General features: G+C 61.6%; 96 protein-coding genes and 4 pseudogenes (1 of these 100 only partly in view). 66 read left to right on the top strand and 34 right to left on the bottom strand.

Annotated features, from left to right (window positions below; genetic code table 11):
- From AWB79_RS22280 to AWB79_RS22325, 10 genes are all read left to right on the top strand, one after another.
- Positions 1-672 carry the end of a hydantoinase B/oxoprolinase family protein gene (locus AWB79_RS22280; RefSeq protein ID WP_061169610.1) on the top strand. The gene continues 1,047 nt to the left of window position 1, outside the view, so 672 of the gene's 1,719 nt are visible here — the last part of the coding sequence; its start codon lies beyond the left edge, outside the window; its stop codon occupies positions 670-672.
- A gap of 17 nt (positions 673-689) precedes the next feature.
- Complete coding sequence (locus tag AWB79_RS22285) at positions 690-1,160, top strand: RidA family protein (protein WP_061169699.1); 471 nt, start codon at positions 690-692, stop codon at positions 1,158-1,160.
- Positions 1,161-1,288: 128 nt separating this feature from the next.
- Positions 1,289-2,056 carry a substrate-binding periplasmic protein gene (locus AWB79_RS22290; protein ID WP_232470967.1) on the top strand — a complete coding sequence of 256 codons (768 nt, stop codon included), beginning with the start codon at positions 1,289-1,291 and terminating at the stop codon, positions 2,054-2,056.
- A 100-nt stretch (positions 2,057-2,156) separates the two neighbouring features.
- Positions 2,157-2,990, top strand: coding sequence for an amino acid ABC transporter ATP-binding protein (locus AWB79_RS22295; protein WP_061169612.1), 834 nt, complete (start codon positions 2,157-2,159; stop codon positions 2,988-2,990).
- 10 nt (positions 2,991-3,000) lie between these two features.
- Positions 3,001-3,672, top strand: coding sequence for an amino acid ABC transporter permease (locus tag AWB79_RS22300; protein ID WP_061169613.1), 672 nt, complete (start codon positions 3,001-3,003; stop codon positions 3,670-3,672).
- 10 nt (positions 3,673-3,682) lie between these two features.
- Complete coding sequence (locus tag AWB79_RS22305) at positions 3,683-4,348, top strand: amino acid ABC transporter permease (RefSeq protein WP_061169614.1); 666 nt, start codon at positions 3,683-3,685, stop codon at positions 4,346-4,348.
- A gap of 59 nt (positions 4,349-4,407) precedes the next feature.
- Positions 4,408-5,700, top strand: a complete 1,293-nt coding sequence (locus tag AWB79_RS22310; protein ID WP_061169615.1) for an NAD(P)/FAD-dependent oxidoreductase — start codon at positions 4,408-4,410, stop codon at positions 5,698-5,700.
- Positions 5,701-5,789: 89 nt separating this feature from the next.
- Positions 5,790-6,821, top strand: coding sequence for a proline racemase family protein (locus tag AWB79_RS22315; protein ID WP_061169616.1), 1,032 nt, complete (start codon positions 5,790-5,792; stop codon positions 6,819-6,821).
- 87 nt (positions 6,822-6,908) lie between these two features.
- Positions 6,909-7,787, top strand: coding sequence for a shikimate dehydrogenase family protein (locus AWB79_RS22320; protein ID WP_061169617.1), 879 nt, complete (start codon positions 6,909-6,911; stop codon positions 7,785-7,787).
- 86 nt (positions 7,788-7,873) lie between these two features.
- Entirely contained in the window at positions 7,874-9,238 is a 1,365-nt protein-coding gene (locus tag AWB79_RS22325) for an MFS transporter (RefSeq protein ID WP_061169618.1), read from the top strand.
- A gap of 65 nt (positions 9,239-9,303) precedes the next feature.
- Here AWB79_RS22325 and AWB79_RS22330 read toward each other — a convergent pair whose 3' ends face one another.
- The 4 genes from AWB79_RS22330 to AWB79_RS22345 form a co-directional block, all read right to left on the bottom strand.
- Positions 9,304-10,320 carry a 4-hydroxyproline epimerase gene (locus AWB79_RS22330; RefSeq protein WP_061169619.1) on the bottom strand — a complete coding sequence of 339 codons (1,017 nt, stop codon included), beginning with the start codon at positions 10,318-10,320 and terminating at the stop codon, positions 9,304-9,306.
- A gap of 154 nt (positions 10,321-10,474) precedes the next feature.
- Positions 10,475-11,596, bottom strand: a complete 1,122-nt coding sequence (locus AWB79_RS22335) for a tyramine oxidase subunit B (RefSeq protein ID WP_061169620.1) — start codon at positions 11,594-11,596, stop codon at positions 10,475-10,477.
- A 34-nt stretch (positions 11,597-11,630) separates the two neighbouring features.
- Positions 11,631-12,905, bottom strand: coding sequence for a phosphopyruvate hydratase (eno, locus tag AWB79_RS22340; RefSeq protein ID WP_061169621.1), 1,275 nt, complete (start codon positions 12,903-12,905; stop codon positions 11,631-11,633).
- Positions 12,906-14,315, bottom strand: coding sequence for a glycerate kinase type-2 family protein (locus AWB79_RS22345; protein ID WP_061169622.1), 1,410 nt, complete (start codon positions 14,313-14,315; stop codon positions 12,906-12,908). It lies immediately after the preceding gene.
- Positions 14,316-14,481: 166 nt separating this feature from the next.
- On the opposite strand from AWB79_RS22345, the gene AWB79_RS22350 reads away from it, so the two are divergent.
- Complete coding sequence (locus AWB79_RS22350; protein ID WP_061169623.1) at positions 14,482-15,888, top strand: aminotransferase-like domain-containing protein; 1,407 nt, start codon at positions 14,482-14,484, stop codon at positions 15,886-15,888.
- A gap of 372 nt (positions 15,889-16,260) precedes the next feature.
- Here the strand turns inward: AWB79_RS22350 and AWB79_RS22355 are convergent, their stop codons facing one another.
- Positions 16,261-17,076 (bottom strand): FadR/GntR family transcriptional regulator, encoded by an 816-nt coding sequence (locus AWB79_RS22355; protein ID WP_198399076.1) that lies wholly within the window; start codon positions 17,074-17,076, stop codon positions 16,261-16,263.
- On the opposite strand from AWB79_RS22355, the gene AWB79_RS22360 reads away from it, so the two are divergent.
- The 4 genes from AWB79_RS22360 to AWB79_RS22375 are packed head-to-tail and all read left to right on the top strand — an operon-like array spanning position 17,051 to position 21,349.
- Positions 17,051-18,256, top strand: a complete 1,206-nt coding sequence (locus AWB79_RS22360; RefSeq protein WP_061169625.1) for a mandelate racemase/muconate lactonizing enzyme family protein — start codon at positions 17,051-17,053, stop codon at positions 18,254-18,256. The genes AWB79_RS22355 and AWB79_RS22360 overlap by 26 nt on opposite strands.
- Before the next feature lie 23 nt (positions 18,257-18,279).
- On the top strand, positions 18,280-18,999 hold the full coding sequence (locus tag AWB79_RS22365) for a ribonuclease activity regulator RraA (protein ID WP_061169626.1): 720 nt from the start codon (positions 18,280-18,282) through the stop codon (positions 18,997-18,999).
- Positions 19,000-19,028: 29 nt separating this feature from the next.
- Positions 19,029-20,405 carry an MFS transporter gene (locus AWB79_RS22370; RefSeq protein ID WP_061169627.1) on the top strand — a complete coding sequence of 459 codons (1,377 nt, stop codon included), beginning with the start codon at positions 19,029-19,031 and terminating at the stop codon, positions 20,403-20,405.
- The gene (locus tag AWB79_RS22375; protein WP_063963526.1) at positions 20,402-21,349 is read left to right on the top strand and encodes a 2-hydroxyacid dehydrogenase; all 948 of its coding nucleotides are present in this window, start codon (positions 20,402-20,404) and stop codon (positions 21,347-21,349) included. Before AWB79_RS22370 ends, AWB79_RS22375 begins: the two co-directional genes overlap by 4 nt.
- Before the next feature lie 191 nt (positions 21,350-21,540).
- On the opposite strand, the gene argC is transcribed toward AWB79_RS22375, so the two are convergent.
- On the bottom strand, positions 21,541-22,470 hold the full coding sequence (argC, locus tag AWB79_RS22380) for an N-acetyl-gamma-glutamyl-phosphate reductase (RefSeq protein WP_061169629.1): 930 nt from the start codon (positions 22,468-22,470) through the stop codon (positions 21,541-21,543).
- A 129-nt stretch (positions 22,471-22,599) separates the two neighbouring features.
- On the opposite strand from argC, the gene AWB79_RS22385 reads away from it, so the two are divergent.
- The gene (locus AWB79_RS22385; protein ID WP_061169630.1) at positions 22,600-23,484 is read left to right on the top strand and encodes a LysR family transcriptional regulator; all 885 of its coding nucleotides are present in this window, start codon (positions 22,600-22,602) and stop codon (positions 23,482-23,484) included.
- Positions 23,485-23,789: 305 nt separating this feature from the next.
- Here the strand turns inward: AWB79_RS22385 and AWB79_RS22390 are convergent, their stop codons facing one another.
- Positions 23,790-25,289, bottom strand: a complete 1,500-nt coding sequence (locus AWB79_RS22390) for an argininosuccinate lyase (RefSeq protein ID WP_061169631.1) — start codon at positions 25,287-25,289, stop codon at positions 23,790-23,792.
- 161 nt (positions 25,290-25,450) lie between these two features.
- Between AWB79_RS22390 and AWB79_RS22395 the strand changes: the two genes are divergently transcribed.
- Positions 25,451-26,197: a GntR family transcriptional regulator gene (locus AWB79_RS22395; RefSeq protein ID WP_269767993.1), complete on the top strand. Its 747-nt coding sequence runs from the start codon at positions 25,451-25,453 to the stop codon at positions 26,195-26,197.
- Here the strand turns inward: AWB79_RS22395 and AWB79_RS22400 are convergent, their stop codons facing one another.
- Together AWB79_RS22400 and AWB79_RS22405 are read right to left on the bottom strand one after the other, a co-directional pair.
- Positions 26,198-27,016 carry an SDR family NAD(P)-dependent oxidoreductase gene (locus AWB79_RS22400; protein ID WP_061169633.1) on the bottom strand — a complete coding sequence of 273 codons (819 nt, stop codon included), beginning with the start codon at positions 27,014-27,016 and terminating at the stop codon, positions 26,198-26,200.
- 33 nt (positions 27,017-27,049) lie between these two features.
- Entirely contained in the window at positions 27,050-27,880 is an 831-nt protein-coding gene (locus AWB79_RS22405) for an isocitrate lyase/PEP mutase family protein (RefSeq protein WP_061169634.1), read from the bottom strand.
- A gap of 178 nt (positions 27,881-28,058) precedes the next feature.
- Here AWB79_RS22405 and AWB79_RS22410 point away from each other — a divergent pair, with 178 nt between their 5' ends.
- The 4 genes from AWB79_RS22410 to AWB79_RS22425 all read left to right on the top strand — a co-directional run bounded on the left by AWB79_RS22410 (position 28,059) and on the right by AWB79_RS22425 (position 33,226).
- Positions 28,059-29,405, top strand: a complete 1,347-nt coding sequence (locus tag AWB79_RS22410) for an MFS transporter (RefSeq protein ID WP_082862437.1) — start codon at positions 28,059-28,061, stop codon at positions 29,403-29,405.
- A gap of 57 nt (positions 29,406-29,462) precedes the next feature.
- Positions 29,463-30,908 carry a DEAD/DEAH box helicase gene (locus tag AWB79_RS22415; protein WP_061169636.1) on the top strand — a complete coding sequence of 482 codons (1,446 nt, stop codon included), beginning with the start codon at positions 29,463-29,465 and terminating at the stop codon, positions 30,906-30,908.
- A gap of 8 nt (positions 30,909-30,916) precedes the next feature.
- On the top strand, positions 30,917-31,165 hold the full coding sequence (locus AWB79_RS22420; RefSeq protein ID WP_061169637.1) for a hypothetical protein: 249 nt from the start codon (positions 30,917-30,919) through the stop codon (positions 31,163-31,165).
- Between the two features lie 294 nt (positions 31,166-31,459).
- The gene (locus AWB79_RS22425; protein WP_061169638.1) at positions 31,460-33,226 is read left to right on the top strand and encodes a serine aminopeptidase domain-containing protein; all 1,767 of its coding nucleotides are present in this window, start codon (positions 31,460-31,462) and stop codon (positions 33,224-33,226) included.
- Between the two features lie 52 nt (positions 33,227-33,278).
- Here AWB79_RS22425 and AWB79_RS22430 read toward each other — a convergent pair whose 3' ends face one another.
- Together AWB79_RS22430 and AWB79_RS22435 are read right to left on the bottom strand one after the other, a co-directional pair.
- Positions 33,279-33,584 (bottom strand): hypothetical protein, encoded by a 306-nt coding sequence (locus AWB79_RS22430; RefSeq protein WP_061169639.1) that lies wholly within the window; start codon positions 33,582-33,584, stop codon positions 33,279-33,281.
- Positions 33,581-33,955 (bottom strand): phage holin family protein, encoded by a 375-nt coding sequence (locus AWB79_RS22435; protein ID WP_061169640.1) that lies wholly within the window; start codon positions 33,953-33,955, stop codon positions 33,581-33,583. Before AWB79_RS22435 ends, AWB79_RS22430 begins: the two co-directional genes overlap by 4 nt.
- Positions 33,956-34,512: 557 nt before the next feature.
- On the opposite strand from AWB79_RS22435, the pseudogene AWB79_RS22440 reads away from it, so the two are divergent.
- The 5 genes and pseudogenes from AWB79_RS22440 to AWB79_RS22450 form a co-directional block, all read left to right on the top strand.
- Positions 34,513-35,523 (top strand): annotated as a pseudogene (locus AWB79_RS22440) (extracellular solute-binding protein); the annotation flags it as partial.
- A gap of 835 nt (positions 35,524-36,358) precedes the next feature.
- A pseudogene (locus tag AWB79_RS40530) lies at positions 36,359-36,597 on the top strand (IS5/IS1182 family transposase); the annotation flags it as partial.
- 36 nt (positions 36,598-36,633) lie between these two features.
- Positions 36,634-36,732: pseudogene (locus AWB79_RS41070) on the top strand (IS6 family transposase); the annotation flags it as partial.
- 692 nt (positions 36,733-37,424) lie between these two features.
- Positions 37,425-38,219: a class I SAM-dependent methyltransferase gene (locus AWB79_RS22445; RefSeq protein WP_157695828.1), complete on the top strand. Its 795-nt coding sequence runs from the start codon at positions 37,425-37,427 to the stop codon at positions 38,217-38,219.
- Positions 38,220-38,658: 439 nt separating this feature from the next.
- Positions 38,659-39,798, top strand: a complete 1,140-nt coding sequence (locus AWB79_RS22450; protein WP_061169642.1) for a GNAT family N-acetyltransferase — start codon at positions 38,659-38,661, stop codon at positions 39,796-39,798.
- Between the two features lie 516 nt (positions 39,799-40,314).
- Here the strand turns inward: AWB79_RS22450 and AWB79_RS22460 are convergent.
- Entirely contained in the window at positions 40,315-40,869 is a 555-nt protein-coding gene (locus tag AWB79_RS22460) for an MATE family efflux transporter (RefSeq protein ID WP_061169644.1), read from the bottom strand.
- Between the two features lie 854 nt (positions 40,870-41,723).
- Here AWB79_RS22460 and AWB79_RS22465 point away from each other — a divergent pair.
- The 5 genes from AWB79_RS22465 (at position 41,724) to AWB79_RS22485 (ending at position 47,519) form a co-directional block, all read left to right on the top strand.
- Positions 41,724-42,281 carry a hypothetical protein gene (locus AWB79_RS22465; RefSeq protein ID WP_061169645.1) on the top strand — a complete coding sequence of 186 codons (558 nt, stop codon included), beginning with the start codon at positions 41,724-41,726 and terminating at the stop codon, positions 42,279-42,281.
- A 56-nt stretch (positions 42,282-42,337) separates the two neighbouring features.
- Positions 42,338-42,886 carry a hypothetical protein gene (locus AWB79_RS22470; protein ID WP_061169646.1) on the top strand — a complete coding sequence of 183 codons (549 nt, stop codon included), beginning with the start codon at positions 42,338-42,340 and terminating at the stop codon, positions 42,884-42,886.
- 586 nt (positions 42,887-43,472) lie between these two features.
- A complete protein-coding gene (locus tag AWB79_RS22475; protein WP_082862440.1) occupies positions 43,473-44,915 on the top strand; it encodes a tyrosinase family protein in 1,443 nt (480 codons plus the stop codon).
- A 687-nt stretch (positions 44,916-45,602) separates the two neighbouring features.
- Entirely contained in the window at positions 45,603-46,130 is a 528-nt protein-coding gene (locus tag AWB79_RS22480; RefSeq protein ID WP_157695829.1) for a P-loop NTPase family protein, read from the top strand.
- A gap of 243 nt (positions 46,131-46,373) precedes the next feature.
- A complete protein-coding gene (locus AWB79_RS22485; RefSeq protein WP_061169649.1) occupies positions 46,374-47,519 on the top strand; it encodes a GNAT family N-acetyltransferase in 1,146 nt (381 codons plus the stop codon).
- 204 nt (positions 47,520-47,723) lie between these two features.
- Here the strand turns inward: AWB79_RS22485 and AWB79_RS22490 are convergent, their stop codons facing one another.
- The gene (locus AWB79_RS22490) at positions 47,724-48,260 is read right to left on the bottom strand and encodes an MATE family efflux transporter (protein WP_157695830.1); all 537 of its coding nucleotides are present in this window, start codon (positions 48,258-48,260) and stop codon (positions 47,724-47,726) included.
- Positions 48,261-49,000: 740 nt separating this feature from the next.
- On the opposite strand from AWB79_RS22490, the gene AWB79_RS40540 reads away from it, so the two are divergent.
- The gene (locus AWB79_RS40540) at positions 49,001-49,501 is read left to right on the top strand and encodes a hypothetical protein (protein WP_232470968.1); all 501 of its coding nucleotides are present in this window, start codon (positions 49,001-49,003) and stop codon (positions 49,499-49,501) included.
- A gap of 138 nt (positions 49,502-49,639) precedes the next feature.
- On the opposite strand, the gene AWB79_RS22500 is transcribed toward AWB79_RS40540, so the two are convergent.
- Positions 49,640-50,533: a LysR family transcriptional regulator gene (locus AWB79_RS22500; RefSeq protein ID WP_061169651.1), complete on the bottom strand. Its 894-nt coding sequence runs from the start codon at positions 50,531-50,533 to the stop codon at positions 49,640-49,642.
- Positions 50,534-50,632: 99 nt separating this feature from the next.
- Between AWB79_RS22500 and AWB79_RS22505 the strand changes: the two genes are divergently transcribed.
- From AWB79_RS22505 to dctA, 5 genes are all read left to right on the top strand, one after another.
- Entirely contained in the window at positions 50,633-51,058 is a 426-nt protein-coding gene (locus AWB79_RS22505) for a (R)-mandelonitrile lyase (RefSeq protein WP_061169701.1), read from the top strand.
- Positions 51,058-52,041 carry an aldo/keto reductase gene (locus AWB79_RS22510; protein WP_061169652.1) on the top strand — a complete coding sequence of 328 codons (984 nt, stop codon included), beginning with the start codon at positions 51,058-51,060 and terminating at the stop codon, positions 52,039-52,041. Before AWB79_RS22505 ends, AWB79_RS22510 begins: the two co-directional genes overlap by 1 nt.
- A gap of 713 nt (positions 52,042-52,754) precedes the next feature.
- On the top strand, positions 52,755-53,879 hold the full coding sequence (locus tag AWB79_RS22515; protein WP_061169653.1) for a YbdK family carboxylate-amine ligase: 1,125 nt from the start codon (positions 52,755-52,757) through the stop codon (positions 53,877-53,879).
- A gap of 92 nt (positions 53,880-53,971) precedes the next feature.
- Positions 53,972-54,925 (top strand): LysR family transcriptional regulator, encoded by a 954-nt coding sequence (locus tag AWB79_RS22520; protein ID WP_061169654.1) that lies wholly within the window; start codon positions 53,972-53,974, stop codon positions 54,923-54,925.
- Complete coding sequence (dctA, locus tag AWB79_RS22525; protein WP_061169655.1) at positions 54,922-56,220, top strand: C4-dicarboxylate transporter DctA; 1,299 nt, start codon at positions 54,922-54,924, stop codon at positions 56,218-56,220. Before AWB79_RS22520 ends, dctA begins: the two co-directional genes overlap by 4 nt.
- A gap of 12 nt (positions 56,221-56,232) precedes the next feature.
- Here dctA and AWB79_RS22530 read toward each other — a convergent pair whose 3' ends face one another.
- From AWB79_RS22530 to AWB79_RS22555, 6 genes are all read right to left on the bottom strand, one after another.
- Complete coding sequence (locus AWB79_RS22530; RefSeq protein WP_061169656.1) at positions 56,233-57,015, bottom strand: substrate-binding domain-containing protein; 783 nt, start codon at positions 57,013-57,015, stop codon at positions 56,233-56,235.
- A 26-nt stretch (positions 57,016-57,041) separates the two neighbouring features.
- Complete coding sequence (locus AWB79_RS22535; RefSeq protein ID WP_061169657.1) at positions 57,042-58,340, bottom strand: MFS transporter; 1,299 nt, start codon at positions 58,338-58,340, stop codon at positions 57,042-57,044.
- A 176-nt stretch (positions 58,341-58,516) separates the two neighbouring features.
- Entirely contained in the window at positions 58,517-61,216 is a 2,700-nt protein-coding gene (locus AWB79_RS22540) for a CoA-binding protein (protein ID WP_061169658.1), read from the bottom strand.
- 11 nt (positions 61,217-61,227) lie between these two features.
- Positions 61,228-62,526, bottom strand: coding sequence for an ATP citrate lyase citrate-binding domain-containing protein (locus AWB79_RS22545; RefSeq protein ID WP_061169659.1), 1,299 nt, complete (start codon positions 62,524-62,526; stop codon positions 61,228-61,230).
- A 469-nt stretch (positions 62,527-62,995) separates the two neighbouring features.
- A complete protein-coding gene (locus AWB79_RS22550) occupies positions 62,996-63,772 on the bottom strand; it encodes a hypothetical protein (RefSeq protein WP_157695831.1) in 777 nt (258 codons plus the stop codon).
- Positions 63,744-64,220, bottom strand: coding sequence for a DUF2127 domain-containing protein (locus AWB79_RS22555; protein WP_061169661.1), 477 nt, complete (start codon positions 64,218-64,220; stop codon positions 63,744-63,746). Before AWB79_RS22555 ends, AWB79_RS22550 begins: the two co-directional genes overlap by 29 nt.
- A 188-nt stretch (positions 64,221-64,408) precedes the next feature.
- On the opposite strand from AWB79_RS22555, the gene AWB79_RS22560 reads away from it, so the two are divergent.
- On the top strand, positions 64,409-66,577 hold the full coding sequence (locus tag AWB79_RS22560) for an amylo-alpha-1,6-glucosidase (RefSeq protein ID WP_061169662.1): 2,169 nt from the start codon (positions 64,409-64,411) through the stop codon (positions 66,575-66,577).
- 18 nt (positions 66,578-66,595) lie between these two features.
- Here the strand turns inward: AWB79_RS22560 and AWB79_RS22565 are convergent, their stop codons facing one another.
- Entirely contained in the window at positions 66,596-67,852 is a 1,257-nt protein-coding gene (locus AWB79_RS22565) for an MFS transporter (RefSeq protein ID WP_232470969.1), read from the bottom strand.
- 92 nt (positions 67,853-67,944) lie between these two features.
- The gene (locus AWB79_RS22570) at positions 67,945-68,823 is read right to left on the bottom strand and encodes a MipA/OmpV family protein (protein WP_061169702.1); all 879 of its coding nucleotides are present in this window, start codon (positions 68,821-68,823) and stop codon (positions 67,945-67,947) included.
- A 197-nt stretch (positions 68,824-69,020) separates the two neighbouring features.
- On the opposite strand from AWB79_RS22570, the gene AWB79_RS22575 reads away from it, so the two are divergent.
- The 6 genes from AWB79_RS22575 to AWB79_RS22600 all read left to right on the top strand — a co-directional run bounded on the left by AWB79_RS22575 (position 69,021) and on the right by AWB79_RS22600 (position 73,279).
- Entirely contained in the window at positions 69,021-69,500 is a 480-nt protein-coding gene (locus tag AWB79_RS22575; protein ID WP_232470970.1) for a universal stress protein, read from the top strand.
- 357 nt (positions 69,501-69,857) lie between these two features.
- Positions 69,858-70,070 carry a Sec-independent protein translocase subunit TatA gene (gene tatA, locus AWB79_RS22580; RefSeq protein ID WP_061169664.1) on the top strand — a complete coding sequence of 71 codons (213 nt, stop codon included), beginning with the start codon at positions 69,858-69,860 and terminating at the stop codon, positions 70,068-70,070.
- Positions 70,071-70,151: 81 nt separating this feature from the next.
- Positions 70,152-70,604 carry an RDD family protein gene (locus AWB79_RS22585; RefSeq protein ID WP_061169665.1) on the top strand — a complete coding sequence of 151 codons (453 nt, stop codon included), beginning with the start codon at positions 70,152-70,154 and terminating at the stop codon, positions 70,602-70,604.
- A 163-nt stretch (positions 70,605-70,767) separates the two neighbouring features.
- Positions 70,768-71,697, top strand: coding sequence for a non-homologous end joining protein Ku (gene ku / locus AWB79_RS22590; protein WP_061169704.1), 930 nt, complete (start codon positions 70,768-70,770; stop codon positions 71,695-71,697).
- On the top strand, positions 71,694-72,536 hold the full coding sequence (locus AWB79_RS22595; protein ID WP_061169666.1) for a tetratricopeptide repeat protein: 843 nt from the start codon (positions 71,694-71,696) through the stop codon (positions 72,534-72,536). The genes ku and AWB79_RS22595 overlap by 4 nt, the downstream gene beginning before the upstream one ends.
- 11 nt (positions 72,537-72,547) lie before the next feature.
- Entirely contained in the window at positions 72,548-73,279 is a 732-nt protein-coding gene (locus AWB79_RS22600; RefSeq protein ID WP_061169667.1) for an oxygen-binding di-iron domain-containing protein, read from the top strand.
- A gap of 30 nt (positions 73,280-73,309) precedes the next feature.
- On the opposite strand, the gene AWB79_RS22605 is transcribed toward AWB79_RS22600, so the two are convergent.
- Both AWB79_RS22605 and AWB79_RS22610 read right to left on the bottom strand, forming a co-directional pair.
- On the bottom strand, positions 73,310-74,590 hold the full coding sequence (locus AWB79_RS22605) for an EAL domain-containing response regulator (protein ID WP_082862441.1): 1,281 nt from the start codon (positions 74,588-74,590) through the stop codon (positions 73,310-73,312).
- Positions 74,587-77,328 carry an ATP-binding protein gene (locus tag AWB79_RS22610; RefSeq protein WP_061169668.1) on the bottom strand — a complete coding sequence of 914 codons (2,742 nt, stop codon included), beginning with the start codon at positions 77,326-77,328 and terminating at the stop codon, positions 74,587-74,589. Before AWB79_RS22610 ends, AWB79_RS22605 begins: the two co-directional genes overlap by 4 nt.
- A 246-nt stretch (positions 77,329-77,574) precedes the next feature.
- Here AWB79_RS22610 and AWB79_RS22615 point away from each other — a divergent pair, with 246 nt between their 5' ends.
- The 4 genes from AWB79_RS22615 to AWB79_RS22630 all read left to right on the top strand — a co-directional run bounded on the left by AWB79_RS22615 (position 77,575) and on the right by AWB79_RS22630 (position 81,188).
- Positions 77,575-78,723: a helix-turn-helix transcriptional regulator gene (locus AWB79_RS22615; RefSeq protein ID WP_063963528.1), complete on the top strand. Its 1,149-nt coding sequence runs from the start codon at positions 77,575-77,577 to the stop codon at positions 78,721-78,723.
- A gap of 222 nt (positions 78,724-78,945) precedes the next feature.
- Positions 78,946-79,458, top strand: a complete 513-nt coding sequence (locus tag AWB79_RS22620) for an AmiS/UreI family transporter (protein ID WP_061169706.1) — start codon at positions 78,946-78,948, stop codon at positions 79,456-79,458.
- Positions 79,459-79,555: 97 nt separating this feature from the next.
- Entirely contained in the window at positions 79,556-80,788 is a 1,233-nt protein-coding gene (gene fmdA / locus AWB79_RS22625; RefSeq protein ID WP_061169670.1) for a formamidase, read from the top strand.
- 67 nt (positions 80,789-80,855) lie between these two features.
- Positions 80,856-81,188, top strand: a complete 333-nt coding sequence (locus tag AWB79_RS22630) for an FmdB family zinc ribbon protein (protein ID WP_061169671.1) — start codon at positions 80,856-80,858, stop codon at positions 81,186-81,188.
- Between the two features lie 29 nt (positions 81,189-81,217).
- Here AWB79_RS22630 and AWB79_RS22635 read toward each other — a convergent pair whose 3' ends face one another.
- On the bottom strand, positions 81,218-81,964 hold the full coding sequence (locus AWB79_RS22635; protein WP_061169707.1) for a GntR family transcriptional regulator: 747 nt from the start codon (positions 81,962-81,964) through the stop codon (positions 81,218-81,220).
- A 159-nt stretch (positions 81,965-82,123) separates the two neighbouring features.
- On the opposite strand from AWB79_RS22635, the gene AWB79_RS22640 reads away from it, so the two are divergent.
- Both AWB79_RS22640 and AWB79_RS22645 read left to right on the top strand, forming a co-directional pair.
- Positions 82,124-82,750 (top strand): RBBP9/YdeN family alpha/beta hydrolase, encoded by a 627-nt coding sequence (locus AWB79_RS22640; protein ID WP_061169672.1) that lies wholly within the window; start codon positions 82,124-82,126, stop codon positions 82,748-82,750.
- Positions 82,751-82,828: 78 nt separating this feature from the next.
- Complete coding sequence (locus tag AWB79_RS22645) at positions 82,829-83,839, top strand: sulfate ABC transporter substrate-binding protein (RefSeq protein WP_061169673.1); 1,011 nt, start codon at positions 82,829-82,831, stop codon at positions 83,837-83,839.
- Between the two features lie 17 nt (positions 83,840-83,856).
- Here the strand turns inward: AWB79_RS22645 and AWB79_RS22650 are convergent, their stop codons facing one another.
- Entirely contained in the window at positions 83,857-84,264 is a 408-nt protein-coding gene (locus AWB79_RS22650; protein WP_061169674.1) for a VOC family protein, read from the bottom strand.
- On the bottom strand, positions 84,261-84,770 hold the full coding sequence (locus tag AWB79_RS22655; protein ID WP_061169675.1) for a helix-turn-helix domain-containing protein: 510 nt from the start codon (positions 84,768-84,770) through the stop codon (positions 84,261-84,263). The genes AWB79_RS22650 and AWB79_RS22655 overlap by 4 nt, the downstream gene beginning before the upstream one ends.
- A gap of 528 nt (positions 84,771-85,298) precedes the next feature.
- Here AWB79_RS22655 and AWB79_RS22660 point away from each other — a divergent pair.
- From AWB79_RS22660 to AWB79_RS22685, 6 genes are all read left to right on the top strand, one after another.
- Positions 85,299-86,042, top strand: coding sequence for an ABC transporter permease (locus AWB79_RS22660; RefSeq protein WP_232470975.1), 744 nt, complete (start codon positions 85,299-85,301; stop codon positions 86,040-86,042).
- Between the two features lie 19 nt (positions 86,043-86,061).
- The gene (locus tag AWB79_RS22665) at positions 86,062-87,384 is read left to right on the top strand and encodes an ABC transporter ATP-binding protein (RefSeq protein ID WP_061169677.1); all 1,323 of its coding nucleotides are present in this window, start codon (positions 86,062-86,064) and stop codon (positions 87,382-87,384) included.
- Positions 87,385-87,450: 66 nt separating this feature from the next.
- Complete coding sequence (locus AWB79_RS22670; protein ID WP_232470971.1) at positions 87,451-90,138, top strand: glycosyltransferase; 2,688 nt, start codon at positions 87,451-87,453, stop codon at positions 90,136-90,138.
- A gap of 76 nt (positions 90,139-90,214) precedes the next feature.
- Entirely contained in the window at positions 90,215-91,441 is a 1,227-nt protein-coding gene (locus AWB79_RS22675) for a class I SAM-dependent methyltransferase (protein WP_061169678.1), read from the top strand.
- Between the two features lie 69 nt (positions 91,442-91,510).
- The gene (gene wecB / locus AWB79_RS22680; RefSeq protein WP_074169415.1) at positions 91,511-92,614 is read left to right on the top strand and encodes a non-hydrolyzing UDP-N-acetylglucosamine 2-epimerase; all 1,104 of its coding nucleotides are present in this window, start codon (positions 91,511-91,513) and stop codon (positions 92,612-92,614) included.
- Between the two features lie 171 nt (positions 92,615-92,785).
- Complete coding sequence (locus tag AWB79_RS22685) at positions 92,786-92,974, top strand: hypothetical protein (protein WP_061169680.1); 189 nt, start codon at positions 92,786-92,788, stop codon at positions 92,972-92,974.
- Between the two features lie 9 nt (positions 92,975-92,983).
- On the opposite strand, the gene AWB79_RS22690 is transcribed toward AWB79_RS22685, so the two are convergent.
- The 4 genes from AWB79_RS22690 to AWB79_RS22705 all read right to left on the bottom strand — a co-directional run bounded on the left by AWB79_RS22690 (position 92,984) and on the right by AWB79_RS22705 (position 100,334).
- On the bottom strand, positions 92,984-94,561 hold the full coding sequence (locus AWB79_RS22690) for a methyl-accepting chemotaxis protein (RefSeq protein ID WP_061169681.1): 1,578 nt from the start codon (positions 94,559-94,561) through the stop codon (positions 92,984-92,986).
- A gap of 72 nt (positions 94,562-94,633) precedes the next feature.
- Positions 94,634-96,097, bottom strand: coding sequence for an efflux transporter outer membrane subunit (locus AWB79_RS22695; RefSeq protein ID WP_061169682.1), 1,464 nt, complete (start codon positions 96,095-96,097; stop codon positions 94,634-94,636).
- On the bottom strand, positions 96,094-99,216 hold the full coding sequence (locus AWB79_RS22700) for an efflux RND transporter permease subunit (RefSeq protein WP_061169683.1): 3,123 nt from the start codon (positions 99,214-99,216) through the stop codon (positions 96,094-96,096). Before AWB79_RS22700 ends, AWB79_RS22695 begins: the two co-directional genes overlap by 4 nt.
- Positions 99,213-100,334 carry an efflux RND transporter periplasmic adaptor subunit gene (locus AWB79_RS22705; protein ID WP_061169684.1) on the bottom strand — a complete coding sequence of 374 codons (1,122 nt, stop codon included), beginning with the start codon at positions 100,332-100,334 and terminating at the stop codon, positions 99,213-99,215. The genes AWB79_RS22700 and AWB79_RS22705 overlap by 4 nt, the downstream gene beginning before the upstream one ends.
- Before the next feature lie 256 nt (positions 100,335-100,590).
- Between AWB79_RS22705 and AWB79_RS22710 the strand changes: the two genes are divergently transcribed.
- Together AWB79_RS22710 and AWB79_RS22715 are read left to right on the top strand one after the other, a co-directional pair.
- Positions 100,591-101,214: a TetR/AcrR family transcriptional regulator gene (locus AWB79_RS22710; protein WP_061169685.1), complete on the top strand. Its 624-nt coding sequence runs from the start codon at positions 100,591-100,593 to the stop codon at positions 101,212-101,214.
- A 201-nt stretch (positions 101,215-101,415) separates the two neighbouring features.
- Positions 101,416-103,716 (top strand): mechanosensitive ion channel family protein, encoded by a 2,301-nt coding sequence (locus AWB79_RS22715; protein ID WP_061169686.1) that lies wholly within the window; start codon positions 101,416-101,418, stop codon positions 103,714-103,716.
- Here AWB79_RS22715 and AWB79_RS22720 read toward each other — a convergent pair whose 3' ends face one another.
- Both AWB79_RS22720 and AWB79_RS22725 read right to left on the bottom strand, forming a co-directional pair.
- A complete protein-coding gene (locus AWB79_RS22720) occupies positions 103,717-106,113 on the bottom strand; it encodes a phosphoketolase family protein (RefSeq protein ID WP_061169687.1) in 2,397 nt (798 codons plus the stop codon). It abuts the gene before it with no gap.
- Between the two features lie 235 nt (positions 106,114-106,348).
- Complete coding sequence (locus AWB79_RS22725) at positions 106,349-106,564, bottom strand: hypothetical protein (RefSeq protein ID WP_232470976.1); 216 nt, start codon at positions 106,562-106,564, stop codon at positions 106,349-106,351.
- Between the two features lie 311 nt (positions 106,565-106,875).
- Here AWB79_RS22725 and AWB79_RS22730 point away from each other — a divergent pair, with 311 nt between their 5' ends.
- The 3 genes from AWB79_RS22730 to AWB79_RS22740 all read left to right on the top strand — a co-directional run bounded on the left by AWB79_RS22730 (position 106,876) and on the right by AWB79_RS22740 (position 109,474).
- Entirely contained in the window at positions 106,876-107,610 is a 735-nt protein-coding gene (locus AWB79_RS22730) for a MipA/OmpV family protein (protein ID WP_232470972.1), read from the top strand.
- A gap of 32 nt (positions 107,611-107,642) precedes the next feature.
- On the top strand, positions 107,643-108,179 hold the full coding sequence (locus AWB79_RS40545) for a hypothetical protein (RefSeq protein WP_232470973.1): 537 nt from the start codon (positions 107,643-107,645) through the stop codon (positions 108,177-108,179).
- Positions 108,180-108,307: 128 nt separating this feature from the next.
- Positions 108,308-109,474 carry a porin gene (locus tag AWB79_RS22740; protein ID WP_061169690.1) on the top strand — a complete coding sequence of 389 codons (1,167 nt, stop codon included), beginning with the start codon at positions 108,308-108,310 and terminating at the stop codon, positions 109,472-109,474.
- A gap of 3 nt (positions 109,475-109,477) precedes the next feature.
- Here the strand turns inward: AWB79_RS22740 and AWB79_RS22745 are convergent, their stop codons facing one another.
- Positions 109,478-109,906 (bottom strand): MarR family transcriptional regulator, encoded by a 429-nt coding sequence (locus tag AWB79_RS22745; protein ID WP_082862445.1) that lies wholly within the window; start codon positions 109,904-109,906, stop codon positions 109,478-109,480.
- Between the two features lie 220 nt (positions 109,907-110,126).
- On the opposite strand from AWB79_RS22745, the gene badH reads away from it, so the two are divergent.
- From badH to AWB79_RS40550, 5 genes and pseudogenes are all read left to right on the top strand, one after another.
- A complete protein-coding gene (badH, locus tag AWB79_RS22750; RefSeq protein ID WP_061169692.1) occupies positions 110,127-110,894 on the top strand; it encodes a 2-hydroxycyclohexanecarboxyl-CoA dehydrogenase in 768 nt (255 codons plus the stop codon).
- A gap of 26 nt (positions 110,895-110,920) precedes the next feature.
- Positions 110,921-111,703, top strand: coding sequence for a 2-ketocyclohexanecarboxyl-CoA hydrolase (gene badI / locus AWB79_RS22755; protein WP_061169693.1), 783 nt, complete (start codon positions 110,921-110,923; stop codon positions 111,701-111,703).
- Between the two features lie 14 nt (positions 111,704-111,717).
- Positions 111,718-112,869 carry a cyclohexanecarboxyl-CoA dehydrogenase gene (gene aliB, locus AWB79_RS22760; RefSeq protein WP_061169694.1) on the top strand — a complete coding sequence of 384 codons (1,152 nt, stop codon included), beginning with the start codon at positions 111,718-111,720 and terminating at the stop codon, positions 112,867-112,869.
- 30 nt (positions 112,870-112,899) lie between these two features.
- Positions 112,900-114,540 carry a cyclohexanecarboxylate-CoA ligase gene (gene aliA, locus AWB79_RS22765; protein WP_061169695.1) on the top strand — a complete coding sequence of 547 codons (1,641 nt, stop codon included), beginning with the start codon at positions 112,900-112,902 and terminating at the stop codon, positions 114,538-114,540.
- A gap of 234 nt (positions 114,541-114,774) precedes the next feature.
- A pseudogene (locus AWB79_RS40550) lies at positions 114,775-114,959 on the top strand (hypothetical protein); the annotation flags it as partial.

The following is a 114,959-nucleotide window of genomic DNA, read 5'->3' on the forward strand; positions in this document are numbered from 1 at the left end:
GCGCTGGCGCAGATCGCACCGAAGAAGGTCATGGCGGCGGGCGAGGGCGGCAACACGGTCATCGCATTGAGCGGCTATGCGAAGGGCGCGAGCGAGCCGTTCATTCTGGTCGACATGATCAACGGCGCATGGGGCGGCCGCTTCAACAAGGACGGTGTGGAAGGCGTCACGAACCCGTCGCAGAACATGTCGAACATGCCGATCGAAACGCTCGAAGCGCGTTACCCGATCGTGATGGAAGCGTACGGCTTCGCGACCGATTCAGGCGGCGCGGGCGAATACCGCGGCGGTCTGGGACTCGTGCGCGAGTATCGGATCGAAGCCGACGAAGTGGTCGCGCAAATTCGCTCGGACCGCGCCAATCACGCACCTTATGGCCTGTTCGGTGGCGGCACTGGAGCCTGCTCAGCGAATTACCTTCGCTCGGAAGAAGGGCTGTCGCCGCTTCCCAGCAAGTTCACGCGCACGCTGCATCGCGGCGCGATCATCCGCCACGAGCAGGCCGGCGGCGGCGGTTACGGCGATCCGATGACGCGAACGCTCGACAAGATCGAAGCGGACTTCGCAAACGGCAAGATCTCGCGCGAGTACGCGGAGCAGCGCCACAAGGTGGTGTTCGACGGTGACCGGATCGACCGGGCGCGCTCGGACGCGGCTCGCAACGCGAAGTGAGTTCCGGAGACGACCCGATGAATCAAAGTCTGAAAGAACGCCTGCGCGAGTTGGGCATCGAGTTGCCTCAATCCGCGCCGAAGCCGGGAGCCAATTTTCTCCCGGTCAAGAAGGTGGGGAATCTCCTGTACGTGTCAGGCCAGGTGCCGGTGCTGGACGGCGTGGATCAATACGTCGGCAAGCTCGGTCGCAACGTGACGATCGAAGAAGGACAGGCCGCCGCGCGGCTCTGCGCCGTCAACATGCTCGCGCAGGTCGATCGCGCGGTAGAGGGCGATTTAAGTCGCGTGGCGGGCTGCGTCCGGCTTGGAGGGTTTGTCAACGCAGCGGAGGACTTTACCGACCATCCGAAGGTCATCAACGGCGCATCCGATCTCATGGTTGCCGTGCTGGGTGATGCCGGCCGGCATACCCGGGCCGCGGTCGGCTGCATTTCGTTGCCGCGAGGCGTGGCAGTCGAGCTCGATGGAATTTTCGAACTCAAGTAGGCAAAAACCAGCAAGACCCGATCACTTGTATTGACTGAACCCCTAAATTGCTGAGGTTGAAAATGCTGCCGATTTCTCAAATTCTTGGTCGCGCGCTGGTCTGTGCGACTGCAGTAGGCGCACTTGCCATGAGCTCGACGACGTATGCCCAGGATGCCAATACCTGGCAAAGCGTGCGAAAGGCCGGCGTTCTGCGCTGTGGTATCGCGACCTCGCCGCCGTACACCATGAAGGACCCGAAGACGGAAACCTACAGCGGCATCTTTCCCGATCTGTGCCGCCAGTTCGGCGAGAAGGTCCTGAAGGTCAAGGTCGAATATGTCGACACGACGTGGGACAACATCGTTGCCGGGCTTCAGTCCGAGAAGTGGGACATCTCACTGTCGCTCAACGACACACCTGAGCGCAGAAAGGCGATCTCGTTCTCGGAGCCGGTCGTCGATTACAGCGTGACCTTTGCCTACAACAAGAACAACCCGAAGGTGCCGAAGTCGATCAATACGATTGCCGACATCGACAAGCCGGGCATGACCGTCACGGTGATGTCGGGCACGGCGCAGGACAAGGCGATCTCCGCCGTCCTGAAACAGGCGACGATCATGCGTCTGCCGGGCTTCGACGAAACGCGCCTTGCGCTGATGTCCAAGCGCGCGGACCTGCTCGCGGATGACAACATGACGAATCTGCTGCTCACGCGCGCTCACCCGGACTGGGCTGTCGCGTTCAAGCCGAATCCGCTGCTGGCGCAGCAAGGGATCGCTTTCGGTATTCGCAAGGATACGCCGGCCGCGGACGTCGCCGTGCTCAATCAGTTTATCGAGCAGCAGAAGCAGACGGGAACAGTGAACAAACTGGTCGAAGCCTCGGTTAAAGAGACGGTAGCCGCTACCAAGTAACCGGTGTCAGCCGACGGAACTGCGCGCGCCGCAGTTCCGTCATCGGATTCAATGGAGTCCCGAGCGCCAGCGTTGCGCTGGGCAGGAGGAAGTCCTCATCATGTTATCTCAGACACAAGCACAACCGCTGGCGACCGCGATCGACCCAGGGAACATCACGTCCTTGTCCTCGGTGTCAGGCGACTTCGTGCAGTTGAAGAACGTGTACAAGTCATACGGCGAAAATCTCGTCGTCATGGATCGGATGAGCCTGAACATGCGCGCCGACGACCGGCTAGTCGTGATCGGCCCCAGCGGCAGCGGCAAGAGTTCGCTGCTCCGCGTGATGATGGGCCTCGAAGGTGTACAGGGCGGCGAGATCGCGTTCCAGGGAAAGCCCTACATTCGTGGCGCCGACATGGGCGGCAAGCGGATCGATGCGAAGCTGCAAAAGCAGATTGGCATGGTGTTCCAGCACTACACGCTGTTTCCGCATCTTTCCGTGCTTGGCAACCTCATCCTGGCACCGGTGAAGACGCTTGGGCTCGGCAAGGCCGAAGCGACGGAGCGGGCACGCAAGTACCTCGCGCGACTCGGTCTCGAAAGCAAGCTCAACGCTTATCCCAGCCAGCTCTCGGGCGGACAGAAGCAGCGTGTCGCCATCGCGCGCGCGCTCATGCTCGAACCGAAACTGATGCTCTTCGACGAAGTGACATCCGCGCTCGATCCCGAGATGGTGATCGAAGTGCAGAACGTGATGCTGCAACTGGCGGAGCAGAAGATGGCGATGATCATCGTCACGCACGACATGCACTTTGCCCGCGACATCGCCACGCGCGTCGTCTTCTGCGCGAGCGGCAAGGTGGTGGAAGAGGGCGCGCCCGCCGAGATGTTCAAATGCCCGAAGGAAGCGCGTACTCGCGAGTTCCTCGAGAAAGTCCTTCATCTGGATTGAGGGAGCGGACATGGGCTATCAATTCGATTTCAGCTTCTTAAATGGAAGCGCGGCCGCCCTTCTTCAAGGTCTGAAGGTCACGCTGGAGCTTGCGCTCGCCGCCAACGTCATGGGGCTTGTGCTGGGCTTCTTTCTTTGCCTGATGGTGATGAGCCGCTGGCAGTTCGTGCGCTGGCCGGCGCAGCTCTTTGTCGAGTTCTTCCGCTGCACGCCCGCGCTGCTGCAGATCGTCTGGTTCTTTTATTGCATTCCGATGATGGTCGACTTCTTCATCGATCCCATCGCGATGGGCGTGCTCGCGCTCGGTTTGAACCTGACGGCCTTCAACGCGGAGGCCTATCGCGCGGGGGTGCAGGCGGTGCCGAAGGAACACCTTGATGCCTGCGTGGCATTGGGTCTGAAGCCGTGGCAACGAACCTTCTATGTCGTCTTGCCACAGGCGTTGCGCAGCGCGCTGCCAGTGCTGATGACCAACGGCATCGGCACGCTCCAGCAAAGCGCGCTGGTTGCGATCGTTGCGGTGGCGGACCTCATGTATGTCGCGAAGAGCCTGGCGACCGAAGCCTATCGGCCGCTGGAAACTTATACGGTCGTTGCGCTGATCTACTTCGCGCTATCGCTTCCGATCTCGCGACTTGTTCATGTTATCGAGCGCCGGCAGGATGCCGCCGTGACGCGTTAAGGAGATTGGAATGCATCTGGATCTCGGCATTGTGGCGTCGTACTGGCTCGTGCTGCTGAAGGGGCTGGGCCTGACCATTGCGTTCACGAGCGGCTGCGCGGTGCTGGGAAGCCTGCTCGGCTTCTGTCTCAGTCTGCTTCGCTTGTCGCCTTCTCGTTGGATCAAGGCGCCGACGTGGCTGTACGTGGAGCTATTCCGTGGAACGCCGCTTCTCATTCAGCTTTTCTGGATCTTTTTCTGCTTTCCTGTGGTGTTCCGCTTGCCGATTCCGCCGTATCTGTCGGTCATCATCTCGCTGACGCTCTACATGACCGCGATCACCAGCGAAACGTTTCGCGGTGCGCTCAAGTCGATCTCGGGCGAGCAGCACGATGCCTGCATCGCACTGAGCCTCTCGCCGCAGGCGAAAATCCTGCATGTGATCTTTCCGCAGGCGCTGTTGCGGGCCATTCCCCCGCTTCTGTCGAACATCATCAGTCTGTTCAAGGAGAGCGCGCTGATTTCGTCGGTGGGGGTTGCGGACCTGATGTATGTCGGACAGAGCATCTCGAACTCGACGGCGCGTCCGCTCGAGTTCCTGACGACCGTCGGGATCATTTACTTCCTGGTGGCGTTCCCGCTGACCCGGCTGGTCGGTCTGGTTGAGACAAGGTTCCTTCGTCGCTTTGCTTATTGAAAGCGAAAGGTATTCAATACAAAAAGGTCGTTCTTTCCGCAGCACGGACGAAATCGAAGATGAATTCTTTACCCCGCGAGCGTTTCCCGAGCCCCGTGCCTTCGCCTGCCTCGCATGAGCAGGCGGTCGTGGTCGGCGGTGGCATCGTCGGCACCTGTTGCGCGCTTTACCTTCAGCGCAACGGGGTTCAGGTCACGCTGGTCGATCCGGCCGCGCCGGGCGACAGCACGGCGAAATGGAGTTGCGGCCAGATCTCGGTCGGCGAGATCATTCCGCTCTCGAAGCCCGGCCTTCTGATGAAGGTGCCGGGATGGCTGATGGACCAGACCGGTCCGCTTGCTTTGCGTCCGAGCGCGTTGCCGGGCATCATTCCCTGGTTGCTGCGCTTCATGGCCTGTGCGCGTCATTCGCGGATCGAAAGCATCGCTCAGGCCATGGCCACGCTGACGAAGGATGTGTTTGCCGATTACGCACCGTTGCTCGATGAATGCGACGACAAGGCGCTCCTTCTTCAACGACCCATCATGCAGGTTTTCGATGGCCCTGAAGGGGTGGAGCGCGAGCGCGGACATATGGAGCTTCGGCAGTCCTTCGGCTTTTCTTCGCAAGTGCTGAATGCGGCGGAAATCGGCGATCTGGAACCGACGCTCGCCGGGCGCTTCTCGCACGGCATTCTTCTGCCGCAATGGCGTTTCGTGAGTGACACTGAGGGTTTCATCGCGGCGCTGACCGAGAGCTTCGAGAATAACGGCGGACGGCGCATCCGAACCACGGCCCTGTCCATCGACGAAGACTCGGGACGTGCCACGGGAGTCACACTGGCAAACGGAGAGCGCGTGGCCGCAAATCATGTCGTGGTTGCGGCGGGCGCGAGTGCGACGCGCTTCTTCTCGCAATTGGGCATCGATGTGCCGCTCGAAGGCGTCGCAGGCTATCAGGCGCTGCTGCCCGAACCCGGCGTCGAGTTCCGGCATTCGGTGATTTATGCCGATGGTGGCTTCTGCTTCACGCCGATGCGACGCGGGCTGCAAATCGGCGGCACGATCGAGTTTGCCGGAAAGAACGCGAAGCCGAATTTCAAGCGCGCGGAAATCATTCTCGCGAAGGCGCGCCGCGTTCTCCCGGAGCTGAACGTTCAGCGGCACGAATTCGGTGTCGGCTATCGCCCGTTCCTGCCTGACACGAAGCCGATCATCGACCGGTCGCGGCGTCTTCCAAACGTGCTGATGGCGATCGGTCACGGACAACTGGGGCTCACGCTCGGCGCCACCACAGGGCGTCTGATTGCCGACCTGGCGGCAGGGCGAACGCCGAAACAGGATCTCGCGCCGTTCAGCGCTTACCGGTTCTGAACATAACGAGTCGCCCAGATCAAATCATGCGTCGGCGAAAACGCCGGCGATCAGGCCAGAGGGCCGAACATTTCAGAAAGGTGTGAACCATGCGCTGGAAAAAGACACTGCAACTCGTCGGCGTGCATTGCGAGGGCGAGATCGGAAAGGTGATCACGGGCGGCGTCGTGAACATCCCGGGCGCGACCATGCTCGACAAGATGAACTACATCAACGAGGTAGATGACAGCCTTCGAAAACTGGTCGTGCTCGAGCCGCGCGGTTGTCTGCAGATGTCGGTCAACCTGCTGCTGCCGCCGACAAGACCCGAAGCACATGCAGGCTTCATCGTGCTTCAGTCGGACAAGGCCCATCCGATGTCCGGAAGCAATTCGATCTGCGTGGTGACGACATTGCTCGAGATGGGAATCGTGCCCATGCAGGAGCCAGAGACGACCGTCGTGCTGGACACGCCCGCCGGTCTCGTCACGGCGCGCGCGACGTGCCGCGATGGCCGCTGCGTTGGCGTGTCCCTGAACATGGTTCCCGCGTTCGTCGAGCATCTCGATCTGCCGGTCGAGACGGCCGAGTTCGGCAAGATCACGGTCGACGTTGCTTTCGGTGGCGTGTACTACGCGCTCGTCGACGTGGAACAAGTGGGTCTCACGATTGCACCGGAGAACGCGCGCAAGCTCGCCGACTATGGCGTGAAGTTGCGGAACATCATCAACGAACAGGTGAGCATCCAGCATCCGCTCTATCCGGAAATCAATCAGATCGCTTATGTGATGTTTCGCAACCGGGTAAGCGATGTCGAGTATCAGACCTGCACGACGCTTCCGCCGGGGCGAATCGATCGCTCGCCGTGCGGCACCGGCAGTTCGGCGAATCTTGCGACGCTCGCCGCGCGCGGAAAGGTGGATGTGGGTGGAAAGCTCAAGTCCCGTTCGACGATCGGCAGCGAGTTCGGAGTCGAGTTGCTGGGGAAAACGGAAGTCGGCGGCAGGCCCGCAGTGCTTCCCAAGATCAGCGGGCGCGCATGGATCTACGGCATTGAGCAGATTGGCGTGGATCCTGATGATCCGCTGGCTGCGGGCTTCATGCTCAGCGATACCTGGGGCGAAGGCTTCCCGAAGAAGTAGTGCGTTCTCGCCTCGCCGATGGCGAGGCGCATTCACTACTGGCAATCCTGAGGTATTACTTAGTAATACAGAATTGAAAGGAATTTCATGATCACCGGCAAAACTGGCGTTTTCTTCATGGTGGCGGACCCGATCGAACAGGTGCGCACGCCCGAGATTTTCAACAAGGTGCTGCCGCTCGCCGGCGACGACGCGGTCATGGTTCCGCTCCAGGTCGCTCCGCAAAACCTGGAGGCGACGATCCGGTCGTTGTTCAGTTCGGCGACGACGCGCGGCATGGTCCTGTCGATTCCGCACAAGACTGCAGCCGCATCGATCGTCGATCGCTGCTCGAAGGGCGCGCAGGTCGCGAATGCGGTCAATGCGATTCGACGCAACGAGGCGGGCGAGCTCGAAGGCGAACTGTTCGATGGACTGGGCTTCGTCAAGTCGATGGAGCGCTATGCAATGGACTATCGCGGCAAGTCGGTGTTTCTGGTCGGCGCGGGCGGTGCGGCGAGCGCGATTGCGGCCGCGTTGTCGGAGGGCGCTGTGTCGAAGATCGGCCTTTACGATCCAGAAACGTCGAAGGCGCGCCAACTGGCGCAGTCCATCCAGAAACAGTACGGCGTGCCGGTGTCGGTCAAGGACAGCAACGACCCCGCCGGCTTTGAAGTCGTGATAAACGCGTCGCCGCTGGGTCTCAAGGCAAATGATCCGTTGCCCGTTCCGACTGATCGGCTCGAACCGGGCGCCCAGGTCTGCGACATTCTGATGAAGAACCAGCCGACGCCATTGCTCAGAGCCGCGATGAATCAGGGTATGACGGTTCTCCCGGGTTTCGACATGCTCATTCTGCAAACGCCGCTCTTCCTGGACTTCTTCGGTGCGCGCAAAGCGGCCGAATTGCTTCGTGCTGACGATTCCGTTGCGCGTGACATGTTGTTCCCGGCAGAGCTTCGAGATCTCGTCAAACGCGCGGCCTGAGCGCTGGCGCTTCCCATGTGCAAGCCCTCGATGCATCGGAGGGCTTGCCACAGACACCTTCCATTCAAGCCATGAGACTAGCACGCATGCAAGACAAGACGTCGGAGCGCTCGACGCTCGCCATGGCCAATCGGGCCGTCAGGGCCGCCACACTGGGTAGCGCACTGGAATGGTTTGATTTCACGCTCTATGGTGCGATCGCGGCCACGGTCCTGCCGAAGCTGTTTTTTCCGGCGCTGGATTCGACGGTGGCGGTGCTCGCGTCACTTGCTACCTTTAGCGTCGGCATGGCGGCGCGTCCGTTGGGCGCGGTGATTTGCGGTCACTTCGGCGACAAGATGGGGCGCCGGAACCTGATGCTCGGAACGGTCGCCGCGATGGGCATCACCTCGGTCCTGATGGGACTGCTGCCTACCTATGCGCAGATCGGCATCTATGCGCCGCTCCTGCTGGTGCTGCTCCGCGTGATTCAAGGCTTCGCCCTCGGCGGTGAAACCAGCGGCGGCCAGTTGATGGCCCTCGAACACGCGCCGGCGGACCGGCGTGGCCGATACTCGGGGTTGATCGGCATGTGCGCGCCGCTCAGTCAGATCGTCGCCAATGGTGTGCTGCTGGCGCTCTCAGCGACGATGGAGCCGGCCGCATTTGAAAGCTACGGCTGGCGCATTCCCTTCATCGCGAGCATAGGTCTCGTGGTGGTGGGCATCTACATCCGCCTGCGCGTGAGCGAGACACCTGCGTTCGTCGAGATGAAGCGTTTAGGCATTGCCAGCCGCGGACGGCCCTTGCAAGATGCGGTTCGTCTGCACTACAAGACCATCTTGCGAATGATGCTGTTCTTCTGCGGCCCCACGGCGCTCTTCTTTCTTGCTGTGGTGTTCACGCTCAGCTATCTGAACAACACGCTCGGTGTATCGAAGCAGACGAGTTTCCTGCTTCTGATGATCGGTAATGTCTGCGCAGTGGCTGGTTCGATCATCGGCGGCGGCCTGAGCGATCGCTTCGGGCGCAAGCCGGTTTTGCTGTTCGCGTTGAGCGCTACCTTCATCCTGCTCCTGTGCTTCTATCCCATGCTCGCGACGAAGAATTTTGTCGTGATGGCGCTGGCCATGGGCCTGTTCATGGGCTTTACGCAAGTACAGACGGGCGTGCAGGCCGCGACCTTCGTCGAAGTCTTTCCGACCAATGTGCGTTACTCCGCGTCTGCGCTCGCGCTGACCGGCGCAGGGCTTCTGGCGGGCGGCTCCGTCCCGGTGCTGGCGGCATGGTTGTTGAAGCTCTGCAACGGCTCACCTTGGGGCGTGGTCGCCATGTGCGGTTCGGTGAATCTCATTGCGCTCGCGATGATTGCAGTTGGACCTGAAACAGCGGGCATCGACATCAATCGAACGGATAGCCTCGACGGCGGGCAAGAAGAAGACGCCCAGGTTTCAGGACGCGCACCGGTATGAGCGAATAGACGAACGAGTCGACGGGCACTGCATACCGCAGCGCCCGTCGCTGCGTTTCGCGCCCGTCAGCGTGCGAAATCCTCCAGGCTGAATCCGTGAGCGTAGGGCTGTGACTCGTCCACGTAGTGTTCTCCACGGCCCGTAATCCACGCCTGTCCTTCGACACTGGGCAGCACCGCCTCAAGACCGCTTTCGAGTCGGGTGACTGCTTCGACACGGCCCACGAAGGCGCTGAGAATCAGGCTTTGATGCGTGAATGTCTGTCCCTCTTGCAGCAGTCCGCGGGCATGACGTTGAGCGACGCGCGCAGAAGTTCCGGTTCCGCACGGCGATCGATCGATGAGCGTCGCGCCGGCAATGACGACCGCGCGGCCGTCCGCGTTCTCCGACTGCGACGCGCCCGTCCACATGCAATGCTTTACGCCGCGAATCGCGGGTTTGTCCGGATGAACGACATCGATGGTCTCGTTGACCGCTTCCTGCATCTGTCGCCCGTATTCCAGCAGTTCCGCAGGCGAAAAGTGTTCGCAACCGGGGAAGTTGGGCTGCGCCTCGACGATGGGATAGAAGTTTCCGCCGTAGGCAATGTCCACGACGAGTTTCCCGAGTACCGGGTGATTCACTTCCACGTCGCGGTGAAGCAGGAAGCTGGGGACGTTCGTGAAGCGCACTGTCTTGACGCGCTCGCCATCCATTTCATAGCGCGCCGTCAGCTTGCCCGCCGGTACGTCGACGACGACCTTGCCCGGCTCGCGTGGCCGCACTAGACCGGCTTCGATGGCGAACGAGATCGAACCGATCGACGCGTGCCCGCACATCGGCAAAAAGCCGGATGTTTCGATGAAGAGCAGGCTCATGTCTGCATCGGGCGACATCGGCGGGTACAGGATGGTGCCGGACATATGAGCATGCCCGCGCGGTTCCATCATCAAGGCGCGACGGACCCAGTCGTAATCGGCGATGAAGGCCTCGCGCACCTCGTACATCGACGAGCGTTTCACCGCCGGCGCTCCGCCCGTCACCATCCGCACGGGCATCCCTTCCGTGTGACCTTCAATGCATTCGAAACGATACCTTGTCATTCAAATTCTCTTTATGTGCATGGCGCGCGACGTTCGCGTTTCACGCTACGTTGATTTGGAAACAGCCCGGAGTGTGGATCCGGGCTGCTGGTGAATGCTGCTTCACTAGGGACATCAAAGACCCCGAATATCCGGAGGCCTCGGTGTGAACACGTCACGCCTGGCTTGGCTTCTCCCACAGATTGAGCGACTGTCCAATGCCCTTGTCAATCGCATTCTTGTACAGATCGAAACCCCAGCTGATGTCGAATACAGCCATGCCACAAGCGATGAAGATGACTCTGTCCTTCGCGCTTTCGCGGCCCGGCTTCACGCCGTTGACGACATCGCCGAGACCGGTCGAGTCCGCAAGCGAGGGCAGCTTGCCGGCGTCGATGAGGCGATAGAAAGGGCCGCCGATGACGCCGCTGTAATACGCTTCCTTGTTCCCCGAGGCGACGGCATCCTCGACATAAGCCTCCTGGAGCGGCGTGTGGTCGAAGACGATCTTGCAGTTCGTGAGGAAAGACTCGTCCGTATTGAACGGGCCGGACACGAGAATGGCGGCGCCTTCCTTGATCCACTCGTCCTTGAAGTGCAGGGGTTTGAGACGAGAAGCGGCGACGGTGATGACGTCGGCATCGCGGAAGCCTTGCTCGGCTTCGTCTACACCGATAGCGGAGACGTGATACGTTGCCTCGATCCAGCGCGCGAATTCGTTCGCCTTGTCGAGGAACACGTCGAAGCAGACGACCTTCTCGATGCCGGAAAGCTGCGTCATGATCGCGGCGAAACACGCCTTGTTGATCGGCCCGCAACCGATGACCGAAGCGGTCTTGGCATCCTTGTTCACGAGATACTTCGCCGCGACACCGGGCACGGCGCCGGTCCGCGCCGCGCTCAAAAGATTCGCCGACATGAGCGCGAGCGGCGCGCCCGTGTCCTTGTCGTTGAGCATCATCGTCAGAATGGAGCGCGGCAGACCTTTCTGTGCGTTCGCATGGTTGGAGCCGTACCACTTGTTGCCACACACGTCGAAGCGGCCACCCAGATAACCGGGCATGGCGGCAAAGCGGCGATCCGGTCCCGCCACGGGCATGTTAGGGAACTTCGTTTCTTTCGGGAAAACGATGTTCAAGCCGTGGTTGTTGTGATTCGCGCCGCCCATCAGATAGTCGCCTTTGCCGAGCAGGCTGAAGGTCTCTTCGCAGACGGACACGCAACGCGCGGCATCGAGAACGCCGGCGTCGATCATGTCGGGTTCGGAAAGGTACAGGAAGTCGATCTTAGGGTACATGGGTTAACCTTTGTTGGCTGAAGAGAAGGGCGAATCAGAAGCGCAGCAGCGGAGCGATGTCGTAAAGACGGCAAGCCGAGCTTCTTGCATTGGCGCGCATCAGAAAGTTCAGTTTCTCGATGCGTTCGCCCGAGCGCGGCGCGCCGTTTTTCTGAAAGGGCACTTCGAGGCCAACGGAAAAATCCATGACCACATCGTCGACGACACCGCCCGAACGCCCCGACGGCACCGCGATCATTCCGTGCTCTTGCGCGAACTTATACGCATCCATCGCTTCGGTGATGGTGCCAACCTGATTGGGCTTGAGCACGAACCCATCCACGGCGTGCGTGTCATGCGCGCGGCGCAGCAGTTCGAGATTCGTCACGGTGAGGTCGTCGCCAAGCACGATCGTCCGCTTGAGTTCACGAACGGCTTTGCTATAGCCTGCCCAGTCGTTCTCGTCGAGCAGGTCTTCGATGAAGACCATATTGAACCGCTCGGTCAGGTACTTTGCGTACGCGATCAACTCGTCGGAAGACACGCGCTCTCCCTTGAGCAGATAGCGGCCCGTCTGCTTGTCGTACATTTCGCTCGATGCGCAATCCAGCGCGAACGCGATGCGGTCGCTATAGCCGCATTCGTCGATGGCTTTCTGCATCAGCGTGAGGATCATTTCCGGATCTTCCGACGGCGCGGCATAGCCATACGAGCTGGCAACCTGCGGCTTGTGTCCGAGATACGACGTGAGCACCTCGCCCAGCTTATGGAACACCGCCACCGCCATTTCGATCGAGAAGTCGATGCTATCGGTGCCGTAGGGCACGATCAGAAACTCGTTGAACCCTTGGGTGAAGCCTTCGTAACGTCCGCCATTGACGACGTTGAAACACGGCACCGGCACCGTCCTGATGTCTCTGCCGGCAATGTGCTCGTAAAGCGGAATGGCGCGCGCGTCGGCGGCTGCACGGAACGCCGCGATCGACACCGAATAGATGGTATTGCCGCCCAGACGATGTTTATCCGGGGTGCCATCGAGCGCGATCATTTTCTCGTCGATCGCGCGCTGATCCGACACGTCCATTCCGATGAGCGCCGGGCCAATCACGTTCTCCGCATAATCTACCGCCTTGTGCACGCTCAGCCCTTTATACGTGGACGGATCGCCGTCGCGCAGGACGAACGATTCGTGCATGCCCACCGAAGTGCCGGTCGGCGCCGCGCCACGACCGGTCGCGCCGCTCTCCGTGCGAATCTCGACTTCCACCGCAGGCCGGCATTTGCAATCGATGATCTGTTGCGCGCGAACCGATACGATTTTGTTGTCCATTTACTCGCTCTCCTTCGGTGCCGGGACGTAGAGGATGTTCAGGTCGCACAGGTTCGTTCCCGTGTTGCCCGTGAAAACGGCGGAGCCGATGGAGGAGAGCGCTTCGTAACAACTGTGTTCGCGGAGGGCCTGAAAGAGACTGACGCCCTTGGCGGCGGCAGCCTTGAAGCTGCTCGAATCCGTGATGCCGCCCGCCACTTTCGCCGTGCCGTCCGTGCCTTCGCTATCGATCGACAGCAGGCACGCGCCTTTCGTCTTCTCCGCCGCGATGGCGAAACCTACGGTCATCTCCTGACCCGGACCGCCATGTCCTTTGATGGCGCTGTTATCGCTGATATGCGTCGTCACTTCTCCCGAACTCAGCAGCACGCAAGGCGGCTTGATGGGATTGCCGTACGTCTGGATTTCGCGCGCGATGGAAGCGAAGAAAGTGCCCACATCGCGGCTTTCGCCTTCCAGAAACGACGACACGATCATCGCCGGGATGCCCATGTCCTCGCAGATCTCCCTGGCGTAAATGCAGGAATCCGGAAGCGTGTTGAGCAGGAAATAGGTGTTGTCGGGAAACGCCTTGGGCGTCTCCGCTTCAGGACCGGCGTGCATCAGATAGTCGACGACGCTCCTGGGCAAACGGTCCGCCACATTGCGATTGATGATCGTCGCGCGAGCGTCGTCGAGCGTCGTCATGTCGGGGCCGATCGGCGTGCTCTTATAGGCCGCGTAGGGCACGGCGATGTCGCCCGTGGCGGGAGACCCCACTGCGTCGCTGATGCCGAAACCGATCAACTCCGCGCCGACCGCCTGAATGCGCTTCGCCAGCATGCCGCCGTTGAGGGCCGAAATATGCCGGCGCACGGCGTTGATCTCGTAGATGCCCGCGCCCGACTTGAGCAGCACATCGGTCGTGTCGATCTCGTCCTGCAGCGAGATGCCTTCGATCGGACACGACATGAGCGCCGAGCTGCCGCCGCTGATGACCGCAATGAAAAGATCGTCCGGCCCCGCCTGATCCACGAGTTCAATGATCTTTTTCGACGCGCGATGACCTTCGTCGTTCGGCAACGGATGACCGCCGACGAACACTTCGGTCTTGTTGAAGCGATCCGATTCCTCGTGAATCTTCACGATGGCGATGCCGTAGGTCAGACGATCGCCCAGCACGTGATCGACCGCCATCGCCATGTGGTTGCAGGCCTTGCCGGCGCCGATGAGATAAACGTTGCGCTTCTTCGACAGATCCCACGAGCGCGTGCCGATGTGCAACGTTTCGCCATCGAGACGCATGATGCCTTGAATGCGTCGGTAGCTGTCCAGACGCTCGAGCGTGCGATCGGCGATCTCGAGCACGATTCGGCGTGAGTCAATCTCGCCGTGCGAAAGAATCTCTGTGGAGTTTCGTATCTTCTTCATATGGGTATCTGTGAGGGGAGTCTTCTCGCCAAATTCGTGTGGCGATAACGTGAGTGCAATTTAGGCAAACACCCTGCACAGAGACATGTACACTTTCCTTAGCGCGCGGATCGCTGTACAGGCCGTGCGACCTGCACACCTCTTCCTTTATTCTTCGAGCTTTTGCATGAAGCCCGTTCTATCGCTGGATGCCGGTTCCGAAACCTCCCTCACCATGCAGATCGTGGCGGGCATCATTCGGGAAGTCGAAGAGAAGCGCTGGAGGCCCGGCGCACGCGTGCCGAGTATTCGCGCGTTCGCGAGCGCGCATGGCGTATCGACCTTCACGGTGGTGGAGGCATACGACCGCCTGGTTGCGCAAGGCGTGCTGGTCGCACGGCGGGGGGCTGGTTTTTATGTGTCGGACAGGCGCTTTGCCTCGCCGCGGAAGGCGGCGGAAAAGCTCGACGAGAAAGTCACCAATGGATGGCTGGTCCGGAATTTTCTCGGCGCAAACGAGGGGGCGATTCACGCGGGCGCTGGCTGGCTCCCGGAAACCTGGTTCGACAGCGAGGGGATCGCGCGTGCGCTCAGGCAGCTTGCGTCACATCCCGAACATCTTCTGGGCTACGGCGATGCCCGCGGTTTCGACCGGCTGCGCGAACAGATCGTGCGGCAACTGGCCGAGTACGAAATAGAAACCGATGTCGCCGGTGTCATGACCACTCTCGGCGCGAATCAGGCGCTCGATCTGGTGATACGGCAATTTACGCAGCCGGGCGATGTCGTCATGGTGGATGAGCCTTGCTACAGCGATCTGCTGGTCGCGCTGCGGATGCGCGACGTCGAAACCATCGGCATACCGATGACGCCCGCCGGCCCGGACGTTGCCGCCATGGAGGCGGCTCTCGCCACGAACCGACCGAAGCTCTACTTCACGAACAGCCGTCTGCATAACCCGACTGGCGCCAGCTACAGCTCGGCGGCCGCCTACAAAGTGCTGAAAGTAGCCGAACGCCACAATTGCCTGATCGTCGAGGACGACGTTTCCGCCGATCTCGTGCAAGGCGCGCACTTCACGCTGGCGTCGATGGCTCAACTGAAAAATGTGATTTACGTCGGCAGTTTCTCGAAGACCATAGGCGCGGGCTTGCGCGTCGGTTTTGTTGTCGCCGATCACGATGTTCTCGAGGGCCTGCTCTATCAGAAGCTGGTGTCTGGCATGTCCACCCCGACCGTTACCGAGCGTCTCGTCAGCGCGATCCTTTCGGAAGGGCACTATCGCAAACAGACCGAGCAGTTGCGGGACCGTCTTGCAGCCGCCCAGGAGAAGACTTGCCGCCGGCTCGAAGCGAGCGGCTTCGAGGTATTTTGCGAGCCTCGCTCCGGAATGTTCGTTTGGGCGAAGGCGGGCGGCGGCGTGGGCGGGGACTCGTCACGCCTCGCCGAACTGGCTTTGAAAGAACGGATCCTGCTCGCCCCGGGCCACCTCTTCTTTGCAGGCCGCGTAAAGACCGGATGGCTCCGGTTCAACGTCGCGCATTGCAACTTCGATCGTTTGTTCAACTTTCTCGCGAACTCTGCGGACCGCTGACGCTCGGGCGTACCGTCTTTCCAGGTGTGCAGCTTCATTCGCCTATACAGATAGGGCGACGTGTGCATGTCGCTCGCTATTTTGGCAGGTGAGCATGCAATCGAGACACGACGATGACGATGACGATGACGAACTCGCGCGTGCTGGCTCATCCTGAAACAAACGGTAGCAAGGATCGCTCATGATGCCTTGGCTGAAGGCAATACTGGGTCGCTGCGCGGAGCGTCCTCGTGAAGCGTCCTCGACCACTTCGGTGATGTCGGCGACTCCGCTCGGCTTCGCCGTCACCGCTCATTACGACTCCAGTGCGAAGCCTTCGACACCCTCGAAACGAGCCTGGGATCAGAGACGACGATAAGCCTGTTTCACAGCCTAATCATCGAACAGTCGTGCGATCCCACTTCTGATATGCGACACCATCGCTTGCCGCGCTCTTTCCGGGTCGCGCCTTGCGATGGCTTTGTCGATCAACAAATGTGCCTCTCGAATGTCGCGCACGCGACGGACTCTCGGCTGTGACGAAAGCTCGCGGATGACGCGCGTCGCCATGCGGCGCTGATCGCGGATCGCCGCCATGGTCATCGAATAGAATCTGTTGCCGCTCGCTTTGGCGACGGCTTCATGAAACGCGATGTCTTCCTCGATGCTCTCCGTTCCGCGATTGATCGCCAGCTCGAGGATGCGCCGACGCGTGGTGATTTCGTCCCTCAACGCCTGATCCTCGCTGAGCGCGGCCCAGGCCGCGCATTCCCCTTCTATCACGCAGCGAAACTCCAAAAACGCGCGCACCTCCTCCACGCTCTGAATCGGCCCGCACGGCGCGCTGCGCAAGTGCGGCTGCCCGACGTAGTTTCCTGCGCCTTTGCGCGACAGCACCCAGCCTTCCGAGCGAAGGCGCGCCAGCGCCTGACGTACGACCGGCCGTGACACGCCGAGCATTTCCGCCATAGGGTTTTCACCGGGTAGCTTGTCGTCGGGCATGAGCCGGCTGCGATCGATGAAAGCCAGAATGCCTTGATACGCGGCGTCTGTGAGGGGGGAACGGTCATGACGGTCAGCATCGAAGAATGACGAGTGCATCTTAAACCTGTAATACAGGTGAGTCGATTCTTTGACGATGCCGAATCGCGGCCTCACTTCGTCAACGGTCTTCAACACTGCCATGTCCAGAATCACGAAGCTGCGCACGATCCGCATTGCCGAAAGGCCGAACGTCATTTGGGTCGAAGTCGAAACCGACGAAGGGTTGATGGGCCTCGGCGAAACCTTTCGTGGCGCGCAGGCCGTGGAAGCAGTCATCCACGAGCAAGTGGCGCCGCAGATTCTCGGTCGCGATTCGCGTCAGGTCGAAGCGATCTCACGACAGTTGCATACGCCGTATGTCGAATTTCAGGGCGCTAGCGCGGAGATTCGCGCGGCGAGCGCCGTCGATATCGCCCTCTGGGACATCAACGGAAAGCGTCACGGTATTCCCGTGCACGAAGCGATGGGCGGCGCGAACCGGCTCGAGATTCAGGCCTATAACACCTGTGCGGGCTACTCGTACAACAGCAACGACGTATCGCGCCGCGTGATTGGCAGCAACGATGCCGCGCAAGGTCCCTACGACGATCAGATCGCTTTCAATCAGGACGCGGGACGTCTTGCGATGAGTCTGCTCGAAGAGGGCTATCGCGCCATGAAAATCTGGCCGTTCGATGTGTTCGCGGCATCCACCGGCGGTCAGACGCTTTCGCTCGCGGACCTGAAGAAGGGCCTCGAACCGTTCAGGAAGATCCGTCAGGCCGTGGGCGACGACATCGAAGTGATGTGCGAACTGCATAGCCTGTGGGGCGCATTGCCCGCCGAGCGCATTTGCCGCGCGCTCGAAGACTACGGCGTGTTCTGGGTCGAAGACCCGATCAACAAGATGCACGATGTCGAGGCGCTCGCCGATCTGCGTTCGCGCGTGCGGGTGCCCATTTGCGGCAGCGAAACACTCTCAGGCAGCACGCAGTTCCGCGAGTTGATGGCAGCAGATGCCGTCGACGTCGTCATGCTGGATATCGCGTGGTGCGGCGGCCTGACGGAAGCACGCAAGATCGCGGCGATCGCGGAGTCGCATCGCCGGGCGCTCGCGCCGCACGACTGCACCGGGCCCATCACGCTGATGGCGGGTCTGCATCTCGCGCTGCATGCATCGACGGCGATCTATCAGGAAGTGGTGCGCGCGACGCTTTCCACCTGGTATCGCGATCTCGTCACCGAGCTTCCCGTCATAGAGCGTGGCATGGTCAAGGCGCCGGTGCTTCCGGGTCTCGGCACGGCTCTGCGTCCGGAAGTGAAGCTTCGCCCCGATGTCATTCTGCGCGAATCCCTTCAATCCTAATTGCATAGAAAGACGTTATCAGCATGTCGATTCTGACTTCCGCATTTCGCGCGCAACTCGAAAAGATCAGCACGGCCACGCTTGCCACCGCGCTTTATAAGCGTGGTCTGCGCCAGCAGGTGATTCAGGGCGTGACGCCGCTCGCGCGTCTTGACAAGAGCATGGTCGGCGAGGCGTTCACGCTGCGCTATATCCCGGCGCGCGAAGACCGCAACGGACTGGAAGTTTTCCGGAACCCGGAGCATCCGCAGCACAAAGCCGTCGAAACATGCCCGGCGGGCGCGGTGCTCGTGATGGATAGCCGTAACGATCCGCGTGCGGCATCTGCCGGCGGAATCCTCGTGACGCGTCTGATGCAGCGTGGCGTGGCGGGCGTCGTGACCGACGGTGGCTTCCGCGATTCCGACGATATCGCGCGCCTCGCTATGCCTGCGTTTCACACCCGTCCGTCGGCGCCGACGAATCTGACCTTGCACGAGGCGCTGGATATCAACGTACCGGTCGGCTGCGGCGGTGCAGCGGTGTTTCCCGGCGACGTCATCGTTGGCGATAACGATGGCGTCATCGTCATTCCGGCGCATCTTGTCGAGGAGGTTACGACGGAAGCCACGGAGATGACCGCTTTCGAAGACTTCGTGATGAAGCGTGTGAACGCGGGCGAAACCATCTTCGGGCTGTATCCGGCGACAAAGCCGGAAACGCTCGACAAGTTCGCCACATGGCGGAGCCAGAACGGGCGCTAAAACGCTGCCGTTCAACCAAGGGGACAACGATGCAAATCAGACAGGATGGCAGGCCGACCAAGGTCCGCTACTGGATTCTCGCCGTGCTGTTCATCGTGACGGCGCTGAACTACGCGGACCGCGCGACGCTGTCGATTGCGGGTACGGCCGTAGCCAAAGAGTTCGATATCGGCCCCGTCGGAATGGGATATCTGTTCTCCGCATTCGGATGGAGTTACGTGCTCGGCCAGATTCCCGCAGGGTGGCTGCTCGATCGATTCGGCTCCAAGCTGATCTACGGCCTGAGCCTGCTGTCCTGGTCGATGTTCACGATGCTGCAGGCGAGCGTCGGCGTATTTCATCCGGCTTATGCGTTCGTGGCACTGTTCGTCATCCGCTTCTTTCTGGGTCTCGTGGAATCGGCCGCATTTCCGGCCAACAACCGGATCGTGGCCGCATGGTTTCCGGCGGCCGAGCGGGGCGCGGCGACATCGATTTTCAACTCTGCGCAGTATGTGGCCGTTGCGTTCTTCGGCCCGCTGATGGGACTGGTCGCCGCGCACTGGGGATGGCAGTACATCTTCGTCGGCATGGGTGCGCTCGGCATCCTCATCGCACTGGTGTGGCCGAAGGTGATCCATGATCCGAAGCGCGATCCGCGTATCAATCGCGCGGAGTTCGATCAGATCACGCAAGGCGGCGCGCTGACCGATCTCGACAGCGTGAAGCCCACGCGTGAACAGCGCCCGAATCCGCGCGCGTTGCGAAAAGTCTTGAGCAATCGAATTTTCGTGGCCGCTTACATCGGCCAATACGCGATCGCGGCGCTCACTTACTTCTTCATCACCTGGTTCCCGATGTATCTGATGCACGAACGCGGCATGCCCGTCGCGAAGGTCGGCTTCGTCGCGGCCATTCCGGCAATCTGCGGCTTTGCCGGCGGTCTCGCGTGCGGATTCCTTTCCGATACGTTCATGCGTCACGGCAAGTCCATCTCGTTTGCGAGAAAGACGCCGTTCATCGTCGGCATGTTGCTGGCCGCGACCATGGTCGGTTGCAACTTCGCGACCGAGGAGTGGCAGATCGTCGCGATCATGGCGCTTGCTTTCTTCGGTAAAGGGCTTGCGGCAATCGGCTGGGCCGTGGTCTCCGATACCGCGCCGAAGCAGATCACGGGGCTCGCGGGCGGCGTGTTCAATGCGATCGGCAACATCGGCGGAATCGTGACGCCGATCGTGAGCGGCTACATCATCGCGTCGACCGGATCGTATGCGGGTGTGCTCGTGTTCGTCGCGGCACACGCGATCATTTCGGCTGGCGCTTACGCGTTCCTGATGGGGCCGATTCACCGCCTTGATCTGGGTGTCGAAGATATGGAGTCGCGCACGACAAATGCAATGTCATCCAAGGAAAGGAGTGCCGTTTGAAAGTTCTCACACTGAGACAGCACAGTCCGCATGCGTCATTGCTGGGCGAATTGCTAGGACCTGACTTCGAGGTTCGCGGCGTGGCTGACGTGAAGAAAGATTCGCTCGATGCCGACGTGCTCGTGACGACGCATCTCTCGCCGGACGAAGCATCCGCGGCGACGGCGAAACTGGTGCACGTGCCCGGCGCGGGTTATGAAGGCGTCGCGTGGAATAGTCTGCCGGATGGATGCATCGGCGCGAATGTCTTCTGTCACGAGGTGCCCATTGCCGAATATGTGCTGCACGCCGCGCTGTCGCGTGTATTCGCGCAACATCGGCCGGGCGCATTGAGCGATAAGACATGGCCGCGCGCCTATTTGCAGCGCGAGTTTCGCGGTGAGCTTTACGGCGCGCGCATGACGATCGTCGGCACCGGGCACATCGGGCAAGAAGTGGCGAAGCGCGCGCAGGCGTTCGGCGTCGCGACGACCGGCATCAATCGCAGTGGACGTGCAGCAGCGCATTTCGATACGACGGCGCCGATCGAACGCATCGACGAATTCCTGGCGCAGACGGACATTCTGGTGCTGTGCTGCCCGCTGGACGATACGACGCGTCATCTCTTCGATCGAGAGCGGCTCGCCCGATTGCCGTCGACGTCTCTTCTCATCAATGTGGCGCGCGGCGGAGTGATCGAGGAGCAGGCCTTGTATGAAGCGTTGCGTGACCAGCGCATCGGCGCGGCTGTACTCGACGTCTGGTACCAGTATCCAAAGACGGTCGACGATGACATGGCGCCCTCGCGCTATCCGTTTGCCGAGCTTCCGAATGTCTCGATGACGCCGCATATCTCCGGCTGGAGCCGAGGCTTGCTCGATCGTCGCTATCGAGAGATTGCCGAGAATATCAGACGTCTTAAGCAGGGCGACGCACTGGCTAATGTGATCTGGCCGAAAAGATAGACTGCGCTATTTTCCGCTTCATTGGATACTTCTAGTTTCGGTATCACGATGTCGGTGTTTGGGCGGTGCATTGATTTCGCAGTTACTGACACCGAACGCCAGGAAGCGACATTCAATGGCCACGAACCGATGTGGCCACCGGCGCTGGCGCATGGGTGATGCGGCCCAACGTTATCTCAACCCAATGGCCATCATTGGTGCGCCAGCATCAGGTTCAGGTTCTGAACCGCTGCGCCGGATGCGCCCTTTCCGAGATTATCGAAAACCGCGGACAGGAGGACGTGCCCGTGTTCCGTGCTAGAAAATACGCTCAAGTGCATGTCGTTCGTACCGTTCAGCATTTGCGGGTCCAGGTGCTTCAAGACGCACGATTCTTGCAGCGGCAAAACATGTACGTGGTCCGACTGGGCATAGTGGCGGGCGAGGCAGGCGTGTAACGTGGCGCCATTCACTCCGGGCGCCAGCAGTCGCACAGCCAGCGGCACCGTCAGCACGATGCCTTGGCGGAACGCTCCGTATGCAGGGACGAAAACGGGACGTTCCAAGAGCCCGGCGTGCTGCTGGATCTCGGGCGTGTGCTTGTGCGCGAGCTCCAGGCCATATACCTGGTATGAAGGCGCGTTAGCGGTTCCGGTTCCCTCGTATTCCTCCACGCCGGCGCGTCCGCGTCCGGAGTAGCCGGAGACCGCATGAATGCTGATGGGATAGTCGCCAGGTATGAACCCCGCCTCCACCAGCGGACGCAGCAGGCCAAGCGCACCGGTCGGATAGCAACCGGGGTTGGTGACCCGACTTGCGTTTGCAATCCTCTCCGCCTGTCCCGGCGTCATCTCCGGAAATCCGTAAGTCCAGTTCGGCTGTGTGCGGTGGGCGGAGCTTGCGTCGATGACTCGAACCGCAGGATTGACAATCGTGGCCACTGCCTCGCGTGCGGCGGCGTCCGGCAAACAGAGGATGGCGATGTCGCAGGCGTTGATGGCTTCCGCGCGACGCCGCAAATCTTTGCGCTCCGCAGCTGCAAGTGTGATCAGTCTGATATCGGTCCGGCTGCGCAGCCGTTCGTGGATCAGCAATCCGGTGGTGCCTTGGTCGCCATCGATGAAAACAACAGGAGAGCTCATACGTGGAATACTCCGCTGACTTAGGGCTGGGAAAGCTAGAACGAGCCCCTATGTTCCGTGGACGGCTAGAATAGAGAAAGTTGAATTTCATAATGTGTACATTCAGTTTTTCTGAATCCTGACGCCGATATGCGAGAGATCAGCCTGGACCGCCTGCGCACTCTGGTCGCGATTGCAGACCGCGGCTCATTCGCCGAAGCGGCGCGTGCATTGCACCTGGCCCCGCCAACGGTCAGCCTCCATATCGCTGAACTTGAAGACCGCATTGGAGCGCCACTCCTGTCGCGGAAGCGCGGACATGTCAGGCCGTCGGCGATAGGAGAGTTGCTGGTGGAGCGCGCGCGTCGACTGCTGGCCGATGCTGAGCAGGCGTTAGAGGATATTCAACGCCAGGTGCAGGGGCTCGAAGGGCGCGCGCGGCTCGGTGCGTCGACCGGCGCGATCGCACACCTGTTGCCGCAAGCGCTTGAGGCGCTGCGCCAGCACCATCCCGCCATCGACATTCAAGTTGCGGTGCTCACTTCACATGAAACGTTGTCGCGACTGTCCGATGGGACGCTGGACGTCGGGCTGGTCGCGCTGCCGCAACCCCCTGTGGCTGGGCTCGTGATCACGCCCTGGAGGCGCGACCCCGTGATGGCCTTTGTGCCGGCGCACTGGCGGTGCCCGGCACGCATCACGCCTGAATGGCTCGCTGCCCGACCACTCATTGTCAATGACGCGACCACGCGTCTTTCACGTCTGACTGCGGAGTGGTTCGCGGCCGGCGGGCATCATCCTGCGCCTCGCATTCAGCTCAACTACAACGACGCGATCAAGAGTCTGGTAGCGGCCGGTTACGGCGCCGCGCTATTGCCACATGAGGCGACTGCGCCATTACCCGACAAGCGCATTGTCATGCGTCCGCTGCGCCCGGCGTTGTGGCGTCGGCTCGGCATTGTGCATCGCGCGGGCTACGTCGAGCGCTCCACGCAATACGTACTTGAGGTGCTGCGTGATCTGCGATTGAAGTAGGAGTCGCCGTTTTCCGCTTCGGTTTGATCTCGCTGGGACAGCAGGCTTGCTCAACGCCTCGCGTCGGACAGAAAGTGTTCGCGATCACGACCGATGGTACGGCGGTGCAGGGCGCGGCGGGAGGGCGACGATGGCTGGTGCAGTCGAGACGCCGTGGTTCGTGGTGCAGGCAGCAGCAACCGGCGCAGCCGGGCACGCCCGCGAGCGCTATCGCGAGCGCCAAAAGACGACAAGCGTGCCGAAAGCACCGAGCGCAAAGGGGACGTCAATCAAGCTGATCAACCCCGATGCTGCGCTGGCCGGACCTATCGATTGTCTAGTAGCTTGTCGAAGTCACGATCGAGCATGGCCAACGACGAATCGATTCTGGCGCGCTTTTCCTTGACCCAATCGTCCTGTTGCCTGAGCTTCGCGCTCGCGGTGCTCAGCATGCGCTCCATCTCGGCGGGCTGAGGGCCGCCGACGGTACGCCTGTTATTGACGATGGCCACCGGATTCAGCGTCGAGCGAAATTCCTCTTCGCTCATGGGAAGCACCCCGTCGCCGTACCCCTTGGTGGTTTCTGCATAGATTCGCTGCGCCTGATCGTAGGGGAAACTGCTGGGCTTGATATTGTTCGCTCTCGCATATTCCACGACCTCGGACGCGAAGTGGTGTCCCAGCCTGAAGGGCAATTTGTATTTCCGCATCAGCACGTCTGCCACTTCCTGCGATGCGGTCCAGTCGCTGTTCAGTTCTTCCAGTGCCCGGGCCTGATCGATCACCAGCGCCTTCAGGATATCGTCCCACTTCCGCAAGACCGTGACGGCGCTGTTCACCATCTCCTTGTTGTCCCGGACTTCTTTTGCGTCGGGCATGCCCGGAGGCAGATTGTGTGCCCGCATGACCGGTCCCATCGCCAGCGTGATGGCGGTCGATGCATCGGCCCGGGTCGAATTCAGCAGCCCCGGGTTGCGCTTCTGAGGCATGGCGCTGGAAACATAGGTATTGTTGCCGCCTTCCTGAAGGAGAATCCACGGTCGCGGCTGCGCATACTGCGTCATGACGTCCTCGATGAAGCTGCCCGCATGGAGCGCGATGCTCGTGACGATCGAGCCGACTTCCACCGGATGATCCACCGCTGCGATCTGATGCGCATCGTAGGCGTTGTCCACGATGCCGGCGAAACCCAGGTACTGAGCCATGCGCGTGCGGTCCAGCGGCCAGCTCGTGCCGTTCAGGACCGTCGTTCCCATCGGACTCAGATCGATGCGCGCATACGCCTCGCGAATGCGCTGGGCGTCGCGATCGAGTGCGGCTGCGTAGCCGAGAAGATAGTGGCCATAGCTATTCGGCTGGGCAGCGACGCCGTTCGTGTAGTTCGGGACGATGGTTTTCTCATGCTTGCGCGCGAGCGCGACCATCGTCGCGGACGTCTTGTTCAACTGTTCGGCGAGCCGGAGCATGTCGTCGCGCATGATGGCTGCGCGATACGTGGCGTGCATGTCCTGGCTCGAACGTCCCGCGTGCAGGAGCGTGACGTCCATCCCGCCTGCGCGGATGAGCAGAGGCTCGAACGTGATGACGGTGGAAGGACGTTTGGCGCCAGGCTGATCTCCGTCATGAAGCACCTTGGCAAGCCCGCGCGCGATGCCGGGCGCCAGCGTCTTGTCCAGCAAGCCCTCGTCGGTATTGATGACGGCGCTCGCCTTGTTGATTTCGCCCAGCCAGTAAAACTCGTCCCGGCTCGTCGACTGCTGGGCGCTGGCTGGCAACGCATGGAGAGAAATCGCGAAAAGCAGGGGAATGACTTTCTTTCTGAGCATGGCTCGGTAGTCCTCGTCTCCGGAAGGTGGAAGCACCTGTTCATATATTCATTGCGCGGAAAGCCGGCAGCGCATTTTAGACAACGGCTTTCCGTCAGGCGAGTGTTCAGCCGGTGCTACCATGTAACATGGTAGAAACAATGGTGGCGCGGCCAAACTTCATGACTCGAAAAATTGTGATCGACCGTCCGCGGTCTCTGTCCGGCGTCGTTACGGAGCGATTGCGTGAGGCAATCATGACCGGGGAATTCGCCCTGGGCGAGGCGCTGTCCGAAGACACACTCGCGATCGAACTCGGCGTGAGCCGCACGCCGATTCGCGAGGCGCTCAGCACCTTGCAGCATCAGGGACTGGTCACCATCGTTCCGCAAACGGGCACTTTCGTGTTCGCGGCGACAGCGGACGATGTCGGTGAACTCTGCGATTTTCGAGCGACGCTGGAAGTGAAGGCGGCGCGACTGGCCATGGCGCATCACAAGGACGCCGCGCTGGCGAGTCTGAAAAGTGCGTTCGCGGATATGACGCGCGCACAAAAGAAAAAAGACAGTCGCGCCTACGCACGGGCGGACACGCTGTTCCATGCGGCATTTCTCGATCACTGCGACAACCAGTATCTGAGCTCCGCGTATCTGCTGGCGTCCGGGCGGGTGAGCGCGTTGCGCACGCATCTCGCCGGGCACGTCGAGGGGGAACCTGCGCGTTCCTTCGACGATCATCGCGAGATCATCGAACTGTGGGCCAAAGGCGATATCGACAGGATCGAAAGCGTGCTCGTTCAGCACATCATGCGGACACAAGCCAATTACCTGCGCGCGCTGGAGAGCGGTCAGGTTTCAGACGGCGCATCCGACGCCAGCGGGCGTCCGGCGGTGAAGAAACGCCGGACGCGTAGGGCAGGCGCGGCCTGATCAGCTCATCGTGAGGCCGCCCTCGATGTTGAGGGACTGGCCGGTCATGTAATCCGAGTCTTTCGACGCCAGAAAGGCCGCGAGCCCGGCGACATCGTCCGCCGTTTGCGGGCGGCCCAGCGGCACGGCGCTCACGCGCTGCTTCCACGCCTGTCCGGATTCCCAGTTCTCGATGGCGGTCCATTGCTGATCGATCAACTTCCACATGTCGGTCTCGACGAGGCCCGGACAGATCGCATTGACCGTGATATCCGGCGCGAAGGTATACGCCGCCGATTGCGTGATGCTGATCACAGCCGCCTTGCTCGCGCGATAGTGAGGAATGACCGGCGCCATCGGTCCCGCGCCGTAGCGGCCCGCGATGGACGACAGCGTCACGATCTTGCCCTTCGGACGTCCTTCGGCGATCGGCGTCTGCTTGCGCATCTGGCGCGCGGCGGCCTGAGTCGTCAGGAACACGCCCTTGGTGTTCACCGCGAACACCTTGTCCCAGTCCTCCTCGCCGATATCCAGATATTGCTTGACCTGAATCACGCCCGCATTGGCGATCATCATGTCGATGCGTCCGTATGCCTCGACGACTGACGCGACCATCCGCTCGCAGTCCGCTTGCCGGGTGACGTCCACGGTGATCGCGATGGCTTCGACATCGCGTTGACGCAGTTCGTCGCAGACGGTCTGCGCGGCGCCGCCGTTGATATCCGCGATCGCGAGTTTCGCGCCTTCTTCCGCGAGGCGCAGGGCCATTGCGCGTCCAATACCCTGGCCGCCTCCGGTCACCGCAACGACGAGTCCCGCCAGCGATTGATGCTTGCTCATTCCTGTCTCTCCAATAAAGTCGTGGTGGGCGCGTCAGATGTAGTCGGACTTGCCGAGCAACGCCTCGTAGTCGGCAAGCGTCATGCGGCCTTGCGGCGCGTCGGCGGTGGTGCCGTGCGCCTTGATGTGATCGACGAAGCCCGTCATCATCTGCGCGTAAGCGAGCGTGGCCGACACCGGGAACGCGAGCAGTTTCACGCCAAGCGCCTCGAACTCTTTCGCCGTCAGCGGCGGGGCCTTGCCGTCGACATAGTTGAACATCAGCGGCGCGTCGATGGTCTCGACCGCTTCCCTGATTTCTTCCGCCGATTGCAGCATCTCGAGCAGCACGACATCGGCGCCTGCCGCGGCGTAGGCGCGTCCGCGCGCGAGCGCGTCCGCGAAGCCGTTGGGAATGCGCGCGTCGGACCGGCCGATGATGAGCAGGTCGGGATTCCGGCGTGCCTCGCAGGCCGCGCGAATCTTGTCCGCGTGTTCTTCTGGCGAGATCAGCGCGAGGCCGGCCATCGCCCCGCAGCGCTTGGGCGTGACCTGGTCTTCGAGATGGATCGCGCCGACTCCGGCCGCCTCGTAGGCGCGAACGGTGCGCTGCACGTTGTTCGCATTGCCGTAACCCGTATCGGCATCCGCGATGACGGGAATTTGCACGGCATCGGCGAACGCGCGGCCGCGCTCGACCATCTCCGTCATGGTGAGCAGGCCGATGTCGGGCGCGCCGATGAGCGACGCCGACAAACCATTGCCCGTCATGTAGACCGCCTCGAAACCCGCGCGCTCGATGATGCGCGCGCCCAATGCATCGTGACAGCCCGGGGCCACGATCAGTCCGGGTTGCTTCAGCCGTGCGGCCAGATTCTTCGACACCGTTCGTCTCCTTTCGAATGTCCTTGTTTCAGCTAAGGCGCCAAATGCGGGAAAACCGCGATAACTGGGATACTAGTTTCTCATATACGATAGCGCAACAGTTTTTGATCATGCGCCGGACTCGGGCGCGACATAACCACCGGACGGCGTGCAATCCGCATCGAAGAGAGGAAAAAGGATGTCATCAAACAGATCGGCGACGGGGCTCGCGCCAAGGAGCGAGGCGGCCGGAAGGCAAGGCGATGGCGCAATGGAGCGCGCCGTGATTCGCAAGCTGCACACCCGGATCGTGTGGTACTGCTTCCTGCTGTTCATCATCAACTACCTCGACCGCGTGAACGTCGGTTTCGCGGCGCTGGAAATGAACAGCGAGATCGGGCTCGATCCGAAGGCGTATGGCCTGGGTGCGGGCATCTTCTTTATCGGCTACATCCTGTTCGAAGTGCCCAGCAATCTGATCATGGATCGCGTGGGACCGCGCGTGTGGATCGCGCGCATCATGGTGACCTGGGGTCTGGTCTGCTGCGCGATGGCCGCCTTGCAGGGTCCGCACAGCTTCTATCTGCTGCGCTTCCTGCTGGGCCTGGCGGAGGCGGGGTTCGCGCCCGGCGTGCTGCTCTACATCACGTACTGGTTCCCGAAGAAGGAGCGCGGCAAGGCCGTTGCGGGCTTCATGCTGGCGACCGTCCTGTCCTCGGTGTTCGGCGCGCCGCTTTCGGGCTACATCATCGGCGCGGCACACGGCTGGTTCGGTTACTCGGGCTGGCGCTGGATGTTCCTGCTCGAAGGCATTCCGGCGGTGCTGCTCGGCATCGTCACTTTCTTCTATCTGGTCGACCGGCCGCAGTCGCCGCGTGCGAACCGCTGGCTCACCCCTGACGAACGCAACTGGCTGATCGCGAAGCTCGATACCGAACGCGAAGAAACCGGCCGCCATGGCGCACAGTCATTTCTCGCGGCGCTGAAGGACCTGCGCGTCTGGGTGCTGACGCTGATTTACATGTTCAACGGCGTCGCCATTTATGGCGTGGTGCTGTGGCTTCCGCAGATCGTCCGCAGTGTCGGCGGCCTCACGACGTTCCAGACCGGCGTGGTCTCGGCGATTCCGTTTATCTTCGGCGCGATCGGACTCGTGCTGGTCGCGCGCAGTTCCGACCGCACGGGCGAACGCAGGATGCACACCGCATTCGCGGGCTTGCTGGGCGGCGTCTTTCTTGCGGCGAGCGCGATTGCGCCCACCCCGCTGCTGGGACTGCTGGCGCTCTGCATCTGCGCGACGGGATTGTGGGCGACGCTCGGCGTTTTCTGGACGCTGCCTTCGCAATTCCTGACCGGCGCCGCCGCCGCAGGCGGTCTCGCCTTCATCAACGGTGTGGCGCAGATCGGCGGATTCACCGGGCCCTTTCTCGTCGGCTGGGTAAGGGAAGCTACCGGTGGATTCACCTATCCGCTTCTGACGCTGGCCATCGGGCCGGTCATCGCGTGCGGACTATGCCTTTCGTTGAAGGCGAAGCGCGACGTTTGATCGGTGCAATGAGCGCGGTAACCGCTAAAATTGTGTTTTTTAGCCGGGAATACGTGCATGTCTTTTGCCTCGCTTGGCCTGATCGAGCCGTTGCTGCGAAATTTGCAGGACCTCAATTACCAGACACCTACGCCGGTGCAGGCCAAGGCGATTCCTGCCGTGCTCAGCGGCAAGGACGTCATGGCCGCGGCGCAGACCGGCACTGGCAAAACGGCGGGCTTTGCGCTGCCGCTGCTGCAACGGCTGGCGCAACACGGCCCGGCGGTATCGAGCAACCGCGCGCGGGTTCTGGTGCTGGTGCCCACGCGCGAACTGGCTGAACAAGTCCTGCAAAGCTTTGTCGAGTACGGCAAAGGCCTCGACTTGCGATATCTGGCCGCCTATGGCGGCGTGAGCATCAACCCGCAGATGATGAAGTTGCGCAAGGGCGTGGATGTGCTCGTTGCCACGCCGGGCCGTTTGCTGGATCTCAATCGCCAGAACGCAGTGCAGTTCGATCAGGTACAAGCGCTGGTGCTGGATGAAGCCGACCGCATGCTCGATCTGGGCTTTGCGCGCGAACTCAACGCCGTCTTCGCCGCCTTGCCCGCTCGGCGGCAGACCCTGCTGTTCTCCGCCACGTTCACCGATGATATCCGCGCCATGGCGGCGAGCATTCTGCGCGGCCCGGTCAACATCAGCGTCAGCCCGCCCAATGCGACGGCCAGCAAGATCAGGCAATGGGTGGTGCCGGTGGACAAAAGAAACAAGCCCGACCTCTTCATGCACCTCGTGGCTCAGAACAACTGGGAGCACGCGCTGGTGTTCGTCAAAACCCGCAATGGCGTGGATTACCTGGCGGCCATGCTGGATGAAGCGGGTTATGCGGTCGACACCATCCATGGCGACAAACCGCAACCCGCGCGCCTGCGTGCGCTCGAGCGTTTCAAGACAGGCGAAGTACAAATGCTGGTGGCCACCGATGTGGCTGCACGCGGGCTGGATATCGACGACCTGCCGCTGGTGATCAACGTTGATCTGCCGATCGTGCCGCAAGACTACGTGCACCGTATCGGCCGTACCGGCCGCGCGGGCGCCAGCGGCGTGGCGGTGTCCCTCGTTTGCGCCGATGAAGCGCCGCAACTGGCCGCGATCGAAGCGCTGATCCGGCAAACGCTGCCCCGTGAAGAAGAACCGGGCTTTGAAGCCGAACACCGCGTGCCGCAAACCAGCGCAACGGGTGAGATCATCAAGAAGCCCAAAAAACCTAAGAAGCCCAAAGTGCCGCAAGCTGCGCCGGGCGTCACGCAGGCGCTCAGCAAAAAACCGCGCCCGCAAGGTGGCGAAAATAAACGCAAGCCTTCGGCGCAGCGCGCTGCGGCCCCGGAGAAAGGCGCAAGCTTGTCCGGCGGTAATCCCTTCAGCGTGAAAAAGCCACGCAGCAAACCCGTCGGCAAGCCAGTTGCGGATTCACGTAAGCCGGCTGACAAACCCGCTGGTGGCCGGAGCAAACGCCAGCCCTGATTCGTGGGATGGATAACGCGATACGCGTGGCGTGGCCTGAATTCGCGCTGCACGACTACGCCGCCGCCGCGCAACTGTGCGGCCGATGCCCTGCTCGCGACACCTTCGATCGCCGCCGATTCGCGCGCGCGTGCATTGCGTGGAGGCTCGCGATGTCGAGCGGGAGCGATGCGTATCGTCACGGCCGCTATCGCGACAGCCTGGCGGCGCTCGACGGACGCGACCGGCAACGCGCCGCGATCGCGTATGTGCGCTAAAAGGGCATGTAGAACGTGTCGCGATGTCACTCACGATAAAATCCGATCACCGGATCGCTCGCGACGATTCTCTGGCTCGATCGAACGATAAAGGGTTAGTTAATTCATCGCTCGCCTCCGACGTTGCATTTCGCGCGCATGCGAGGAACGAGAATTGCGACGCATTCAAACGACGAGGACCGTAAACACGGAGCTTCGCGAGCTGATTTTTCCATGACAAATCGCGCACTTCCGGGATCACTTTTGTAAAGAGCGGGGCCGCGTACTTAGCAGTTGGAAGCTAGGAGGGAGTTCATGAGCCCGATCGTTTTTGGCGGGCGTTTTGGGTGGCTTCATTCTGGCGCAGGCGTGCATGGCGTTGTAGTGTGCAATTCTTTCGGACACGAAAATACGTGGGCACACCAGGCCATACGTCACCTCGCCGAAGCATTGTCCAGACGAGATATCCCGGTTCTTCGGTTCGACTATCTGACGACGGGCGATTCGGCCGACAACCTCGAAGGCAACCGGCTCGACGGGCTGGTGGCGGATGTCACGGCGGCGATCGACTGCCTGCGCAGCGAGACCGGCGTCACGACGATTACGCTGGCTGGTTTGCGCCTTGGTGGAGCATTGGCGTCCCTTGCGTCGCCGCATCCTCCGGTGGACTCGCTCGCGTTGCTCGCACCCGTCACGAACGGACGCCTTTACCTGCGCGAGCTGACGGCATTAAGGAAAGCGTGGATCGAAAATCTTCCGGAACACATGCGAGCGCGGCAGCACGATGCACCGTTCAATGTCCTCGGGCAAGTGTATGGCGATGCATTTCTCGACGACTTGCGAGAACTCGACGTGGCCTCGACCGTGTGCCGTTCAGCTTCGAGACTCAAGCGCGCATTCATAGCTGATATCCGCGCGGGCGCCAGCGAGCCGTTATGCGCCGCACTGCGAAATCGAGGGGTCGAAGTAGAGACGAAGGCTTTCGTCGACTACTTTGACTTCATGCAGGAGACTGCGACATCCGTGTTGCCCGGGAAAACGCTCACGCGAACGGTGCAATGGATTGCGGATAACGTTGCCGAAAGCATCCCGATCGATCCGGCATCGGGCACGACGAAGGCTGCTGCTAGATCACGCTCGGGCGGCGATGCGATCATCGAGACGCCGGGCGCGATCGAACATCCGGTGGTAATCGGTTCAGCCGGACTATTCGGCGTCTTGTGCGAACCGCGCGATGAGCGCGCAGGTGGTCCGGTGGTCGTCATCACCAATACCGCTCTCAGCGTGCATCACGGTGACAGTCGCCAGTCGGTGCATATTGCGCGAGAACTGGCGCGGCGCGGCGTTGCTTCGTTACGCATCGATGCCCGCGGCATTGGCGACAGCCCGCATCGCCCAGCGGATGAAGCGCATCATCCGATCACGATGTCCATCCATGCGCAAAGCATCTCTGAAGACGCCGCGTCCGCTGCCGCATGGCTCAAACGCAAGGGCTACGACACGGTCATCACGTTCGGCGTTTGCTCGGGGGCGTACAGCGCGTTGCGTGCATCGCTTGTCGAGCCGGCGATTGCGGCGGTCATTGCCGTCAACCTTCAGCGCTTCTACATTCCCGAGTCGATCACGCTGACAGAGCTTAGAAGGGAGATGAGCCATACCATGAGGCGTCTCGGACCGGCTATTCTCGCGCCAGGAAAGTGGTGGCTGGTTTTGAGCGGCAAGCGAGGACTCAGGCCGATCGTCCGGGCTTTCGCATCGAATGCCATGGCCCGACTGAATTCCCAGCTAGGCATCTTGACGCGCGGGTCTCTATGCGGCGTCGGAGAAAAGCCGCTCACGCATCCGCGAGGCGTCGTTCAGGCACTCGAACGAAAGGGCGTGCACGCGCTGCTTTTGTACAGCGTGAACGACGACGGTCTGGACCAGCTCAACGCGCACTTCGGCAGGCATGGGAAGAAGCTTTCGCAACTGCGCCGGGTCAGGCCCGAAGTGTGTAGAGGCGTCGATCACTCGCTCGGCGATACCGGGGCATTGGCTCGCGTAATTGCGCTGTGCGACAACTTCATCAAGAACTTGTCGTAGCCGACAAAGCCGACGAACGGAATGCCTTTGGCGAAGGTGCGTTAGAGGAAATTCATTCGCGCAACGCATTCAGGACATCGCCGAAGACGCGATGTGCCGATGCGCTCAATCCCGCACCGACCGCCGTTTGCACCGTTCGGCGCAGTCCGAGGATCGCGATGCCGACCAGCCCGAGAGCGATCAGTTCGGCATTGGGCGTCCGCAGGAACCACGGCGCGGCGTTCTTCGTCGTCGATCGCGGCGTGAGCGGTACGCGTGCGATGCGCACGGGTTCGTTCAGTGCGTGCGCTGCGACCAGCGCCGCACGCGATTCGGCCATGCGCGCGAGGATCACTTCCTGTTGCATCGCATGCTTCATTGCGCCACCTCCCTGATCGTGTCGACGTCGCGCCGCAACTGGTCACGCAACAACTGGAACGGTTCGGCCGGCTTGTGCGACACCATCACGACGGCTGAAATCACCGCGACGGCCAGCCACGCGCCCGCGACACACCACGCCGTGAGCGTGAGATGCGGCGTGCCGACCGCGGTCACGATCACCGCGATCGATACGAACGACAGCGCAAACAGCGCGCCGATGGCGAGTGCGATCATTGCGACCGCTTCGTGAATCACGCGCCTCTTGGTTTCGGCAAGCTCGATGGGAATCAGCTCGCCATAATCGACGAGCCGCGTTGCGCAGAAATGGCCGATCCTGCGCCAATTGGAGATCTTTCTCTGGATGGTCATCGCGGATTCTCCAACGGAGTTGAAGGGAGATGAAGCGGGCTTACCCTGACGCATAGCACCACGTATGCCAGCGCCCGCTATGGCGATAAACTGCTGCCGGTTTTCCTTTCGGAAGATGCGCTCCGCGAACAAGGCGAGCAACTGGAAAAGTGGCGCGGCCGGCACTTCAAGGCCGATTACCTGGCGATGGTGCCCGTCAAAATTGCGCTTTATGAACGCTTCGCGATCCCGCGAGTTGTTCTTACACTTTCATTTCGATAACCTAGAATGAAGGTAGGTTCCTTCGTGCATCGCGGTGACACTCGAGGAAGCGGACATGCCGCCTCGGCGGAAAACCCGTTCTCGGCTGCGGAAATCGAACAGCAAAGCGGCGACCGCGAAAGTACTCGCCTGTGGGAAAAACCAATACTACTAGGTGCCTAAAGCGTACTCGGTGTCATCCCATCGGCCAGAATAAAACATGTAGGAATGCTTGTCGATAAGTGTACGGATATCGCTACGCCCTTACTTATCGACCCGGTTCGCATTTGAGCGCCAGCCTGCACTCACGGACGGTGCCGATGACCGATCTGCCGGCTGACTACGACCTCGACGACGTGGTCGAGGCGGCGCGGAGCGGCCTTTCCTACGATGGCCAGCTCCATGGGCTGCCGTTCTATGTCGAGAGTTCGATGACTTTTTATCGAAAGGATTTGTTCGAAGCGGCCGGACTCAAGATGCCGGATCAGCCGACTTACGACCAGATCAGGCAATTCGCCGAAACGCTTACCACTAAGGCCGCAGGTCAATATGGCATCTGCTTGCGCGGAAAGGCAGGCCGGGGCGAGAACATGGCGTACGTGTCGACCGTTATGAACACCTATGGTGGACGCTGGTTCGATGAGAACTGGAAAGCGCAGATCGATACGCCAGAGTGGCACAACGCGATCAGCTTCTATGCAGAGCTCTTGAAGAACGACGGGCCGCCCGGAGCGAGTTCGAACGGCTTCAATGAGAACCTTACGCTGATGTCGTCGGGGAAGTGCGCGATGTGGATCGATGCGACGGCCGCCGCAGGCATCCTCTACAACAAGTCGCAGTCGGCGGTGACGGACAGAATAGGCTTCGCTGCGGCGCCCATTGTGGTGACACCGAAGGGATCGCATTGGCTGTGGTCGTGGTCGCTGGCAATCCCCAAGACCTCAAAGTCGCGGGATGCTGCGAAGAAATCTGTTGCCTGGGCAACGTCGAACAGTACATCGAGATGGTTGGAGAAGACGAGGGTTGGGCATCCGTTCCCCCGAGCAGGAAGTCGACGTGTTGCACGTCCCGAGTACAAGCAGGCCGTTCCGTTCGGAGAGTTTGTATTGAAAGCGATCGAATCGGCCGACCCGAACGCCTCTTCGCTCAAGCAGGTGCCATACAGCGGCATTCAGTTCGTAGGCATCCCCGAGTTCCGGTCCTTCTGGACCGTGGTGGGGCAGGCCATAGCGGGCGTCGTTGCCGGACAAATTGGTGTTGACGCGGCGCTCAAGGCGGGCAACGCTGCCGCCGATCGCGCCGTGAAGCGGGCGGGTTATCAGAAATAGGGCCCCGAAATTGCGTTTCGCGGTGCCCGGGCGCCGCCGCTTACACTCGATGCTCGACAAATCCGCTCTGAAAGACCTTCTGTCGCGAAAGTAGCCAGCCCGCAAGCCAAACGCGAGGCGCTCCGAATCTTGATGACCGGATGCGCAATGGGTATCGCCTGGGCTTGCGGGCCGTTTGGGATTCCGCGGTCACTGTTCCATTATGAGTCGCGTCGAACCGACGATGAGCAGGCGCTGACGAGGCGGATGGCGGCTATCGAAGCTCAAAAGCGCCGCTACGGCTGTCGTCGCATTCACGTGCGGTTGCAGCGCGAAGGCTGGACGACCATAGATCACCCGTGCTGGCCAGCGCACGAGTCATCCAGCCCGCGTCTAGCGCGGAAGTGTTGTCATCGCATGCGATCAAGTGTCGCTTGCGCAGCAGGCCGACTGGGAGAAACTGACGGATTGGATATCACGGGGTCGTAAGTTGCGCGCGGGCTGACGTTCGCGCAACGCTTTTGGGACTCGTCAGCGGAAAGAAGCGGACCCCTCGTATCCGTATTCACAATGTCGTTTTCCCTATCGTATGACTGATGCTTGATTTGTTGATCTATAGCGTTGAGCGCGCACATGTCTCGTTCGGCCTCGAGCTTATGCTCTGCGTAGGTACTCCAGGCAAACCACGAGGCCGCGAGCGACCACGCGACGACGGCAGTAGTATTGAGTAACTTCACTGCTCCCACTCCGGTGGTATCGCAAACGCAGAGCGCTTGTCGTTTGTTCCGATCGTGCCGGCTTTTCATGCTGCGGATTGTAGGTCAAGAAGCAGAGGAGCGGCAGCGTTGGTGTGGGCCTCGAGACTTTTACACCCATCAGTGGCAAGCGCGGCGACCCACTATCGAAGCCGGGCGTCGTCCTGGACGATAGAGGCTACGTGACGAGCATCGGCACCCGTTGCATGGAGCAGGCATCGCTCGACGCGGTCAGCCTCACGGCATCGAGCTCGAAAGCTCGTGGCTTCACACCATTCGCTGCCTATGCCTTCGTTCAGTACTGCCCATCCACGCGGCATTTTCGACAATTGCTTGCTGAAGTATTTGCTTGTGAAAGGAGAGGTCACGGTGTGCTTATGCGACGTATCTGCTGAGTCTTAGACACCTGGAAGAGACGCTGGCGCAGCGAGGCATATCGGGCCCCCATTCAACCGTGCGCCGCTGGGCGATCAAGCGACGTATGCGACGCATGCTGGGCTTCAAGCACTTTCGTCGTGCCCGCGTCCCGTTGGACAGCATCGAGCTAATGCACAGCACTGCCACGCGCCAAATGGAGCGCCGTGAAACGGGTTTCACCTGTGCCGAAATGTTCTACTCTCTATCGGCATAAGCATTCCTAACTATACTGGATTTGGTCGGTATCTTGCCCCTATCGCGACAAAACCAAGCTGCCGTTCCGAGGCTCCATCAGATGAGTTGCAAGGTAGCGAGCCTCGTGCCGAACGCAGTGTGGGAGGGCGCGGTCGGCTATGTTCATACGCGTCGCTACGGAGGGATAGCCTGCAGAGCCTATTACGGGAAACGATCGTTTTCATGACGGGTGCATGGAGAGAGTCGCCCCACCCACGCTGGTCATCGAAACCGTCGAAATTGAACGAATCACGCATGCACAAGTTCGGCGCATCAATAAAAGATGCATGCTCGCGATGATGTATATTTTTCCGCCATGTGCGTGGTTGAGCGACATCAGTCTGCAAGTGCGATCGGACGAACGTTCGAAACGTTGTTAACGGTTGACATTCATCGCGGTGGCTTGAAAGAATAGCCGGGCTTGGAAGAAGGGACGAATTCGAAGAGCACGAAAAGCCGAGTTAATGAAGCGTTTTCCGAAGATGCTGATTTCCAACAATGAGGGGAATGCTCGCCATGGATCACGATGCCGTCAATCTAAAGGCGTACTCGACTCAGCGGGTCGTGAGCGACTTTTCGTCTGACCATATACTTCAGAAGGCCGAGGAGGTCATCTTCTCCAGGCTCGCGCCGCGCGTTGCGGGTGGCTCCATACTCGACATCGGCGTTGGATGTGGACGTACCACGCCAGCGCTGGTCGAAATCAGCGAAGATTACACAGGCATCGATTATTCAGCCGGAATGGTCGACGTGTGCAAGGAGCGTCTTCCTGAGCAACGCTTCCTGACGATGGATGCACGCAAGCTCGATGGCGCGTTCTCTCGCGACTACTTCGATCTCGTGGTCTTCTCGTTCAACGGCATCGATAACGTGGGACACGAGGACCGGCTGACGATCTTGTCGAAGATCCATCAGATTCTCAAGCCTGGCGGTTACTTCGTGTTTTCGAGCCATAACCGCGGTTTCGCCCAATTCGAGAATTTCGTTCATAGTCGCCCGAGCATTGGACTCAGCCTCAATCCGATGCGCACGCTGCGCAACATCTCGCGCTTTCCGCTGCAATACGCGAGGCACGCGAGAAACTCGCGGCAAAACGTCATCGAGGCCGACTACGCCGTGATCAACGAGCCCGCGGGCGATTTTCAGATGCTGCAGTACTACATCTCGATCGAGTCGCAAGCACGGCAGTTGCGCGCACTCGGGTTCAGCGAGCGCATCGAATCCTACGATCTCAATGGCGCGCTCATCGAGCACAATCGCGGTGACGCTCGCGACAGCGGATGGGTCTATTACGTCGCGACCAAGCCCTGAGTACGCATGTAAGGGAAAGAGGCTTGTATGAACGCGCTGTTGTCTGACGGTCGACATCGGGTTAGCCCTTGCCTCGAATGATTCGGTCGATGCGTACATTCGTCGTGTTGATGAAAACAGGTACGATTTCCACATTACCTGTTCAAACGGGGCAAAGCTGGATGTTAAGCGATGCCGATATTGCCTAGGTTTGTTCCTTGAAATGCTGAACACCAGCACGTAAGATTCGCCCGAGTAATCCGATCGCCAATCTCGGGTTCAGCAACAAACGAGGGATTGCATCCTGTCCCGAGCGCAGAGCATCCGGGAGCGAGTCGCACACCATTGGTTCATTGTCAATAATCGGATTCACGTCTTGGTCTTATTAAAGACGGTGGTCCGCCGCAATATGAAAACACCGACGAGCACGAAGCTCGCATCGACGGAGAGGGTCAGTGTGATGGCAAACGCCACGAGATTCGAGACGATTTCCACTATCAACAGATTCGAGTCACTACGCGGAGAATGGGAAGATTTGTGGACGAGGGCCGGCGGAGGCTTCAGTCAGGAATTCGACTTCTGCCTGCGCACGCTCAGGGACCTCGTTCTTCCGGAAGGCGGACAGTTGTGCTGCATAGTCGCATGGAAAGGCGAGCGCCTGGCGCTTGTCTGGCCACTGATCCGCTATCGGGAGATGCTTTGGCGAGCTATTCGTCCGCTCGCACCCGACGGGTCGGTGTTCACAAGTATCCTGGCAGAGGAAGGCCCGGAATACGGTGAACTGGTCGGCTCGGCGTGGCGGATGCTGCGCGCGCAAGGAGGATCCGACCTGCTCAACCTGCCGCATGTGCGAGCAGGCTCGCTGCTATTCGACCATGTTTCCAAATCCGGCACTGTCGAACGCGCCGAGGAGTCGGAGATCGCTGTCCTCCGGTCCCGTCTGCGAGGCGACTGGGCCGCTTTCCGTCAGTCGTTGCCGGCTAAGCCGAGAAAGGAACTCGATACCTGCAAGCGCCGCCTCGACAGAGAGGGCACGGTTTCGATGTATATCGCGGATCTTCGTGATCCGGCGAGCACCTCGCTCATCGATGATTTTTTTCTCTGGAAACAGCAGTGGGCTGAAAGGGCCGGAAAAAGCGGCTCCCTTTTCACGCCGCGTTTCCGCTCTTTTTTCATCTCCCTTTTGCGGGACAGCGCGGAGGGCGGAAGCTTTCGCCTTTTTGTTCTAGCGCTGAATGACAAGCCGATCGCAGTCAACCTGATCGCGGTCGAGAAGCGAACGGTGCACGGCGTGCAAGCCGCGTTCGACGATGCCTATGGGAAATTCACGCCGGGCGCGGTGTTGCTCGAATATGTCGTGAAATGGGCGTTCGAAAGCGGCCGCGATTTCGACTTCGGCGCGGGCGGTGGCAAGTACAAGACCGTATGGGCGCAAGGCTCCTGCTATTCGAGAACGGACTTTCGAATTGCAATGAGTCAGTGGGGCAGGGTTGCCTTTCTGATCTCCGACCTTCGTCGCTGGTATCGCTCGAGGGCCGTCAATCGGGCCAAACCTGTCGCCGTGCAAGGCAATCCGGGCAGGTCCGAACTGGAGCCTTGATCCAAACGAGAGGTTCGCGTGGCGCGCCCGTCGGGCGCGCTTTTTTTTCGCCTCCGCCCGGCCGACAGTGCGCAGGAACGCCAGGTAATACGCGAAGCCGATCGCCGTCACGATTCAGGTTGCGAGCAGCACGCCCTGCGCGTCGTAACGAGGCGCCAGGAGCATATTCGCCGCATCACTGCGATGAGCGTGAGCGTCCGGAAGGGGGGCTGGCTCACGAACAATTGAATGATGATGAGGGTGCCGAAGGCAAACGGGATCTGGAGCACTCCGGTGCGGAAGGGCAGCGTCACCGCCGCTGTGTCCTCTGCTTTGAGTGAGTCTCACTGAAACAGCACTTCGATGATCCATGGTACGAGAAGCCACGAGATCACCGCGCAAATTCGACCCAGAGCAAGCATCACAACCGACCATTTGAATGCGATGTCCTGCGCGCGCATGATTGTTCACCGCCTGCATTTCGGCGAGGAAGCATGGCCCGACTTCTTGCGAGCGCGCTCATGCCGAGCATCAGCATCAGAACGCGATTCGCGTAGCAGTACGTTGCAATGGCTCTGTCTCCGCATGCACAAGGAAATACTGGTCGAGCGGCGTGATCATGCTGACGATGATGCCGCCGAACGCCAACATGCCGATGGAACGAAGTGTCTTGCCCCAATGGGGCGAGCGGAACGAACACCACGGCCTTACTCGCTTTCCGTCCGCCTTCCTCGCGAGCACGCGAAGCAGGATCGCTTGCAGCGCCACGCCGACGGAAATGCCGGGCATCAGTGGACGCAGCGAGTCATGATGCGGCATGGCTAGGATGAAGCACAGCAGAACGAGAGCCGGCATGCATTCGATGAGCGTGTGGATCTGCTTTTCACAGGATTGAAGCCGTGCGGTTGCGATGTCCACGGTAAAGCTCAATATGCCGACGGGCGCAAGCCCCGCGATCAATTGAAACCACATCTCGCGCGTCTCGGCGGACAGATTGCCCGCCGCCACATGTGCGACAAGCGGCCAAGCGATCAACAGAGTGGAGGTGAGCAACACACCGAGCACGAGGCACACTGCTTCGAGTTCGTTCAAGAACTGCGCTATTTTTCCTTGCTCTTGCGCATGCTCACGAAGAGCTGCACGAGAAGAATGCTCAGTTCGGTCGTGAGCGCAAGCGGAAGCCACGTAACGAGCGTGATCGCAAGATTGGACGTTCAGAATGCGTCTTCTCAGTACGCCAATTGCGGGTGTCATCACATAGTCTCCGAAGCTTGATAGGCATCTTGCGTCGTTACTCGAAGGCATCGCGCGATGTGCGCTCGTTTGAGACCGCATCGGGACAGCGAAACTATGCCGTCGCGTGTGGCGCGTGTGGCGCGTGATGCGCGGGCGCGCAATTCCGCCCTTCAGTGCCGGGCGCTCGCGCAACATGACTCGTCAGACTATTGGCGTTGGAGATTATTTTGAGGGCGGTTGGGTCCGTGCGACAAGAATACCGGCAGGGGGAATTTAGATGGATTCGCTACCGTTCTTTGCGCAAGCGCTCCTGAAAGCCCGTCGCACATCTACGGACCCGTGAAGACATCAAACGATAAAGTCATTGGAGAGCGCGATACGCTATCGATTCATCCATGCTTTTGATTGAACAGATCCTGGTTTTGCAAGTGCCCCGTACATTAAATACATCGGACGGAATCGAGGCCTCGCAGGGCGCCGGCGCCCAGAGCTTCGTTCATGCACCGCTTGAATCCCGATAGCCATATCAACACTAGAACGGCTGCTTTTTTTTCAGAAAAAAAGGACCTCCAACGATCGGTTATAGGCATCGTTGCGCAATCTGACTCTTGAACTTTGCAATACGTCGAAGGCAGTCCTATCCTATCTGAAACCGTTTCGAAGTTATGTCGCCATCCGGCCAACGCGGGTAACCGCAAAGGGGTGCAGGCATGCGTGCGATCGTCGTTTCAGCGTTCCTGTTGCTCCAGATGTCCGTCTCCTTCGCCGGCGGCGAGTCGCTACTGGTCTTCGACGCGCAAGGCAAGTTCGTCGCGCCGCTCGACGATTTCGGAGGCCCTGGAGTCTATCTGACGGTAAATGGGGTCGTCGCGTTCGCTCCTCTCGAAAGAGTCATCGTATCCGGAGACGGCGGTCCGCAAACCGTCTATTCGGCAACGCAATTCAGATGGTCGGGAACGAATGCGGCCGACTATACCTCGTCTGACTGCGGCGGCACGCCGGTCATCACCCTCATCACCGGAGTTCGACCGGCGACGTCGGTCAGGCTTGGCTCTGATGTCACGTTGTATGTCGCCCCTGCAACGAACTCCGCTCCGGTCCAGATCGGCTCGGTTCGGTCGGGTCCGAACTTCGTTTGCACGGCGTCCAATCCGCCGACCACCGAGTACGGCTGGCCGACGGAAACCACGTACTCGTTGACCGGCGCTCATCCGGAGCCTTTAACCATCCGCTTTCCAAGCGAAAGTCTGTATCAGCGATGGCGCTAGTCGCTCTGCGGACTCGAGCTTCCATCAATCGATGAGTGCGGCCCCGAGGTGCTGACATGCGTGGACTGATCGTATTGGCACTGCTGTTGTCGAGTATGACGACGTCATTCGCCGAGGAGCACCAGGAGCATCATCGACGGCCTGTCCTTCAGGTCTTCGACGCCAATGGCAAGGCGGTCGGCGCCTTCGTATACGCAGGAGGCAACTCAGGCGTGTTCATCACGGTGAACGGCGCCGCGGTGTTCGTGCCGGTCACGCGGCGGCAGGTGTCGGGGACCGGCAATCAGATCAGCTATTCGGCGACCGAGTTCACGTGGGGATGGTACTTTATCAACCAGTTCTCTTCGGCGGATTGCAGCGGCTCTCCGCTCATCACTGATGGTACCGGACCAAGGCCTTCATTTGCGCTCAGAAGTGGCTCGAACGTTACGGTTTTCGCCGCACCGGCGTCGAATTCGCAATTCCTGAGCGTCTCGTCGTACATAATCGGCACCAACGGCCAATGCCAGCGTTACGCTACGCCGGTCACTGCGTCCGGCTGGCCGATCGAGTCGAGCTATGTAATCACGGACGATCATCCCGAGCCGCTGTCAATCCATTATTGACGAATCGAAAATGACCCGCTCGGTTCCCATGCGAAAACGTCGTCTGCCGGCGAACGCATTCTGATTCTTCTGCCGATCTTATTCGCATTGCAGCGATATGCGGGGACGCATCCATAACTCCACCGCAGTCCGAACCAGTTCACGCAATCGACAACGCGCGCTCGCACATCGTTCGCCATCTCGAACGAGCCGTCGCAGCGCGCGGGCCGCTATCACGCGCTTCTGAATTCGATGGCGAGTGAGAGATACCTGAAAACGGCCCTATCAAGATAGACCTAGGTAAATCTCGGGTGATAAAAGAAATGCCGAAAGCAATTGGTAAACTAAGGATGGCAGAACAATACGTAAAAATGAAAAGGTGCGTTTCCATGGCTTAAGGACGAACGAGCGTATCGTAAAAGCGTATGTGCGATAGCGCACATGCAATCATTAGGCTTTCAAAATAACGATTGAACCTTGCCCGCCGTCGTCCATACTTGAATGCATCGATACCGGATAAATTGTCCATCACCCGATGCGTTAATCGCGGCGATGTCGCGGACGGCCAGCCGCCTCAACTCTGGCTTCTTTTGGTCAAGGGGTTCATATGGTCACTACTTCAATCAGTCGGCGTGCGTTCGTTCAAGGAACCACGTCGGCGCTGGCACTGGCATCGCTTCCGAGAATCAGCCTGGCGGCGACGCCTATCATTCGACTGGAATGGCAGGTATTCAAAACAACTTCTCACTACGCGCCGTATCTCAATGCGCTCCGAACGATGCAAGCTACTCCGGGAAGTACGAGTTCGAACGCATGGCAATACTGGGCCAACATTCACGCGAATTATTGTCCGCACGACAAAGCATACTTTCTCGCCTGGCATCGCGGCTACCTCTATTATCTGGAACAACGACTGAGGACCATTTCCGGCGACACCACCCTCATGCTTCCATATTGGGATTACTACACATACCCGACCATACCCTCAGAATTCACGGACACCGCGAGCGGTAATCCGCTGTACACTTCGCGCGTGAACACCAACGCTTATCAGGCGTTGAGCATGACTCCGTTCGGGACGGGCGTCACCAACTATCAGATCGGATTGAACAATGCGTTCGAAACCAATCTGGAAACCGCACCGCATGACCCCGTGCATGACATCATCGGGGGTTATATGGCGAACATATCCACGGCGGCGCTGGATCCACTCTTTTACCTGCATCACGCCAATCTCGATCGTTTGTGGAACGCGTGGACGCGTCGTTCGACGAGCAAGATGCCCGCGGCGACCAACTCATACTGGAACGGGACATTTACCTATGCCAGCAATCTGTCGATGGCCAGGTCCTTGACTCGCACCGTCGCGGGCTTCCCCAATCCTTACGACTACGCGAACGACAACATGCCGACCGGCTTGCCTCCGCAGGCACAGCAGGGACGAATTATCCGGGTGCAAGCGCCGGGCTTGGCGCTCCGCGCCCGGCCCGCGCTCGGCACGTTCAAGACAACCGGGCCAGGCAGCGTGTCCTCGACCCGGAACTCGCTCGGGGGGCTGACGGGTATCCCGCTCGGCAACAACTCCGTGAGCGCCGCCATCGGACTTCAGACGGCAGGACTGAATTCCCTGCGCGACGTGCTCGCGACATCGCCGGGCGGGCAACCGGCAACACCGTCGCAGGGCGTGGGACAGGCGAAGCATTTTCAGTATGTGAAGCTCACTTTTGACGGTCTGAGCACATCGACAGCGGGCGACGCAGGCGGCTATTTCTATAACATCTATCTGAATCTGCCTGCGAGCGGCGATGTCGATTCCGTCGGCGACGCGCATTTTGTCGGCACGATCGGGCCGTTCGATATTTCGGTGGCCAGGCAGCACACAAATGGCAGCAAGGATTTCGACGTTACCTATCTGTTGGCGCAACTGGGTCTCCCGAACATGAATCAGATGGTCGTGTCCTTTGAGCGCGTAAATGGCCCGAACTATGCGCAGGGCACTGTGGTCTCCGTCAACGAACTGCGTCTCGAGCTGGCCACGGACGCGCCCTGATACAGAAGCATCGGTAGCGATCGATTCGGCTGTTTTCGCACGCATCTATTCGCCATGCTCCCTGCACATCCGCCCGTGTCCTACCGATGCGGGCGGATGCTTCACGTCACGTCGGCTCATTTGTCGCGATTGCGATGTCCGGCTTCACAGTTCATTTCGGTGCTGGTTGGGTCTTTTCGTTGAGACATGGCGCTCAACACGAGTCGGATTAAATGAATTCGTCAGTCTATTGAAGATGATCCATAAGTAATACTAGGTATCATAGGGAAAAGAGCGACAGTACATCGATTCAATTTCCGCGCCGGTTCGCAAGTTTTCCGTGGGCAAACAGGGCGCGGCTCAGCTTATCCGGGGCGTCGTAGAACCGGTCGAGTTCGAAGGCGTGGACTTGCAGAAATTTGGTGTCGTTCCTGAGAGCTTGACCGAAGCGCAGCTCGCGAAGATGCAGGGCCCGACCGTCGTCGAGCGTTTGCTGGCAGCAACGTGCCCCATGACCGGGTGTCGGAGACTGCGAGTTTTACGTACCGCCGTTCAGGCTGCGATGACCGTAGCGCGCGACAATGTGGTCATGCTGAGCAGCCCAATGCCGCATGCGGAAAATCTTTCGCGTCGGCTAACTTCCCGGCCTTACTCGCCACGGGTGACAAACACGTGTTGCTCGTTGATGCGGACTTATGCCGCGGACGCTTGCAACGCACCCTGGGCCTGACGTGGGCCCCGGGCCTCGCCGAAGTGCTGGAAGGCTTGCGGTTCATCTTCAAACCGATTCGCCGCGAGGTCGTTCAGAATCTCGATTTTCTTGGCGTGCTCAGGTATCCAAATTCCGCGTCCAGAGCGCTTCCGAGAGGAGCCTTCGAGGCGATGCTGAGCGAAGCCGCGGATGACTACGACGTTGTTGTCATAGACGCACCGGCTGTGTTGGCCGTGTCCGATGTCGGGATCATTGCGCCTGCTACCGAAACCATCCTGCTTCTCGCGCTCTGGCGGCGTCAAGTTTGTTCGTTCGCTTTTGCACGAGTGTGCTCTAAAGCGACGGCCGCCCCGGCCAATCTTCACGCTAACGATCCTTTTGGAGAGTTCGGTTCGGTGAACGAATGTGCACTATTTGGAGCAATTACGCATCGCCCGTGTAAGTGTCACGACAGTTCTAAAAATAATAAGGGGTACCACATTGATTCGCGCTGTCTTCTTGAAATGATGAGCGCCAACACGTAAGATTCGCGTGACGCTCTGGTGTCCAATAACGAACGACTAATCATTTTCGCATTGCCTCTTTTTGCAGAAAGATTGTTCTCTTAATGGTATTGATATCGCAGTCTTTCGGAAGTAAGTCGCACATCATCGGTTCACAGTCAATCATCGGATACACGTCTTGATATGCTCAACGACGTTGGTCCGCCGCGATGCAAAACATACCGACGAGCGTGAAGCTCGCATCGACTTGATAGGGTCAGTGTGATGACAAGCCCCACGAGGTTCGAGACGATTTCTACGATCGAAAGATTCGGATCACTACGCGAGGAATGGGAGAGGTTGTGGGTGAGGGTCGGCGGCGGATTCGGTCAAGACTTTGAATTCTGCTTGCACGCGCTCAGGGACATTGCCATACCGGAGGGCGCACAGCTGCACTGCATCGTCGCATGGAAGGGGAATCGTCTGGTGCTCGTCTGGCCGCTGGTTCGATATCGTGAGTTGTTTTGGCGAGCGATTCGTCCGCTCGCGCCAGATGGGTCGGTGTGCACGAACGTTTTGGCCGAAGAAGGTCCGGAATATCGCGAGCTGGTCGACTCGGCGTGGCGCATGCTGAGTGAGCAAGGGGGATTCGATCTGCTTACTCTACCGCGCGTGCGAACTGGGTCGCTGCTGTTCGACCATGTTTCCAGGTGCAGCACTGTCGAACGCGCGGAGGCGTCCGAGATAGCAATCGTGCGTTCGCGCCTTCGGGGCGATTGGGACTCTTTTCGTCAATCGCTGCCGGCCAAGCAGAGAAAGGAGCTCGATACCTGGAAGCGTCGGCTTGATCGAGAAGGCAAGGTTTCGATGTACGTCGCGGATCTTCGCGATTCGGCGAGTACCTCGCTCATCGACGATCTTTTTCTCTGGAAACAGCAATGGGCTGAAAAGACGGGAAAAAAGGGAACTTTCTTCTCGCCGAATTTTCATTCTTTTCTCGTCGGCTTATTGAAGGACACTGCGGCAAGCGGTAGATTTCCCCTTTTTGTCCTGGCGATGAATGGCAGGCCGATCGCGGTGAATCTTGTCGCGGTCGAGGCGCGCACGGTGCACGGCGTGCAAGCTGCATTCGACGTCGAATATGGAAAGTTCACGCCGGGAGCAGTGCTGCTCGAATACGTGTTGAAGTGGGCGTTCGAAAGTGGCCGCGATTTCGACTTCGGCGCGGGCGGGGGCAAATACAAGGCAGTGTGGGCACAAGACTCCAGCTATTCGAGCACGGACTTTCGAATTTCGACGAGCCAATGGGGCCGGTTCGCCTTTTTGCTCTCGGACCTGCGGCGTTGGTATCGTTCGAGGTCCCTCAACAATCCGCGGACCAAACCGCTTGCTGTACACGGCGATCCACTCAGGTCCGAACTGGAGCCGTGATCGCGTGAAGTTTTAGCGGTGCGACCGCCGGGCGCGCGCTTACGCGCGCGACCCGTCGAGAGTGCGCAGGAATGCCAGATAGCACACGAAACCGATCGCCGTCATTATGCCGGCTGCAAGTGCCGAGCATCAGTGGAAGTAGCGAGTCGCGATGCGGCATCGTGAGGAAGAAGCCCTGCAGAACGAGGGCCGGCACGCATTCGATTAGCGTGTTGACATGCCTTTCACATCACATGATTGAAGCCGTGCTGCGGTGATGCAGACGGTAAAGCTCAGTACTCCGACGGGCGACATCCCCGCGAGCAAGTGAAAGCACATCTCGCGCGTCCCGGCGGACAAATTGCCAGCGGCGACGACGTACGCCACGAGTGGCCAGGCGATCAATAAAGCGGAGGTGAGCAATACACCGAGTACGAGGCACATTGCTTCGAGTTCGTTCAGGAACTGCGACATTTCTTCCTTGCTTTTGCGCATGCTCACGAAGAGAGGCACGAGAAGAATGCTCAGTTCGGCAATGAGCGTAAGTGGAAGCCAGGTGACGAGCGTGAGCGCAAGCTGCCAGGCGTCTACAGTACTCCCGATGCCGTAGCGGTACGCGATTGCCATCTCCTTGAATGCGCCGGCTCCTTTACCCAGGAACACAAACAGCGATACGACCGCGGTACCTTTCGCGATGCATTTATGGTCCGAATGAACGCTCAGAATGCGTCTTCTTAGTACGCCAATGGCAGATGTCAGCACGTGAACTCCGGAGCTTGATGGCATCCCGAGTTGTTTCTTCCGGGCCTCCCGCGATGTGCTCTCGTCGAGCCAACATCCGGACACGGCGACTATACCGTCGAGCGTGGCGAGTGTGCTTAAATCCGCTTCGCGCCGCGGGCATGAGCGCGAAACGACCTGGACAGCCTTTCTTTTTACGCAGAGAGATGGTTTGGAACTATTCCTGGAGACATGCAGTAAAAAATGCTCGAGTAAAACAGGGGGCGATCAACGTGGTGTACAAAATCATGAAGCCACGAATTGGTTCGCTCGATGCTCAGACCTTGTGCCCCGTCCGCGCCCGTGAAACGTTGGAGCGTTCTTAGCGGTGTAAGAAATCCTTAAGGTTGGATGCCTATTCTATAAGTCGGGTGATACTCGACGTGAGTCGTTCGATTCAGAAAGAGAAGATCGGCCGGTTTAATAAAGCGCGAATGAGAAAGTACGAACGGCCGCTTATCTGATCGACGATTTTCGACGATTCAGCTCTGTCTGACTCCGACCGACACATCGGGGCAAAGCGTTGCTGCGCACCAAGCTTATAAGGCACGTGTACACGCCGGCCGTAGTTCGCTCCAATGGAGCTATATTCATATCGTGCAATCTGTCTAAAGGCGCGCGGTAGACGTGACAGTATCATCTGCGTGTCTGCAATCGGCGGCGGCTGGCGCAGTCATGCGGTGGCAGAGCCGCTTGTTCCCGGATTCATCGGATGCTTGGCCATGGAACAAGACGTTCAGGCAACTTGCAGTTTCGAGCGTGTCCAGCGCGCATCGCGTCGTTCCTTGCTGCTTCGGTGGGTGCTGCCCACTTTGCTCCTTGGCGGATGCGGGGGAAACGATTCACCCGCACCGGTGTCGGCTCCGCAGCAGACTTTGATTGAGCCGCGTCCAATGGTCGAGCCGAGTCAAATGGCCGAGCCGAGTCAAATGGCCGAGTCGAACCCAACGTCGAGAGAGCAGGCGTCGGTGCCGACGGACAACGCTGTCGTACGGGCCTCAGATGCCGACGAGCTGGAACAACTCAGCGCATTGTCGGCGCTTTCACCGCTATCCGATCGCGAGAAGGCCAGGCTGTTCAAGGAACTGTCTTCGAAGTCGTCTTCGCAGCGGCGGGAATTGATCGACACGTATCCGGGTCTGGTCAAGCTGCCGGACCAGCAAAAGCAGATGCTTCTGGATGAGTTGGGAGAGATTGTCCCAATCACGGTGAGTCGGAAGTGAGCGCTGCGACGCTTGCGCCTTCGAGCATGGCGAAGAACGGGGAATACCTGGCAGCCGGAGCTCGTGCAGTTGTCCCTTGCGGAAATGGACCAAAGCGTCCTTGAACGACCGCATTAATGGTCCTTTGACGCAGGAACGTTACCCTCCTCGACGAAGCGCTTCGGCAACGACAACGAATGCCGGAGTCGGTTGCCGGCGGCTCGGATAGTACAGGTGAAAACCGGAAAACGACGGACACCAGTCGGTCAGCACACGCATCAGTTCCCCGCTCGCGAGTTGCGACTGCACTCGTTGCTCGGGCACGAAGGCGAGGCCGATGCCGGCAAGGGCAGCCTTCACGGCCATCGTCGCCGTATTGAACACGAGTTGCCCTTCGACGCGCACGTTCAGTTCGCGTCCTCCTTTCCTGAATTCCCACGCGTAGATGCCACCGGCGGTTGGTAGCCGGATGTTGATGCAGTTGTGCGCCGTCAGGTCCTGTGGCGTCTTCGGTTTCGAGTGCCTCGCGAAATACCCCGGTGTGCCGACCACGGCCATGCGCACATCGGGGCCGATGCGAACGGCGACCATATCCTTGGCGACTTGCTCGCCGAGCCGCACGCCTGCATCGAGCCGTTGTTCGACGATGTCCGTGAGCCCATTGTCGATGACGATTTCGATCGTGATATCCGGGTAGTCGGGCAGAAGCCGTTCGATCACCGGCCACAGCAGCATTTCCGCCGCGTGTTCTCCAGCGGCGATACGCACCAGGCCCGCCGGCGTGTCACGCAGCGCGGTGAGCGCGCTCAGCTCGGCCTCGATTTCTTCCAGGCGCGGCCCGACCGCCTGTATCAGCCGTTCGCCGGCTTGCGTCGGCGAGACATTGCGGGTGGTTCTCGTCAGAAGCCGGAGCCCGAGCCGCGCTTCCAGATTGCGCACGGTCTGACTCAGCGCGGACTGGGACACTCCGAGTTTCGCGGCGGCCCTGGTGAAACTGCCCTCGCGAGCGACAGAGAGAAATGCGGTGATATCGGATAGATCGGAGCGCGCCATTTATAAGCCCACCTTCTAACATCATGCGGATTTTAGCTCTTTATCACTGGCGGACGCATTGGTAAATTTAAGGCCGATATACCAATGCAAGGAGCATCGATGCAAATCACAAAATGCGGGTCGCTGCCTTCGGCGAAGGGACCCACTGAATACTTTACGGGTCGGGTGCGAGTCGATTCGCCGTTCGCGGGTGAGCGGCCGGCCCGGATCGGCGGCGCGACGGTGACCTTCGAACCGGGCGCGCGGACTGCCTGGCATACCCATCCGCTAGGTCAGACGCTGATCGTGACCGCAGGCCTTGGCTGGGTGCAACGCGAGGGCGGCGCGGTCCAGGCGATCAGGTCTGGCGACATTGTGTGGATCGCGCCCGGAGAAAAGCACTGGCACGGCGCTAGCGCGACCACGGCGATGACGCACATCGCTATTGCTGAAAAGCTTGACGGCAGCCCGGTGGACTGGATGGAAAAGGTCACGGACGAGCAATATCTGGCCGGCGTGACCGTAAGTGATCAAGGAGCTTTGTGATGAAGAAACGTACTCTCGGAAAGAGCGGACTGGAAGTCTCCGCTATCGGCCTTGGCTGCATGGGCTTGAGTTATGGCTATGGGCCCGCAGCGGAGAAGGACGATGCGATCAGGCTCATCCGCTCCGCCTTCGAGCATGGCGTGACCTTCTTCGATACCGCTGAGGCGTATGCACAGGGCGAAAACGAGGCACTGCTGGGCGAGGCGCTCGCGCCGTTTCGCGATCAGGTGGTGATCGCCACGAAATTCGGCTTCGAAGGCGGCGACGTTCAAAAAGGCGTCAATAGCAAGCCGGAGAACATTCGCGCGGTGACGGAGGCTGCGCTCAAGCGGCTGCGCACGGACCGTATCGATCTGCTCTATCAGCATCGAGTCGATCCAGGCGTGCCGATGGAAGACGTCGCCGGTACGGTCAAGGAGCTGATTCAAGAGGGCAAGGTCACGCATTTCGGCATGTCGGAGGCAGGCGCCGAGTCGATCCGCCGTGCGCATGCGGTGCAACCGGTGGCTGCGCTGCAGAGCGAATACTCGCTGTGGTGGCGCGAGCCTGAGAAAGAGATCCTGCCGTTGCTCGAGGAACTCGGTATCGGCTTCGTACCGTTCAGCCCGCTCGGCAAGGGTTTCCTGACCGGCGCTATCGACTCAAGCACCGGCTTTGACAAGTCAGACTTCCGCAATGTCGTGCCGCGCTTCTCCGAAGAGAATCGCAAGGCCAATCAGGCTCTGGTGGATGTGCTCAAGCGGATTGCCACGAGTCTGAATGCGACGCCGGCGCAGGTTGCGCTCGCGTGGTTGCTCGCGCAGAAGGCGTGGATCGCGCCAATTCCGGGAACGACGAAGCCGCATCGGCTGACGGAAAACGTCGGTGCCGATGCTATCGAACTGACGGCCGGCAACCTGAGCGACATCGATGCGCAGCTTGCGAACATCACGGTGCAAGGCGAGCGCTATCCCGCTCATTTGCAGGCGCGCGTGGGCAAGTAAAGCGCGTCGAGTTGAGGCGCTCGCTCTTGCCCGCAAATGTGTCTCGCGCGCCACATCGTTTTGGACGACCGTGCCGGCGGTGCGGCATTCGGGACGCCGCGCTGCGGAACGGCGCCTATCCTCATGTCCTCATCGCGATCATGAGACGGGATATCAATCTCGAGGCGAGCACGAACAATGCGCCGGAGATGCCGAAATCGGACCTGCACAGCAGATCGATCAAGTAGAGCGTCGATGGGACGAGGAGCGGGTGACAAATGACCTGACTGGTTATGCGTTTCATCGCAATCTCGCCTCGTTCGTTTGCTCGTCCCGTCGATGGTGTGGATCACACGCATTTGACGCGTGCAACGGACTTCCGGAATCAGGGTGCGATCTTGCGATCGCGATTGACTCAAGCTGATTGGTTCCGTTCTGCGACGTACTATGCCGCTCGGCATGTGCCCCCGTCCTGTTCGCGAGTCGCCGTCGATTGCCCGAAAGTCCGAATCCTGGCGTGACATGACGAACTCATGACCGAGGGTCCGCGCAAATTGACCAATCGTCTTGCGTGAGGAAGCAGCCACGCTTTCGCTGCGCCGATAACTTCAGTGCATGCATTACGTGCTTACCGGAGTGCGCGGCGGCTCGACAAGCGGCGCTTTCTCGCGAGTCAAGATGCGTAGAATGGTTACGCTGCTATCGGTCTTTACCTCAGCGCAACGGGACATCTCATGCTCCAGCCATTCGCGTCTTCAGATTCGTTCACGATCGGCGTCGAACTCGAGATTCAGGTGGTCAATACGCACGACTACAATCTGACAAAGGCGACAACGGAACTGCTGAGCCGGGTGAGGGAGGAAAGCTTCGCGGGGGCAATCAATCCGGAGACGACCGAGGGGATGATCGAGTTGTCCACCGGAGTGTGCAGAGACTTCCATCAGGCGAGAGGCGAGTTACAGGTTCTTCGCGATACGCTGGTACGGGCCGCCGATTTTTTGAATGTCGGGGTCTGCGGAGGAGGGACCAACTTTTTTCAGAACTGGTTCGACCAGCGTTCGGACGGACGCGAGCGCTCCGAGTACCTCATGGGGCTGTACGGCGCCCTCTACCAGCAATTCACGATTTTCGGGCAGCACGTGCATGTGGGCTGTCCCGACGCCGACTCGGCGCTGGTTCTGCTTCATTCCCTTTCGCGCTATGTTCCGCACTTCATCGCCTTGGCTGCTTCTTCTCCGTTTGTACAAGGAAGCGATACGCAGTTTCAGTGCGCGCGGCTCAATTCAGTCGCACCCTTTCCTTTATCCGGGCGAGCGCCGTTCATCACGAAGTGGTCGGAGTTCGAACAGTACTTCGAGCGCATGACGAAGACGGGTCTCGTCAAGAGTCTAAAGGACTTCTACTGGGACATTCGTCCAAGCCCGGGTTACGGCACCATTGAAGTTCGCGTCATGGATACGCCTCTGCGCGTCGAATGGGCCGCCGCCATCGCGGCCTATATTCAGGCGCTTGCGCGCTATCTGCTGATTGAAAGGCCTGCGCGCCTCAACGAACGGGATTATGAAGTGTATCGAACGAACCGGTTCATGGCGTGCCGCTTCGGTCTGGATGGAACGTATGTGAATCCGGAGACCAGGAATCCCGGTTCGATTCGCAGCGAGATAGTCGCCACGCTGGACGCCATCGCGGGCCAAGCTCGAATTCTGGGCGCAGAGGAAGGACTCGAAATCATCAGGCGCAACCTGAGCACCGGTCAGAGCGATGCCGACTGGTTACGCCTCGTCTACGGCGCGCATGACTCGTTGCACGAAGTTGTCCGGCAGCAATGTCGGATCTGGCGCGGAGCACAGTCGCCGTGATCCTTGCCCGAGATTTCGCCGAGTGCGCTTGTCGCTAGAACAGACCGTTCGCATCATGCAAAATACTCCCATTTCGGATGCGGAGGCGCGGTGTGGCGGTCAACTTCGACTTGAATGACTTGCAGGCGTTTCGAGCCGTCGTGGAGCTGGGCAGCTTCCGCAAGGCCGCCGAGGCGGTCAACATCTCGCAGCCGGCGTTGAGCCGCCGCATCGACAAGCTCGAAGCCGCGCTCGGCGTGCGCCTGTTCGAGCGCACGACGCGCAGCGTCACGCTCACCACGGTCGGCCGCGTGTTCGCGCCAAGCGCGGAACAGCTCCTCGACGATCTCGATGTCGCTCTGCTCGGCATCCGCGATGTCTCGTCGAGCCGGCTGGGCCACGTGACCATCGCCTGCGTGCCCTCGGTCGCATACTACTTTCTGCCGAACGTGGTCGCGAGCTATCATCGCCGCTTTCCGCGCATCAGGGTCAAGCTGCTGGACTCCAGCGCCAACGAAGTGCTCAGTTCCGTCATTAGCGGCGAAGCGGACTTCGGCGTGAGCTTCCTCGGCAGCCAGGAGTCCGAGGTCGAGTTCAAGGTGCTGTTGCAGGAGCGCTTCGTCGCCGCGTGCCGCCGCGATCATCCGCTCGCCCGCAAAAAGCGGGTCACCTGGAACGAACTCTACGAGCACGAATACGTTTCCGTCGATAAAACCTCGGGTAATCGCCTTCTGCTCGATCAGGCGTTGTCCGCTGTCGCGCCGCGCACGCCAAGCGTATGCGAGACGCGTCACGTCACGACCATGCTCGGGCTGATCGAAGCGGGCCTCGGTGTCGCGGCAGTGCCCTCGATGGCCATGCCCGTGCGCGATCATCCCGTTCTGACGAGCGTGCCGCTGGTCGATCCGGTCGTCAAGCGGCGCGTCGGCATCGTGAGGCGGCGCGGCAGGCCGCTCACGCCGGCCGCGGAACAGTTCTATCGCGCCATCATCGAAATGAAGCGCGGGAGCGACGAAGTGAAGAGCGACGCCAACACGCAAACAAAGAGCAAGAGGAGCACCGCGTGATTTTGGCGAGGCCGCTTCGGTTGCTCTATGTGCAGGTCTTGCTCGGCATGACGCTCGGCGTGGCGATCGGTCATTTCTGGCCTCAGGCGGGCGCCTTGCTCAAGCCGGTGAGCGACGCATTCGTCGGTCTCGTGCGGATGATGATCGCGCCGATCGTCTTCTGCACGATCGTCTCGGGCATCACGTCGCTCGCGAGCGGCACGACCATCGGGCGCACCATTCTGAAAGCACTGGCGCTGTTCTATTTTCTGACGGCCGCGGCGCTCGTGCTCGGACTCGTGACCGCCTTCATGCTGCGCCCCGGCGTGGGCATGCATATCGACGTGCATCACCTGGATACGAGCATTCTCTCGCAATATGTGAAGCGCTCGCAGCCGCATGGGCTCGTGGAATTCGCGCTCGGCGTGATCCCGGAGACGATGCTCGGAGCCTTCGAGAAAGGTGAAGTGCTCCCGGTTCTGCTGCTTTCGCTGCTGTTCGGCTTCGCGCTGAACGCGCACCCGCGCGCGGCGAGACCGGTGCTCGACTTCCTCGACGGCATCGCGCAAACGCTGTTCCGCATCCTTGCGATGATCATGAGGCTGGCTCCGATCGGCGCATTCGGAGCGATGGCGTTCACCGTGGGGCGCTTCGGCATCCGCTCGGTCGGCTCGCTCGGCATGCTGGTGGTGTCGTTCTATGTAGCGTGTGCGCTTTTCGTCGTGTTGCTGCTCGCGCCGCTCGCGCGACTGCATGGCTTCGCGCTCTGGCGCCTGCTGCGCTACCTGCGCGAGGAGTTGCTGATCGTCCTCGCGACATCGTCGACGGAGCCGGTGCTGCCACGTCTGATCGGAAAGCTGGAGGCGCTCGGCTGCGACAGGGGCATCGTCGGGCTTGTGCTGCCCGCGGGCTACTCGTTCAATCTCGACGGCACGGCGATTTACCTGACGCTCGCCTCGCTCTTTATCGCGCAGGCCTGTGATGTGCCGCTTTCCGCCGCGCAGATCGCCACGATGCTCGCGGTCATGCTGCTCACGTCGAAGGGCGCCGCGGGCGTCTCCGGGAGCGGGCTCGTGGCGCTCGTCGCGACGCTGATCGTGATTCCCGATCTGCCGGTCGCCGGCGTGGCGCTGCTGGTGGGCATCGACCGGTTCATGTCAGAGGCTCGCGCGCTGACGAGCGTGATCAGCAACGCGTGCGCGGTGATCTTCGTTTCGATGTGGGAGGGCGCATGCGACCGCGTACGTCTTGCGGAAGTCTTGCAAGCCGCTCAGGCCCGCGACGCCGACGACCCGGTCACCAACGTTCCGGGTTGACGGGCGGGCCGGTCAATGCGAGGTGACGGAATCGAGGCCGGTCGCTTTTACTTCGGGCTGCACGTCGGGTGAAGCGAGATAGTCGAGCAGGGCTTTCGCTTCCTTCGGATGCTGCGCGCCGACCGGGATGCCCGCGGCGAAACGCGTGACGGACTGCAGGGATTCCGGGATCTTCCCGACGTACGTCGCGCCCTTGACCGGCAAAAGCTCGCTCACCTGTTGAAAGCCGATCTCGTAGTCGCCGTTCGCCACGACCGACGCCACGGGAATTCGCGGAATCATCTTCGCCTTCGGCATGACCTGCTCCGCGATCCCGAGCTTCTTGAACAATTCCCGCTCGATATAGACGCCACTCGCGCTGTCCGAGTATGCGATGGATTTCGCATGCAGCAGGGTCTGTCTGAGCGCATCGACCGAGCCGATGTCGGGCTTTGCCGCTCCGTCGCGCACGACCATGCCGATGCGCGAGTCCGCCAGTTCCACGCGTGATCCGGGCACGACCTTGCCTTGTTTGATCAGCTCGTCGAGCGCATAGCCGACCATGATGACGGCGTCGGCGGGCTCGCCCCGTTCGAGCCGGTTGGGAATGGCCTCGGGCGACTTGCCCATCGAAGGTCCGAGCGCGGTGTCGAGCGTGTTGCCTGTCGCGGACGTGAACCTCGGCCCCAGCACCTTGTACGCGGCGGTGAAGCCGCCCGAGCTCATGACATGCAGTTCGGCAGCCTGCACGCTCGCCGACGCGACCGAAGCCGCGACGAACGCCACGCCGAAGAATTTCAGAAGCAGGTTTTTCATGGATGACGTCATGTCCTGTTGCGTGGTCAGTGAGCCGGCGTCAGCGTCACGGCGCGGCGACGGTACAGCGCGAACGTGGCGCACAGCGCGCACACGGCGGCAAAGCTCATCCAGATGCCCGGGGCGGCCTTGTCGCCGGTGAAGTGAATGAGCGCCGTGGAGATGGCGGGCGTGAAGCCGCCGAACACCGCTGTCGCGAGACTATAGGCGAGCGAAAAGCCCGCGACGCGCACTTCGACCGGCATGACTTCGGTCAGCGCGACGACCATCGCGCCGTTGTAGAGACCGTACATGAACGAGAGCCACAGCAGCACGAGCAGCATGTTGATGAAGCTCGGCGCGTGAGCAAGAAAGGACAGCGCCGGATAAGCGGTCGCGATGGCGAGCGTGGTCATGCCGAGCAGCAGCGGACGACGGCCGATCCGGTCGGAGAGCGCGCCGCCGATGGGCAGCCACACGAAGTTCGACACCCCGACGCACAAGGTCACCAGCAAGCTGTCCGCGGTGCTCAGATGCAGGACCGTCTTGCCGAAGGTCGGTGCGTAGACCGTGATGAGATAGAAGCTCGTGGTGGTCATCGCGACCAGCATCACGCCCGAGACCACGACGGCCCAGTTGCGCGCGAGCGTGCGGAAGACCTCGCCCATCGTCGGGCGATGCTGGCGCGCCTTGAACTCCTGCGTTTCCTCGAGATTGCGGCGCAGCATGAAGATGAACGGCACGATCATGCAGCCGACGAAGAACGGCACGCGCCATCCCCACGAGGCGATGGCCGTCGTGTCCAGAGTTTGATTGAGCACGAAGCCCAGGGCCGCGGCCACGACGATCGCGACTTGCTGGCTCGCGGACTGCCAGCTCGTGAAGAAGCCCTTGCGACCGGGCGTGGCCATCTCGGCGAGATACACCGACACGCCACCGAGCTCGGCACCCGCCGAGAAGCCTTGCAGCAGGCGTCCGAGCAACACGAGCGCCGGCGCCAGAAGGCCGATCGTCGCGTACCCCGGCACGAAGGCGATCAGGATCGTGCCGCTCGCCATGATCGAGAGCGTGACGATGAGCCCCTTGCGTCGGCCGACGTCGTCGATATAGGCGCCGAGGATGACCGCGCCCAGAGGCCGCATCAGGAAGCCGGCGCCGAAAACCGCGAAGGTCATCATCAGCGAGGCGAATTCGCTCGCTGCGGGAAAGAAGACGTTGGCAATCTGCGTCGCGTAGAAGCCGAACAGAAAGAAGTCGAACTGTTCCAGAAAATTGCCGGCCGTCACGCGAAACACGGCTGCGGCTTTCGAATGTCCGGGCGATTGAGTAGGGGATGAGGCGTGCATCGAAGTGTCTCCTGAATCCTTGAAATTCGCGGCGGAGCCGCGGATTTATGGTTTCGCGAATAGTGGCCCTGATCGGCTGAAACGATAAGTGCAAAGTTTCGAACGATTGATGTTCCATGGTTATCAATCGATTGCACCGGCGGCGCGTCCCGTGAGCAGCGCCGCCGGAGCCGTGGTCAGGCCACGAAGCGGCAATGCGAAGCGGCCGTGCGCGTGTCCATGTTGCGGCCGCGGTTGAGGTGATCGTCGATTTCGGCGGCGCAACCGAGCATGCGCGGATACAGAAAGATCGTGAAAGCCGCGGTTTCGAGATCGGCCTCGCTGAATTCCCCGCGTTTGAGCGGCTGCCAAAGCATCTTCAGCAGCAGCGCGGCGATCACCGCATCGACATTGACGCAGTAGACGTTGCGCGACACGCCCGCGTCGAACAATGCCTGCACCAGCGCACGGTAGTACGCATGAAACGCGTTGTACTCGCCGCGCGACTCATAAAGCCCGGCGATGAACACCTCGCGCGGGTCGTGATTCACCGGCTTGTCCTTGAACACCGGATGATTCACGCCCGGCAGCTTGGCGATGTCGAGGCTGCCAGCATGCTTCTGACGAGCCTTGTACTGCGCGTAGTGCTCGACGGACTGGCGCGCGAGCGCTTCGAGGTCCACGCCGTGATGCGCGTCGGCGGGATCGTCGAGGCCGCTGTCGCGAAACGCGTCATTGAGAAACGCGATACCTTCGTAGCCGTTGCCGCCGTGCGTATAGCCCGTGTGTGCGAGAAAGCCCGTCAACGCCTTGTTCAGTTGCACGCGCTCGGGAGATTCGGGGCCGTCGGCGGAGACCGCGCCCTTCGCGCCCTGTGCGGAGATCGCCCCCGGCCCGTTCGTGAGCAGCAATCCGGTCAGCGTCCTGAACGCGAACAGGTCATCGGCGGACGGTTTCAGACCGAGCAGCGCCGCGAACGCCACTTCCGTCAGCGAGCGCTCGCCGAGCAATGCCTCGGTGGAAACGTCGCAGAAGCTGTCGGGATGATGACGCGATGCGTCCGCCGACGCGCCGATCAGCGTGCCGAAGAGCATCGTCCACCAGGGCAGGCTCTCCGCTGTCAGACGCGAGATGCGTTTGCGCCGGAGCGGGCCCCAGGCCAGTGTCGTCGTGATGGCGGCGAGCACGGCGTGCGCGCGCGGATGGCCCGGGCCGTTGACAAGCCACCGCACGAATGCCGAACTCACACCGCGTGCGGCGAGACCGGCGAGCATGGCATCCGCCTTTGGGTCGGGCTCGTCGGAGAAGAGGGCCGCGCTGCCTTCGGTGTCGATCGCGTCGATGTCGAAATCGCGATCGAACGCGTCCACGAGTTGCGCTGCCGCGAAGCGGTCGATCATCAGCCTGGCGGCCTCGCGCGCCGCCCGCTGACGATTCGGCCCGATGATCGCAGCGGCGGCGGCGAGCACCGCGTTGGGCGCATTGCCCGCCTCGCGCGACGCCTGCGCCGCCGCCAGTTCAGGCGTGCCGTGCAGGTTCACCGCCGCGCCGATCGCGACGCCGATCAGCTTCTCGTCGTTTGCACCGCCGAACTCGTGCAGCAGCGCGAGGCACACGTTCGCTTCGAAGGAATGCGTCGCCGCTTCGAGCATCGATACGCCGTGCAGGCTGCTGACCTGTGTCTTCGCATCCATCTGCGAGGCGCCCGAGGCGTCTTTCAACGGCTGACGCGGCAGGATCGCGCCGATCTGGTCATTCACGCGGGCGACTTGCTCGTCATACGGCGCTACGGCTTTGACGACTGCGAGCGCCAGATCGTCGGGCAGCCCGAGCCCCTGATCCGAGCCGAACCACGGCTTGAGCGCGAGGCTGCCTTCGGGCTCGAAGTCGGGCATCGTCGCGTTTGCGCGCATCACCGCCGTGAGTGCGGCGGGAATATGCGCGATGTTCGTCACGACTGCGCCTTTCGCCGAGCAGCACGGATCGTCGGGCGTGAAGAGCCGCTCCACGCCGAATTTCTCCATGAACCAGCGCTCCTTCGCGCGCGCATCGTCGGCGCCGCCCGCCATCGCGCCCGCATGTCCCACTGCTCGCGTGAGACGGCTCTTCCAGCGGCCCACTACGCACGCGACCACGGGTTTCGTGAAGTCCGCGTCGGCCTCGTAGTATCCGCCGGGCTCGCAGTACAGCACGGCGGCCTTGCTGCGCGCGTCGTTGGCGAGGGCGAAGGCGAACTCCGGCGCGGCATAGTGGATATAGACATCCTTGCCGCTGGAAATGACCGTCGAGGTGCCCCAGCCGCTCATGCGCAGGTACTGCGCGATCGTGGTGCTGAAGCCGCCCGAATTGGAGAAGATCGCGATCGATCCCTGGCGCAAGGTCGCGCCCGGATCGTCGCCGCCGAGCGCGCCGCCGATGCGCACGCGCTGCCACGAGTCCGCGACGCCCAGCCCGTTCGCGCCGAAGATGTCGATGCCCGCCTGCTGTCCCATTGCGCGGATCTCACGAGCGTCGTGCACGGCGATCTTCTCCGTGATGATGAAGATCTTGCGCAAATCCGGATTCACGCGGATCAGTTCGGCCACGCCGTCGCGCGCGGCCGATGGCGGCAGATACACGACGCCGCAGTTGAACCGATGGCCGGCTTCCAGACCCTCGCGCACGTTGTTGAAGACGGGAATGTCGCCTGCGGGCGTCGCGAGCGCCTGTCCGCCTTTGCCGGGCGCGGTGCCGAACACGATATTCGCGCCCGAGAATGCATGACTCACCGGCGTCACGTCCGATGACTCCCCGCCGAGGATGTTGAGCACACAGACGCGATCTTCACGCGTGGCGATGTGCGCAAGCGACTGGGTTCCGACGAAGTATTTGAAGCGACCGTTGCCTTGCTTGTTCATGTTCGATCTCCTCAGGCAATTGCCGTTTGCGATTGAACGTCGCGCGCGCCGATGCGCGCCGCGACCTGCGCGCGGCCGCCGGACTGCATCCACGAGTCGGCGCGGCGCGCGTACTGGATCACTTCGCTGATGTCGGAATCGAAGCCGAACAGGCGATAGGGCAGGCCGAGCGCATCGCAGGTGTCGCGTAGTGCGGACATGCCCCGCACGAGATTCGGGCCGCCGCGCCCGAGGACGACATAGAGCGGCGTCGGACCGTGCTCGCTGAAGTGCTCGCGCAGCGCATCGGCCATCGCGCGCAGGGTTTCGTAGATGTCGGTGTTGTTGGACTTGCCGCCGATGATGAACAGGACATTGGACTGCTTCAGCCAGTGCCGGAAGCAGATGCGCGCGACTTCCTTCATCTTCTCGTAGGGAGGATTGCCGCCGAAGTCCGACGAGATGATGGCCGCGTCGCCCAGCATTTCCGTGACGAGGGAATTCGCGCCGCCGCCGAAGGTGGGCGCGAGGATGGTGCCGCGCTCGTTGATCACGTACACGTCGCTTTGTCCCTGATGCGTGCGCAATTGATTGATCTCCTGCTCGAAATCCGAGTAATCGGCGGCGAACAGATGCGCAGGCAAGCCGAGCCGCGAGAAACGCGGATCGTCGCGATCGAATCCGCACTTGAAGTCGCACGCCACGGGCGTGAGGCGTCCCTTCTTGTCCTCGCGCATGCGGATTGGATTGAGTTCGAGCGTCGTCATGCCGAAGTCGTGGAAGAGCTCCCAGAGCTTCGGCAACTGCTGCACGAGCGGCGAGATGATTTCACGCGGGGCGCCGATTTCGCTCAGCGCATTCGCGACGACGAATGCCTTCAATCCGGTCAGCGCATCGAATGGCACCATCGCGACGTGCTTCGGATCGACTTCCTCGATATCCATGCCGCCCATATGCGAAAGCGTCATCGTCGGCGCGCGAAAACGCGTGGAATCGGTGATCGAGAAATAGACTTCGTGCGTTGCCGGCACGCCTGCTTCGAACGTCACGCCGTTTGCTTTCGCCTTCAGGTGGCCCACTGCGTGTTCGGCGAAATACAGTCGCTCTTTTTCCGAGAGTGCTGTCTTGAGATCGGTCGCGCGGCCGAGCAGGCCGGCTTTGCCCTTTTTGCCCACGCCGCCCTTGAATACCGGCTTGATGAATATCTGGCCGTGTCGGTCGATAAGCGATTTGATCTCTTCTTCGCTCGCGCCGGGGCCCAGCACTTCGCTGGACGGAAAGCCGACAAATTGCAACAGGCGGGAGCCGTGCAACATTCCGGTGATCTGCATGTGAGTGTCTCCTGAATTTCAAGGCAATGACGAATGAAGCAAGTACTGGGTATTCGTTTGGCTCGCTTTGGCGGACGCGAGAAGCGCCGCTGCCGTGGACACGCCCGAAGGCGGTGGCAGGATTCACATGGCGAGAAGGGTCAGGCGAGACGCGTCGGCGACGGCAGGCGGCGCCCGTGATCGGGCTGGCACTGGAATGCAGCGAAACGCTGCTCTGCGTCTCGCGCCTGTCTCCGTATTCTGTCGATGCGTTTCATGAACGTCTTGAGGATCGATGTTTGCTCAAGTCGACTGAAACGAGAAGTGCAATTTTTCGAAGCATTGATGTTGATTGGTTATCAATGCATTAGGCACGTGGCGCGATCAAGGGCGGCCTCCGAACGACAGCTGGCTGATGTTCAAGAAGTGCGACGACTCGACCGGAAAGCGATGGCTGCAATCCGCGAGGGCATCACAGGAGGCTTGCAGTTCAACCCGCCTCGGCCTGCTCGCAGATATGCCCTGGCGTCCAGTCTTCGGCAGGCAATCCGTGCGGCATTGTGGCGTCCATCAGGATCAGCACGAGCCAGTGGCCCTGTTCCTTGCCGATGCCCGTGAGAAGCATCGGTTCTCCTGGAGGGACGATTACAGGAGGGGCGCCCGGTCGCCCGATTTGTTTGCCCTGCGGCGTCTCAAGACATTGAGCCCCTGAGAGAACGAACCAGGCTTCGGTGCCCGGATGCCGATGAACCGTCGACTGCATACCCGGTTTGAAATTGCCCTCCATATACGTTGCCATGAAGCTTTTCGCCACGGGAAGCGTCAACGGGCCCACGCTGGCGATATGTTTTCCGGAAGACGATCGCCAGGCCTTCCCCGCAATTGTGAAAAGCCAAACCTGCCCGAGGATTTCGACGACCGTTCCGTTCGTCTGCAGCGCCGCTTCGGCTTTCGTGCGATTCGGAAAGCGGTCGATATGCCAGAACAATGGTTCCCGTGGCAGGCCTTGAAGGTGTTGTTCGGCGTGGACGAAGCAGCCATATTCGGTGCTTCTTTCGGAAACGGGTATGCATGCGCCGCCCGTCTGGGCAAACGAAACAGATGGCATCCCGAGAAACATGAATCCGGTGACAGCGGTTGCGGCCGCGAAACCGGACGCGCTTGCACTCGACCAGGATAGCTTCATGGCAGTCTCCATTGTTTTTTCGTGATGTTGTTTCCAATGATAGACGTCTTGCTTATTGCCCTCGAAGCTCTCGATACTCATGCCATGTCAGCGCGATGATGACGAGATCCAGTCCGGTTATGAAAATCAGCCATGGCGAATGAGTCATGGTGTATCGATAAGACTGGTAGGCGACGAATAAGGTGAAGATTGCGATTGCTACGGGAAAGTACCAAACCTTCTTACGTAGCAAACCAACGATCAGCCACAATTTGAGGGTTCCGTGACCTAGCAGATAAATGGCCGCGAATTTCTGTGTGCCGATGGAAAGGTGCTGCACGGTATGAAAGAGAAAGCCTGCGAGGAGACCATGCTGGCCTTCGCCGAAATCATCGTCGGTAACCCAGACGACGAACGCGAGCAGACCGTCGCGCGACACGACCAACGTCGCGACGCCGGCGATCACTTCTGGAATGGCAAGAAGCGCCTTGCACCAGAGGCCAAAGATGAAAACGAGGTGCAGTCGCTTCTGCGCGAGGAATGCTGTCATCGGAACGAGCGCTGATTGCGAGGCCGCTGCCTCCTGCGCGGTCGTCGGAACGAAAAATGCTAGGAGGTAGGTTGGCTGCGCATCGGACTCCTGGCGCCAGTTGGGATCCGCCGCGCCGCTATCGATGCTTGTTCAAGCATTCCTCATGCCGGCGCCACATCGCGCGGCCGTTTCGAAGAGGCACGGACATGTCGCTCGAGGTGAAGATCGGTCCGCCGCAGCTTGCCATCCACCAGGGGCACACGGTTTTCCTGACGGAACTCGATGGGCAGATCACCAGCGGGTCGCAGAAGGGCCTTTACTTCCACGACACGCGCCTGATCAGCAACTGGACGATCTTCGCCAACGGCGAGCCGTGGGAATTGCTGAGTTCCGGCGCGCTACGCTCCTTCGCGACGAAAATCTTTCTCGCGAATCGCGCGCTCGACAGCGAGGACGGGCCGATCGATGCACATACGATCAGCCTGACGCTGACGCGTAACGTAGGCGGCGGCATCCACGAGGACGTGGACATCGTCAATCACGGCCTGTGCGCCGTGTCGTTCAACCTCGAAATCGCGGTGCGCAGCGACTTCGCCGACATATTCGAAGTCAAGGCCGGGAACGTCGTTCGTCGCGGCCGTGTGGTCACGACATGGAACGAGCGCCAGCAACGGCTCGTCACTACGTACCGGAATCAGCACTTTCGCCGCGGCATCCGTATGTGCGTCCACAACAGCGACGCCCGCGCCAGTTACGCGAACGGCCGCATCACGTTTGCGGTCAGCCTGCAGCCTGGGGGCCGTTGGCATGGCTGCCTGAAATACGATCTCGACGACAACGGCAGGATTGCGCATGCGCCGCAGACATGCGGCGCGGGAAACGATGCCTCACCGGAAGGAAAGCGTCTCGCCCAATGGCAGCGTGCGATCCCATCGCTCGAGTGCAGTAACGAAACGTTCAGGCGTCTTTTCCGGCAGGCGACCGACGACGTCGCTGCATTGCGGGTGCCGGAACACGAAGACGGCCGTCGCCAACTGGTGCCGGCAGCCGGACTGCCGTGGTTCGTCGCGTTGTTCGGGCGTGACAGCCTGATCACATCGTTGCAGACATCGCTTGTTTATTCGGGATTCGCGCGCGGGTCGCTGGCGACGCTCGGCGCGCGACAGGCCGTCGAACGCGACGACTTCCGCGACGCCGAGCCGGGCAAGATCATGCACGAGTTGCGCCGGGGCGAGCTCGCGCAACTCGGGCTCATTCCTCACACGCCGTACTATGGAACCGCGGACGCAACGCTCTTGTATCTGATCGTGCTGCATGCGGCCTGGTGCTGCACCGGAGACCGCGAGCTGATCATGCGTCATTTGCCCAACGCGGAGCGGTGTCTGAAGTGGATCGACCGTTACGGCGATCGTGATGGCGACGGCTTCCAGGAATACGAAACGCGGTCGTCGGACGGTCTGCGAAACCAAGGCTGGAAAGATGCCGGCGATGCGCTCGTCTACCCGGACGGCGCGCTCGTCGAGGGGCCGACGGCGCTTTGCGAGCTGCAAGGCTATGTTTATGACGCATGGCTTCGCATGGCGGCAATCTATGACATGCTCGACCAGAAGCGCCGCGCATCCCGCCTTCGTGCGAAGGCAGTTGAGCTGTTCGAGCGATTCAATGACGTGTTTTGGGATGAGCACGCCGGTTTCTATGCGTTCTGTCTCGACGGCGGTAAGCAGCGTGTGATGAGCATCGCGTCGAACGCGGGCCACTGCCTTTGGTCGGGAATCGTTCCCCCGGAGCGTGCCAGCCGCGTGGTGCACAGGCTGATGGAACCCGACATGCGCAGCGGTTGGGGAATTCGCACGCTGTCCTCGAAGCATCCCGCCTTCAATCCGCATTCCTATCAGAATGGCGCCGTCTGGCCGCATGACAACGGACTCATCGTGGAAGGATTCAAGCGTTACGGTTTTGCCGATGAAGCGGGCTGCATCGCGAAAGAGATATGCGATGCAGGCGCCTTCTTCGCGCTGAATCAGTTGCCTGAACTCTACGCGGGGCTGCAGCGCACGGACGCTAGCTTTCCCGTGCAGCACATCGGTGCGAATGTGCCGCAAGCATGGGCGGCGGGATCGATTTTTTCGTTCTTATACGCAATCCTCGGCCTTCAACCCGACGCGCCGGCGAAGCGGTTATACGTAGACCCTGTCCTGCCGCCGTGGATCGACACGCTGACCTTGCGAAACCTAAGGCTTGGCGAACAGCGTTTCGACATTCGCTTCACGCGAGCGAACGGAAACACCGAATTCGAAGTGCTGAAAGGTGCGCGAAGCAGCGTGATCCGCCGTCCCATGCCGAAATGGCGCAAAGCGCTCGCGAAGGGCGTTTGAGTTTCGCCGGCTTCCAGATCAGGGAAACAGCGCCGATGCGTCGATATCCGGCATCTTCTCCAGCTCGCCGGAGCGCGTCTCGCAGGCTTGTCGTATCCGTGATCCTTGCGCGATCCACACGATCAGCGAGATGGCCGCGAGGCTTCCCAGCGCGATGAACGCCACCGTAAAGCCGAACTCGCGTGCAAGCCATCCGCCCAGCAGCGGACTCAGCGCGCCTCCCGCGGCTTCGATGGTTTGTACCGCACCCTGGCCGAGATTCACGCGCCCGCTGCCGTGCAACAGATGCACTACGAGTGCCGGCACGGCGACGCTTCGCAGACCGGAGCCGAGGCCGTCGAACAGTTGCACCGGCAAGATGCCCAGCGGCGTGGTGAGCCATGCGGCCGCGAGGCCGCGCAAGGGCAGCATGATGAGCGTCGCGAGGATGATCCACCAGTGACCCCAGCGGCGGATCGCGCGGCTCGAACAGGCCGCCGCGATCAGCATGACGATCTGCGAGACGACGATGTTCGCCGCCGTGATCGCGCTTGCGTCGTTACGGTGGGCCGCCGCGAGCGCAAGACTGTAGAGCGGCAGCATGGCGGAGTTGCCGAGGCTGAATACGGCGAGCACGAGCGCGAGCACGAGCAACGGCCGGCAGCGCAACAGCACGCGCGTGCTGTCCGCGTGCACCAGCGACTGATCCGTGGCGTCGTCATGAGCGAGGCCGCGCGCGTAGTGACGATGCACGGCCTCAGCGGGAATCAGCAGTACCGATACGACGCACGCGACACCGAACGCCGCCGCGAGTCCGAATACATACCGGATGCCGAACGTCCATCCGAGTACGCCGGAGAGTGCGGCCACAGCGATGTTTCCGGCATGGTTGGCCGCCTGATTCCGACCGTATTGCCGGTCGAAGTTTTTCCGTCCGGCCATGCCGAGCGTCAGTCCGGTCAATGCGGGACCCATGGCCGAGCCCGCGATCGCCGTCGCGATCTGCGAAAGCGTGATGGGCCAGAAATGCTGCGACAGACAGATCACGCACGCCGCGACGATCGTGAGCGCATTGGCCCCGACGACCACGGCGCGCCTGTGGTAGATCGCATCGACGAGCGCGCCGGCGGGCGTCGTCACGAGCATGCCGATGACGCTGCCGATCGTGAGCAGCGTGCCGATCGACCCCGTTGTCCAGCCTTGCGCCTGCAGATACACGCCCAGAAAAGGGCCTGCGCCTGCTTGCACGTCGGCCGCGAAGAAACTGACTGCCAGTAATGGGAGTGTCGGCTTCACGCGCCCGACCCCTTCAATGATCGATGATCGGAACATTCGATCCCCCAGCAATTCGTACGCCGCATCGAGCCGTTACGCGCAGCATCGATACATCAGAACTGGTAGTTGATCGACAGGTTGCAGCCGGCTCCGGTTTTGGTCTGTGTGATGGGACTATTGGCGGCGCTGCCGAGCAGTCGCTTGAGTGCGCCATCGGCGGTCATGAACCAATGTTTGTCGATGAACCATACGAGCGTGACGCCGACACCGGCCGATTTCAATCCGGCGTGCGCGTCGTACTCGGGATAACCCGACGCGGCGGCTTGTGTCGCGTTCACTCCGAACCAGCTGTTCATGTAGGTCGAGTCGGCGAAGGTCACTGATGGACCGGCGAACCAGAAGAACGTTTTTGAGCTGCCAGGCATCGGCATGTAAGCGCCGAGATCAGCGATCCAGCCGTTGGAGCCGCCGAAGCTTCGGGTGATCGCGGCGCGCAATACGAGCGGAAACCCCTTCGATACGACGTAGTCCGCAGCCAGCTTCAGTTCCGGCGCGGGGTTGATGTTGCCGAGCCCGTTCAGGCGGGAGGGATCGTCGTGACCTCGCCGACCAAGATCGTAGACGCCCGCGACGCTCACGCGCCAGTTCTCGCCTTGAAGCACGTTCATGCCGATGCCTTCGCCGGTCGACCAGAAGGCAAGGTCTTTGTACCTTATGTCGAGGCTCGGACCGACGAGGGCGTGATAGCGGTCCGAGCCGTCATAGCGTGGCCGGAACGCTGTGCCGACTCCGATGCGCACCTCCCAGTCGGCGCGGTTCGCTTCGAAGAGCTTTTCCAGTGGTACGCCCGCGGAGTATTGCCATTCGTTGAGCGGCGACGGCGTCTGGGCGCGGCCTGCGAGAGGCGCGGCGAGTATGAGGCATGCAACGAGCGCCCTCGCAAGCTGTCCTCGCCAACGGGCTTCCGCACGAAAGCGAACTGCGATGATCATCGCGTTCCAGATCGTCGATGCCATGACGCCTCCCTTCACACATACCGCGGTCCTGCACTGGCATTTCATTTTGAATGATCAATTCTTCATTTTCGCTTATGAGAAACACAGCTCGCAAGGCGAGGGACATCACCCATACCGCCTCGCATTAATTACATCACAATGTGATATATTTGATGTGATGCCGGATGGGAGGCATGATGATCAGTTATCAACGAATCCTGTTGTGCTATAACGCCACGCGCGAGGGACGTTGCGCGTTGCGGCTTGGCGCCGAACTCGCCCGGCAGCTCCACGCAGAAACACATCTGCTTGCCGTATTGGACGACGCCGCGTGGACGCGAGGCCTCGACACCGTTCCCGCGATTCCCTTCGAACTCGAAGAGATGTCGGCGAAGGAGATATTGCGTGAAGGCGTGAGCAGGCTGGCGCAACTCGGCGTGTTCGCCTCCGGCCACTTCGCAATCGGCAACCCGATGAGTCAGATCCCGCGGTTTGCAGAAGAGCTGAAGATCGATCTCATCGTGGTCGGGCATCATCGCAGTGGCCTTCTCGCGCGATGGTGGAGTGGTCAGGACGATGGCAGGCTGCTCGATCGGGTTTCGTGCAGCGTGCTCGTGGCGATGGATCTGGAGTCCCGACAAGTCCAGCAACATTCCGATGAAGCGCCGTCATGACGTGCGTGGTCGCGCGCTCTCGGGATCACTGGCGTGCATCCCCCAGGCAATCGCCTCTTTCCGATCGGCGACGCGATGAACATCGAGATGGGCAACGGCGCTGGTCGAGCGTGAGGCTTCTGCTGTCCGATCACCTGTCGAGTCGAACAAGGCGCCGCGGTACTCGTAATAATTTCCGCAAGAATCGTCGAGTAGGGCTTTTCCCCGAAAGAGGGTCACATAAATGGTTGATTTTTATGACAGAATACGCGGCGGATGCGCAGGCTCGTCCGACCAGATGTGGTTGGATGCAGTCACCGGGTAAATATTGCGCATTCTGTTTGTTCGACTTTGCTTTTCGTTTTAGGAGTGTGTGATATGGGAAGTCTTAGCATCGGTCATTGGCTCATCGTTCTGGCCATTGTTGCGCTTATTTTCGGTACGAAGCGGCTTCGTAGCGCCGGTTCCGACCTCGGTGGAGCGGTCAAGGCCTTCAAGGAAGGCATCGGTAGCGGCTCGACGTCGACCGCCAACTCAACCGCGACCCCGGCGACAATCGATGTCCAGGCGAAGGACGTGTCCGCGCGTTAAGCACGAAAAGGCAACTGCCGGAGAGACAGGACGATTTCCCACACAGAGGAAGAACCTCAGCGAGATAGTCTTGTTCTCACCATGCGGCTCGCCACTTATTCCGAGCGCGCTCGCGCTCTGTTCATCGACTCGATCTGGTGGACGTTGATCCTTCTCTTCGTTCCGCTCGGGCCTTCCATCGAAGATATTCCGCTTTCGCCCGATGCGTTTGCGACGACTCTGCTTGCATGGCTGTTGCTGGCGCAATGCCTTCCAATACTCATCACGGGTGTGCTATGGGCCGTGTGGGGCACTTCACCAGGCAAGCGTATGGCGGGGCTGAGGATCGTCGACGCCGACAGCCATCAGCCGATGACGGTGAAACAAGCCGCGCTCCGCACAGTGGGCTATCTGCTCACCTTCGCCATGTGCGGTGCGGGCTTTGCTTGGGTGATGTTCAACCCGCGCAAGCAGGCTCTTCACGACCGCATTGCAAACACGGTGGTCATGGCGGAGAAGACTGTTTCTTCGAAGCCAATTCCTGCAGGGGAATGACGCACGTGTCGAATCGATGCGTCGTTGCGATGCGGTGGGTCCACACGTCCTACGAGTCTGCGCAGGTGGTGCTATTCTTCGTAAGCGCCCGTGAGCCGTTACGGGATACTGGATTGCTCTGCATACGACCGGCGCCTTCAATTCGCCGGCCAGGGAGATGCACATGCCGGCCCGCTCGATCGCCTCGCTGTCCCTTTCCTTCGGATTGGTCTCTATTCCCGTGAAGCTATATTCGGCCACTGAAAGTGCCTCGGAGATACGCTTCAACCTGCTCGCGCCCGATGGCTCGCGAGTCAAGCAGCAATACATTTCTGAAGTGACGGGCAATGTCGTCGAACGATCGGCGATGCAGAAGGGTTATCAGTTCGAGAAAGACAAGTATGTGATTTTCACGGGCGACGAACTCAAGGCGCTGGAGGAAAGCGCGAGTCACGTCGTGGAAATCGTTTCGTTCGTTCCGGAGAAATCCGTCGATCCGGTGTTTTATGACAAGGCCTACTTCATCGCACCCGACAAGCGCGGTGCGAAGCCATACAGCCTTCTGCACGACGCGCTCGCGAAGACCGGCCGATGCGCGCTCGCCAAATGGTCATACAAAGGCCGAACGCGAATCGTGCAGATAAGGCCGGCCGAAGACGGCATGGTGTTTCAGCAATTGCTGTTCGCGGATGAAGTGCGGTCGCTCAAGGAACTCAACATCGAGCACGTTTCGGTTTCCGACTCGGAATTGAAACTCGCGATTCAGATCATCGAGCAGGGCGCGGAAGATGCCTACGATGCGTCCGCATACGAAGACGAAGAGAAGAAGCGCATCCTCGCCGCCATCGACACAAAGATCGAAGGCAAGCAGATCGTGATGGCGCAAGCCGATGAAGCCGCGCCGGGCGGCGAAGTCATCGATCTGATGGAAGCGCTGCGCGCGAGTCTCGCAAAGGGCGGCGCAAAGGCCAAGCCGGCGACGCGGCGCAAGACTATAGCGAAGGCGTCAGAAGAAGTCGAGGTTCCGAAAGCCAGAAAGCCGGCTGCGCGTGCGCCGAAAGCATCCGCCGATGTATCCACCGAAGCACCCGCGAAAGTCCGCGCCCGCAAGTGACCCGACGCAACATCTCGCACGACGTTTCACTCGCAAAACTTCAGTCGATGTTGGGCGTGTCGCGGCGCGTCGTCGAAGGTCTGGTCGAGCTTGGACTCGTGAGCCCGTCGCGCGGTCCGCGCAACGAACTGCGCTTCTCGTTTCAGGATGTCGTCATGTTGCGCACCGCGCTGCAACTCAGGTCGAGCAAGACGTCGCCGCGCAAGATACGCGAGGCGCTCGCACGGCTCCGGCGCGAGTTGCCCGATGCGTTGCCGTTGTCCGGAATCCGGGTGGCGGCGGAAGGCAACTCGATCGTCGTGAAGACAGGGCCTTCGCGCTGGGATGCGGTGACCGGACAGATGCTGCTCGATTTCGAAGTCGCCGAAGTCAAGGGCGACGTCGTGCTGCTCGATGCAACGCCTGAACGCAAGAGCGCGGCGGCCGCGCAAGCGCAGGAGTGGTATCGGCTGGCGGAGCAACGGGTCGCGACCGATCCGCAAGGAGCGGAGCACGGCTACAGACGCGCGATCGAAGTGTCGCCCGAGCCTTTTTACTCGGCGTATGTCGATCTCGGCGCGCTGCTGTGCGATAGCGAAAATCATTGCGGCGATGCCTTGCGAGTCTTCGATGAAGCGCTCGTCCATTTCCCGAACGATGCAATCCTGCATTTCAACCGCGCCGTCGCGCTCGACATGCTCGGTCGACTCGACGACGCCCGCCGCGCGTATGAGCAGTGCCTCGCGGTGGATCCCGAATACGCCGATGCGCATCACAATCTCGCGATTCTGCTTGAGAAACGCGGCGACAGGCGCGGCCTCATCCGGCATCTGAATGCGTACAGAAAGTTGAACAACTAGCGGAGACGCGCATGGTCACCACCAACTCGCAAGCGGGCACGAACGTCGAGGAAATAGCGGATGGCCTGTATCGCATCAACACGCCCGTCACGCTGCCGGGCGACGCGGGCGGCTTCTCGTTCAATCAATATCTGATCGTCGATGACGAGCCGCTCTTGTTCCACACCGGCCCGCGCCGCATGTTTCCCCTCGTGCACGAAGCGCTCTCGCATGTGATCGATCCTTCGACGCTGCGGCACATCGCGTTCTCGCATGTCGAAGCGGACGAATGCGGCTCGCTCAACGAATGGCTGGCGACCGCGCCCGATGCCGCGCCGCTATGCGGCACCGTCGCGGCGATGGTGTCGATCTCGGATCTCGCGGATCGCGCGCCCGTCGCGCTCGCGGATGGTCAGGCCATTTCGCTCGGACGTCATCGCGTGAAATGGCTCGACACGCCGCATCTGCCGCACGCGTGGGAATGCGGCTTTCTGATGGAAGAGCACACGCGCACCCTGTTGTGCGGCGATCTGTTCACGCAGGGCGGCGCGACGCTGCCTGCGCTCACGACAGCCGACATACTCGGGCCGAGCGAAGCATTCCGGCGCAGCATGGACTACTTCTCGCACACGCGAAACGCCGATGCGATGTTCGAGCGTCTCGCGCAACTCGAACCGACGACGCTCGCCTGCATGCATGGCAGCGCGTGGAGCGGTGATGGCGCGGCGTTGTTGAGGGCGCTGGCGCTGAGCGTGCATGACTGAACGCCGCGCTGTCGCGGCGTTCATAGGAGATCACACGCGCTGCGCCGGCGCGAGCGCATCGCCTTGCGCGAGATCGCAGCCTTCCCAGCGGAAGAACTGAAGATCATCGCAGTTCGACACGCCATCGGCGATGGCGCTCACGCCGAGCGTATGCGCGAGCGCTACGATCGCCCGCGCGACCACCGCGCGCTCCTGACGACGCGTCACGTCCTCGACGAAGCTCTCGTGAATGCGGATGCGATCCGGACATAGCGCCTGCAGATCGAACAGCGAGATGCGTTCGAGGCCGAAGTCCACCAGCGTGATCGATACGCCCAGCTTCTGCAACGCGCGCGCGGCCATGCGCCGTTCGCCGAGCAGCGCGCCGTTGAACTGCACGTCGAGCGCATCGCCTTGCAGATTCGCATCCGCGAGCGCGGTCCTGATCATCGCGATGAGCTCGTCGTCGCTCGCGCCTTTCAACAGCAGCGGCACGCAGACGCGGGGCGCGGGCGTCGCGCCGTCGTCGCGGTACTGGCGAGCGAGCGCGCATGCATGACGCAGCATCGCGCGGTCGAACGATGCCAGCAGCGCGGCATCGTCCGTCATCGCGACGATGCGTTGCGGCGTGATCGCGCCATCGCGCGTCGGCCACGCGGGTCTCATCTCGATGCCCTTCACCGCATTCGACGCAAGATCGATCTGCGGCAATGCATGCACGATGACGTTATCTGTCAGCAACGCGGCGTCCAGATCGGCGCACAACGCGCGATCGTGTTCGCGATCCGTCGGCCCGCGCGTATCGCTCGTCGCGGGCTCGGCGGACAGCGCATGCACGCCGCGCAGCGCCATGATGGTCTCGTAAGTGCGCAGTCCCGTCACGACGATGGACGTGAGCTTCTGCGCCGTCAATTCGGTCTTGAGAAAGTACCCGTTGATCTCGTAACGCGTGATGACGTCGCGCTCCGGCGCCATGCCGGGCTGGCCCGTGCGCAGGATGATCTGCACGTCATGATCGTGGAGCGTGTCGCGGATATGGCGCACGAGTTCGAGTCCCGCATCGTCGGCTTCCATCACGACATCGAGCAGGATCAGCGCCGTGCCGGGATGCGCCGCGAGCCACACGCGCGCTTCCGCCGCCGAATGCGCGCTCGTCAGTTCGATGGCGCGGCCGGAGAACGTCGCATCGGCGAGCACGAGGCGCGTGACTTCGTGGATCTCCGGCGCGTCATCGACGAGCAGCACGGGCCACGGCGGCGCTTGAGGTCCCGCGAGCGTGCGCGAGGCATCGTTGCGCGAGCTCTCGCTGCGCAGCCACGAAGGCGCGGTCATGGCCGTTCTCCCTGCGCGTTGCGAAGCGCGTGAATCGCGCCGCCCTGCGAGTGCGCGACGCGCGGCAAGGTGAGCACGAACACGCTGCCCTTGCCCGCGCCATGACGCACCGCGAGCGTGCCGTCGAGCGCGCGCGTGACGAGCGCATACGCGAGATGCAGGCCCAGGCCGCTGCCGCCCGAACCGCGCCGCGTCGTGAAGAACGGTTCGAAGATGCGTTCGTGCAGTTCGTCCGGAATGCCGCAGCCATCGTCCGCGTGTTCGATCACGACATGCGACTCGCCCGCACGGCGCGCGGAAATCACGATATGCCCCAACTCGCCGGGCGCGAACGCATGCACGAGCGAGTTGACGATCAGATTGGTGAGCACTTGCGCGAGCGGTCCCGGATACGAGTCCATCACGATGCCGGGAGGACAATCGACGCGCAGCGACACGCGCGTGCCGCGCAGCTTCGGCTCGACGCTCAGCACGGTCTCGCGCATGTATTCGCCGAGATCGAACTGACGCCGCGCCTCGCTGACCTGATCGACGGCGACCTGCTTGAAGCTCTGCACGAGCCGCGCGGCGCGATCGGCGTTCGAGAGCATGAGGCGCGTGGACTGGCCGGCATCGCGCAGATAGCTGCCGAGCGCTTCCTCGGTGAGTTCCTGACGCGCGAGACTGTCGCTGATGGTTTCGGTGCGATCGCGCAGATACGAGGCCGCGCTCACGACGATGCCGACCGGCGTATTGATCTCGTGCGCGACACCGGCGACGAGTCCGCCGAGCGACGCCATGCGTTCCGATTCGACGAGTTCCTTGCGCGTCGCTTCGAGGTTGTGCAGCGATTGCAGCAAGTCCGCCTGCGCGAGCTCGCGGCTTTCCTGCGACAGCACGATCCACCATGTGCCGAACGCGAGCAGCGGCAGCGTGGCCGCATAGGTGTGCAGCAGCACGTCGCCGATCTGTCCGCGCGCGCTTGCGTCCGCGATTTCGATCAGCCGGTATGAAAGCAGAAACACCGCGCCCGTCGCCGTCGATGCGATCACGAACAGCCCGAAGAAGCGGCCGATGCGTCGCCCGAAATGCGGCGCGAGCGTGCTGGGTCCGGGCGGCTCCGTAGCCGCGCTGACATTCGGTGCCGCCGGCATCTTGCAACGGTCGCGGCAATGATTGTCGAGACCGCAGCACAGCGAGCAGATCGAGCCTTGATTGAACGGGCACCACGCCATGTCGGCGGCTTCGTAGTCGCGCTCGCAGATGCAGCAGCGCACGAGTTGCGTGCGCGGCACGTCGGCGTGCCTTTCGTCCACGCGCGCGATGTAATAGCGTCCGCCGGTCGCGTAAGCGATCGCGATTGCGCTGACGAAAGCGAGGAACAGCGCGATGAACGCGGAATACGCGCGCGCGTAATCGCCGAACAATCCGGCGAATGCGCAAGTGGACACGACGGATGCAATCAGCATCGCGCCGCAACCCACCGGATTCACCTGATACAGATGCGCGCGCTTGAACTCGATGCGTCGCGGACTCACGCCGAGCGGCTTGAGCACGACGAGGTCCGCGACCAGCGCGCCGAGCCATGCGATGACGAGATTCGAATACACGCTCAGCACCGTTTCCAGCGTCTTGAAGATGCCGAGCAAGGTGAGCAGCAACGCGATCATTACGTTGAACACGAGCCAGACGACGCGCCCCGGATGATAGTGCGTGAGCCGCGCGAACACGTTCGACCACGCGAGCGATCCGGCGTAGGCGTTGGTCACGTTGATCTTCACCTGCGAGATCACGACGAACAGCGTGGCCACCGCGAGCGCGAGCGCGGGGTTGTCGAACACGTGACGGTAGGCGGTGACATACATGTGCACGGGCACGACGGCATCGACGGCGGGCACGCCATCCTGCAACGCGAGCACGGCGAGCAGGCTGCCCGCGAGAAGCTTGAGCCCGCCCACGACGATCCATCCGGGACCGGCCGAGAGCATCGCGGTCCACCACGAAACGCGGTTCTTCGCGGTCCGATCCGGCAGAAAACGCAGGTAATCGACCTGTTCGCCGATCTGCCCCATCAGCGAGAACAGCACGCCCGCAGCCGCGCCGAACAGCAATACGTCGATGCTGCCGCCTCTCGCCTGCGCATTCGCGCCGAGCCCGGGAAACGCGGCCCATCGATGCAGCACATCCGGGTCCTGCCAGAGAATGAAGACGAACGGCGCGACGAGCAGGATCGCCCAGAGCGGCTGCGTCCATCTCTGCAGCTTGTTGATGAGCGTGACGCCGAAGAACACGAGCGGAATGATCAGCAACGACGACAGCAGATAGCCGATCACGATGTTGATGCCCGCCGCGAGCTCCAGCGCCTGCGCGAGAATCGCGGCTTCGAGCGCGAAGAAGATGAACGTGAAGGACGCGTAGATCAGCGACGTGATGGTGGACCCGACATAGCCGAAGCCCGCGCCGCGCGTGAGCAGATCGATATCGACATTGGCTTCGCTGGAGTAATACGCGATCGGCACGCTCACGAGAAAGATCAGCGCGCAGACGACGAGTATCGCGGGAAACGCGTTATGAAAGCCGAAGCTCAGCGTGATGCTCGCGCCGATGGCTTCGAGCGCGAGAAAGGAGATGCCGCCTATCGCGGTGTTGGCGAGTGTGGCCGGCGACCAGCGCCGGTACGAACTCGCCGCGTAACGCAGCGCGTAATCTTCGAGCGTTTCGTTGGCCACCCAGGATTGATAGTCGCGTTTGATGCGCATGACGGTTCGGCGTGGCACGAGTTGAAGGGCGCAGCGCTTGCCTTCTTCGATTGTGTTCTTCGATCGCCTTCGACAAGACGCTCCGATTATTCGCTCAAAGCTGCAATGCCGCAATATTGCGGCGAATCCTTCCTGCAAGGGGCGAACGCAGCGCGGCGCGGGTTTGTGCCGATTGACCGCGAACGGCTGTCTGCAACACTGGCGGACGAATCCCTCCCGCATTTTCATCTCCGTTTCGGAGCAGACATGACGCCGCTGTTTGCGAGCGCCGTGGCACCTGTTGCCGGCGACGACCTGATTTATCACGTGCACGCAGCAGGCGACTCCGACGACGCCTGGTGCAGCGTGCTCGCGCAGATACGCGAGCGCTTTCGCGTGCGCTGGGCGGCGCTCGCGCGTCATAGTTTCGCCACGCGCGCGGGCCTCGCGCTTTATTCCGCGCCGCGCGATCCGCACTTGTGCGCGGCCCTTTCGGATTACGCATCGCGCAATCCGTGGTTCCTGTCGAGCGACGCGTATCGCGAAGGGCGCGTGATGGCGGGCGAGGAACTCCTCAGCAATCGCGAGCTCGTCAAGACGGATTTTTATCGCGGTCTCATGCAGCCGCACGGTCTCTATCATCGGCTGTGCGGCGTGATTGCGCGACGCAGCACGCTCGTCTACTACCTCGATCTGCATCGCGGTCCCGATGAGCCGCGCTTCGGTCCGCGCGAGAAGAATGCCTTCGCCGCGCTGTTGCCGCATCTGACGCTGGCGCTCGATCTGCGCTGGCGGCTGCGCGAAACCGACGACATGAATCGCGCATTGCGCCGCATCGTGAACACGCACGCGCGCGCGGCGCTGCTCGTCGATGCGCAGGGTCGCATGGTGTTCGACAGCGGGCACGCGCACGGCGCGGCGGAGTCCGTGGCGGGATTGCGTGTCGAAGATGGCCGCATCGTGGCGGCAGCGGGCGCCGACGATCGCGTGCTGCAGGAAGCCATCGCGCGCGCGACGCATGCATCGATGAATGCGGAGGAGCGCACGGCGCAGGTGCTTTCGTTGTCCGCGCCAGGACGTTCGGAACCCGCGGTGATTTCGGTGCGCGCCGCAGGCTCCGTATTCAGCGCGGAACTCGGCGAGGTGCGCAATCTCGCCATCGTCACGGCGCTCAACGCGCCATCGGAAGACGAACACGCCGATTGCGCGTTCGTGCATCAGTTCGGGCTGAGCCCGGCGCAGGCGCGCATGAGTTCGCTGATCGTCACCGGGCATTCCATCGCGAGCGCCGCGCGCGAATTGCATGTGTCCGAGAACACCGCGCGTAGCCATCTCAAGCAGATTTTTCAGAAGACCGACACCCACAGCCAGATGGAACTCGTTCATCTGCACGGTCGCATCTGCATTTCACTCTGACCCGAAACCTCACCCAACTGGGTGAGGCCGCATGCCCCGGATGGGCGAAGCAAAATCCTCGCGCTAGGGGATTCGCGCGTTCGTACGCATCCCTATCATGAGTCGTGTCCAAAGCCGCGCCGCCTGAATCGCCTGTTCCGTGATCCAGGCGCGCGTGCATCGTGAACGCAATCTGACCGCAGACACCTTGCGCCGCAGCTTACGCGCCATGAGGAGATGACCATGCTGGGTTTGTGTTTGCTTTATGTCGGCGCCGTGCTGTTTCTCAACGGGCTCTGGTTGCTGGGGAAGATCGGCGACCGCGAGATATGGGTCATCAATGTATTCGCGGGCGGCGTCACGCTGCTCGCATCGCTGAAGCTCGCGTTCGGTTCGGACGCGGACGCGGCGTCGATCAAGGCGGCCGCGCTCACGCTGCTGTTCACGTTCACGTACTTCTGGGTCGCCATCAATCGGTATAACGGCGCGGATGGGCGGGGCCTCGGCTGGTTCAGCCTGTTCGTGGCGATCACCATCGTTCCGGTCGGCATCGATTCGATCACGCACGCGAGCACCACATGGGGCGTCTGGTTCGCGCTCTGCTGGTTCGGCTGGGCGTTCCTGTGGCTGCTGTTCTTCGTGCTGCTCGCGCTGCAACGTCCGATCGTGAAGCTGACCGGCGCGGTCACCGTGATCGCGGGCATTCTGACCGGCTGGCTTCCGGGCTATCTCTTGCTCAACGGCACGCTGAGCTGACCCACGCAGCAACCGAAGCTGCAACCCACGCTGCAACCGAAGTGCTGTCCCTATGCCGGCATGCGAGCCGGCCTGATCCGACAAGGAGACATTCGTCATGGCTGAAACGCTCATCAAGGTCGATCTGAAACAGTCCGCATTCGACAACGAGCAGGTGCACAATCGCTGGCATCCCGACATTCCGATGGCCACATGGGTCAAACCCGGCGACGATTTCATTCTCGAGACCTATGACTGGACAGGCGGCTTCATCAAGAACAACGACTCGGCGGACGACGTGCGCGACATCGATCTGTCGATCGTGCACTTTCTGTCGGGTCCGGTGGGCGTGCACGGCGCGGCGCCCGGCGATCTGCTGGTCGTCGATCTGCTCGATATCGGCACGAAGCAGGACAGCCAGTGGGGCTTCAACGGCTTCTTCTCGAAGAAGAACGGCGGCGGCTTCCTGACGGATCACTTTCCGCTCGCGCAGAAATCCATCTGGGATTTTCATGGCCTCTATACGACATCGCGCCACGTGCCGCAGGTGTCGTTCGCCGGGCTGATTCACCCTGGACTGATCGGCTGCCTGCCCGATCCGAAGCTGCTCGCGACGTGGAATCAGCGCGAAGTCGACTTCATCGCGACTCAGCCCGACCGCGTGCCGCCGCTCGCGAACCCGCCGTTCGCCGCGACCGCACACATGGGCAAGCTGACGGGCAACGCACGCGAGAAGGCCGCATCCGAAGGCGCGCGCACGGTGCCGCCGCGCGAGCATGGCGGCAACTGCGACATCAAGGACCTGTCGCGCGGCTCGAAGATCTTCTTCCCGGTGTATGTGGACGGCGCGGGCTTGTCCGTCGGCGATCTGCACTTCAGTCAGGGCGATGGCGAAATCACCTTCTGCGGCGCGATCGAAATGGCGGGCTGGGTGCATATGCGTGTGAACGTCATCAAGGACGGCATGGCGAAGTACGGCATCAAGAATCCGATCTTCAAGCCGAGCCCGATCACGCCGCGCTATGACGATTACCTCATTTTCGAAGGCATTTCCGTCGATGAAGCGGGCAAGCAGCATTACCTCGACGTGCATATCGCCTATCGGCAGGCGTGTCTCAATGCGATCGAATATCTGACCAAGTTCGGTTACACGCGCGCCCAGGCTTACTCGATCCTCGGCACGGCGCCCGTGCAGGGGCATATCAGCGGCGTCGTCGATATACCGAATGCGTGCGCGACCTTGTGGCTGCCCACGCAGATCTTCGATTTCGACATTCGCCCCAACGCCGATGGTCCCGTCAAGGCGGTGAAGGGCGGCGTGGATATTCCGCTGTCGCAGGACAAGGCGTGATGCCGTCGTGATCGGACGGCGCGATGCGAGGGCCATCGCGCCGTCTTTTTTCCGGAGCGGAGACTCGATGCCGATCTACCAATACGAATGCGAATCGTGCGGCAGCTTCGACGTGATGCGCAGCATCGCGGATCGCGATCTGCCGCATCTTTGTCCCGAATGCGGCGTGCAAACCACGCGCGCGGTCACGAGCACGGCGCTTTCGCTGATGCCGCAAGCTGCGCGCAACGCGTTCGCGACCAACGAACGCAGCGCGAATGCGCCGACCAGCTCGAAGAGTCTCGGCTATCGTCACGGACCGGGATGCAGCTGTTGCGCGCCGCGTGCGTCAACGTCAAACGATGTGGCGCGGCCCGCGATGAAGTCGCCGGCGGGACGTCCGTGGATGATCAGCCACTAGCGAGCCATTAGCGAGCAACTACCGGGCCGCTAGCGGTCGATGCGCAGGCGATACTGAAACGTATCGCCGCGAAAGTAGAGATATTCGAAGTCGATGGGCTTGCCATCGGCATCATGCGTGAGCCGCTCGATGCGCAGGAGCGGCGCGCCTTTCTTCACGGCGAGCGCATCCGCGATGGCGGAAGGCGCGGCGATGGCGTCGATCGCGAGATCCGCCGCGCCGAGCGGCACGGCGCAGTCGTTTTCCAGCATGAGGAAGATGTCGCGCGTGGCGAGATCGGCGCGCTCGATGCGCCGCCCGATGGCTTCGGGCAGAAACGTGACTTCATACGACACCGGCGTGCGATCGAGCAGCCGCACGCGATGAATCTCCGCGACGTTGCTGCCTTCGGCCAGCGCGAGCCGCGCGGCGACTTCGGCGGACGCAGGCACGAAGCTCAATTGCACGACGCGATTGACGATCTCGTGTCCCTTCTCCGCCATGGCTTCGGCGAAACCCTGCAAGGACGTGACGTTCTGATACGCCTTCGCGGGCTGCGACACGAACGAGCCCTTGCCGTGGACCTTGAAGATCAGCCCTTCCTTTTGCAGATCGCCGAGCGCCTGGCGAATCGTGATGCGGCTCACGTCGAACATCGTCTGCAACTCGCTTTCCGAAGGCATGCGGCTGTGCGGCGGGTAGCGGCCATCGAGAATGCCCGAGCGCAGCACGTCCTTGATTTGCGCGTAGAGCGGCACGGGCGCATCGGGCGAGATGGACGGACGGCGACTGGACATTGGCGATGAAGGGGAAGAGGGCGCTTGCGGCGTGCTGCGATTATAGCGGCGCGTCGCGGCGCGCATCGCCATAAACAAATGACGAAATATTGGTTAGCCGTACGCGCGCGCTGCCCGAGAATGAAGCCTTGCCAGATCGACTCGCAGCGAGGATCGAACATGAGTGAGCGCAGCGCGTGGGACGCACCGGAAGCGGGAGCGCCGTCTTTGTCACCGGTCACGCTCGTGACCGTGCCCGGTTTGCACGGCAGCGAGGACGCGCATTGGCAGAGCTGGCTTGAGCGCGAGATGCCGGGCGCGCGGCGCGTCGAGCAGCGCGAATGGAGCACGCCCAATCTCGCGATCTGGAGCGACGCCGTGCGCGACGTGCTCGCGGATATCGACGGCCCGGTGGTCATCGCCGCGCACAGCTTCGGCTGTCTCGCGACGGCGCATGCATTGACGCCCGCGGGTGCCAACCCGGCGCCGTGCGCGAACGTCAAGGGCGTGCTGTTCGTCGCGCCCGCGAGTCCGGCGAAGTTCCGCTTCGCGGGCGCGTTCAGCGCGCGACGGCTGCAGACGCTGTCGCTCGTGGTCGGCAGCGAAACCGATCCGTGGATGCCGCTCGACGAAGCGCGCACGCTGGCGCAGCGCTTCAACAGCGCGTTCGTGAATCTGGGCGATGCGGGGCATATCAACACGGCGGCCGGATTCGGGCCGTGGCCGCTTGCGAAGCATCTCGTCGAAACGCTGGCGCGGCATGTGTCGCCCGAATACGAGGAAGCGGAGAGCCGCGCTTACGGTTGATGCGCGGCGCGGGAATCGTTTCATGGGAATGGCCGCCTTCGGGCGGCCTTTGTGTGTTGTGCGGATTCTGGAGAACAAATGGCGGTCTATAAGAAGCTGGTCATCGCGCTTTCGCTGGGCATCGCGGTATCGTCGGCGAATGTCGCGTTCGCGGACACGACGCTGCTCAACGTGTCCTACGACGTGACGCGCGAGCTGTACAAGGATATCGATGCCGCGTTCGTCGCGGACTACAAGACGAAGACAGGCGAAGCGGTATCGGTGCGGCAATCGCACGGGGCATCGAGCGCGCAGGCCTTATCGGTGACGCAGGGCTTGCAGGCGGACGTCGTGACGATGAACCAGCCCAACGACATCGACCTGCTCGCCGAGCGCGGACAGCTCGTGCCCGCGAACTGGCGCAGCCGTCTGCCGGACGCGAGCGCGCCCTACACGACGACGATGGTGTTCCTCGTGCACAAGGGCAATCCGAAGAACATCCGGGACTGGAACGACCTCGCGCGTTCAGGCGTTCAAGTGGTGATCGCGAATCCGAAGACCTCGGGCAACGGACGCTATGCGTATCTCGCCGCGTGGGGCTACAAGAAGCAGCAAGGCGCGACCGACGCGCAGGCGCAGGACTTCGAAAAGGCGATTTTCAAGAACGTGCCCGTGCTCGACGCGGGCGGGCGCGGCGCGACGACGACCTTCACGCAGCGCGGCATCGGCGATGTGCTCGTCACTTTCGAGAACGAAGTTGGCCTGATGAGCGCGGGACCGGGGGCGAAGGATTTCGAGGCGGTGTATCCGTCGGTGAGTCTGCTGGCGGAGCCGCCTGTTTCGATCGTCGACAAGGTGGTGGACAAGCGCGGCACGCGCAAGCAGGCGCAGGCGTATCTCGACTTTCTGTACACGCCCGCCGCGCAGGAAATCATCGCGCGGCATCATCTGCGGCCGCGCGATGCCGCCGTGCTCGCGAAGCACGCGAGCGAGTTCAAGCCGTTGAAAACCTTCACCGTCGAGCAGATGTTCGGCAACTGGCAGAAGGCCCAGCAGACGCATTTCGCCGATGGCGGCAGCTTCGATCAGGTCGTCGCGGACAAGAACTGAGCGCGTTCCCGATCCTGTCAGCGCGGCGCCTGAATCATCTTCCAGCCGTTGCCTGCAGGATCGCGGAAACCCGCATCGACGCTGCCGTATCGATCGACCGGCTCCTGCGTGAATTCCACGCCTTTCGCCTTGAGCCGCTCGAAGGCGGCGCGGCAATCGTCCACCGACAGCACGAGCGGCGGCATCGCGCCCTTGGCGACCATCGCGCGCAGGGTTTGCGCGGTGGCGTCGTCGTGGATGGGCGCGCCGGGCGCGAACAGGCCGAGCTGGAACGAAGGCTGATCCGGATGCTGCACCGTGAGCCATCGATACGGACCGTTGCGCACGTCCGTGTGCACGCGAAATCCGAGTTTATCGACGTAAAACGCGAGCGCTTCGTCCTGATCGTCCACATACAGGCCCACCACGCTGATACCGTTGTTCATGTCATCTCCTTGGTTGATGGCCGGACTTTATCTTTCTCCACGCGACGCCGCTTCTCCAAAACTGCGATCGTGAGGCCGGGGCGCTGCGCGGCCTTCAGCACGCAGGCAGGCACGCGGTCGATGCTCGGGGTGCCGGCGCGCGCCTCGATGCGCATCGCGCCCGGGCTCATGCCGGTGATGTCGCGAAAGATGCGGCCGAAGGTGCCGAGACTCTCCCAGCCGGTGGCGAAGGCAATATCGGTGATGCTGAGGTCGGTGTCGCGCAAAAGCGTCGTGGCCTGCTCGATGCGCCGCGTCAGAAGATAGCGATGCGGCGGAATGCCGAAAGCGCGCTTGAAGGAGCGCGCGAAGTGGGCTTCGGAGACGCCGCTGACTTCGGCCAGGCGCGCGACGGGCCAGGCTTCGTGAGAGGCGGCGTCGATGCGGTCCTTGGCGCGCAGGAGGCGGCGCAGGAGGGCGGGGTCTTCGAGGGGGGGCTCGGCGGCGGCGTCTTTGCGTTGTGTCATGGGAGTCCGTGGAAGACAATCTGCGCGCCGTGCATGCACTGACCAGCAGCAATGCATGATAGCCAGTCCATAGCATCGCTGCCACGTTCAGTGGCGATCCTCTAGTCGTCACATTTTGTTCCGGGCGGTAACAAATAATCATTTCCCGCGCTGGGGACTTGCCGGCTCCTGCGCGCAGCGCGGAGAATCCCCCCAACTTACAGATGATTCGATCTCGGTGACCGGTTCCGCTATAAGTCGGATCTCGCATTGGGAAAGCCCAATGGACCTGGAGCGCCACTTGTGCGTGGTGCATCGCCGTCGGCGTTTGTCGAGAGGCATGTCCGAAAGCGCCCAAATCAGCGAGTGCGCCAGCGGCGACCCGGAACGTGTTCTCGCTAATCCCGCAGTTCGGATCGCCCCCAGCAAAGCTCAAACGTCAATATGAGTTTTACATATAAACACAACGGCCGCGATGAAAGCCGACAGCGTGCTGGTTTCAGTACGCTCTTTATTGTTCCCTGGCGAAATCGACGCCTCATTTATGCGTTGACGAAGCGGGAAATCCTAGGCCGATATCGTGGTTCTGTAGGGGGCCTCGCGTGGTCCATTGTCCAGCCGCTAATCATGCTTGCAATGTACACAGTGGTTTTCGGCACGCTTTTGAAGTCCCGCTGGCCCGGCACAACAGACAGCTTTCAGTTTGCGGTAATCCTCTTTGCAGGATTGATGTTCTTCAATTTCTTTGCTGAATGTTTGACCAAGGCTCCAACGGTCATCACGTCCAACGCGAACTACGTGACGAAAGTGATCTTTCCGATCGAGGTTCTGCCCTGGATCACCGTCGGGTCTGCCGCATTTCATCTGCTCATGAGTTTGGTTGTCTGGGCTGCTTTCGCCCTGTGCGTCTACCAGCAGATTTGCTGGACCGTCATTTTTCTGCCGATCATCGTCATCCCGCTTGCATTTGTGAGCGTCGGCGTGGGCTGGCTTTTCGCCGCGACAGGCGTTTATATCCGCGACCTGACCTATGTGACGGGACTCCTTTCGTCCATGCTGATGTTTTTATCGCCCGTGTTCTATTCCATCGATACGCTTTCGCCCGCCTTTCGCGCATTGATCCTCGCCAATCCGCTTACATTCATCGTCGAGCAGGCGCGGGCGGTGATGATCGCGGGGGCGCTGCCTGACTTCGGCGGCATTGGTGTCTACATGTTGTGCAGTGTGGTGTTTGCGTGGCTATGCCTTGCGTGGTTTCAGAAGACGCGAGAAGGATTCGCCGATGTCCTGTAACGCGCCTGCGAATCCGGACATGTCGCGAGCTGATTCCTCCGCGGAGTCCACTATTCAGGTGCGAGGCGCTTCAAAGCGCTTCGCCATCTATGAGACACCGGTTGATCGTCTCAAGCACATCATCTTCCCCGGAAGCCGTAAATACGCGAAGGAGTTCTGGGCTTTGCGCGATGTTTCATTCTCGGTCGGTCGGGGCGAAACCGTCGGCATCATCGGCCAAAACGGCTCGGGCAAATCGACCCTCTTGCAGATCGTTTGCGGCACGCTGAGGCCAAACTCCGGCGCGATCGAGGTGAATGGACGGGTCGCCGCATTGCTGGAGCTGGGCGCGGGGTTCAATCTTGAGTTCTCCGGGCGCGAGAACGTCTACCTGAACGCCGCCATGCTCGGAATGACCTCGGCGGAGATCGACGAGAAGTTCGCCAGCATCGAGGAATTCGCCGAAATCGGTGAGTTTATCGATCAACCCGTGAAGACGTATTCGAGCGGCATGTATGTCCGCCTCGCGTTTGCGGTTGCGATTCATGTCGATCCAGCCGTTCTGATCATCGATGAAGCGCTTGCGGTCGGAGACGCACGCTTTCAGGCCAGATGTTTCAACAAGATTCGCGAGATGAAGGAGGCGGGCGTGACGATCCTTTTCGTCTCCCACGACGTTGGGTCGGTGCGCAACCTGTGTGAGCGTGCCATCTGGCTGGATCGCGGCAGCGTACGCATGATGGGAAGCGCCTTTGCTGTCACCGCGCAGTACACCCAGTTCATGTCGGAAGGCGAAGCCGCTGACGATGCATCCGATGCCGTGGTTCGCCACGACACCGCGTCCACGAGGCCTGACGACGAGATGTGTCAGTCGTCGCGAGAGAGCGCCGGGCCGATCAATCACTGGGGCTCGCATATTGGATCGATCGTTTCGGCGGGTGTATTCGATCATCTCGGGGTACGTCAGACGGTGTTTTCGGAGTTCGATGACATTTTTGTACGCATCTCGGTTCGCTTGCCGGAGGATATCGATCGAACGAATCTGAGCGTTGCGTTTTCGATCAAGGATACGAAAGGCACCGATTTGATCGTGCGGACGACACATGACGAGAAAGCGATCGACTTCAGTTTCGAAGCGTCGAAATTCGAGCTTGAATTCCGTCTCAAGAACCAGCTCAACAACGGGCGGTATTTGCTCGTTGCGGCGCTGGAAGACAGGACGTCGCGTGTGCCGCACTACTACGAGTACATCGAAGGGGCGAGCTACTTCTCGTCGTATGTCGGCGGTGACCGATACGGAATGTTCTTGTCTGAGATAACCGAGAAGATCAATGTGGAAAGTGGACTTCTGACCAGGCCATGAGTAATCGGTGTGCAGGGCGCGGCAAAGAGGTGAGAAATGAGCAAGTGTGAAACAATGAGTAGAGCTATGAGTAGATCCGAGTTGGACGTGCGCAGGGAAGAAGTTGCGGCGGGATCGGGCGAAAATGCACTGGACGATGACCTCCGTCAGAGGGCGTTGAAACAGCGCCTCGCGCGCAAGGACCGATTCGCGCTCGCCAGACGTCTCTCTGAGACGATTGAGGAAATAAGCGCTCTCAGACACAAGCTGAAAGTTACGTCGAATAGCCTGGCGCATGAAACGCGTGAGCGCGAGCGCATTCAGATTACGCTCGGTGAAGTTTTCGACAGCAGCTCCTGGAGAATTACGGCGCCGCTTCGGCGCATCGCGAGGGCGGCCTATGCGGTTGCTGCGCGCGCGAAGGGAGCGACGCCAGCGCATGTGACCGGGACACCCTCGTTGCTTGAACAGCCGGCTGCGACGAATGGAGAGTACGAGCGGCACACGCGCGCGCAAGCGGGTCACTTCACCGCATACATCAACGACCCGTCGAAGCAAAGAAGACATCAGATCGCCCGCTTGCTGGCTTCGCACCCGGTTCGCCGGGGTGTCGTGCTATGTCCCGTTGCTTATGACCTGTCTCTGAAGCAGCGTCCGGATCACCTCATGGCGGAGTTCGCCCGTGCCGGTTATCTCTGCATCATGCTCGAATTCGGCGGGGCCTACCCGGTCATCCGACCGCAAGAGAAGAACCTCTACGTGTCGAATATGGTGGAAGACTTCCTTGCTTACTATCAGCACGAACCTGTCACACTGTATCTTCACTGGCCGGGCTTCCGGTACTGTGCCGAAATCTGCCGCGAAGCTTTCGTCATCTACGACGTCCTCGACGATCTGACGATCTTTGCAAACTATTCCGAGGTGATGCGTCTCGATCACGAGGTGATGCTCGAGACGGCCAATGTCTGCCTGTTTTCCTCGAAGAAGCTGTTCGATGAGAACAAGGCGAAGGTCGCGAATCCGCTGCTGCTCGAGAACGGTGTTTACGCCGACGACTTTCGCAGTGGAGATCGAACGCGATGCAACGTGCCCGAGCGACTGCACGAGCTGGTGCGCGGGCGTCGGGTCGTGGGCTACCACGGCGCAATTTCCGAACTGATCGACTTCGATCTACTTGACGAACTGGTGCGCCTGGATAACGTGGTTCTGCTGTTCGTCGGCCCTGTGGTGGCTTTCGAGCCGCAATTCCTACCGCGTGTGCAAGAGCGCATGGCGAATCTCGGCACGTTCGACAACTTCATCCACCTCGGCACCAAACCCTATGCCCAGTTGAAGCACTATCTCGCGTGGGTCGAAGTCGGTATTGTGCCTTTCATCGTCAGCGAGAAGACCGATCCGGTATCGCCGCTCAAGTTGTTCGAGTATCTGGCTGCTGGAAAGCCCGTCGTCGCCACCCCCACGAAAACCATCCTCGAATACGACGACGCTGTGATGGTGGCGTCGGGCGTCAGTTTTGTCGAGGTTCTCGCAAGCGAAGAATGGGCGCACGCTTATACGGACGCGTCCGTCGAAGTGGCGCGCCAGCACTCGTGGCCGGTGCTGCACGGGCCGCTGCTAGAGGAGGTGAATGCGGGAAATCTTGGCGACAGGCTGATGGGCGCTGTACGCAAATCTATGAACGTTGACATCGTCAACGTCAACTTCTATGACTGGAAGGGCGAGACTGTCTTCAAAGGCGGCGCCGAGCGCTACGTCTACGATCTCGCCATGCTGCTGCGGGGCATGGGCTGCAATGTGCGGCTTCTGCAGAATGCATGGGAACCGTTCGAGCGCGATTTCCGCGGCGTAAAGGTCATCGGCGTGAAGGCCGCGAATGGCTATGATTTCGGCGTGATGTCGAGCAAGTACGCGGAAATCTGCGCCGAATCCGATCTGATTATCGCTTCGCCCACGGAACTGGCAGCATCTCTCGGCAAGTTCACGCGCGTCATTTCGATTAATCACGGTATTCATTGGGACGCGGCGACCAACAGCCTCGGCAACTTCGACAAGGCTCGCTACGAGAGCCTGTTCAGTGCATTACGAAACAGCAATCAGTGCGTATGCGTAGACACGAACTTCATCAACTGGCTGCGCACGTACGACTGGGGACTCGCGAACACGCTCACCTATGTGCCGAACTATGTGGACATGGATTCCTTCAAGCCGTACCCCAAGGATTTCGATCAGGACGAGATCTGCGTGCTGCTCCCGCGCAGACTGTATGAGGCGCGCGGGCTATATCTCACGATCAACGCATTCGACGTGCTTTTCGAGCGCCGCTCCGATCTAAGACTGATCCTGTGCGGGCAGGCAATCGACGCGGATGCGGACGCGGTAAAAGCGTTCATGGACCGGCACCCGACCAAGGTGACGTGGATCGAGTACGACATGGAAGACATGCACAAGGCGTACGTCGAAAGTCATATCGCACTCGTTCCCACCATGTATTCGGAGGGCACATCACTGTCCTGCATCGAGGCGCTGGCGACGAACAACGCTGTTATCGCGACGAACGTCGGCGGCCTGCCGAATCTTATCGTCGACGGCTATAACGGCAGGCTGATTCGCGCGGACTACATGGAGCTCGCTGCCGCCATCGAAGAGCTAGCCGACGATCGCGTCAGGCTGGCAGCGCTCGCGAGAAACGGCCTCGCATCGGCCACGGCCTTTTCCAAGGCGGAGTGGGAAAGGCGTTGGCGAGACGTCATCGAAAGCACGCTCGAAGTGGAATAAAGATGCAGCGGGCATTGTGCACGGCGAGACGCGTGCGCCACGCTCCTTTTCGACAACCACCATATACGAGCGCTTGATGAAAGACATCAACTCGAAGCAATACTGGGACAACCGGTTCTCGACAGACTGGGTTTCCGCCGGCGGACACGAGCAAACCCGGTTCTTTGCCATGATCGCCGCGAAGGCCATGCCGGCGTGGCTGAAGGAGCAGATCCGGCAAGAAGAACTGGAGGTCTGCGACTGGGGCTGTGCTGAAGGGCAGGGCGTGGACGAACTGGGTAAATGGATCGGTACGACTTCGATCACCGGCGTCGACATTTCGGAGGTCGCAATCGAGAAGGCGCGCGCCGCTTTCCCCGAGGCACGGTTCAAAACGCAGTCCGTCGATCAGATGGAGGAATACGATATCGTGTTCTCTTCCAATACACTCGAGCACTTCGATCGCCCGTTCGAGGTAATGGCGAATCTGGCGCAGCGAGCAAGACGGTATCTCGTGGTACTCCTTCCGTTTCAAGAGTACGTGAGAATCTCCGAGCACTTTTTCACCTTCGACTTCGACAACTTGCCTGTGTCACCGGCGCCCGGTTTCTCGGCGGTGGCTTGCCGCGTAGTGGACGCCGCCAAGGTGAACATCGACTTCTGGAATGGCAAGCAGATCCTTGTGGTCTATGCGCGTTTATCCGCGCTGGGGGACGGGCGCCCCCATCTGAAGAATCTCTTCGTGGGGGACGACAGTTACGAGGATTTCGCGCAGACGCGTACCCGTCAAATGGCCGAGGAGTGTCGTTTTCGGGCCGAAGAGTTGTCTCGGACGCGGAGCGAACTGGCGGCTGTGCATGCGCGGCTCGAAAACGAGTGCAAGGAACTGGCCGACTTGCGTGCAAAGGGCGACGCCATCGCGCATGGACTCACAGCGGATCGCGACACCATGAAGACTCAACTTGACCAGTGCTTGCAGAAGGCGAGCGATGATCGTGAGGACCTCGCGCGCGCCCAGGCGAAAGCACTCGAAAGCGCAGCAGACTTGGAGCGGGTCCGAGAGCAAGCGTACGAGTACGCGAGGGAGTTGGAGCGGATTAGGGCGGAAGCCGGCCAGCCGGCGATCGAGGCGGAGCGCCTGCGAAACGCCCTTGCCCACGCGAGGGAGCGCGCGGATGCGCTGGCGCAGGAAGGCCCGCAACGGGACATCGCGCTGACGGAAGCACGGAACGCTGCAAGCGACCTTAAGGGGCAACTGGATGCCATGATGCGCACCAAAACCTGGCGCACGAGAAATGCCATTCTGAAGCTCATTGGACGATAGAAACATCATCCGGGTGTGCCGCTATGCGCATAGGCGGATTCATCATCGAAACTTGAACTGGAAATCGTTGTGAAGAGACGCAAGGTTATTGTCACAGTAGGAACCCGCCCGGAAGCCGTCAAGATGGCGCCGCTCATCAAACGGCTTCAGCAAGAAACGTGGGCGGAATGTCGTGTCCTGGCGACGGCCCAGCATCGCGGCATGCTGGATCAGGTGTTGCGCCTGTTCGATATCAAAGCCGATATCGACCTGGATATCATGCAGCCTAACCAGTCCTTGCCGACACTGACGGCGCGCCTCACCACGAGGCTGGATGAGGTGCTGGAGTCGGAGCAGCCTGATGTGCTGCTTGCGCAAGGCGACACGACCACCGTACTGACGGCCGCCCTGGCCTGCTTCTACCGGCGCATTCCATTCGGTCACGTCGAGGCTGGTCTACGCACGGGCGATCTATCCAATCCGTTCCCGGAGGAAATGAACCGCGTTGTCGCCAGCCGGTTGGCGCGCTGGCACTTCGCGCCTACGCAGGGTTCGAAAGACAACCTTATGAGGGAAGGCATCGAGGAGTCGGCCATTCACGTCACGGGCAATACGGTCATCGACGCGCTGCTGCACGTGGCCGACCGTTGCGACGACGCGTCGCCCTATAAGGGTGAACAACGGCTCATTCTCGTGACTTCGCATCGTCGCGAAAATTTCGGCGAAGCGTTCCAGGGCATCCTGCGTGCGATCAAGTCCGTTGCCGACAAGAATTTGGACGTGCACATACTGTATCCGGTTCATCCGAATCCGAATGTCCGTGACGCTGCCTATGCGCAACTGAGCGGTCACCCGCGCATTACTTTGTGCGAACCACTCGATTACCTGCCCTTCGTCGCAGCGATGAAGCAGGCGCATCTGATACTGACCGACTCGGGTGGCGTGCAGGAGGAAGCGCCGGCGCTCGCGAAGCCGGTGCTCGTGATGAGGCGCGAGACCGAGCGTCCCGAAGCCGTCGCGCACGACGTGGTGAAACTCGTCGGAACCGACTACGACGAGATCGTCAGCAGTGTGCAGCGTCTGCTGGACGACCCGGCCGAGTACAAACGCATGGCGCGTGGCGTGTCGCCCTACGGCGATGGATTCGCGTCGGGCCGCATCGTCGACGTCTTGAAAAACCATTTCGACGTATAGGCTCGCCTTTCATGCTGGCGGCGCGGCCGATAAACGGGCATCGATCGTGCAGCCGAATCGTCAGGTCGGCCGTGAAGGCGGAGTCACAGGTACGAACTGAAGTGGTGTAGTCTGGCGTCCGGTTGCATTCTTCGAAATACGCAATTCGCTCGCCGCGTACGCGATGAGTTCGTGCGTATTCGAAATCGCCGACTGCTGCGCCACGCGAAATCGGGTGGAGCGGCCTCCGCTTCGTCGCGGTGCCCGGGCGCGGCGACGTATCAGGCCGCATCGACGCCGATGCCGCTCATCGCGCCCGTGCCGATTCTGGCGATCATCGCCCTGGCCGAGGCTACGCTGGCATACTGCTGGCTCGCGTAACCCTCGCCATCACGCGATGCACGCGACGTACTCCACCTTCTCCACCTGAAACACCGCAACCGCCTGCCGCAACGACTCGGCCTGTTCCGCGAGCGACTGCGCGGCGGCCGACGCTTCCTCGACGAGCGCCGCGTTCTGCTGCGTGACTTCATCCATCTGCGCGACGGCCACGTTGACCTGATCGATGCCCATGCGCTGCTCGCCGGACGCGGCGGCCACTTCGTTCATGATCGCCGTCACGCGGTTCACCGATGCAACCAGCCCTTCGATGGTGCCGCCCGCATGCTCGACCAGCGCCGAGCCGTTCGAGACGCGCGCGGTCGAATCCTCGATGAGCGCCTTGATCTCTTTCGCGGCCACGGCGCTGCGCTGCGCGAGCGCGCGCACTTCGCCGGCCACGACTGCGAAGCCGCGTCCCTGATCGCCCGCGCGCGCCGCTTCCACGGCGGCGTTGAGCGCGAGAATATTGGTCTGAAACGCGATGCCCTCGATCACGCCGATGATGTCCGCCATATGCGACGATGCCTGCGCGATGCCACGCATCGTGGCGACGACATCGCTGACGGTATCGCCGCCGCGGGTTGCGTCGCCGCACGCGCGGGTCGCGGCGTCGGTGCCGGCGGACGCGTTGTCGGCGTTGCGGGCGACGGTGCTCGCGAGCTCCTCCATGCTTGCCGCCGTTTCTTCCAGCGACGCCGCCTGCGACTCGGTGCGCTTCGACAGATCGACGGTGCCCTGCGCGATTTCCCCAGCCGCTTCGGCGATCGCCGCGCTCGACGCCTGAATGCCGAGCACGATCGTGTTGAGGCGCGTGCGCATGGTTTCGAGCGAGACCATCAGGCTGTCGGGATTGCGATGTGCGACGTTGATCGGCTCGCGCAGATTGCCTTGCGCGATGCGCGCCGCGAGCGCCTTGGCTTCGCCCGGCTCGCCGCCGAGCGCGCACGTGAGGTCGCGCGTGATGATGAGCGCGGCCGCGATGCCGGACAGCGCCGCGAGCACGCCGAGCGCGATCATGATCATGCGTGCGCGCGCGTAGGCGGCGTCCGCGTCGCGGTTCGCAATCCGGTTCTGCTCGTCCTGCAGCGCGACCATCTCGCGCGCGGCGTTCATCCAGTTGCGCTGCACCGGGCGCAATTCGTCGATCAGCACGCGAATCGCGGCTTGTTGCTCGCGCGCTTCCGCAAGCGATATGGCTTTCCCGATGATCGGCGCGGCGGCGGATTCGCTCGCGCGCAGCTTGTCGAGCAGGGCGAATTCTTCGGCCGTTGCGTGATCGGCCTTGAAGCGTGCGCCGAGCGTATCGAACGACTGTGCGTAACCCCGCGCCTGCGTGCGGATGCGTTCCTTCTCCGCTTCGACCGCCGCGATGTCGCTCAGCAGCGCGATATTGCGCAGCGCGATCATCCGGTCGCTGATCGAAAGCGCGAGCGCGTGCGCGAGCCGCGCTTCCTCGTTGTTGACCTCGACCACTTCGTCGAACCGCGCCTGGATCTGCGCCATGCTGACGAGCCCGAAGGCAAGCACCGCGCCCAGCATCGACAGCACCGTGCCGAAGCTCAGGCCCAGTTTCGTGACTACCTTCATGTATCGAACTCCCCGTAGACAGTTGCAAAGCCTCTTTCTTTCAAGCTGTTTACGGAGCGAATTCGCTTTACTTTATGGTGCTTTCGATACTTGTTGCGCATCGCGAACGGCTGATGCAACGGGCGATCCCATCGCCTGGAACAGTGCTGCCGTGTCGCTCATGCGCGCGCTGCTCGCGCGGATCGTGGAGAGGCGCGCATCGAGGTATTGCTGCTCGCTGCCACGCGCGGCGCGCGGCGCAATCGCGCCGAGACGCACGCGCGCCGCCGCATCCGCCGATACATCGCGTGCCTTGCTGCTCGCGGTATCGGCGAAGGCGAGCGCTTCGCTGTCGGTTTCGAGCGCGGCCAGCGTGTTCGCGACGTTCTGGAACGCCGCGAGCACGGTCTGCCGGTACTGCTCGACGGCGGCGTCATACGTGGCGATGGCCGCGCGCCGTTGCGCGCGCAGCGCGCCGCCATGAAAAATCGGCTGCGACAGCGACGCGCCCACGCTCCACAGCGCCCCCGCGCCCGAGAGCGCGGTCGGCCAGTCGAAGCCGCCTTTGCCCATCGATGCGGATATCGACAGGCTCGGGAACATCTGCGCCGTCGCGACGCCGACCTGCGCGGCGGCGGCCTTCAATGCGCTGTCGGCGGCCTGAATGTCGGGGCGCGTTCGCAGCAGTTCGGAGGGCAGCACGACCGGCACGTCGGACGGCACCGTGAGGCCCGTAAGGTCGAGATCGTCGGGTGCCCGGTCCGGCGTGCGTCCGAGCAGCACGGCCAGAGCATGACGCGTCGCGAGCCATTGCGCGCTCAAGCCCGGCAACGAAGCGGCGAGCGACGCCGCGTTCTGCTGCGCGGCGAGCATATCGGCGCGCGATGCGGAGCCGAGCGCGTAGCGGCGTTCGGCGTCATGCGCGTCGTCGTTGGCGAGCGCAACGAGTCGTTCGGTCACGTCGAGCTGAGCATGCAGCGCAGCCGCGCCGATCGCGCCGGTGACGATGTTCGCCGCGAGCGCACGCCGCGCCGCATCGAGCTGAAATGCCTGTTGATCGACTTGCGCGGCGAGCGATGCGTTTTCGTAGCGCGCCGCGCCGAACAGATCGAAAGTGTATTGAGCCTGAATCTGCCCGACGAAAAGGTTGTAGAGCACGGTAGGCGGACCGGCCTCCGGAATGCCGAGGCCGCGCTGACGCGTTGCCTGGCCGCCGGCATCGATCCGCGGGAGCAGCGACGAGCCCACTTGCGCGCGCAACTGCTCGCGCGCGGCGACGAGGCCCTTGTCCGCCGCAGCGAGATTCGGGCTGGCGCGCAGACCTTCATCGACGAGCGCGTTCAACGCATCCGATCGATAAAGCTTCCACCATTCAGGCACGGGCGTGGCGCCCGTCACGAAGCGCTGCGACGCGCCTTCGGCCATCACGCTCAGCTCGGCCTGAGGCTGTGCGCCATAGTGCGCGGGTTGCGGCATCGCGGGCGGCTTGCCATCGGGGCCGAGCGCGCATGCGCCGAGCATGGCGCAGACGGCAATCAGCGCGTAAGTGCGATTCATGACGATGCTCCTTCGCGTTCGTCGGGCTTCACGCGGAACCACGTGGCATAGAGCGCGGGCAGAAAGAAGAGGGTGAGCACGGTCGCGCTCGTGATGCCGCCCATCAGCGCGGTCGCCATCGGGCCGAAGAAGTTGCTGCGCAGAAGCGGAATCAGCGCGAGCACGGCGGCGGCGGCCGTCAGCGTGATTGGCCGGAAGCGCCGCACCGTTGCGCCGATGATCGCGTCGAAACGCCCGTGGCCGGAGGCGATGTCCTGCTCGATCTGATCGACCAGGATCACCGAGTTGCGCATGATGATGCCGAACATGGCGATCACGCCCAACATCGCGACGAAGCCGAACGGCTTGCCGAATGCGAGCAGCGTCGCGACCACGCCGATCAATCCGAGCGGCGCGGTGAGCACGACCATCATCACGCGCGAGAAGCTTTGCAGCTGGATCATCAGGAGCGTGAGCACGACGATCACCATGACTGGAATCTGCGCGTTGATCGACGCCTGACCTTTGCCGCTTTCCTCGACCGGGCCGCCCACCTCGATGCGATAACCCACCGGCAGTGCATGGCGAATCTCGTCGAGCTTCCTGTCGATGGTGTGCGTAACGTCGATGCCCTGCGCGTCGCCCTTCACATCCGATTGCACGGTAATGGTCGGCTGGCGGTCGCGTTCCCAGATCACGCCGTATTCGAGCGTATCGACGACGCGGCCCAGCGCGCCCAGCGGCACGGGACCATGCGGTGTGGGCATCGCGAGCGTGGCGAGTCTCGACGGATCGACGCGTTCCGCGCGCGGCGCACGCAGATCGACGCTGATGAGCTTGTCGCGTTCGCGATACTGCGTGACCGTGGTGCCAGTCAGCGACATCGCAAGGAAGCTTGCAATGTCCTGCGACGTGACGCCTGCATCGCGCGCCTTCTGCTGGTCGATTTCGAAGCGCACCGAGCGCTCCGAAGGCTCGTCCCAGTCGAACTGCACGTTGGTCGTGCGCGAGTCCGCGCGCATGTCGGCGGCGACGCGTTCGGCGATGTGACGCACCGTGCCGATGTCATCGCCGCTCACGCGAAACTGCACCGGATAACCCACAGGCGGCCCATTTTCCAGCCGCGACAGACGCGTGCGCACGGCGGGGAAGCGCTCGCGCAACATCGGGTCGAGCCAGCGCGCGAGCGCTTCGCGCGCTTCGACCGACTTGGCGGTGACGACGAACTGCGCGAAGTTGGGCGTCGGCAATTGCTGATCGAGCGGCAGATAGAAGCGCGGTGCGCCGGTACCGACGAAGCTCACCACGTGATCGATTTCATCGCGGCCCTTCAGTGCCTCTTCGAGGCGCTTCGCTTCGCGCAAGCTCGCATCGAACGATGCGCCTTCCTGCAGGCGAACGTCGATCAGCAACTCGGGACGATCCGAACTCGGGAAGAACTGCTGCGGCACGAGCGAGAAGCCCGCCATCGCGATGACGAACAGCGCGACGGTGATCGCCAGCACCACGAAGCGCCGCTTCACGCACCAGCCGACCCAGCGGCGCAGGCGTCCATAGAACTTCGTGTCGTAGATGTCGTGCTCGTGATCGTCGGGCAGATGCGCTTGCTTCTTGCGCTCCGGAAGCAGCTGGTAGCCGAGCAGCGGAATCAGCACGACTGCGGCGAGCCACGATGCGATCAGCGCGATCGCCGATACTTCGAAGATCGAACGCGTGTATTCGCCCGTGCTCGATTTCGCAAGCGCGATCGGCAGAAAGCCCGCGACCGTGACGAGCGTGCCGGTCAACATGGGGAACGCGGTGCTCGTGTACGCGAACGCGGCGGCGCGCGCGCGGTTCCACCCTTGTTCGAGCTTCACGGCCATCATCTCGACGGCGATGATCGCGTCATCGACCAGCAGGCCGAGCGCGAGAATCAGCGTGCCGAGCGAGACCTTGTGCAAGCCGATATCGAACAGATACATGAAGAGCGCGGTCACGGCGAGCACGATCGGAATCGAAATCACGACGACCATGCCCGTGCGCACGCCGAGCGACACCAGACTCACGATCAGCACGATGATGATGGCTTCGGCCACAGCTTCGAGAAAGTCGTCCACCGAATTCGAGACCGCATGCGGCATGCTGGACACTTCGGTCAGCTTCAGCCCGGCGGGCAATTGCGCGCGCAGCTTCGTCATCTCCGCATCGAGCGACTTGCCGAGACGCACGACGTCCTCGCCCGGCTGCATCGTGACGCCGATGCCGAGCACGGGCGTCCCCGCCGAGCGCATCTGCGTGACGGGCGGATCGATGTAGCCGCGTTTGATCGTCGCGATATCGCCCAGACGGAACGATCGGCCGTTCACGTTGATGAGCGTGTCGGCGAGGGCGTCGACGCTCCTGAACTGGCCGCTCGGACGCACGAACACGCGATCGTTGGGCGTCGTCAGAACGCCCGCCGGCGACACGGCGTTCTGCCCGTCGATCGCCTGTGCGATCTGCTGCGGCGAGATGTTCAGGCGCGTGAGCGTCGTGTTGGGAATCTCGACATAGACGCGTTCCTCCTGTTCGCCGAAGTAGTCGACCTTGCCTACGCCCGGCACGCGCAGCAGCACGGTGCGCAACGAATCCGCGTAATCGTGCAGTTGCGCGGGCGAGAAGCCGTCGCCTTCGAGCGCGTAGATGTTGGTGTAGACGTCGCCGAACTCGTCGTTGAAGAACGGGCCTTGCACGCCGGGCGGCAAGGTCGCGGCGATATCGCCCACCTTCTTGCGAATCTGATACCACTCCTCGGGCACGTCCTTCGGGGGCGCGGAGTCCTTCATCTGAAAGAACAGCAGCGATTCGCCAGGGCGCGAATAGCTGCGCATGAAGTCCGTATTCGGCGTTTCCTGCAGCTTGCGCGCGATGCGGTCGGTCACTTCCTCCTGCACCTGCCGCGCGGTCGCGCCGGGCCAGAACGTGCGGATGACCATCACGCGGAACGTGAACGGCGGATCTTCCGATTGCGCGAGCCGCGTGTACGAGAGGATGCCGAAGAGCGTCGCCATCGCGATCAGGAACACGACGAGCGCGCGATGCCGGAGCGCCCACGCCGAGAGATTGAAACGGCCTTCTTCGTGACGATATGCGTTGTCGACTTCGCGGTGCTCGCTCATGACGCGAAGTCCTCGGGATGCAGCGGCGCGACCACCCGCACCTTTTCACCGGCGGAGACCGTATGCACGCCTTGCCACACGATGCGCTCGCCCGCCTGCACGCCGCCCGCGAGCGTCACCGTGCGCTCGCCATAGCGCGCGACCTCGACGCGTCTCAGTTCGAGCGCGTCGCCCGGTTGCTTCACGATCCACACGGCGGGATGGCCGTTGTCGTGAAACAGCGCCGTCGACGGAATCGTGAACGCGCCTTTCATCGCATTCGTGGCTGCGAACGCGATATCCGCCGTCATGCCGAGACGCACGTCGGAAGTCGGTGCTTCGAGTGTGAGCTTCGCGCGCCAGGTGCGGCTTTGCGTGTCGGCGGCCGGCGAGAGTTCGCGCACGCGCGCCTTGAAGGTCTGCTTCGGCAGCGCCGCGAGCCTGACGGCGGCTTCGTTGCCGACGGCGAACGCACCGAGCGCGGCTTCGGGTACGTCGCAGATCACGTCGATATCGCCGCTCCATGCGAGCGTGTAGACGGCCTGACCCGCCGTGACGTTCTGGCCGGTGTCGGCTTGCTCGGCCGTGATGACGCCCGCGTGATCGGCACTGAGGGTCGCGTAACGGAGCTGATCGGCGGAAAGTCCCGCCTGCTGCTGCGCCTGATTGCGCTGCGCGAGCGCGGACGCATACGCGTTCTGCGTCTGTTCGAGCTGCGCGGGGGCGATGAGGTTTTCGGCGGCCTGCGCGCGATCGCGGCCGAGTTGCTGCTTCGCATAGACGAGCTGATGCTCGGCGGCTTCGAGTTGCGCGCGGGTGCTCGCGCTGTTCTTTTCGACATCGGCGGGATCGAGCCGGGCGACGACCTGTCCGGCCTTCACGATATCGCCGAGCCGCGCGCGCCGCTCGAGAATCTTGCCGTTGATGCGAAAGGACAGCGGCGTCGAATAACGCGGCTGAATCTGGCCGGGCAGGCTCGCGGTGCTCGCCTGACCGTCCGCTTTCGCTGCCACGGCGACGACGGGACGCGGCGCGGGCGCGGGCGCTTCATGCCGCTGGCACGCAACGAGCGAAATACAGGCGATGGGAACCAGAGCAGCGCGCGCGACGACGGCCGCGGGGGCATGGAAGAGCTTCACGAAAACCTCGGCGCCCGCGAGGGCAGGGAGCGGCGCGCCTGATGAAACCGGTCGCGCGGCAGTGGGCGATGCAAGGAAAGATCCGGCGCCCGGGTTCGAAAAGCGAGCCGGTGGCGCAGCTCAGGACGAGGGCCTGAAAGCGCCGCCCGGCAAGGGTTTCGGCGATCCGGACGTGAATACGACGTGAATTCTAATACACACTTGTATTCGAATGCAAAGTCGGATTTGTAAGCTGCGCAATGCTACACTTTCGCGCATGAAACCAGTACGTCTCACCCGCGAGCAGAGCCGTGATCAGACGCGCCAGCGTCTGCTCGACGCTGCGCAGGCAGTCTTCACGAAGAAGGGCTTCGGCGCATCGAGCGTCGAGGACGTGGCTGCCGACGCGGGCTATTCGCGCGGCGCGTTTTATTCGAATTTCGCAAGCAAGGCCGAGTTGTTGCTCGAGGTGCTCAAGCGCGATCACGACGTGATCATGCAGCGTCTCTCGACCCTGTTCGAGGACGACGAAGCCTCGCGCGCGGACATGGAAGCGCGCGTGCTGCAGTACTACAGCGAGTGCTATCAGAACAACGCGTGCTTTTTGCTGTGGGTCGAAGCGAAGCTGCACGCGAGCCGCGACCCGACATTCCGCGCGAGCTTCAACGCGCTGATGCGCGAATTGCGCCAGACCACCACCGACTACATCAGCGCGTTTTCCGAGCGTGTCGGCACGCCGCTCACGATGCCCGCCGAACAGATGGCGCTCGGCCTGATCGCGCTGTGCGACGGCGTGCAGTTCTTCTATTCGTCCGACCCGCAGTCGGTGCCGGCGCAATTTGCCGAGGACGTGCTAGGGCAGTTCTTCAGGCGCGTGGTGCTGAGCGGCGGCACCGACTGACGCAAGTCGCTCGCCGCGCGCGACGACGACGACGACGCGCATTGCCGATGGCACGCCGGATTTCGATAAGCTAATCTTTCTCGCGAGAGCCGAAGAGGCCGCGCGTGCAGCGTTTCGAATTCGCGGGCAATCTCGCGAATCGACACGAGCCGATGGCAATGAAACCAACTGATCGGGGATGACTTCCTGGAGGCAGTCTCCATGAGCGCATTCGCGCCGCGCGTCGAAGCGGGGCAAGACCTTGGGCTGGCTCGTGCGTGGATCGTCGCGCTGGCGTGCGCGCTGCTGTGCTTGTCGGGCGCGATGAACGCGACCGCCGCGCCGCTGCCCGCGACCTTGCAAGGACTCATTTCGCCGAAGGCGGCGGATGCGCAGGCGGCGTCCGCCCCGACGCCCGCGAGCCAGGCCGAGATGGTGCGTTCACTGAACACGTTGATCGGCACGCTCGACAACGATGCGCAACGCAGTGCGTTCGTCGCGCAATTGAAAGTGTTGCGCGATGCCACCGAAAAGGCCACGCCGGCCGCGCAAGCTACGCCCGCCAATGGCGACCTGCTCGGCGCGATCGCCTCGGGCATTCAATCCGTCGAAACCAATCTGAGTTCAGGGCTCACGCCGATGCGCTTCTGGGCGGCGCGCTCGGGCGCGGCCGTCGATGAACTGCGTCATATCACGACCGGCGAATCGACCGGTCAGATTCTCGCCGGGATGGCGGCGACGCTCGCCGGCTGGGGCGTGTGCGCGTTCTTGCTGATCCATCTCCAGCGGCGCGTGTTCGCGCGTTATGGCCGGGGCGTCGCGCTCGCGCCGAATCCGACTTCCATGGACATGCTGACCTTCGCGTTGCGGCAGACCGGGCCGTGGGTCGTCGCCTTCATCGCGGTGCTGCTGTTCGTGCGCGCGATGCCCGACGCGCTCGGCCGCACGCTCGGCCTCGTGATCGCGTATGCGATCGTCGCGGGATCGATCTTTTCGGCGATCTGCATGATCGTGTTCTCGGTGTTCAGCACCGCTCATCGGCGCGTGGCCGTGCAGCAGTTGCTCACGCACACGCTCTGGCCGCTGTTCGCGATAGGCGCGTGCGGCGCGCTCGGCGACGCGACCGCCAACGCCGATGTGACGCGTCAGCTCGGGCCCAATCTCGCGGGCGTCGTCTCGACCTTCGCCAGTCTCGCCGCGGCCTTGCTGAGCGGCTGGTTCGCGCTCGCGTACCGGCGGCCCGTCACGCATCTGATCCGCAATCGACCGTATGCGCGCAGACGCGATCATCAGTTCGCGACGGAAGCGCTCGATATTCTCGCGTCGCTGTGGCATATCCCGATCCTGCTGATCGCGGTCGCCTCGGTGGTCGCGATCATCGACGGGCGTGGCGCGGAGGGCGATGTGCTGCGGCCTTCGCTGCTGAGCGCCGCGCTGCTCGTGCTGACGCTGTTCGTCTCGGCGCTGCTGATGCATCTGACGCGCCGCCGCGACACCCGCGCGCAACGCCGCGCGCCGCATCTGTCCAGGCTGCTGCGCTTCGCGTGCACGCTGGCCGTGCTGGTGATCTGGCTCGCGTATCTGCGCTTCGAACTGGAGCTATGGAGCGGGCCGATCGCGCGGCTCATCAAGCACAGCGCGATGACGCCGGGTTTCAGGCACGCGCTCATCGCGGTCGTGGCGACCGTGTTCGGTGCGTGGTTCATCTGGATTCTCATCGACACCATCATTCTCGAAGCGCTCGGCCCGAACAGTTCGCGCAACAAGGCGCTCAGTCCCGGCGTGCGCGCGCGCACCATGTTGCCGCTGGTGCGCAACGGCATCTTCGTGACGGTCGCGAGCCTCGCCGCCATCGTCGCGGCGGCGAGTCTCGGCATCAATCTGACGCCGCTGCTCGCGGGCGCCGGCGTGATCGGTCTCGCGGTCGGCTTCGGCGCGAAGTCGCTCGTCACCGATCTGATCACGGGGCTTTTCATCATCGTCGAGGAGACGATCTCGGTGGGCGACTGGATCGATATCGACGGAGGCCATGCCGGCACCGTGATGGATCTCACGATACGCACGGTGCGCCTGCGCGACGGACAAGGCGCGGTTCATACCATTCCGTTCTCGCAGATCAAGATCGTGAAGAACCTGTCGCGCGATTTCGCCAACGCGGTGTTCGAAGTGCGGGTGCCGTTCTCCGCGAATCTGGACGACGTCACCCGCATGATCACGGAAGTCGGCGCTGAACTGGCCGATGACCTGCGCTTTCGCAATCAGATACTCGCACCGGTCGAAGTGTGGGGGCTCGATCGTTTCGATGTGAACTGCGTGATCGTGAAAGGGCAGATCAAGACGCGGCCGCTGCAGCAATGGAGCGTGTCGCGCGCGTTCAATGCGCGGCTCAAGCTCAAGATGGACGAGGCGGGCATCGAGATGCAACTGCCGCAGATGCACGTGCATACATCGCCGAATGAAAACCGGCCGCCGGCGGATAACGCCGCGCAGCCGGAACTTCGTGTGCTCAGGGAATCGAGTTGATCAGAACGGCCACACCCATTCGTTGATTTCCGCCTTGTCGGTGCCGTACGTATGCGCGTATTCCAGATTGCGGATGATCGCGTTCTTCATGTCTTCACGCAAATAAGCGGTTCTGGCGCGCAGGCGCGGCACGCGGTCGAGCACATCGATCACGAGATTGAAGCGGTCCACCTGATTGAGGATCGCCAGTTCGAGCGGCGTGTTGATGTTGCCTTTTTCCTTATAGCCGCGTACATGCAGATTCTCGTGATTGCGGAATCGATAAGCGAGCTTGTGGATCAGCCACGGATAGCCGTGGAAGTTGAAGATCACGGGTTTGTCCACCGTGAAGAGGCTGTCGAATTCGCGCGGGCTGGAGCCATGCGGATGCTCGGTGTCGGGCTGCATCTTGAACAGGTCGACCACGTTCACGAAGCGCAGCTTGAGTTCCGGCAGACGCTCGCGCAGGATCGCCGCGGCGGCCAGCGCTTCCTGCGTCGCGACGTCGCCGCAGGAGGCCAGCACGACGTCGGGTTCCTCGCCTTCGTCGGTGCTTGCGCGCCGCCACACGCCCATGCCTTTCGCGCAGTGGACGATCGCTTCGTCGATGGTCGCGAACTGCAAGTGCTTCTGCTTGTCCGCGACGATGATGTTGATGCAGTCGCTCGAACGCAAGCACTGGTCGGCGACCACGAGCAGCGTGTTGGCATCGGGCGGAAGATACACACGCGTAACCGACGGGCTCTTGTTGGTGACGAGATCGATGAATCCCGGGTCCTGATGCGAGAAGCCGTTGTGATCCTGCCGCCACACGGTGGACGAGAGCAAAATGTTCTGCGATGAAACCGACGCGCGCCACGGTACATGGTTCTTGCAGATGTCGAGCCATTTCGCGTGCTGGTTGAACATCGAGTCGATCACATGCGCGAAGGCTTCGTAGGTGTGAAAGAAGCCATGCCGTCCGGATAGCAGATAACCTTCGAGCCAGCCGAGCAGGGTATGCTCGGACAACATTTCCATCACGCGGCCCTCGCGCGAGAGTTCGCCGCCGTCGTCGTCCTCGGGCAGCATGTCCGCCATCCAGACTTTCTTGCTGACTTCGTAGATCGCCTGAAGGCGGTTCGACGCGGTTTCGTCAGGCCCGAACACGCGGAACGATTGCATATTGCAGCGCATGATGTCGCGCAGGAACTCGCCGAGCGGCCGCGTGTTCTCGTAGAGCAGCTTGCCGCCCTGACCGACATCGACCGCGTAGTCGCGGAAGTCGGGCATCTTCAGTTCGCGGCGCAGCATGCCGCCGTTCGCATGCAGATTCGCGCTCATGCGCCGCGCGCCTTCGGGCGCGATCGCGCGGATCTCGTCGCGCAGGCGGCCGTTTTCATCGAACAGCTCTTCGGGCTTGTAGCTTTGCATCCAGCGTTCGAGGATTGCGAGATTCGCCGGATTGCTGTGCACGTCCGAGAACGGCACCTGATGCGCGCGCCACGAGCCTTCGACCTTGTGACCGTTGATCTCCTTCGGACCGGTCCAGCCCTTGGGCGTGCGCAGCACGATCATCGGCCAGCGCGGACGTTCGATGTCGTTGCCCGCGCGCGCCTTGTCCCAGATTGTGCGAATCTCGGCGACGGCGGCATCGAGTGTTTCCGCCATCTTGCGATGCATTTCCTCGTGGTCCGATCCTTCGACGAAATACGGCTTGTATCCATAGCCGACGAATAGCGCTTCGAGTTCCTGATGACTGATGCGCGAAAGAATCGTCGGATTGGCGATCTTGTAGCCGTTGAGATTGAGGATCGGCAGCACGGCGCCGTCGCGCGCCGGATTGATGAACTTGTTCGAATGCCAGGCCGTGGCGAGCGGACCGGTTTCGGCTTCGCCGTCGCCGACGACGCAGGCGACGATCAGCTCCGGATTGTCCAGCGCCGCACCGTACGCATGCGACAGGCTATAGCCGAGCTCGCCCCCTTCGTGAATCGATCCCGGTGTTTCGGGCGTCACGTGCGAGCCGATGTGTCCGGGAAAGGAGAACTGCTTGAAGAACTTCTGCATGCCTTCGACATCTTCGCTCTTGTCGGGATAAATCTCCGAGTAGGTGCCTTCGAGATAGGCCGGGCCGAGCACGCCAGGCGCACCGTGTCCGGGGCCGGCCATGAAGATCACGTCGAGGTCGTCGCGCTTGATCAGGCGGTTCAGGTGCGTCCACACGAACGAGAGCGCGGGGCTCGCGCCCCAGTGTCCGAGCAGGCGCCGCTTCACGTGATCGGACTTGAGCGGCTCGCGCAGAAGCGGGTTGTCTGCCAGGAAGATCATGCCGGCAGCAAGGTAATTGCACGCGCGCCACCATGCATCGATCAGTCGTAGTTCCTCGCCCTCGAGCGCGGAGGATTCAGATGCGCCATTCCTGGAGTGCTTGCTCATCACGAGATCTCCTTTCAGTGGAACGTCATGGGAACGTCATGCGAACGTATGGGCGCGCTACGCGGCGCGCGCAGCGGGTCGAAACGCAAGGCGTCGATATGCCTTGCGTCCAGACGCAACTCGCGACCCTCGCATAGAGAGTCGATATCACGCGCTCACATGAATTTCAAGGCGCACGGCATGCACGATTCATCGCATGCCTCTTGACCGGCCTCGTGACGCGCGTCTGACGAAGTCAGTACTTGATGTCTCGCGCGGCCTGGCGTCCGTTCTGTTTCGTCTGGCGCTTGTCATGCCGGCAACTGGCATTGGATTGCTGGTTCGCCGCGCGACAGTCGTGCTTGGTATCGCGCGCATGCTGACGCGTGTCCTGGCGCACGTCGCGCCCGGCCTGGCGTTGTTGCGATTGCGTGGTTGCCGGGGAGACATTCGGCCAGATGCAGGCGAGCATTGCAGTGGACAAGACAATGAGCCGAACGGTGCGCGCGGACATAGTGTGGTCTCCAAAGGGGCGGGGTTGTGCATGACGATACCGGCTGCGTCGTCGCTTGTGAACTGGCTCATGCAATCGAGGCTTGAAAATTGCGAGCGAAGCGGCAATCATCGCGAAGCCATGCGTATCGATCCGATCGTTTAGAGAATCGAAATGACAGGGAGCGCGCGATGCATTTTTATCGACAAAAGAAGCGATGCGTCGGATTGCTGCGGTTCATTGCTGGCGCATGCGTATGCACGGGATCGGGCGCGGCGTGGGCGAGTCCGGTGGATCTGTCCAATGCATTGCCGAATTTTTTCGGCGTAGGCGTTGGGTCCACGACCGAATATGCGGGCGGCAAGGAGCGCATCGTGGGCGTGGTGCCCGGCATGCGCTACGTGACGAGCGGCGGCCATCTGTTCGAGTGGTACGGAACCTATGCCCAGTACAACTTCGGCAGCCTGACCGGGTTTCAGTGGGGCCCGGCGCTCGCGCTGCGTCTAGGACGGCGCAACGTCGACGACCCCGTCGTCTCGCAGGTTCATGACGTGTCGACGACGCTGGAGGGCGGCGGCTTCGTGGGCTACGAATACAGTCATGTCGGCAACGTGCCCTACCGCCTGCGGGGGGAAGTGACGGTCGTCACGAACGCGGGGCAGGTGTACACGGGCGCAAGGGTGTCGCTGAACACGAGCGCCTGGTTTCCGCTGCACGCACGCGTGTTCGTCGGCGGCGGACTCGGGGCGACGTGGGTGAGCGGTGGCTTCAATCAGACCTATTACGGCGTAACGCCCGACGACGCCCAGAAAAGCGGATTGCCGGTCTTCACGCCCGGAGGCGGACTGAACCAGATCACCGGCTGGCTTGCCGGGATTTATCAATTCAGCACGAGCTGGTATGCAGGCGCGATGGTGTATTACCAGCGTCTTGCGGGCGATGCGGCGGACAGCCCTATCGTCGTGCAGCGAGGCACGCGCAATCAACTGACTTATGGTGTGGGCATTGCCTATGCTTTTCGTTGAAACGGCGCTCGCGAATTCGACCCGGACAGACAGTGGCTATTTTCCAACTGCGGTTATGGACAAAAAGCCTGGGTGCAATAAAAGAAGTATCATCGGGAATACATTTTTCGGCGCGAGGATTTGCGTTTCGCGGGTATTCGATGACACGTCTTATCCGGAAAGTCTGGATCGCCGGCATCGTTTTGCTAGCTGCCGGCGGCTTCGCATCAGCCAACGAGCAGGCTCGCTTGTTTCCGCTTGAACGAGCCGCTGCGGGCATGTTGTTCTTTCCTTATCCCGCCGTCGTCTCGACCGCGAGCGCGCGGCCTTCGCGCACCCTTCACGCCCATTTCCACTATGGCGATGTGGCCGCGCTGCCAGCGACGGACTTGAGTCTTCGTGCCGACGCTTATCCATCGGATCGCCAGTATTCCCAGAGCCTTTCGCCTTATTCCTTTCGTGACACGGACAAGTCGCGGGACGAATTCGCGAGTTCGGACGACGACTGGCATTTCTCCGCGAATCCGCAAATAGGTGTGAATCACGAGGGCGAAAAGGGCATGAGATTTTCCGTGCGCCGCGGGTTCTGATTCGCGCGGGCGCGCGCCGGAAAACGGCATTTCCGAGGTTGCCGTTTCCCCATGCCGTCGCATAAAGTAAGTGGAGAACGCTTTCGCCGACAGGCGGGCATTGACGTCTCAGATCGAGGAGCGAGCAAATGAACAAGTTGCTTATAACCGGTGCGACGACGATGCTCACGCTCACCGGGGTGGCACATGCGCAGAGCAGCGTCACGCTGTACGGCCTGATCGACGCGGGCATCACTTACACGAACAATCAGATCACGCCGACGGGTGGCGGACACAGCAACTGGGAACTCACGAGCGGCGCGGTGCAGTACAGCCGATGGGGCTTGCGGGGAGCGGAAGATCTGGGCGGCGGCCTGAAAGCCATCTTCACGTTGGAAAGTGGCTTCAACGTGAATAACGGCCAATACACATCGAGCAACCGCATCTTCAATCGCCAGGCTTATGTGGGATTGTCGAGCCGCCAATACGGCCAGCTCACACTGGGCCGGCAGACCGACGGCATGGTCGACTTCGTCGGACCGCTATCCCTGACCGGCACCGAATACGGCGGCACGCATTTCGCGCATCCGTACGATGTCGATAACCTTAACGATTCGTTCCAGATCAATAACTCGGCGAAATATCTCAGCCCGGATTTCGCGGGCTTCAAGTTCGGCGCGCTGTACGGTTTTTCGAATCAGGCGGGCGGCTTCGCGAACAACCGCGCGTATAGCTTCGGCATGTCGTATATCTGGGGGCCGCTGAACTTCGGCGCGGGCTTCCTGCAACTCAACAATTCGGGGCAGTTCAACACGAACGGTGCCGTGACCGATACCACCGGCTCGTCGCTGCAAGGCGTGGCCGGATCGAGCGCGGTGCCGCTCGGCGCACTCGCGAGCCGCCAGCAGACCTGGGGCGCGGGCGTCAACTATGCTTTCGGACCGGCCGTGGCGGGCTTCGTCTATACGCAGACCAACCTCACGCAATTGTTCCAGACCGGTTTCAGCACGCACTTCCAGAACTTCGAGGGCAACCTGCGCTACGCGCTGACGCCCGCGGTCGGGCTTTCCGCGGCCTACACCTATTCGCGGGCGGGCGGCAATGCCGGCAGCGGCGCTCCGCACTGGAATCAGGTTAGCGCGATGGCGGATTACAGCTTCTCGCGCCGCACCGACATCTATATTCAGGGCGTGTGGCAGGGCGTGAGCGCGAGCAGCAACTCGCTGCTGGGCGTGGCGTGGATCAATGGCGTGGCCGCGCCGTCGTCGACCAGCAATCAGGTTGAGGCGACCGTCGGGTTGCGGCATCGCTTTTGAACGCTATTGCTCTTCATCCCCCGTCGCGCTCTGCGTGGCGTCGTCGAGACGCTTCATGTTGTCGAGCAGCTTGAGCAGATAGTGCAGCGTGTGCGTCACATCATCGACGGAAAAATCCTGCAGCACGTCCTCGTAGTACGCGTGAATCTTCGGCGTGGCCTGTTGCGTCCATAACTTGCGGCCCGGCGCGGTCATCGTGATCAGCCGCGAGCGGCGGTCGCGGCCGTCGGCGCTTGCGCTCACATGTCCGTCGCGTTCCATCCGGCTCACCAGACCGGACAGATTCTGCCGGCTCACCATCAGATAACGCGCCAGATCTCCCACACTCATGCCCCGTTCCGCCTCGGGCCGCGACAACGCGCCGAGCACGGCCCACTGTTGCGTGGTCAGTCCTTCCGTCTCGACCGCACGGCTCCCGGTTTTATGCAACATATTGGCGCATTGATACAGGCGAAAGAACAACCTGTTAGCAAGTTCGAGCTTTGCCGCTGTATCTGATTTTGCGGAAACCAAGGGATTCTCCTAATCACATCGTTCTTGTCTTCGCGACGAGGCATTCCTAGTATACGTCAATATGTTGACGTATTTCGATGGGCTCGACGAAATCATTCGGGTGCCGTCATGGTAACCCCTCATCTTCACGGAGAAGACTGTGCAAAGACTGCAAGGCAGGACGGTGATCGTCACGGGCGGTGGCGGCGGCATTGGCGGGGCGACGTGCCGCCGGTTCGCGGCGGAAGGCGCGCGGGTCGCGGTGCTGGATCGCTCGCTCGAAGCGGCGCAAAAGGTCAGCGATGCCATTCGCGAGGAGGGCGGCGTCGCACAGGCTATCCCCTGCGACATCTCGAATCGCGCGGATGTCGATGCCGCAGTCGCCATGACGGAAGAAGCCCTCGGCCCCGTCGATATCCTCGTCAACAACGCGGGATGGGATGTGTTCAAGCCCTTCACGAAGACCGAACCGGAACAGTGGGAACGACTCATCGCGATCAATCTGACGGGCGCGCTGCATCTGCATCATGCCGTGCTGCCGCGCATGGTCGAGCGGAAGTCGGGGCGCATCGTGAATATCGCATCCGATGCGGCGCGCGTCGGCTCGTCGGGAGAAGCCGTGTATGCCGCGTGCAAGGGCGGGATCGTGTCGTTCTCCAAGACCATCGCGCGCGAGCATGCGCGTCATGGGATCACGGTCAATGTGGTGTGCCCGGGTCCGACCGACACCGCGCTCTTCGCCGAATACAAGGAAGGCGCGGGCAACCCCGAGAAGCTGCTCGAAGCGTTCCAGCGTTCGATTCCGCTCGGTCGTATCGGCCAGCCCGACGACCTGCCCGGTGCGATCGTCTTCTTCGCGAGCGATGACGCGCGCTACATCACGGGACAGGTGCTGAGCGTGTCCGGCGGCCTGACGATGGCGGGCTGAACCGAATCGATAACGAGGAACTCATCATGAACTACGAAGACATCATCTACGAAGTGCGCAACGGCGCGGCATGGATCACGATCAATCGTCCCGAGAAGATGAACGCGTTTCGTGGACGCACCTGCGACGAACTGATCCACGCGATCAATCGCGCGGGCTATGCGCGCGAGATCGGCGTGATCGTGCTGGCGGGCGCGGGCGAGAAAGCGTTCTGCACCGGTGGCGATCAGTCGGCGCACGAAGGTCAATACGACGGACGCGGCACCATCGGCCTGCCAATGGAAGAGCTGCACAACGCGATCCGCGACGTGCCCAAGCCAGTGATCGCGCGCGTGCAGGGCTATGCGGTCGGCGGAGGCAATGTGCTGTGCACGATCTGCGACTTCACGATCGCATCGGAGAAGGCCGTGTTCGCGCAGGCGGGCCCGAAAGTCGGCTCGGTCGATCCTGGTTACGGCACGGCATTTCTCGCGCGCGTGGTCGGCGAGAAGAAGGCGCGCGAAATCTGGTATTTGTGCCGCCGCTATCCCGCATCCGAAGCGCTCGCAATGGGCCTCGTCAATGCCGTCGTCCCGCATGAAGAACTCGACGCCGAAGTGCAAAAGTGGTGCGACGAGATCATGGAGAAGAGCCCGACGGCGATCGCGATCGCCAAGCGCTCGTTCAACATGGACACCGCGCATCAGGCGGGCATCGCGGGCATGGGCATGTATGCGCTGAAGCTTTACTACGACACCGAGGAATCGCGCGAAGGCGTGCGGGCGTTTCAGGAGAAGCGCAAGCCCGAATTCCGCCGTTATGCGAAATAAGCGGGAGCGAAGTCATGAATCCGTATCTCGATGAAGACCTGGTCGCGCTCGGCGAACATGCGCGCCGCTTTGCACAAGGACGCGTCACGCCCGGCTTCGAGACGCGCGACACGACGCGCACGCTCGATCGCGAACTCATGCTCGAAATGGGGCAGATGGGTTTCATAGCGCCCGAGTTGCCGGAGCAGTACGGCGGACAAGGGCTCGGCTGTCTCGCCGCGGGCGTGATTCACGAAGAGATCGCGCGGGCGGATCTGAGTCTGTCGTATATCAACCTGCTGGCCTCGCTCAACGGGCAGATTCTCGCGCAGCACGCCGCGCCGGCGATTGCGAAGCCCTGGCTGGAGAAGCTGACGCAAGGGCGCGCGCTGCTTGCCATCGCATTGACGGAACCGCGCGGCGGCTCGGATGCCGCGAACCTGCGTTTGCGCATGGAGCGCGTGGGCGGCCATTACGTGCTCAACGGCGAGAAGACCTCGATCTCGGCCGCGGATCAGGCCGACGCGGCTGTCGTGTTCGCGCGCACCGGCAGTGCGGAGGACGGCGCGCGCGGGATCTCCGCGATGCTCGTGCCGATGGACCTGCCGGGCATCACGCGCAATCGCTTCGACTGTCACGGACAGCGCGCGATCGGTCGCGGCTCGATCTTCTTCGAGAACGTGCGGGTGCCCGTGGATCATCGGCTGGGCGATGAGGGCAAGGGATTCGTGCAGGTCATGCAGGGATTCGATTTTTCGCGTGCGCTCATCGGCTTGCAGGTACTCGCGGTCGCGAAGGTGAGTCTTGAAGAGACGTGGGAATACGTCGCCCAGCGCGAGGCCTTCGGCAAGCCACTGGCGGCGTTTCAGGGCGTGTCGCATCCGCTCGCGGACTTCGAGACCCAGGTCGAGGCGGCGCGTCTTTTGTGCCTGCAGACGCTTTGGCTCAAGGATCGCGGCCTGCCGCATACCGCCGAAGCCGCGATGTGCAAGTGGTGGGGGCCGAAGCTCGCCTACGACGTCGTGCATCAATGCCTGTTGTCCTTCGGCCATGGCGGCTACGATCGCGGACCGATGGAGCAGCGTCTGCGCGACGTGCTGGGCTTCCAGATCGGCGACGGCACCGCGCAGATCATGAAGACGATCATCGCCCGCACGCGCGCCGGCCGCGACGCGGTGCCGGCCTGACGAATCAAGGACCATCGGGGACGACACCAAATGAACTTCGACGCCGTTCTGATCGCGCCGAGACGCGACGAGTGCATCGCGCGCGGCCACTGGCGCGACCGCACCATCAACGACGATCTCGACGAGTGCGTCGCGCACTCTCCGGACAAGCTGGCGCTCACGGCGTTCCGGATGGAGAGCGGGGAAACGACGCGCTTCACGTATCGCGAGATGGCCGCGATGGCCGAGCGCATCGCGGTGGGTCTCGCGCGGCTGGGCGTCGAACGCGGCGATGTCGTTTCGATGCAATTGCCGAACTGGTGGCAGTTCACGCTGACGTATCTCGCGTGCTCGCGCATCGGTGCGGTGGTGAATCCGCTGATGCATATCTTTCGCGAGCGTGAGCTTTCGTTCATGCTCGGCCACAGCGCGAGCAAGGTGCTGATCGTGCCGCGCATGTTTCGCGGCTTCGATTTCGAACGGATGGCGATGGAGTTGCAAGCGCGTCTGCGGGGCCTTTCGCATGTGGTCGTCGTCGGCGGTGAAGGCGCGAACAGTTTCGAGGCGTTGCTAAGCGAACCCGCGTGGGAGCGCGAGCCGGATGCGCGCGGGATTCTCACGCTTCAGCGCCCGGGCGCTGACGAGGTGACGCAATTGCTCTATACCTCGGGCACCACGGGCGAACCCAAGGGCGTGATGCATACGTCCAACACGCTGATGTCGAACATCGGCCCTTATGCCGAAGCCATGCGTCTTTCGCCCGACGACACCGTACTGATGGCCTCGCCGATGGCGCATCAGACCGGCTTCATGTACGGCCTGATGATGCCCGTGATGCTGGGCGCGAGCGCGGTATTGCAGGATGTCTGGGAGCCCCGGACCGCGCTTGCGTTGATGCAGCGCGAACGCGTGAGTTTCACGATGGCGTCGACCGTATTCCTGACCGATCTCGCGAACGCGGTGCAGGAAAGCGGACAGCCGGTGCCTGCGCTGCGCGCGTTTCTATGCGCGGGCGCGCCGATTCCCGGGCCGCTGGTCGAACGCGCGCGCGCGGCGCTCGGCGCGAAAATCGTGTCGGCATGGGGCATGACGGAACTGGGCGCGGTCACGCTGACGCGTCTCGATGACGAGGACGAGCGATCGTTCACGACCGATGGCGCGCCGCTTCCCGGGGTCGATGTGCGCGTGGTCGACGCATACGAAGCGCCGTTGCCCACAGGCTCGGCCGGGCGCCTGCTGGTTCGCTCGTGCTCGGGTTTCGGCGGGTATCTGCATCGCGCGCATCTGAACTCGACCGATTCTCAAGGCTGGTTCGACACCGGCGACCTGGCGTATCTCGACGAGCGTGGCTATGTCCGCATCACCGGCCGCAGCAAGGACGTGATCATTCGCGGCGGAGAGAACATTCCGGTGGTCGAGATCGAGGCGTTGCTGTACCGGCATCCGGCGATCGCGGCGGCGGCGCTCGTCGCCTATCCGGACGAACGGCTCGGTGAACGAGCGTGCGCGGTCGTCGTGACAAAGCCGGGCGAGTCCATCGATCTCGATGCGATCGCGACGTTCCTCAAGGCGCACAAGGTCGCGATGCAATACATTCCCGAGCGCCTGCTGATACGCGACAGTCTGCCGACCACGCCGGCGGGCAAGGTGCAGAAGTTCAGGTTGCGCGAGTTGCTGCGGGAAGAAACGTGAGCATCGGTCACGCGGCGGGATGCGTGACCGCATCGATATCGCATGGGTGCGGGAGCGGCGGGATCGCGGTCAACGTGTCCGGCGTTCGCGCTGCTTTCGGCTGCGCGACGTTTCGATACTTGCGGCCCCAGACCGTGGCAGGCGGCGCTTGCGGGTCAGAACAGAAGTGCTCGAACGCGCGCCACGGGTATCTCGCGCGACGTGCCCGCGACGTGACACTGAGCTATGGCCAACATGCACTGCATTTTCGCCAGCATGGGTCCGGATCGCGCCGATGCAGCCGTGCGTCGCGGATCATCGGTTCGATCGAAACCTGGACGACGACGACACATGAAGACGAAAGCAGCAATCGCATGGGAAGCAGGCAAGCCGTTGACGATCGAGGAGGTCGATCTCGAAGGTCCGCGCGCGGGTGAAGT

Source organism: Caballeronia hypogeia (assembly GCF_001544875.2).
In the GTDB taxonomy this organism is placed as follows: domain Bacteria; phylum Pseudomonadota; class Gammaproteobacteria; order Burkholderiales; family Burkholderiaceae; genus Caballeronia; species Caballeronia hypogeia.

Bases quoted from the DNA above. Each gene is read 5' to 3' on its own strand.
- AWB79_RS22420 (WP_061169637.1), top strand. From the start codon at position 30,917: ATGGATAACGCGATACGCGTGGCGTGGCCTGAATTCGCGCTGCACGAC.
- AWB79_RS22700 (WP_061169683.1), bottom strand. From the start codon at position 99,216: ATGAGCGAGCACCGCGAAGTCGACAACGCATATCGTCACGAAGAAGGC.
- AWB79_RS22740 (WP_061169690.1), top strand. From the start codon at position 108,308: ATGAACAAGTTGCTTATAACCGGTGCGACGACGATGCTCACGCTCACC.
- eno (WP_061169621.1), bottom strand. From the start codon at position 12,905: ATGGACAACAAAATCGTATCGGTTCGCGCGCAACAGATCATCGATTGC.
- AWB79_RS22510 (WP_061169652.1), top strand. From the start codon at position 51,058: ATGAAGAAACGTACTCTCGGAAAGAGCGGACTGGAAGTCTCCGCTATC.
- AWB79_RS22655 (WP_061169675.1), bottom strand. From the start codon at position 84,770: ATGACACAACGCAAAGACGCCGCCGCCGAGCCCCCCCTCGAAGACCCC.
- aliB (WP_061169694.1), top strand. From the start codon at position 111,718: ATGAATCCGTATCTCGATGAAGACCTGGTCGCGCTCGGCGAACATGCG.
- AWB79_RS22690 (WP_061169681.1), bottom strand. From the start codon at position 94,561: ATGAAGGTAGTCACGAAACTGGGCCTGAGCTTCGGCACGGTGCTGTCG.
- AWB79_RS22550 (WP_157695831.1), bottom strand. From the start codon at position 63,772: ATGAGTATCGAGAGCTTCGAGGGCAATAAGCAAGACGTCTATCATTGG.
- AWB79_RS22305 (WP_061169614.1), top strand. From the start codon at position 3,683: ATGCATCTGGATCTCGGCATTGTGGCGTCGTACTGGCTCGTGCTGCTG.
- AWB79_RS22535 (WP_061169657.1), bottom strand. From the start codon at position 58,340: ATGCACGCCTCATCCCCTACTCAATCGCCCGGACATTCGAAAGCCGCA.
- AWB79_RS22430 (WP_061169639.1), bottom strand. From the start codon at position 33,584: ATGAAGCATGCGATGCAACAGGAAGTGATCCTCGCGCGCATGGCCGAA.
- AWB79_RS22370 (WP_061169627.1), top strand. From the start codon at position 19,029: ATGCAAATCAGACAGGATGGCAGGCCGACCAAGGTCCGCTACTGGATT.
- AWB79_RS22555 (WP_061169661.1), bottom strand. From the start codon at position 64,220: ATGACAGCATTCCTCGCGCAGAAGCGACTGCACCTCGTTTTCATCTTT.
- AWB79_RS22410 (WP_082862437.1), top strand. From the start codon at position 28,059: ATGTCATCAAACAGATCGGCGACGGGGCTCGCGCCAAGGAGCGAGGCG.
- AWB79_RS22570 (WP_061169702.1), bottom strand. From the start codon at position 68,823: ATGATCATCGCAGTTCGCTTTCGTGCGGAAGCCCGTTGGCGAGGACAG.
- AWB79_RS22395 (WP_269767993.1), top strand. From the start codon at position 25,451: ATGACTCGAAAAATTGTGATCGACCGTCCGCGGTCTCTGTCCGGCGTC.
- AWB79_RS22605 (WP_082862441.1), bottom strand. From the start codon at position 74,590: ATGACCGCGCCTTCGTGGCTGCGCAGCGAGAGCTCGCGCAACGATGCC.
- AWB79_RS22695 (WP_061169682.1), bottom strand. From the start codon at position 96,097: ATGAATCGCACTTACGCGCTGATTGCCGTCTGCGCCATGCTCGGCGCA.
- AWB79_RS22285 (WP_061169699.1), top strand. From the start codon at position 690: ATGAATCAAAGTCTGAAAGAACGCCTGCGCGAGTTGGGCATCGAGTTG.
- AWB79_RS22600 (WP_061169667.1), top strand. From the start codon at position 72,548: ATGGTCACCACCAACTCGCAAGCGGGCACGAACGTCGAGGAAATAGCG.
- AWB79_RS22360 (WP_061169625.1), top strand. From the start codon at position 17,051: ATGTCCAGAATCACGAAGCTGCGCACGATCCGCATTGCCGAAAGGCCG.
- AWB79_RS22610 (WP_061169668.1), bottom strand. From the start codon at position 77,328: ATGCGCATCAAACGCGACTATCAATCCTGGGTGGCCAACGAAACGCTC.
- aliA (WP_061169695.1), top strand. From the start codon at position 112,900: ATGAACTTCGACGCCGTTCTGATCGCGCCGAGACGCGACGAGTGCATC.
- AWB79_RS22585 (WP_061169665.1), top strand. From the start codon at position 70,152: ATGCGGCTCGCCACTTATTCCGAGCGCGCTCGCGCTCTGTTCATCGAC.
- AWB79_RS22435 (WP_061169640.1), bottom strand. From the start codon at position 33,955: ATGACCATCCAGAGAAAGATCTCCAATTGGCGCAGGATCGGCCATTTC.
- fmdA (WP_061169670.1), top strand. From the start codon at position 79,556: ATGGCTGAAACGCTCATCAAGGTCGATCTGAAACAGTCCGCATTCGAC.
- AWB79_RS22470 (WP_061169646.1), top strand. From the start codon at position 42,338: ATGCGTGGACTGATCGTATTGGCACTGCTGTTGTCGAGTATGACGACG.
- AWB79_RS22545 (WP_061169659.1), bottom strand. From the start codon at position 62,526: ATGCAGATCACCGGAATGTTGCACGGCTCCCGCCTGTTGCAATTTGTC.
- AWB79_RS22400 (WP_061169633.1), bottom strand. From the start codon at position 27,016: ATGAGCAAGCATCAATCGCTGGCGGGACTCGTCGTTGCGGTGACCGGA.
- AWB79_RS22620 (WP_061169706.1), top strand. From the start codon at position 78,946: ATGCTGGGTTTGTGTTTGCTTTATGTCGGCGCCGTGCTGTTTCTCAAC.
- AWB79_RS22500 (WP_061169651.1), bottom strand. From the start codon at position 50,533: ATGGCGCGCTCCGATCTATCCGATATCACCGCATTTCTCTCTGTCGCT.
- AWB79_RS22715 (WP_061169686.1), top strand. From the start codon at position 101,416: ATGAGCGCATTCGCGCCGCGCGTCGAAGCGGGGCAAGACCTTGGGCTG.
- AWB79_RS22335 (WP_061169620.1), bottom strand. From the start codon at position 11,596: ATGTACCCTAAGATCGACTTCCTGTACCTTTCCGAACCCGACATGATC.
- AWB79_RS22665 (WP_061169677.1), top strand. From the start codon at position 86,062: ATGTCGCGAGCTGATTCCTCCGCGGAGTCCACTATTCAGGTGCGAGGC.
- badI (WP_061169693.1), top strand. From the start codon at position 110,921: ATGAACTACGAAGACATCATCTACGAAGTGCGCAACGGCGCGGCATGG.
- AWB79_RS22425 (WP_061169638.1), top strand. From the start codon at position 31,460: ATGAGCCCGATCGTTTTTGGCGGGCGTTTTGGGTGGCTTCATTCTGGC.
- AWB79_RS22295 (WP_061169612.1), top strand. From the start codon at position 2,157: ATGTTATCTCAGACACAAGCACAACCGCTGGCGACCGCGATCGACCCA.
- AWB79_RS22310 (WP_061169615.1), top strand. From the start codon at position 4,408: ATGAATTCTTTACCCCGCGAGCGTTTCCCGAGCCCCGTGCCTTCGCCT.
- AWB79_RS22650 (WP_061169674.1), bottom strand. From the start codon at position 84,264: ATGAACAACGGTATCAGCGTGGTGGGCCTGTATGTGGACGATCAGGAC.
- argC (WP_061169629.1), bottom strand. From the start codon at position 22,470: ATGAGCTCTCCTGTTGTTTTCATCGATGGCGACCAAGGCACCACCGGA.
- AWB79_RS22345 (WP_061169622.1), bottom strand. From the start codon at position 14,315: ATGAAGAAGATACGAAACTCCACAGAGATTCTTTCGCACGGCGAGATT.
- AWB79_RS22330 (WP_061169619.1), bottom strand. From the start codon at position 10,320: ATGACAAGGTATCGTTTCGAATGCATTGAAGGTCACACGGAAGGGATG.
- AWB79_RS22450 (WP_061169642.1), top strand. From the start codon at position 38,659: ATGGCAAACGCCACGAGATTCGAGACGATTTCCACTATCAACAGATTC.
- AWB79_RS22485 (WP_061169649.1), top strand. From the start codon at position 46,374: ATGACAAGCCCCACGAGGTTCGAGACGATTTCTACGATCGAAAGATTC.
- AWB79_RS22415 (WP_061169636.1), top strand. From the start codon at position 29,463: ATGTCTTTTGCCTCGCTTGGCCTGATCGAGCCGTTGCTGCGAAATTTG.
- AWB79_RS22350 (WP_061169623.1), top strand. From the start codon at position 14,482: ATGAAGCCCGTTCTATCGCTGGATGCCGGTTCCGAAACCTCCCTCACC.
- AWB79_RS22475 (WP_082862440.1), top strand. From the start codon at position 43,473: ATGGTCACTACTTCAATCAGTCGGCGTGCGTTCGTTCAAGGAACCACG.
- AWB79_RS22635 (WP_061169707.1), bottom strand. From the start codon at position 81,964: ATGTCCAGTCGCCGTCCGTCCATCTCGCCCGATGCGCCCGTGCCGCTC.
- AWB79_RS22630 (WP_061169671.1), top strand. From the start codon at position 80,856: ATGCCGATCTACCAATACGAATGCGAATCGTGCGGCAGCTTCGACGTG.
- AWB79_RS22670 (WP_232470971.1), top strand. From the start codon at position 87,451: ATGAGTAGATCCGAGTTGGACGTGCGCAGGGAAGAAGTTGCGGCGGGA.
- ku (WP_061169704.1), top strand. From the start codon at position 70,768: ATGCCGGCCCGCTCGATCGCCTCGCTGTCCCTTTCCTTCGGATTGGTC.
- AWB79_RS22615 (WP_063963528.1), top strand. From the start codon at position 77,575: ATGACGCCGCTGTTTGCGAGCGCCGTGGCACCTGTTGCCGGCGACGAC.
- AWB79_RS22465 (WP_061169645.1), top strand. From the start codon at position 41,724: ATGCGTGCGATCGTCGTTTCAGCGTTCCTGTTGCTCCAGATGTCCGTC.
- AWB79_RS22575 (WP_232470970.1), top strand. From the start codon at position 69,021: ATGATGATCAGTTATCAACGAATCCTGTTGTGCTATAACGCCACGCGC.
- AWB79_RS22720 (WP_061169687.1), bottom strand. From the start codon at position 106,113: ATGAGCAAGCACTCCAGGAATGGCGCATCTGAATCCTCCGCGCTCGAG.
- AWB79_RS22315 (WP_061169616.1), top strand. From the start codon at position 5,790: ATGCGCTGGAAAAAGACACTGCAACTCGTCGGCGTGCATTGCGAGGGC.
- AWB79_RS22710 (WP_061169685.1), top strand. From the start codon at position 100,591: ATGAAACCAGTACGTCTCACCCGCGAGCAGAGCCGTGATCAGACGCGC.
- AWB79_RS22290 (WP_232470967.1), top strand. From the start codon at position 1,289: ATGAGCTCGACGACGTATGCCCAGGATGCCAATACCTGGCAAAGCGTG.
- AWB79_RS22515 (WP_061169653.1), top strand. From the start codon at position 52,755: ATGCTCCAGCCATTCGCGTCTTCAGATTCGTTCACGATCGGCGTCGAA.
- AWB79_RS22675 (WP_061169678.1), top strand. From the start codon at position 90,215: ATGAAAGACATCAACTCGAAGCAATACTGGGACAACCGGTTCTCGACA.
- AWB79_RS22505 (WP_061169701.1), top strand. From the start codon at position 50,633: ATGCAAATCACAAAATGCGGGTCGCTGCCTTCGGCGAAGGGACCCACT.
- AWB79_RS40540 (WP_232470968.1), top strand. From the start codon at position 49,001: ATGGAACAAGACGTTCAGGCAACTTGCAGTTTCGAGCGTGTCCAGCGC.
- tatA (WP_061169664.1), top strand. From the start codon at position 69,858: ATGGGAAGTCTTAGCATCGGTCATTGGCTCATCGTTCTGGCCATTGTT.
- AWB79_RS22560 (WP_061169662.1), top strand. From the start codon at position 64,409: ATGTCGCTCGAGGTGAAGATCGGTCCGCCGCAGCTTGCCATCCACCAG.
- AWB79_RS22530 (WP_061169656.1), bottom strand. From the start codon at position 57,015: ATGAAAAACCTGCTTCTGAAATTCTTCGGCGTGGCGTTCGTCGCGGCT.
- AWB79_RS22320 (WP_061169617.1), top strand. From the start codon at position 6,909: ATGATCACCGGCAAAACTGGCGTTTTCTTCATGGTGGCGGACCCGATC.
- AWB79_RS22645 (WP_061169673.1), top strand. From the start codon at position 82,829: ATGGCGGTCTATAAGAAGCTGGTCATCGCGCTTTCGCTGGGCATCGCG.
- AWB79_RS22300 (WP_061169613.1), top strand. From the start codon at position 3,001: ATGGGCTATCAATTCGATTTCAGCTTCTTAAATGGAAGCGCGGCCGCC.
- AWB79_RS22540 (WP_061169658.1), bottom strand. From the start codon at position 61,216: ATGAACAAGCAAGGCAACGGTCGCTTCAAATACTTCGTCGGAACCCAG.
- AWB79_RS22385 (WP_061169630.1), top strand. From the start codon at position 22,600: ATGCGAGAGATCAGCCTGGACCGCCTGCGCACTCTGGTCGCGATTGCA.
- AWB79_RS22325 (WP_061169618.1), top strand. From the start codon at position 7,874: ATGCAAGACAAGACGTCGGAGCGCTCGACGCTCGCCATGGCCAATCGG.
- AWB79_RS22445 (WP_157695828.1), top strand. From the start codon at position 37,425: ATGGATCACGATGCCGTCAATCTAAAGGCGTACTCGACTCAGCGGGTC.
- AWB79_RS22745 (WP_082862445.1), bottom strand. From the start codon at position 109,906: ATGTTGCATAAAACCGGGAGCCGTGCGGTCGAGACGGAAGGACTGACC.
- AWB79_RS22725 (WP_232470976.1), bottom strand. From the start codon at position 106,564: ATGCTCGCCTGCATCTGGCCGAATGTCTCCCCGGCAACCACGCAATCG.
- AWB79_RS22640 (WP_061169672.1), top strand. From the start codon at position 82,124: ATGAGTGAGCGCAGCGCGTGGGACGCACCGGAAGCGGGAGCGCCGTCT.
- AWB79_RS22365 (WP_061169626.1), top strand. From the start codon at position 18,280: ATGTCGATTCTGACTTCCGCATTTCGCGCGCAACTCGAAAAGATCAGC.
- AWB79_RS22390 (WP_061169631.1), bottom strand. From the start codon at position 25,289: ATGCTCAGAAAGAAAGTCATTCCCCTGCTTTTCGCGATTTCTCTCCAT.